Consider the following 99,610-nt stretch of genomic DNA (forward strand, 5'->3'; position numbering starts at 1 on the left):
GCTCCGCCCATGCCAGGTCGAGCCGGTTCTCCGTGCCGCAGACGGGGCAGTCCGTGCTTCCGGAGCGCCGCCGGTGCTCGATGGCCGTCTCCAGCAGCCGGGCCAGGCGTCGGGCCTCCTCGGCACTGCCGTACCGGGCCTCTTCGGCCCCCTCGGCGGCCTTCCGCAGCCGGGCCACGGCTCCGCCGACCTCTGTGAGATCCGGCCCGGCCAGGCTCGCCCGCTGCCGCAACCGGGCCAGTTCGGCCTCGGCGGCCGGGGCACGGCTGCACAGCAGCGCCCGCACCCGGTCGAGGTCGGGCCGGGCACCCGACAGGGCTTGCGCGGCTTCGCGGGCCCTGGGGTCGTCCAGTGCGGCCAGCGTGTCACGGAGCTGGACGGTCAGCGCGTCAGCCCGCTTGACCGTCTGCTCGCACTCGCCCACCGCGTCCTTGACCCGGCCGTCGAACTCGGCGAGCAGCTCGAGCCCGAGGAGCTTGAAGAAGGCGTCGTGCAGCCCGCCCAGCGTGCCGTTGATCATCGAGCCGAGTTCGCTGTACGGCAGGAAGGGCCGGGCGAGTTCCAACGCCTCGGCATCGACGACCTCGTCCAGGCTCCGCTCCGAGCCGTCCGCCCCCTCGACCCCGGTCCGGGCCTCGCCGACCTTGGTCCCGAACCAGCTCCGCCGTACGGTGACGGCCTCGCCGTGTTCGCCGACGGCCAGTTCGACTCCGACCTCGGGCGTGACGTCGGTGCTGTGCAGGTTGCGCCAGCCCTTCTGCCAGTCGCCGGCCCGCCGTCCCTCCCAGCGGGAATTGAGTCCGGTGATCGCGGTCTCGGCGGCCTCGGCGAAGCTCGACTTGCCCGAGCCGTTGGGTCCAGCGACGACGACCAGGCCGGGGCCGGGCGGCAGTTCGAGGGTGGTCCGCGGACCGATGCCCCGCCAGCCGGCCGCGGTGATGGACCGCAACTGCACCGGCCCCGCTCGCCCTTCGCGGCTCCTGCCCCGCTCGTCCGGCAGCAGCTCGCGCAGCAAGGACCGCGCCTCGGCAGTGAGGTCCGAACCGTCGAGTCGGTTGAGGAGGAGCTCCCGTATGGAGGCCGGCGAGTCGGCGGAGGTCTGCAACTGGTCGGTCACGACTGTCCCTTTCGTGGGAGCGCGAGATGGGGTGCGCCTGAGAACGATGGACCTTTTGTTTACTTCAAGAGGATGTAGCTTGCTTGTAAGCATCGTCAACAAGTTAAGTAAAATAGGTTAATTCGAAAATGTGTACATGTGAAGAAGTGTTCGATGCAGCAATCGGTTACGTGTGTTGAACAAGGGGGTGGTGGAGAACCGCCAGGATGCGCCTGCTGGTGGCGGTCGGCTCAGAAGAGCGCGTCCCCGATCCACGCGACCGCCTGCTCCGGATGTGCGTCGGTGTCGATGCCGATGACGTGGAGTGTGGCGAGCATGCCCCGAGGGCTGTTGACTTCCAGCAGGCGATGGGCGCGGCCACCGGGTCGCGGATGCGCGATGACGGCGCTCGCCGGGTGCGGGAGCTGTAGCCGGCGCCGTAGGTGAGCAGTTGGATGGACGTCCGCGGCGCTGACGCCGTGGCGGTCGCACAGTACGTCGGGCCGGAAGGCGGAGGGTTTGCCCAGGTCCCCGCGAACGGTGTTCCGGCACCGCCTCTCCCGGGGAGGACCCGGCCGCCGTGCCGGGCGGCGACCTCGACCATGAGGCGCCGGACGACGGCCTCCCGGAGAGCGGGCATGCGCAGGAGCAGTCCGTCGGCCGTGATGCCGCGGTCGGTGAGGAGATCGCTCACACCACCGCCGCGCAGGATGAGGCGGGCCCGGGTGCGGGCCGCACGATAGCGCGCGTTGAGCCTTGTGCAGCGGATGCGGTCCAGGGCGTGGAGCACAGCGGCGGGGGAAGCGGCCGTGGGAAAGGCCTCGGCGGCACCGTGCAGGTCGCGGGCGAGCCCAGGATGGGTCGTCAGGACGTGGAACAGGCCGTCCTTGAGGGCGAGGGAGAGCCCGGTGCCTCGGTAAAGTGATCGACATGTCGTCCGCGCACCTGCTGATCATCGGAGACCGGGCCGCCCTGAGCTGGGTGGTGACCGAGCAGCGGATGGCGTTCCCGGCCGGGCGGACCAAGGTGGCGCGGACGCTGGAAGAGGGTGACGAGATCTTCCTCTACACGACGCGCGGCTGCTTCCGGAACCCGACCCGCGACCTGGGCCGTGTGGTCGCCCGGGCCTCGGTCGCCACTCCCGTACGGGCGCTGGACGAGCCGGTCGTCTTCGGCGACCGCTCCTTCACGGAGGGCTGCCGCCTTGAGGTGTCCGGCCTGGCCTCCTTCCGCGACGGGCTCGTCCTGCGCGACCTGGTCCCCCGGCTGTCGGTCTTCCCGGACCCGGCGACGTGGAGCGTCCGCATGCGACGGGCGTCGCTGCCACTGCCGCCGGAGGACGCCGACCTGGTGCGCGCGGAACTGCAACCGCTGCTGCGCCCGTACGACGAGGCCGTCGACGCCTACCGCTGGAAACCGGCGCCGGCCTGAGCAGGAGTGCGGCTCCCACGAGGTCCGGGAGCCGGCGACCCTCTGCTCGTGCTGTCGGCGAGTCCGTCGGACCGCTTCCGGACAGAAGCCCTGGGGCCGCGACGGGAGCGAGTCTCCTGGCGACACGCCACTGGCGACCGTTGTGCTGGGACATTCGCTCCCGTCGGCGTCTTGCCGCTGGTTCTGCCGACAGCGTCCCCTCTACTGCACCGGGCCTCGCAGATTGATCGGTGTTCGGTTGGGCACCCCGTCAAGGACCGTGCGGTCGACGGCGGGCCGGGGCCGGGGCGTCGCCGCGGTGAGCTTGATGACGCCGCGGTCGCCCAACACGGTCCGCCACTCGCCCGGCCGGGGCCGGCTGCCGCGCTCGCCGGCTGCCTGTGTGAAGAGCCTGCGCACTCCGTCGCTCTGCCGGTCGTCGAGGCAGCCGGGGACGAGTTCCAGGTCCTGGCCCGGTCTGACGTACGGCTGCCGGGCGACGATGCGTCTCGCCACCAGAGCCGTCTTGTAGGCGTCCGTGTCCACCGTCGCGTCGGTGGAGGGCGCGAGCGGGTCGTTCCAGTCCGGAGTGGCGGCCTGGGCCTGGACCGCCGCGCGTCCCACCCGGCGGAAGCCGTCGCAGTCCAGGAAGTGGACGGCGGGCTCGGGGGAGAGCACCACGGGCCGGTACACGTCGTGGCTCTCCGCCTTCAGCGCGGCGAGATCCATCTCGATGGCGTCCTTCAGCAGCCGGAAGGCGGCGCCGAAGGAGGTCACGCCACCCGCGGGGGGCGGCAAGCCGGCGCCGATACCGAGCTCGACGATCCACTCCGGCTGTGGACGTGCGAGTTCGCTCGGTACGGTGGGGCGTCTGGCTGACGAGCCGATTGCGGAGGGTTGTGACCTGTGAACGCGCAAGACGTACGGCGGGCGGTGGACGGCTGGCGGTGGCTGACCGAGTGGCTGCGGGTACACGCCCCGACCTCGTACGCCTCCCTGCTGCCGCCTGCCGCGGCGGACGAGATCGCGGAGGCGCAGGGCCGCCTTGGGGAGCGCTGCGACTTCCGCTTCCCGCCCGACCTCCTGGCCCTGTGGGCGGAGGCCGGCGGGGTACGGCAGCTCGATCTCGACGAGCTGGACGAGGAGGGCGAGGTGGCGACCGGACGGTTCCTGCCCCACGGGCTGCTGCTCACGCCCGCCCAGTCGATCAGGCCGCGCCTCGCCGGGTTCGATCCCCAGGGCAAGGACTACTGGGAGGGCGTGGAGTGGGTGGCGCCCTTCGGTAACTACGCCGAGGCGACCGACGCCGGTCTGTACCTGTCGGCGGCCGGTCTGGGCGAATGGACCAGTTATGAGGGCATGTACATGAACGAGCCCTCGTATCCGACGCTCGCCGACTATCTCGAAACCGTCCGCCGGACGCTCACCGAGGGCCCGGCCGACCGGATGGGCTCCCAGGTGCCTGGCATCGTGCACGGCTGTCTCATCTGGCAGGACCCGGAGCTGCCGAGGCTGGACGAGACGCACGCCGACTGGCAGCCGGTGCACTGAGCAGGACGGGGCCCGCCCCGAGGGATCGGGACGGGCCCCGCCGGCTTCACCGCGGAGTGACTACGGCTTCGCCATGGTGCAGACCAGGACGGCCTTCGAGGTGTCGCACCCCTTGAACCAGGCGTTGCCCGGGTCGAGGAAGTACCCCTGCGTGTCGAGCAGCCGCATCGCCTTGGCGAACTCGCCGAAGGGCCGCATCGAGCCCTGGTTGACATCACCGGACATCGAGGAGCGGCCGCAGTTCTCGGTGAACGACGGCGCGTCGTACCGGGTGTCGTCCAGGAAGTGCGTCTTCCCGTCGTCGGCGACGGCGGACACCGTCTGGATGCAGTCGGCGCCCCCGTTCGGGGCCTCGTTCAGGCCGCCGTTGACCGCCTTCATGCCGGCGGACTGGTACGTCGAGGCGAACGGGAACTCGTCGCAGTTCACCTCGTCGAAATGCGGCCCGACGTGGTGCAGGGCCGTCTTCGGATGCGGCAGGAACGTCTTGCGAGGAACCCACCCGGTGCTCGCCGACTTCGCCCCCTGGTACCGGGTGCACATCGCGTCCCGGCTCCGCTGCGGTTCGTAGGCCTCCTTGTTGCGGGCCAGCGGCGCGTCCCAGCTCTGCCCGACGCCCGCGATCTTGGACTTGTTCTGGATCACCCAGGCGTGCGCGGCCGCCTCGGGGTAGGCGGCGGTGTTGGGGCGGCGGATGCCGGACGCGTCCTTCGTGGAGCGGGCGGAGGAGGCGCTGGGGAACACGGGGGCGCTGCGGCACTCGGCTCGGTTTCTGACGCGGGGAGACGCGGGGCTGGCGGTCTGGTTTCGGCAGTGGGCCAGGCTGGAGCGTACGGCGGTGAGTCTGTGCACGTATGAGTGTCGGCTGGTCCCTGGACTGTTGCAGTCGGAGGGGTATGTACGGACTCTCTGCGAGAACGAGATTCCACCCTTGTCGGATGATGCTCTGGAGACCACCGTCCAGATGCGCATGGAGCGTCAGCAACTGCTCCGTGAACGTCCCAACGCGACGTTCGACTTCGTCATTGAAAACCTGGAGGCCGTGCTCGGTGAGGCCGGCATGTCCCTCGCGAACCTCGTCCGGCTCAACGTCTACACCACCGACGTCGATCTGCTGTTCCCGCACTACGGCGTGCTGGCGTCGCGGCTGGGCGCCGCCGGGGTGGCGCCGACCACCACGATGCTCGGGGTGACACGGCTGGCGGTCCCCGGCCAGATGGTCGAGCTGGAGGGGACCGCCGTCGCGTGAGGCGATCCCGCCGCCTCCGCCGCTCGCGCCGGTCGGACCGGCACGAGCGGCGGGCGGAACGGCCTTCGCCGGTTCAGCCGTAGGGGATCACCAGCACGGACTTGTCCGTGCCCGTCTGGAGCTTCGCGGTGCCGTTGCCGATGGCGCTCCACACCTCGAGGCGTACGGTGCCGCCCTTGAGGTCGCCCGGCGTGCCCGTGGCCGCCTTGAGGCCGCGCGCCTGCGTGTACTCCTCCCATCCGGTGACCGGGTCGGTCGCGAAGTAGTGGTACGTCTCGGTCCGGTCGAAGCTGCCGTCGCCGGTGAGGTCGTAGCTGATCCGGGCCTGCTGGCCCAGCCCGACCGCGGTGCCCGCGTCCACCTGGAGCCGGAAGGCGGTCTGCGCGCCCGGGGTGAGCGTGCCGTTGACACCACGGACCTCGTAGACGAGGGGCCGGTACGGGGTGCCGTCGTGGTTGGCGCCGTCGGCGGAGGCGATGGTGTCGCTGCCCGCCGTGCCGCCGGTCGCCGTGGTCAGGGCGCCACCGCTGCGCAGCTGGAAGGTGTTGCCGGTCGGCGGTTCCGGGTCCGGGTCGGGTTCTCCCGAACCGGTTCCGGTGCCGGTCGCGGTGGAACGGGCCGGCACGGAGAGGGTCTTGCCGTCGGAGAAGGTGACGGTGCGGGCCGTCGATCCGTGGTTGTGGGCAGCGTAGGTGCGGCTCGTGCCCTTGGTGAAGACGGCGGAGGTCGGGATGTCACCGGTCACGGTGGCGTCCGGGGCGCCGAGGGTGTCGAGGGTGTTGATCCAGTGGTAGGTGTGCGCCTTCGACTCCCCCTGCTCGGGGGTGTAGCCGGCGTGGCCCGCGTCCCACTTCGCCTTGGCCGTACCCGGGTCGGCGAAGGACTGGAACTCCCAGAGGATGTCGCGCCATTCGACGGCCGGGCCGCCGTTCTCCCGCTCCATCTCGGCGATGTTGCGCCGGATCGCGGCCTTCTCGCCGCCGAGGTGGAGCGATCCGCCGGTCACGGGCAGGACGTTGATGCCGTGGATCTCCTCGGGGTTGGCGGTCCACCAGGTGGAGTAGGCGGCGCCGCTGCCCCACACCATGCCGGCCGTGTCGTGGCCGAAGGAGGACGGGAAGACCTGCTCGTCGGCGTCGAACCAGTACTGGGCGATCGACTCCGACTCGGTGGTCAGCAGGAAGGTGCCGAGGTCGCGCAGCGAGGTGTCGCCGGTGGCGGAGCCCCACAGGACGAGGGCCGCGCTGAGGTTGGTGGACTCGGAGGAGGACTCCTGGTTGTTGCCGGCGGCGAAGCCCTGGTGGCCGGAGGCCCAGCTGTGGCCCGCGTAGACGTCGAAGCCGCGCAGGAAGGGGAAGGCGGTGTCGGTGCGGCTGGGGTTGGCGGTGTCCCGTACGAGGGTCTCGACCATGCCGCCCCAGGCGGAGTCGGCGGCCCATGCCGGGTCGTACTGGGCGACGATCGCCGCCGCGTAGACGTAGTAGCCGTAGTGGAAGTGGTGGTCGTTCAGCTCGGTGTCGCTGCCGTAGGAGGCGGGGTAGCCGGTGAGGGTCTTCCAGTCCTTGTCGTAGCTGAACTCGTTCGCGCCGCCCGCCGTGAACCAGTCCTGGAGCTTGCCCTTCATCAGACCGAGCATCCGGTCGCGGACGGCGGTCTCGCCGATCTGGTCGGCGACCGGGACCAGCTGGGCGAGGCGGCCGAGGGCCTTGCCGGTCCAGTAGGTGTCCGAGGCCCCGGAGAAGGGGTCGGCGGCGTTCACGACCTCGTTCAGGTAACCGCGCAGCCGGGCGGTGTCCACGCCGTTCGACCTGGGCAGCGCGGGCAGCACGGCCGCCGCCTTCTGGCTCGTGGTGAAGGAGGCCGACTCGCGGACCTTCATGGTGCCGCGCGGGGAGACGTAGGTGTAGGAGGTGAGGGGGTCCGTGGTGTGCAGCCACTGGTGGCGGTAGAGGGCCTGGAGCGTGCCGCGCTCGGTGCCTTCCTTCGCCTCGGTGGTGAGCGTGTAGGTGGCGCCGACGGTGCCCCCGGTGTAGTTCCAGGTGACCTTGGAACCGGTGACGAAGCTGTAGGCGTACTTCTTGAACGTCGCCAGCGCGCCGGTGGACGGCAGCACGGCGACGGAGAAGTAGTCCTTGGAACCGAGACCCGCGGTGACGGTGGAGCCGGCGACGTTCCAGTCGCTCCCGGTCGGTGCGAAGAGGGCGTAGTGGTGCCCGGCGACGGTGATGCCGAGGACGTTGCCCTGGTCGGCGAAGACGGCGGGCGCGCCGGCGGTGGTGATCTGGGCGTTGCCGCCGGAACCCTTGGCGTAGACGAACGGGGAGCCGTGGCCGATGGTGGTGCGCAGGGTGCGGGCGCCGTCGGACCAGTAGGGGGTGACCGTCCAGTCCGACCAGTCGTCGGCCTTGGTGTCGGGTGAGTTGAGGCCGGTCAGTCCGATGGTGAGGTCGCGCTTGTGGGCGTACTCGTACTGGCGGCCGTCACCGACGATCGCGGGGGTCGTCGGGTAGCCGACGTCGAGCCCGCCGGCCGTGGCCTGGTAGGTGAGGGGGTGCCCGTACATGGGGGTCGAGTACGGGTTGTCGCCGTAGCGCTGGAAGGCGAGGGAGGACCACCAGTCGTTGGTGGGCACGGGCCGGTTCCGGGCGGCGGCGGTCAGCTTGGGCGTGACCGGCGTCCCCGTGTTGGTGGTGGGGCCCGACGTACCGGCGGGCCGGGTGTCGGAGTAACTGCCGGAGCCCACGGGGACGGTGGCGGCGGCCGCCGGTACGGCGGCCGGGCCCACGCCGACGGCGACGAGGGCTGAGGCCAGCAGCAGAACGGCTGCCGGTCTGGTGCGGGGGGATGGCATGCGGCACCTCAAGTCATGACAGGTGGGGAGTCTGAGAGCGCTCTCAGATGGCCGGAACGTAAAGCCCATGTAATGCACGTGTCAATGCATTGAACGCAACGGGCAGGTGCAACGCCGGTGACCCGTCACGTCTTCGAGTCCCGCCCGAGACCGGCAGAGAGGGTCCGCGCGAGGAGTGCGGTCACCGGTGAGCGGCCGCGCGGACGCGGTGTGAGGGGGCCGCTCCGCACCGGCACCGCTTCCGACCGCCTCCCGCCGTGTTGCCTCCCTCCCCGGGTTTCCCCTGCTCATGCCTGGTTTCCCGGTAGACCGTCCGGCGGGCAACAGGAAACCCGTCGACCCCTGTCGGCGGCGGGGCGACTCTGGGCCCGTCAGCAAGCGGCAGCGAAGGGGGGTCGGGTTCATGAGACGCGTACTCGTGTCCCTGTGCGCGGTCGTGGCGGCCGTCACGACCGGATGCGCCGACGGAGGCGGCGGGGGCGGCGACGGCCGGGCGCGACAGGAACCGCGTCCGCGTCCCCCGGCACTGACCTGGCAACAGGAACTGCGCGTCGCCGACGCGCAGCAGCGTCTGACCAGGCAGTGCATGAACCGCCAGGGCTTCACCTACTGGGAGGACCGTGGCCTGACGCTCCGGGAGAGCCGCCCGGTGCGCTACGTGCAGGACGACGTGGCCTGGGCCCGCACGCACGGGTACGGGGGACGTATCGAGGCGAAGAGCCGGCGGGTCCACGAGCGCAACCCCAACGGCGCCTACCGGCAGGGCCTTTCCGCCACCCGGCGCGCCGCCTTCGACATCGCGCTGGACGGTGGTGACGAAGCGAGGACGCTCCGGGCGCCGCTGCCCGTCGGCGGAGAGATCCGCAAACGCCTCGGCGGCTGCACGGAGGAGGCCGAGCGCACGCTCTACGGCGACCCGGCCCTCTGGTTCCGCACGAGCAAGACCGTCTCGGGGCTCCCTGCCCTGTACGGCGAGAAGCTCATGAAGGACCGTCGGCTGACCTCCGCGGTCGAGGCGTGGGCGCGGTGCATGAGGCAGGCGGGGCAGCCTTACAAGGATCCCCGGGCGGCCCGCGAAGCCGTCCGCCTCCGCACCGGCCGACTGGGCGAGGCCCGCGCGGACGAGGCGTTCGCCGCCGAGCGGAAGACCGCCGTCGCGGACGCGACCTGCGCCCGCGCGACCTCCCTGCGTGCCGTGGCCACGGCACGGGAGACGCACCACCTGGACCGCCTGCGCGACCGGTTCGGCAAGGACATCGACACCTACCGGCACCTCGGTCAGCGGGCCCACGACCGGGCGGTGCGCATCGTCCCGGAGCGCGACTGACCATGTCGTGCCCGGGCGGACACCGCCCCACGGCGCCGGTGCGCGCCGGGCAACCGGCCCGGTACACCGGCTCCGCCGCACCACCGACGCACCGACAGTGACATCGACGAGGGGAAACAACATGCGCAAGTTCACCGTCACCGCAGCGGTCCTCGGGCTCGCCGCCCTGGGCCTCACCGCACCCGCCACCGCCGCGCAGGCGTCCGAGAGGGCCGTCGCCGGCCCCGGCTGCGACAGCAAGTGGGGGCCGCGCAACGGCAACGTGTACGCCTGGGACGGCTTCGACTGCCAGGGCGCCCAACTGGTGGCCACGCCGGGCAACAGCAGCAACTGGGGCGCCGCCAACGACAGGGCCTCGTCGGTCATGAACCGCGGATTCACCGGCAGTCTGTCGATCGTCGCGTTCTACTTCCTGGAGAACTACGCGGGAGGCCACGCCTGCCTCCAGCCGGGCGAGCTGTACGCCGACAACCTCTCCGACAACTTCTTCAACACCGGCCCGACGGTGAACGACAACATCAGGTCGCACCAGTGGGTGAACGGCGGCTGCGCGGTCAACCTGACCTGACCCGCCCGCCTGGCGACGAGCGTCCGGAACCGCCCCACGGTTCCGGACGTTCGCGTTTTCGCTCCATCGGGTGAAAGGTTTGGCTGCCCTTACCACCCCGGCAGTAACCTGGGAGCCCACCGTCTCACGGCCGCACCGCTTGGGGGACTCCGTGGGAGATCCGCAGCACGGGCACGAAGCTGACCACGGGAACGGGCGGGACCGGAACGCGCTGACCACGCACTCCTTCCCCGCGCAATTGCGACGACTCAGACAGGCGCGCGGCCTGTCGCTGACCGACCTGGCACGGCAGACGCATTACAGCAAGGGCTACCTCAGCAAGATCGAGACCGGCACGAAACGGGTGACCGCCGACATCGCCCGTATCTGTGACCGAGTGCTGGGCGCCGAGGGGCAGTTGCTCAGGCTCGTACAGGAGGGACCGCCCGCCGACGGCGGGAGCGGCGCCGAGGCCGCCGCTCCCGGGCGGCAGTCCGACGGAGGATGTCCGTACCGCGGCCTGTCGGCGTTCACCTCGCAGGACGCGGACCGGTTCTTCGGCCGGGAGCGCGCGACGGCCGCACTGGTGGAACGCGTCTTCGAACGGGTGGGAAGCGGCCCGCTGATGCTCGTCGCCCCCTCGGGCGCGGGCAAGTCGTCCCTGCTCAACGCCGGACTGGTACCCGCCCTGCGGCGCGGCGACCTCCCCATGCCGGGTGCCGACCGGTGGCCGGTGGTGACGTTCACCCCCACCTCACGGCCCCTGGACGAACTCCTGGAACGCACCGCGAAAGCGGTGGGCGGGTGCCTCGCCGTCACCGCCGAGGAGGCGCGCCGGAATCCCGACGCGGTGCTGGACGCCGTACGCGCGATGGTGGACGACCCGCCGGCGCCGCCCGGGGGACGCCGGCCCCCGCCCGGCCGGCCGGTGCTGATCGTCGACCAGTTCGAGGAGCTCTTCACCCTCTGCGCGGACGACGACGAGCGGCGCTCCTTCGTCCGGGTGCTCCGCGCGCTGGCGGCCCCCCGGCCGGAGGAGAGCGGACACGGCCCCGCCGTCGTGGTGCTCGGCGTCCGGGCCGACTTCACCGGCGACTGCCTCGGCCTTCCCGAACTGGCCCCGGTCCTCACCGACGGGCTGTTCGTGCTGCCGCCCATGTCCGTGGGGGAGTTACGGGAGTCCATCACCCGGCCGGCGGAACTCGCCGGACTGACTCTCCAACCGGGCCTGGTGCCCCTGATTCTGCGTGACGCGGGGCTGCGCGACGAGCGGGGCGGCCCGCCGCGGGACGGCGGGGAGGACGCCGGTTCCGGAGCCGGCGTGACCCCCTCCGGCGTGCTCCCCCTCGTCTCCCACGCCCTGCTGGCCACCTGGCAGCGGCGCGAGGGGTCCACCCTGACCGTCGCCGGGTACGAGCGGGCCGGCGGGATCCAGGGCGCGATCGCGCGGACCGCCGAGAGCGTCTTCGCCCGGCTGTACCCGGCCGAGCAGAGGACGATCCGCCGCGTCCTGTCCCGGCTGGTGTACGTCGCGGACGGCGGCGGGGTGACCCGCCGCCGGATGAACACGGCCGTCCTGAGGGAGCAGTTCACCGACGCGGACGGCGCGGCCGCCGCGCTCGACGCCTTCGTGCGGGCCCGGCTGATCACCACGGACAGCGACACGGTTGAGATCACCCATGAGGCCCTGCTGCACGCCTGGCCACGGCTGCGGGACTGGATCCACGCCGACCGCGCCGGGCTGCTCCTGCACCAGCGACTCGCGCACGCCGCCGCCGAATGGGAGCGCGAGGACCGTGATCCGTCCGTGCTGTACCGAGGCACCCGCCTGAGCACCGTGCGCTTCTGGGCCGACGAACTGGACGGCCGGCACCGGCTCGGCCCCGGCGAGGAAGCGTTCCTCCGGGCGAGCCTGGCCGCACAGGAAGGCCACGAGAGGCAGGCCAGACGCCAGGTCCGGCGCCGGCAGTCGATGCTCGCCACGCTCGTCGTCCTGCTGGGGCTCGCCCTGACCGCCGGCGGCCTCGCCCACCAGCAGCGCGAGAGCGCCCTCGACCAGGAACGCGTCGCGCGTTCCCAGGCACTGGCCGTGCTGTCCGCGTCGCTCGCCGGAGGCCGGCCGGAGGCGTCGATGCTGCTGGCCGGGGAGGCCTACCGGGCCCACGTCACCGTCGAGGCGCGCGGCGCGCTGCTGAGCACGCAGTCCCAGCCCTTCTCCGGCCGGCTGGGCGGTCACCGGGGGCCGGTCAACGCGGTGGTCTTCGCGCCGGACGACCGGTCCCTGGCGACGGCCAGTTCCGACGGGACGGTCACCCTGCGACGGGTGTCGGACCGCCGCACGACCGCCACGTTCACCGTGTCCGGGCCCGTCCGCTCGATCGCCTTCAGCCCCGACGGCCGTACCCTCGCGGCGACGTCGACGCGCGGGCCGGTGAGCCTCTGGGACATCGCCGAGCGCCGGAGGAAGGCCGTGCTCGGCGACAGCACGGAGGGTGCCCGGGCGCTGTCCTTCGACCCCCGCGGGCACCGGCTCGCCGTCGCGACCGCGCAGGGGCCGGTCCAGTTGTGGGACACCGCGCGCACGCCCCGCGTCACCGCCTCCCTCCGCGGGCACGAGGGAGCGGTCAACGCCCTGGACCACGCCCGTGACGGCCGGACCCTGGTCTCCGCCGGGGCCGACCGGGTCGTGCGGCTGTGGGACACCGACCGGGCCCGGCCCCTCGCCGTGCTCGAGGGGCACACCGACGAAGTGCTGGGCGCGGCGTTCTCCCCGGACGGCCGGGAGGTGGCCTCCGGAGGCGTCGACCGGACCGTGCGGCTGTGGGACGTGCGCGCCGGCCGGCCCGGCGCGACGCTCTCCGGGAGCAGCGACGACATCAACGCCGTCACGTACACGCACGACGGCGCCACGGTCGTCGGCGCGGTCGGCGACGGGATGACCAGGCTGTGGGACGTCCGCAGCGGCCGCCAGACCGCCGTCCTCGCCGGCCACACCGACTACGTGATGGGGGCGGCCGCGACCTCCGGCGGCACCCTGCTCGCCACGGCCGGTTTCGACCGGTCCGTGGTCCTGTGGAACCTCGGCGGCCCGGTGCTGACGGCCCGTCCGTTCACACAGGTCTGGCAGGCCCGGTACAGCCCCGACGGGAGACTGCTGGCCACCGCCGACGCCGACCACACGGTACGGCTGTGGGAGGTGGACGGGCGCCGGCTCCTGGCGACGCTCCGGGGACACACCGAGGCGGTCTTCTCGGTGTCCTTCGCCCCCGACGGGCGGACCCTGGCGTCGGCGGGCTCCGACGGCACGGTCCGGCTGTGGGACGTGGCCGCACGGGGACCGCTGGCGACCCTGACCGGCCACACCGGGCAGGTCTACTCCCTCGCCTTCGCACCCGACGGCCGGAGCCTCGCCTCGGCCGGCGCCGACCGCACGGTGCGCCTGTGGGACGTGACGGAGCGCGCGCCGCTGGCGACGCTGACCGGCCACCGGGACTACGCCAACGGCGTCGCCTTCAGCCCCGACGGCCGGGTCCTGGCGAGCGCCTCCGACGACCTGACCGTACGGCTCTGGGACGTCTCCTCGCACCGCCCGCTCGGCATGCTGAAGGGCCACACCGGCGCGGTGCGCGGCGTGACCTTCGCCCCTGACGGGCGGACCCTGGCCAGCAGCGGCAACGACGGCACCGTACGGCTCTGGAACGTCCGCGCACACCGCGCCGAGGCCGTCCTGACCGGCCACATCGGCTCCACCCGGGGCATCGCCTTCGCACCCGACGGCCGCACGCTCGCCAGCAGCGGCAACGACCGTACGGTGCGCCTGTGGGACGTCGCCGGACGGCGTCCGTGGGCGACGCTGACGGGCCACACCGACGCGGTGTGGAGCGTGACCTTCGCCCCCGGCGGGCGCACGGTGACCAGCGCCGGCACGGACGGCACCGTACGGCTGTGGGACCTCGACCCCGATGCCCGGCTGGCGCGGATCTGCCGACTACGCGCGGGCATCGGCGCGGACGAGCGCGCGAGGCTCCTGCCCGGGGTCCGCCTCACCGGCGACGGGGCGGCCTGCGACGGCCGGAGGTGAGAGCGGCTCACCTGCTCGGAGGGTGTTTCCCGTTGCCCATCGGCGGAGGGCGACACCCGGATCTCGACAAGCGCGGGCACGGCCGGCAGGCTCCTGAGACGACGGGAGCGGGGTCGGTCAGGTGCCACGAGGCGAACCCGCCGACCTTCCAGCCCGGCGGGATGAACAGGTCATGTCGGTAAGTGAGCTCGTCCCCCTCCGGCTCACCGCCGCCCATGGCCGCTTCGTACTCCTCGTAGCTGTCGTAGCTGCCGGGGCCGTCGGAGGCGTCCTCCGCGTCAAGCCGTTCCTCTTCCCAGAGCTCGATCCCTTCCTGCAGTTCGGGGTCGAGCAGGCCGACATACTCGTGCTCCACCACCTGTTCGGGGCCGAGTACGCGAGGATGGGGCACGCATTCCTTGCGGCCGACGACCACCGGCTCGGGAATGTCCGCCAACGCCTCCGCCACATCCTGTGAACGGCGCCATGTCAGGACCACGTCGATCGTGTGATCCGGGCCATGGGCCTCGAATGGACACCAGAGGACCTGAAGGAGGTCGCAGTCGCCGGGATCCGTCGGATCCGGGATGTCACGGGTGTACAACTGGGCGGCGGCCAGCAGCGGAATCGGATCCTTGTCGCGGATCCCGGGGACGCGTGCGGGCCCGGTTCGAGCTCCGCCAGGGTCGCGCGTTCCGTGTCCGAGGGGCCGCGCTGAGGGTCCCGCCGCCACGCCGCGTCGAGAATCCGGCGCTCCAGACGCACATTGACCGGCCGGCGCCCGGTGCGCTTGTCGTGCCGCACGGTGCATACGGGCCACGGCTCGGTGGCGGGCCACAGGAACGGGCCCGCCACCGAGCTCTGCCCGGGTTCCGGGGAGCCCTGCCGGGGGTGCAGCCGAGTGCTCGTGCGACGGTGTTTCCGGAGTCCAGGGAACAGTGCCTCGACATCGACGGGTCGCTTTGGCGTGGTGCGCGTCACTTGGTCTTCCCGCTTTCCGGTCAACGTGGTCACCGCACTCCTTTTCGAACCCCGGAAGCGGAATCCCCGAGGCTGTGCGTGGACTGCGGGGCGTGGGCCGCGGCGTACGAGACTCCCCTCACCCCGCTCCCTACAGGCGGCCCGCCTCCACGATCCGCCGCAGGAAGCGCCGCGTGCGGTCCTGCCGCGGGTCGCCGAAGACCTGCTCGGCGGTGCCGCGCTCCAGCACCACGCCCCCGTCCAGGAAGCAGACCTGGTCGGCGACCTCGCGGGCGAAGCCCATCTCGTGCGTGGCCAGCACCATGGTCATGCCGTCGACCTTGAGGCCGCGCACGACGTCCAGCACCTCGCCGACCAGTTCCGGGTCGAGGGCCGCGGTGATCTCGTCGAGCAGCAGCAGCCGGGGCCGTACGGCGAGGGCGCGCGCGATCGCCACCCGCTGCTGCTGGCCGCCGCTGAGCCGGTCCGGGTACTCGCCCGCCCTGCCGCCCAGACCGAGCCGTTCCAGCAGTTCCCGGGCCTGTTCCTCGGCCCGGGCGCGGGGGACGCGGTGCACCCGGCGCGGGGCGAGGGTGATGTTCTCCAGCACCGTCATGTGGGGGAACAGGTTGTACGCCTGGAAGACCACGCCGATCCGGCGCCGCACCGCGTCCTGGTCGGCGCGCGGGTCGGTGATCTCCTCGCCGTCCAGCCAGATCACGCCGTCGTCGACGTCCTCCAGGAGGCCGGCGCACCGCAGCAGCGTCGACTTGCCGGAGCCGGAGGCGCCGATCAGCGCGGTCACCGTGTGCGGGGCGACCTCCAGGTCGACGTCCCGCAGGACGACCGAGCCGCCGAGGGTCTTGCGCACGGACTCCATCCGCAGCACCGGCACGTTCTCGCTCACGTCGTTCCTCCTTGCGCCCGCCTGCGGTCCGTCCGGGCCGTCACCCAGTCCGTGAGGCGGGTCATCGGGATGGTCAGGGCGACGAACACCAGCCCGGCCACGATGTACGGCGTGTAGTTGAGGCTGCGGCCCACGACGATGTCCGCCGCCCGTACGGCGTCGACGGCGCCGCCGATCGACACCAGCCCGGTGTCCTTCTGCAGGGACACCAGGTCGTTCAGCAGCGGCGGCACCTGGCGGCGCACCGCCTGCGGCAGCACCACGAACCGCAGCGCCTGCCGGTTGGTCAGGCCCAGGGAGCGGGCCGCGGCGCGCTGCGAGGGGTGCACCGACTCGATGCCCGCGCGGAACACCTCCGCCACGTACGCCGAGTACGTCAGCGTCAGCGCCGTACCGCCGAGCAGCACCGGGTCGACCGTGACACCCTGGAGCCGCAGCGCGGGAACGCCCAGGACCACGATCATCAGGTTGATGATCAGCGGCAGTCCGCGGAAGAAGTCGGTGTACGCCGCCGCCAGCACCCGCAGCGGGAAGAACACCGGGCCGCGCAGGGTGCGGGCCACGGCGATGAGCATGCCGAGCACCAGCACGGCGGCGCCGCACACCAGCAGCAGCCGCAGGTTCAGCCAGAGCCCTTCCAGGACCTTCGGGAACGCCTCGCGCGCGTACCGGGCGTCGAAGAACGTCTCCTTGGTGCGCGGCCAGCCGGGCGCGCCGACGACGAGCAGGTAGAGGGCGGCCCCGGTGACCAGGGTGGACAGTGCGGCGATCGCCGTGGCGCGGCGGGCCCGGGCACGCCGGTACCGCTCGCGCTCCAGCCGGCGCGGCGACGGGACGTAGAGGTCCTCGACGACCCCCTTGCCGTCGTCCGCGCCGTCCCGGCCGGACCCGCCCTTGACGACGGTCACGTGAGCACCGGGGCGTCGACCGCGTCGGCCAGCCACCGCTGCTCGATCTCCGCCAGGGTGCCGTCCTCGCGCAGGGCGTCCACGGCGTCGGTCACGCAGGGGGTGAGGGCGCTCCCCTTGTCCAGCACCAGCCCGAACTGCTCCGGGGCACCCTCCTGGTTCTCGAACTGGCCGACGATCTCGGCGTCGGTCACCTCGGCGGCGGTGATGTAGAACGCGGTCGGCAGGTCGACCACGATCGCGTCGACCTGGCCGTTCTTCAGCGCGGACTTGGCCTGGTCGTTCTTGCCGTAGACGGCGGCGTCCCGGGTCGGCCGCACGACGTCCTCGATGTAGTCGAGGCTCGTTGTGCCCACCTGGGCGCCCAACTTGAGATCCTTGAGGTCCGCGACGCCGGTCGCCTTCGCGGCCTCGGAGCCCTTCAGCGCGACGACGGCCTGGCGCACGTCGTAGTAGCCGGACGAGAAGTCCACGGCCTTCCTGCGCTCGTCGCTGACGGAGACCTGGTTGATGTCGAAGTCGAAGGTCTTCTCCCCTGGTGCGAAGGCCTTGTTGAACGGCACGCTCTGCCAGACCACGGCGTCCTCGCCGTACCCCAGCTTCTCCGCCACGGCGTACGCGACGGCCGACTCGAAGCCCTCGCCGTTGGACGGGTCGTCGTCCTTGAACCACGGCTCGTAGGCGGGCTGGTCGGTGGCGATCGTCAGCTTGCCGGAGGTCTTCGTGGCGAGCTCGCCCGGGGAGCACGAAGCGCCGGTCGAGCCGGAGGGCTTGGCGGACGCGTCGTCCTCCGGCTGCGGGGCGCAGCCGACGGCGGCCGCGAGGAGGGCGACGGTGGCGCCGGCGAGGACGCGGCGCAGGACACGAGGGGCGAGGGACATGGCGGGAGAGTGGCAGCGATCTCCCCGGTTTGTCGAGGGGGCCCCGTGACAATCCGCATGCTGAGAACGGGTGTTGCGGTCTCGTGAACAGGTGGGTAGGGGCGGGGACGTGTGCGGGAGGCGCTGTACGCGGGGAGGGCGGGACGTCCGTACGGGGCGAGCGGTCCGAAGGGGCGCGAAGGCCACGGCGCGTGTCCCCGGCGCGAGCCGGGAGTGACGGCCGGTCGGGTGCCTGCGACGGGATGCGGGGCGGGCACCTCTGTGCGGGTGGGTGAGGTGAGGCCGCTGATGGCCACGGCTCACGGTGAGGGCGAACGGCGGACTCCCTCGGGCGGGTCCCCCCGCCGGGCGCACCCGCCCGAGGGAGAGGGCTCACAGCCCGGAACCGCCCGTCGCGTCGATCACCTGTCCGGTCACCCAGCGCGCGTCGTCCGAGGCCAGGAAGGCCACGATGTCGGCCACGTCGTCCGGCTGTCCGACCCGGCCCAGCGCGGCCAGGGAGGCCGCGCGGGCTTCGGCTTCCGGATCGCCCCGCAGCCAGCCGGCGTTGACATCCGTGTCGATCACACCGGGCGCCACCGAGTTCACCGTGATGCCCCGGGGGCCCAGTTCCTTGGCGAGGGTGAGGGTGAAGGTGTCGAGGGCGCCCTTGGTGGCGCTGTAGGCGATGATCTCCGGCATGGCGATACGGGTCACACCACTGGAGACGTTGATGATCCGGCCTCCGTCACGCAACCGCTTCAGACCCTGCTGAACGATGAAGAACGGTGCGCGGACGTTCACGGCGAAGACCTCGTCGAAGCCCTCTTCGGTCAGGGAGGCGAGATCCGGGCTACGGCCGATGCCGGCGTTGTTGACGATGATGTCGACGTCCCCGTCGGGCACGTACTCGCCCGCGCGGGCGTCGAAGGCGGCCCACAGGGAGGCCGCGTCGCCGTGCCGGCCCAGCTCTGCCCGCAGCGCGAAGGCACGGCCTCCGTTCTTCCGGATGCGCTCCACGACCTCCTGCGCCGCCGCCGAATCGCGGGCGTAGGCGACGGCGACGACGGCGCCGTCCCGGCCGAGCCGTTGCGCGATGGCCCGGCCGATCCCACGGCTGCCGCCGGTGACCAGTGCGACCTTGCCCTCGAGTGCACGTGTGTTCATGGCTGGTGATCACACTCCCAGTTTGTTGAGTGATTGCTCAAAAAAGAAGATAGCAAGCTTCTTGAGCGAGTGCTCTAAAATGAAGGGCGTGAGCGACACAGGTACCAGGCGAGGCAGGCCACGGGCGTTCGACCGCACCGCGGCACTGACGGCGGCAACCCGCCTGTTCTGGGAGCGCGGCTACGAGGCCACCTCCATCGGTGACCTGACCGAGGCGATGGGCATCAGGCCCGGCAGTCTGTACGCGGCCTTCGGGGACAAGAAGTCCCTGTTCCAGGAGGCCGTGTACCACTACGGCCGCTCACCCGTCGGCGCTTTCATGAGCGTCGCCCTGGAGGAGGAGCCCACGGCCTACGGCGCGTTCGGCCGCATCCTGAGGGAGGCGGCGGTCATCTACCCCGACCCCTCCCACCCGGCCGGTTGCCTGACCATCAGCGCAGCCACCAACGTCACCCCGCAGGACGCCGAGATCGAGGCGTTCCTGCGTAACCTGCGCAACGAGAACCTGGCCACCTTCGAAGCACGCCTGCGCGGTGCGCAGCGGACAGGCGAGCTACCGCCCACGGCCGACCCCGGCTCGTTGGCCGCGTACTTCGCCGCGGTCATCCAGGGCATGTCACAGCGCGCCCGCGACGGAGCCACGGCGGCCGAGCTGACCGGAACCGCCGAGCTGGCACTCGACGCGTGGCCTACGCCCCGGCGCTGACGCCCCGACGGGAGTGCGAGGCGTCACGGCTCCCGGGCGGGGGCCGGTCCAACGCTCCACTCCACGCGTCCGCTCGCCGGCGGCGTGCGCCTTCTTCGTGGGGCGGGCGATGCGAGCCGGTGGGGCGACGTGGTCACACGCGAAGCACCTCCGCCACACGCCCTCGGACACGGCACGCGCACCCACCGCGGTCCGGAACCCTCGCCGGACCGCGGTGGAGGACACGGCACCGGGACTCGTAGCCTTCTGATCATGGCCGACATCCACGAACTCCAGCTCGCGCTCGATCTGCCGGGCTCGCTCCCGCCGCGGGACCTCGCTCTGCTCCGCTGGCACCTGGGGGAGGAGGGCGGCCGGCAGGACGACGGTTACGCGTACCCCCTCTGGGGAGACCGGGGGCCGGCGCTGCGGATCGGGGGTGCGCTGGTCGGGGAGCTGTGCTCCGACGGGCCGCAGTGGGCGCTGACCGTGCGGCAGGAGGCGCATCCCGACGAGTTCGACGACCTGCGCAGGATGGTGCTGTGGCTCGGCGCGCGCACGACGACCGTGGGCACCATCGGGTACCTCCGCTTCTACGAGTCGGATGTTCCCGACGTGCTGTTCGCGGACTCGGGAGCCGTCCGCAGCGCGGTCCTGCGGGTGGAGAAGGTCCTGGAGTCGGCGACCGAGGTGATCCCCGACCCCTACGCGTGAACCGCGGCCGTCCCGGAGCCTCCCTCCGCGCCTCCTCCGCACGGCACCGGCCGGTCGAGGTCCGGGTCGCCGAACTCCGTGCGCAGGGCCTCGAACGCGGTCACCTTCTCCTCGCCGAAGCGGCGGACGTGGGCGGCGTACGCGTCGGGGGAGAGGAACGCCGACGGCCGGGACTTGCTGTGGAACTTGTCCGCGTACATCACCAGCCGCTCCTCCCGCGACACCGCGAGGTAGTCGGCGGGAGGGATCGGAAGGCCCTGGCGCAGGACGTCGTCCTTCGTGACCCCCACCCCGGTGTGGTGGGAGCAGAACCGGCACAGGGGCTCCGGAAGGCCCTCACCGGCGAGGAGTTCGTGGCCGAGCAGTCCGTGGCGGACGTAGTTCGCGTGGTCCAGGCGGCCGTCGTCACCGTAGAGGCGGTAGACGCCGATGTCGTGGAGGAGGCAGCCGGCGCGGACCAGTTCGGCGTCGACGTCGAGACGCGAGGCCGAGATGAGCTGCTCGGCGACGCTCCAGACGATCTCGCAGTGCGTGTGGACGAGCGCGAACGCCTCGGCGTTCGGTGCGTGCTTCTCGTGCAGCGCGCGGATCTCTTCGGGTCCCGGAATCCTCACTCGGGGAGCGTAACAACCGCCGGCCCGCTCACCCTATGGCGCACTCCTTCACACTGAGCGGCTCGGTGCTGCCGGCCGGTCTGCTGCACAGGACCTCCGTCCGCGAGACGCCCTCCGGGGTTCTCCGGACCCGGTTGAGGACGATGCTGTGGCCGTGGCGCTCCTCGTACAGGGGTGCGTCGGTGAAGTCGATGGTTCCGGTGGCCATGCCGTCGAGCCTGACGTTCCTGAGGTTGACCCAGGTCGCCGCGCGGCTCTGACGCACGTCCCCGAGGCTGGCCGCCCAGTACAGGGCGCGCGTGGCGTCGTGGGAGAGGGCGGTCTGCCCGCTCGCGAAGCCGGCGGCGTCGTACGTGGCCTCTCCGTCCTCCAGCCAGGGGAGGTAGTTGGCGGCGTCCTCGTAGAAGGCGGTCCTGGACGCGGCCTCCTTCAGCTCGGCCAGGGCCGCGTGGTACAGCGTGATCCGCGGGGCCACGCCGTCGCGGCCGCCCGTGCCGGAGAACCGGGCCTTGCTCAGGTCGTCGCCCGTGAGGATCGAGATCTGTCTGTTCGCGCAGCCCGGTTCGGTGCTCAGCTGTGTCATCAGCGGTCCGATGTCCTCGACCCGTCCGGCGAAGTAGATCACCGAGGGAACGTCCTCACCCCGGCAGATGCTCTCCGCGTGCAACCGTAGTTCGGGCTTGCCGTTGGCCACCCGGTAGCGCTGCGTGGGCAGCAGCCGGAAGCCCTCCCGCTTCAGCATCTCCCCGCCGTACAGGGCCTGTTCGCTGGTGTAACGGTCCTGCGACTCCTTGGTGTCGCGGGCCAGCACCAGGGCGTGCGGGGCGCTGTCGCGGGAGCGCAGCTGCCGGGCGATGAGGCCGAGTGCCTCGGCCTGGTGCTCGTCGGGGGCCGCGAGACTGAACCAGTTGGAGAACTCCTTCGGCAGGTAGGTCGCCGAGTTGGTGCCGGAGACGACGGGCAGCCCCACGGCGTGCAGCCGGCGCGTGACGTCGGGGCTGCTCTGCAGGTCGCGGCCGAAGCCGACGACGCCGACGACGGTCGGGTCGCGGTCGGCGTACTCGGCGATCGCGTCGGCCGCGACGCGCTGGTGCCCCATGTCCGCGCCGCCGTTGGCGAGCAGCACCCGCAGTTTCACCGTGTAGTTCTCGTTGACGACGCGCTGCGCGAGGTACACGCCGGTCAGCTCCTCGGCGCCCTTGACCAGGGACGGGTCCACCGAGGAGGAGCTCAGCGGTCCCGCGTACACCACCGTGACGTAGTCCTCCGGGTGGTCGCGCAGAACCTCGCTGTTCTCGGCGCGCACCAGCCTCTCCAGCTCCTGCAGCCGCTTGCCCTCCTCGGAGGTTCCGCCGCTCAGGTGCGCGCCGAACCGGACGTCTTTGGTGGCTATGCCGACGCACTCCGTGCCGCCGCCGGGCGCGGGACGCCGCTCGGTGTCGCGGTCGGCGGTCAGCAGGCCCGCCGAGCAGTACGTCCGGTGCAGTTCGCGGGCGTGGACGACGCCCGCGGTGACGACCAGGGCGAGGACGAGGAGCAGGCTGTGCACCGACCACACCACGCGGGCCACGGGCGGCCGGTGTCTCGCCCTGACGCACCGCCAGTCCGACTGCCGCAGCTGCACCAGCTCGCCGGGCGGCAGCGGGATCCTGAGCACCCAGGGCAGGGCGTTCGTCCTGCTCGGCGACTGGTCGGCCCGGAGGTTCCCGGCCCATTCGTCGTACCAGTGCCGCAGCCGCTGCGGGAGGCGCGAGGGCTGGGACGGGGGCTGCTGCGGCCGATTGGGCGGAGGATCCGCGTCCGCGCCCCGGTCGAGCAGTGCCGCGTCGTCCGCCGCCACGCCCGCCACGATCAGCAGCGGGTCGAGTTCGCTGCGCCGGCTGCGGACGTCGCTGACCGCCCTGATCAGCTCTACGCCGCCGTTCTCCCGGGCTATGCGGCGCAGGAACAGCACCGGCGGGCGCGTCCGTTTGAATCCCCGGAGGTCCCAGCTGCCGCGCCGGTGGTTGTCGCGCAGGTCCTCGAAGAGCGCCAGCACGTACAGCTGGAGGGGGAACGGGCCGCCCTCGCGCATGGCCTCGGCGACGTCGTAGGCGCGTGCCGCTATGGCACGCCAGGAGCGGACGGGCCGCAGCAGCCGCACGCTGGTCGACTGGCGGCGGGCGGCGGACTGGAGGAACGTCGTGGTCAGGAACCACCGGCTCTCCCTGCGCAGCCACAGGAAGAGGGGAGCGCGCCCGGGGACGTGGTTGAGGACGGCGAGGAGGACCATCAGCCCGATGCCCGCCAGGACGGCGATGTACCACTCGGGGCGGGTGAGCAGCGCGGTGAAGGCACCCAGGACGCCCATGGGGAGGAACTGCTGCACGTCGTTGAGCAGCATGAGCCGGTTTCCGCGCGCGGGCCTGCGGGGACGCCAGCGCTGCCGGGCCAGGATGCGCAGCAGGTGCGTCTGGGCCCGCTCCCGCTGGACGTTCCCGTCCGGGGTGCCGCCGGGGGCGGTCGGCCAGTGCTCGCGCATCTCCGGGTCGTCGGTGGCCTCCTGGAGGGCGCGCACCAGGTTGAGGCGGGGGAAGGAGTAGGGGCGGTAGGAGGCGGACCGATCGCCCCACTTCCTGGAGTCGCCGAGGTCGATCAGGAGCCGCGCGGCCCGGGCGGTGGGATCGTGGTCCCCCGGTTGCGGCTCGGTCGGCGCGACGGCCAGGCGGGTGCCGTGACGCTGCTGACCCTCGCTCAGTTCGTCGACGAGTTCGGTGACGCGGTCGTCGTCGGCGGGGTCCTCGGCGTGCAGCACGATCACCGGCATCGGGGGATCACTGGTCCGGAAGTCCTGGATCAAGGACTCCAGCTGTCGCTGGACGTCGATCCCCGCCTCGGTCGACATGCCCGGGTGACCACCCGGACAGTCCTGAAGGAAACTCTGGTCACGGTCGTGCATGGACACCCCCCGTGGTCGCAAGACACATGTGTCACAAGCGCCTTGTGAGGATAACTCCCGCCCCTGACAACCGCCCCCGGTGCAACGGCGGTCCGTCGGGGCGGTGATGCCGTGGCCGGTGGTGACGTCGTCGGCGGGCGGTGTCACACGATCGGGTGGTGCTGTGCGACGCGGGCACGTGCGGGGCGGGCGGTCCGTTCGATCCGGTGACGGGAACATCTCCCGTCCTCACACGCCACGGACGACCGGAGTACCTCATGAGCCTGCACCTCCACCGCAACCCCGACGGCACGACGACCGGGCGGAACGAGGCCACCGGCTTCACCGTGACGCACGCCGAAGAGGAGGAGGTGAAGCGGCAGTTGTACGAGGACGCGGGGTGGGCGTACACGCCGCCACCGCCTCCCGCCCCGCCGGGGTTCCACCGGTTCGCCCTGGTGCACGACGAGTTCGGGCACACCGGATTCGGGGACGAGCGGTACGCGGGGCTCCGGGCGCGTCCGCCGGAAGGGTGTGAGCCGGTCGACCGGGGCTGCTTCGCCCTGGAGTGCGAGCGGCCGGGGAGGACGCTCCTGGACGCGGTCGCCGGCACCGTCGCGGAGGTCCGCCGTGAGCACGGGCTGGTGATGAACAGCCTGGGGGTCGAGAAACCCCAGGAGTGGTTCGACGCCGACCACCAGAACGGATACGCGGCGGAGATCGTGGCACACCTGGTGCTGATGGCGACCGACCGGGCCCGTCGGCTCGGGTACGGGCGCAAGGACCTGGTCCGGCTGCTCGGCGCCGCCGGTCTCGAGTAGGCGAGGTGGGGTGAGGCGCCCGGTCGGCCTTGTTCGGCTTCGACGGCGAATGTCGCGTATGTGGATCCCAGGCGCGCCGGCCGGTCCTCACCCCCCTTGATCACCTCTAAAGAGCTCTTGCATATGCTTTGCAAGTGCGTGACTTCAGCATCAGGGTGGTGGGCCCCGGGCGGCGGCGCGGGCGGACCGGGAATCACACGTCCGGGGAGGCGCCCGCGCGCCCTTCACCGGTCACCGAGGAACTGGTGGAGACACGATGACCATTCTGCCCACGCGTCCGCGCGAGGCGGCGGGCCGGACCCGGCTCTCCCCGCTGCTGCGGCTGCTGATCGTCACCCAACTCGCCTTCAACCTCGGGTTCTACGCCGTACTGCCCTTCCTCTCCGCCCATCTGGGACAGGCCATGGGAATGGCGGGCTGGCTGGTCGGGCTGGTGCTGGGACTGCGGACGTTCAGCCAGCAGGGGCTGTTCGTGGTCGGTGGGGCGCTGGCCGACCGGTACGGCATCCGGCCGGTGGTGCTCGCGGGGTGCGCGCTGCGGATCACCGGTTTCGTGTGGCTGGGGTACGCCGAGCGGACCTGGGCGGTGATCTGCGCGGTGGTGCTGATCGGGTTCGCCGCCGCGCTGTTCTCCCCGGCCGTCGAGTCGGAGGTGGCCGGGCAGGCGGTCATGTGGGAGGAGGCGGGCGGGGGATCCCGTACCCGGGTGCTGGCGCTGTTCACCGTGGCGGGACAGGCCGGCGCGTTCGTCGGGCCGTTGCTGGGCGCGCTGCTGCTGGCGGTGGACTTCCGCACCGCGTGCCTGGCGGGCGCCGGGGTCTTCGTGCTCGTGCTCGCCGGCCACGCCCGGCTGCTGCCGCAGCGCATACCCGGGCGGGACCGGACGCCGGTCAAGGGCGGACTGCGGATGGTGCTGCGCAACCGGCCCTTCCTCGGCCTGTGCTGCGCCTTCGGCGCCTACCTGCTCGCCTACAACCAGCTGTATCTCGCCCTCCCGGCGGAGGTGGAGCGCGTCACCGGCTCCCAGACGGCGCTGGCCTGGCTGTTCGCCCTGTCCTCGCTGCTGGTGGTGACCGCGCAGCTGCCGGTCACCCGCTGGGTGGGGGAGCGGCTGGCGATGCGCCGGTCGATGGCGGTCGGCCTGCTGCTCGTCGCGGCCGGTTTCGCCGTGGTGGCGGCGGCACGTCCCGCCGGGTGGTCGGGGACCGCCGGTCTGGTGCCCGCGGCCGGGTTCGTCGTCCTGCTCACCCTCGGTCAGATGCTCGTCGTGCCCGTGGCCCGGGCCTGGGTGCCCGACCTCGCCGAGGAGGGCCGGCTCGGCCTCTACACCGGGGCGCTGTCCTCGGTCTCCGGCCTGATCGTCCTGCTCGGCAGCTCGGCGACCGGCACGCTGCTGGACGCGGGGCTGCCGCCGGTGGTGCCGTGGCTGGTACTGGCCGGTGTGACGGGGGCGGCGGTGCTGCTGCTGCCCCGAAGAGCGTGACGGGAGCGGCGCGCCCGCCCGCCTGCCCCGCAGGGAACACCACGGCCGGGCCGGGCCCGTCCGGCGCGCCCCCACCGGCCGTCAGCCGGCGACCAGTTCGCGCACCTCGTGCGCCGCGGGAACCCTCGCCACCCGGGACGTCCGCCACAGCCACAGCACGTCCCGGCCGAACGACCACACCAGCAGCCCCAGCGCCAGCACCACCACACCGACGTTGACCGCGTGGGGCAGCAGTGCCGCGCCCGCCGTCAGCAGCAGCACGCCCTGGAGCGCGGCCACCGTCTTGCGGGCCGTGCTCGGCGGGAGCGGGGCGGTCAGCCACGGCCAGACGCGTGCGGCGGCCACGAAGACGTACCGCATCCCGCCGATCAGCAGCACCCACAAACCCATCGTCATCGACACGTACACGCTCAGCACGAGGATGAGGAACGCGTCCACCTCCATGTCGAAGCGTGCGCCCAGCGCGGTCGACGTCCCCGTCCTGCGCGCCACCTTGCCGTCCACGCCGTCCAGGATCAGCGCCACGGCGGTCAGGCCCACGAAGAGGGAGACGGGCGGTGAGTCCTGGAACGAGTCGGCGACCAGCGCGGTGACCCCGCCGACGAGGACGGCGCGGCCGAGCGTGACCCGGTTGGCCGGGCCGAAGGAACGCGGCCGGGACCGGTGCAGGGCCCGGGAGAGCACCGCCCAGGTGGCGATCGCGAACGCGAGGCCGGTCAGCCAGCCCGCGGGACCCATGCCGATCGCCGTGCCTATCAGGGCCAGCAACAGGACCTGCGCGCCCGCCCCCACGGCGGTCTCCTGCTGTACGAGCCTCGCGTCGTAACCGTTGTTCAGGGCCACCGAGCATCCTCCGGCCGTGTGACAGAGTCGATCAACGCCGCTACCTTGTGCGCGGCCTGTGCACCACTCGGTACGGGCGCGGCTTCCCGACCGTTCAGGAGGACTTCGATGAACCGCACCGCACGCGCGTTCTGGCTCGACTCACCCGGCCGGGGGTCGATCCGTGAGGTCGGCCTGCCCGCCCCCGGCCCGGACGAGGTGCTGGTGCGCTCGCTCTGCTCCGGGATCAGCCGGGGCACGGAGACGCTCGTCTTCCGCGGCGGGGTGCCGGAGAGCCAGCACGCCGCCATGCGGGCGCCGTTCCAGGAGGGCGGCTTCCCGGCCCCCGTGAAGTACGGCTACCTCAACGTGGGCGTGGTGGAGGAGGGACCGGAGGCGCTCGTCGGACGCACCGTGTTCTGCCTGTATCCGCACCAGACGCGGTACGTCGTGCCGGAGTCCGCCGTCACCCCCGTGCCCGAGGGGGTGCCCGCCGGGCGGGCCGTGCTGGCCGGCACCGTGGAGACCGCCGTCAACGCGCTGTGGGACGCCGCGCCGCTGGTCGGTGACCGGATCGCCGTCGTCGGCGGCGGGATGGTCGGCTGCTCGGTGGCCGCGCTGCTGGCCAGGTTCCCCGGCGTGCGGGTGCAGCTCGTCGACGCCGACCCGGCGCGCGCGAAGACCGCGGCGGCGCTCGGCGTCGGTTTCGCGCTGCCCGGGGACGCGCTCGGCGAGTGCGACCTGGTCGTGCACGCCAGCGCCACCGAGCAGGGACTGAGCCGGGCGCTCGAACTGCTCCGCACCGAGGGCACCGTCGTCGAACTGAGCTGGTACGGCGACCGGAAGGTGAGTCTCCCGCTGGGCGAGGCCTTCCACTCCCGGCGGCTCACCGTCCGCGGCAGCCAGGTCGGCACCGTCTCCCCGGCCCGCGCGAACCGCAGTTACGCCGACCGGCTCGCCCTCGCCCTCGACCTGCTCGCCGACCCCGCCCTCGACGCCCTCGTCACCGGCGAGTCCGCCTTCGAGGAACTGCCCGACGTCATGCCCCGCCTCGCCTCCGGGGAGATCCCGGCCCTGTGCCACCGCGTGCGCTACGACACCCCGTAACGGCACCGGCGCGCCTGACCTGAGAAAAGACGTGGCGGACGCTGAACAGGGGAAGGAGGTCAGCCGTACTACACGGCATCCCCGTCGGAGATCGGCCGGGGAGCAGACGCGCCGCACCTGGAGGGTCGTCCGTTGTTCAGCATCACCGTCCGCGATCACATCATGATCGCCCACAGCTTCCACGGCGAGGTCTTCGGACCGGCCCAGCGCCTGCACGGGGCCACGTTCCTCGTGGACGCCACCTTCCGGCGCGAACAGCTGGACGAGGACAACATCGTCGTCGACATCGGCCTGGCCACGCAGGAACTCGGGGCCGTCGTCGGCGAGCTGAACTACCGCAACCTCGACAACGAGCCCGACTTCGCGGGGGTCAACACCTCCACGGAGTACCTGGCCAAGGTCATCGCCGACCGGCTCGCCGAACGCATACACAAAGGGGCGCTGGGCGAGGGCGCCAAGGGCATCGCGGGCATCGCCGTCACCCTGCACGAGTCGCACATCGCCTGGGCGAGTTACGAGCGTGCCCTGTGACCGACACGACGATCGACATGCCCGGCACGGCCGTCGACATGCCCGGCACGGCCGTCGACGTGCCCGACACGGCCGTCGACGTGCCCGGCACGGCCGTCGACGTGCCCGGCACGGCCGCGGGCCGGGCCGGGACCGCCCGCCTGGGCTACGTCCCGGTGCAGGCGGCCTTTCCGAGGAACGGCGGGATCATCCCCATGTCCCTGCGCTCCGTGCACTTCGTGATGCCGGGCGGTGTCGACGACCCGGCCGCGCCCAGCGGCGGCAACGCCTACGACCGGCGCGTGTGCCTGGACCTGCCCGGCTTCGGCTGGCAGGTGCACCGGCACGCCGTGGCCGGTGCCTGGCCCCGGCCGGACGCCGCCGCCCGCGCCGAACTCGCCCGCACCCTGCGCGAACTGCCGGACGGCGCCGTCGTCCTGCTCGACGGGCTGGTCGCCTGCGGGGTGCCCGAGATCCTCGTCCCGCAGGCGGAGGAGGGGCGGCTGCGCATGGCCGTCCTCGTGCATCTGCCGCTCGGTGACGAGACCGGACTCGACGCGGCCGTCGCCGCCGAACTGGACGCCCGCGAGCGCGCGGTGCTGCGGGCGGTGCCCGCGGTGATCGCCACCAGCGACTGGGCCGTACGGCGTCTCGTCTCCCACCACGGCCTGGCCCCCGACCGCGTCCACGTCGCCGCCCCCGGCGCCGACATCGCGCCCCTCGCACCCGGCACCGACGGCGTCTCACGACTGCTGTGCGTGGCCGCCGTGACCCCGCGCAAGGGACAGCACCGGCTCGTGGAGGCCCTGGCGGCGGTGGCCGACCTGCCGTGGAGCTGCGCGCTCGTCGGCGGGCTCGGACAGGACCCCGAGTACGTCGCCCACCTGCGGAACCTCATCCGCGAACACGGCCTCGAGGACCGGCTGGAGCTGACCGGCCCGCAGGCCGGCGCCGCACTCGACGCCAGCTACGCCGCCGCCGACCTCATGGTGCTCACCTCGTACGCCGAGACGTACGGCATGGCGGTCACCGAGGCGCTGGCGCGCGGCATCCCGGTGCTGGCGACCGACGTCGGCGGGCTGCCCGAGGCGGTCGGCCGCGCACCCGACGGAGGAGTGCCCGGCATCCTCGTCCCGCCGGAGGACCCCGCCGCCATCGCCGCCGAACTGCGCGGCTGGTTCGGCGAGGCGGACGTGCGGCGCCGGCTCAAGGCCGCCGCCCGCAGCCGGCGGGCCGCACTCGGCGGCTGGGCGGGCACCGCACAGAGCCTGGCGGCGGTACTGCGCCGGCTTCCCACCGAACCCCGGAGGGCCGCATGACGAAACCGGCGACCACCAACCGGCACGGCGGGACGGTTCCGGCCCGCCCCGGCCCCGGGGACGTCGTACCTCGAGGGGGCACCGTGGAACCCGGCACCGCCTCCGCCGGACCGTCCGTCATCCCCGGTGCCGGCCCCGCGCCCCGCCCCGGCGAACGGGCCACCCTGCGGCTGCGGGACACCGGCGACGACGAACCGGCCCGCTACGCCCCCGAGTGGCTCCAGCTGCGCGAACCGGCCGACGCCGCCGCCCGCTCGTACGACCTGCTCGACCCGCTGCGCGTCCGGCTCGCCGATCCGCCGCGCCGGGCCGACGGACGCGTCGTCCACGACATCGGCTGCGGCACCGGCTCGATGGGCCGCTGGCTCGCCCCCCACCTCGACGGCGCCCAGCACTGGGTCCTGCACGACCGGGACCCCTACCTCCTGCACTTCGCCGCCGTCGCCTCCCCGCGCTCCGCCGCCGACGGCAGCCACGTCACCGTCGAGACCCGGCGCGGCGACGTCGCCCGGCTCACCCCGGACGCGCTGGCCGGTGCCTCCCTGGTGACGGCGTCCGCGCTGCTCGACGTCCTCACCCGCGAGGAGGTCGGCGCCCTCGCCGCCGCCTGCGCGGGAGCCGGCTGTCCGGCCCTGCTGACGCTGTCGGTGGCCGGACGGGTGGAGCTGACCGAGCCGCATCCGCTGGACCAGGAGATCACGGAGGCCTTCAACGCCCACCAGCGCCGGGGCGGGCTGCTCGGCCCGGACGCGGTCACGGTCGCCGCCGAGGTCTTCGCCGAGCACGGTGCGACCGTACGGCTCGCCCCGAGCCCCTGGCGGCTCGGACCCGGACAGGCCGCGCTGACCGAGCAGTGGCTGCGGGGCTGGGTCGGCGCGGCGGTGGAGGAGCGGCCGGAACTGGCACCGCGTGCCGACGGTTATCTGGCCGAGCGGCTGGCGGCCTGTGCGGCGGGGGAGTTGCGGGTCGTCGTCCACCACAGTGATCTGCTCGCACTGTGCCGGCCGGTGGACGGGGCGGCATGAGTGCCGGGTTCCGTGGCCTTGCGGCCCGGCTCAACACCCCTGCCGTGCGCGCCCGTCTCGGCACGCTCGGCGGCGTCGCGATCCTCGCGCTCCTGCTGTGGCGCCTCGACACCGGGGTCCTGCTGGAGGGGCTGCGCCGCATCGACGGGCCGACGCTGCTCGCGGGGCTCGGGATCGGGCTGGTGACCACCGTGTTCAGCGCGTGGCGCTGGGCGCTGGTCGCCCGGGGGATCGGGATCCGGCTGCCGCTGGGAGCGGCCGTCGCCGACTACTACCGTGCCCTGTTCCTCAACGCGGCCCTGCCCGGGGGTGTGGTGGGTGACGTCCACCGGGCCGTGCGGCACGGGCGGAGCGCCGGGGACCTGGGGCGGGGAGTGCGGGCGGTGGTGCTGGAGCGGACCGCCGGGCAGCTCGCGCTGTTCGCCGTGGGGGCGGTGGTGCTGGTGAGCATGCCGTCGCCGGTGCTCGACGAAGTGCGGCAGGCCGCGCCGGTGGTCGGGCTCGGTGCGCTGGGGGCCTGTGCGGTGGTGCTGGCGGTGCGGATGAACCGGGCTCCGGGGCGGCGGGGGGTTGCCTCCGGGGTGCTCGCGGAGGCCCGTGAGGGGTTGTTCTCGCCGCGCAACGCGCCCGGTGTGCTGGTCTCCTCCGTCGTCGTGCTGGCCGGGTACGTCGCCATGTTCGTCCTCGCCGCTCATGTCGCCGGGGCGGACGCGTCCATGACGGAGCTGCTGCCGCTGGCCGTGCTGGCGTTGCTGGCGATGGGGCTGCCGCTGAATGTGGGGGGCTGGGGGCCTCGGGAAGGGGTCACCGCGTGGGCGTTCGGAGCGGCCGGGCTGGGGGCGGGGCGGGGGCTGACCGTCGCGGTCGTCTACGGGGTGCTCAGTCTCGTGGCCAGCCTGCCGGGTGTGGTGGTGCTGGTCGGTCGGTGGTACGCGGGGGTGCGGGGTGGTGGGCGTGGTGTTCTCGCCCCCGCCGCCCCTTCCCCTCCCGTCCCCGGGGGCGCTGCCCCCGGACCCCCGGTCGGCCTCCGGCCTCGTCCTCGAACGCCGGACGGGCTGGAAGATGCGGGCGGGCCGGGAAAGGCGGGCGGGGAGGGGGGCGGCCTTCGGCCTCGTCCTCACACTTCCCCGGACGGGCCGGGAGGTGACGTCAGCAGCGAGAAATACGCCGCGAACGAATCCGTCAGGCTTGCCAGTATTTCCCTGCCCTTTTCCGCCGTGCCCAGAGAAGGGCGGCCGATGACACCGGAATCGGTGTAGGCGGACATGCCGGTGGTGAGGAGATGACGGCGGTCGTCCGCGACGTGATCGGAGGTCTCATAACCGGGGCGGAGCAATTCGGGATGTGTGTGGAGAAGAATGGAGGTCTCGATTTCGCCCGCGTGCATGTCGGTGAGGAGGGACGTGGCGACGCCGGCCCGTGCGCGGGCCGTCTCCCAGTCCTCCGGGGCCGGGAACAGCGCCATCCGCTCGCCGCGGGCGGAGGACTCCTGAACGACGTTGCCCAGGACGTAGTTTCCGCCGTGCCCGTTGACCAGCACCAGGGTGTCCGTGCCCGACCTGCGGAGCGAGTCGGCGATGTCCCGTATCACCGCGTGGAGCGTGACGGAGGAGAGGGAGACGGTCCCCGGCCAGGCCGCGTGCTCGTGGGAGCAGGAGATCGTCACCGGCGGAAGGAGGTGCACCGGGTGGGCGTCGGCGATCTCCCGCGCGATCGCACAGGCGACCAGCGTGTCGGTCGCCAACGGAAGGTACGGACCGTGCTGTTCGAAACTCCCGACCGGAAGTACCGCGATCTGCCGTGAGACACCGGCTCCCCGCGTCCGTACATCCTCTGTAGTGTCCGCCGGCAACAGACCGTGCACCGGGCCGTATGCCGCCGACCGATTTTGTGAACCACCCATATCGTCACGGCCTTTCGTCTCTGCTTAGGAACTCGAGAATCATGACAGAAAAAGTAGGCGTACTCGGCAAGAAGTCCCCTCGGCGGACCGGTGTGGAACGCGTCGTGAACGCGCCGCTGCCCACCGTGTACGGCACGTTCCAGGCGGTCGGCTACCTGGACCACGACCGCGGTGACGAGCAGGTCGCCCTGGTGTACGGCGACATCGGCACGGACGGTGTCCTCACCCGGCTGCACTCGGAGTGCCTGACCGGGGACGCCTTCGGGTCCCAGCACTGCGAGTGCGGCGACCAGCTGGCGTCGGCGCTGCGCGCGGTCGTCGCCGAAGGGGCGGGCGTGGTCGTCTACTTGAGGGGCCACGAGGGCCGCGGCATCGGACTCCTCGGCAAGCTGCGGGCGATGGCCCTGCAGGCGGAGGGCCTGGACACCGTCGAGGCGAACCTGGCGCTCGGGTTCCCGGTGGACGCCCGCGACTACGGTGTCGCCGCCGGGGTCCTCCAGGACCTGGGCGTGCGCTCGGTGCGACTGATGTCCAACAACCCGCGCAAGCGCGAGGCGTTGGTGCGGCACGGCATCCAGGTCGCCGAGCAGGTGCCGCTGCTGATACCGCCGTGCGAGAACAACATCACCTATCTGCGCACCAAGCGGGAACGCCTCGACCACCACCTGCCCCATCTGGACGCGGTGGCCCACCTGTCCTGACGCCCGTCAGCGCGTCACCGCCTCGTGCACCAGCCGTTTGAGGTCCCGGAAGACGGTGTGGGACGACCTGGGCCGCACCTGTGTGTAGAACTGCACGGTCAGGTCGCGGCCCGGGTCGACCCAGAACGTGGTCGTGGCCACCCCGCTCCAGCCGTAGCTGCCGGGGGCGGACGGGGCCTGCGTACGGGACGGGTCGACGACGACGGAGACGCCGAGGCCGAAGCCGACGCCCTCGTTGCCGGGCACGTCGTGCGCGGGGCGGCTGCCGAAGGCACGCAGGTCGGCGCCGCCGGGGAGGTGGTTGCGGGTCATCAGGTCCACGGTCGCCGGGGAGAGCAGGCGCACGCCGTCGAGTTCGCCGCGGCGGCGCAGCAGCTCCATGAAGCGGTGGAAGTCGTGGGCGGACGCCACCATGCCGCCGCTGCCGGACAGGAACCGGGGCCGGCCCCGCAGCGGCAGTCCCTCGATCGGCTCGATGCCGCCGTCGTCGGACTCCCCGTACAGCTCCGCGAGCCGCTCCGCCTGCGCGTCGGTGACCTGGAACCCGGCGTCCGCCATGCCGAGCGGCCGGAAGATCCGTTCGGCGAGGAACACGTCGAGCGGCCGGCCCGACACCACCTCGACGATCCGCCCCAGCACGTTCGAGGCGACCGAGTAGTTCCACTGCGTGCCCGGATCGAACTGCAGCGGCAGGCGCGCGTACACCTCGGTCGTCCCCGCGAGATCCGCACCCGGCGCCACCGACGACTCCAGCCCGGCCTCGCGGTACAGCGCGTCGACGGGATGGGAGTGGTAGAAGGCGAACGTCAGACCGGCGGTGTGCGTCATCAGGTGCCGTACGAGGAGGGGGCCGGCGGGAGGGCGGGTCCGCACCCCGTCACCCGACCCGCCCTCGTACACGCGCGGCCGCGCGAACGCCGGCAGGTGGCGGCCGACCGGGTCGTCCAGCGACAGGCGGCCCTCCTCCACCAGCATCAGCGCGGCGACGGCCGTCACCGGCTTGGTCATGGAGTAGATCCGCCACAGGGTGTCGCTCCGCACGGGCAGCCCCGCCGCCACGTCCCGGGCCCCGTACGCCGTGAGGTGCGCGACGCGCCCGCCCCGGGCGAGGGCCACCAGGAACCCGGGCAGCTTCCCCTCGTCGACCCGGCGGGCGAAATGCCGGTCCAGGCGCTCCAGCGCCCCCGCGTCCAGTCCGGCCTCGGCGGGATCGGCCTCTTGCCGCAGCACTGTCATCGCTCTCCTCGCTCTCCTCGGAGGAACACCGGCCCGGTGCGGGCCGTTGAACGAGTCATGACCCAGGACGCCGAACAGAACGCACTGCTCGCCCTGCTCTCCGAGCGGCACGGCGGAGTGCTCGTCACCCTGAAACGTGACGGGCGGCCCCAGCTGTCGAACGTCATGCACGCTTACTACCCCGACGAGCGGGTCGTCCGCGTCTCGCTCACGGACGACCGGGCCAAGACCCGCAACCTGCGGCGCGACCCCCGCGCCTCCTACCACGTCACCACCGACGACCGGTGGGCCTACACAGTCGCCGAGGGCGTCGCCGACCTGTCGCCCGTCGCCGGGAACCTGTACGACGAGACGGTGGAGGAACTGATTCGGCTGTACCGCGACATCAACGGCGAGCACTCCGACTGGGACGACTACCGCGCCGCGATGGTCCGCGACCGGCGCCTGGTGCTGCGACTGCGGGTGGAACGGGCGTACGGCATCCCGCGTCGCGCCGGGGCGTAGAGAACCGCCCCGGCGCGTACCACGAGTGCCTCAGGCGCCGACGTACGCCGCGAGGTGCTCACCCGTGAGGGTGGAGCGGGCGGCGACCAGATCGGCGGGGGTGCCCTCGAAGACGATCCGGCCGCCGTCGTGACCGGCCCCGGGGCCGAGGTCGACGATCCAGTCGGCGTGCGCCATCACCGCCTGGTGGTGCTCGATGACGATGACCGACTTGCCGGAGTCCACGAGCCGGTCGAGCAGGCCGAGCAGCTGCTCCACGTCGGCCAGGTGCAGACCGGTGGTCGGCTCGTCGAGGACGTACACACCGCCCTTGTCGGCCATGTGGACGGCCAGCTTCAGCCGCTGCCGCTCACCGCCGGAGAGCGTGGTGAGCGGCTGGCCGAGGGTGAGGTAGCCGAGCCCGACGTCCGCCATCCGCTCCACGATCCGGTGCGCGGCCGGGATGCGTGCCTCGCCCTCGCGGAAGAACTCCTCGGCCTCGGTCACCGACATCGCGAGCACCTCGCTGATGTCCCGGCCGCCGAAGCGGTACTCGAGGACCGACGCGTCGAACCGCTTGCCCCCGCAGTCCTCGCAGGTCGTGGCGACGCTCTGCATGATCGCCAGGTCGGTGTAGATGACGCCGGCGCCGTTGCAGGTGGGGCAGGCGCCCTCGGAGTTGGCGCTGAACAGCGCCGGCTTGACACCGTTGGCCTTGGCGAACGCCTTGCGGATCGGGTCGAGCAGCCCCGTGTACGTCGCCGGGTTGCTGCGGCGCGAGCCGCGGATCGGGGTCTGGTCCACCGAGACCACGTCCTCGGCCGGCACGGAGCCGTGGACGAGGGAGCTCTTGCCGGAGCCGGCGACGCCGGTGACGACGCAGAGCACGCCGAGCGGTATGTCGACGTCGACGTCCTGGAGGTTGTTGGCGTTCGCGCCGCGGATCTCCAGCGCGCCGGTGGCCTTGCGGACCGTCTCCTTCAGCTTGGCCCGGTCGTCGAGGTGGCGGCCGGTGACGGTGTCGCTCGCCCGCAGGCCGTCGACGGTGCCCTCGAAACAGACGGTGCCGCCCGCCGTGCCGGCGCCGGGACCGAGGTCCACGACGTGGTCGGCGATGGCGATCGTCTCCGGCTTGTGCTCCACCACGAGCACCGTGTTGCCCTTGTCCCGCAGCCGCAGCAGCAGGTTGTTCATCCGCTGGATGTCGTGCGGGTGCAGGCCGATCGAGGGCTCGTCGAAGACGTAGGTGACGTCGGTGAGCGAGGAGCCGAGGTGGCGGATCATCTTGGTGCGCTGCGCCTCACCGCCGGAGAGCGTGCCCGAGGCGCGGTCGAGCGAGAGGTAGCCGAGGCCGATCTCCACGAACGAGTCGAGGGTGTGCAGGAGCTTGGCCAGCAGCGGCGTCACCGACGGCTCCTCGAGCCCGCGGACCCATCCGGCCAGGTCGCGGATCTCCATGGCGCAGGCGTCGGCGATGTTGACCTCGCCGATCTTCGAGGAGCGGGCCAGTGCGCTGAGCCGGGTGCCGTCGCACTCGGGGCACTCGGTGAACGTGACCGCCCGGTCCACGAAGGCCCGGATGTGCGGCTGCATCGACTCGCGGTCCTTGGACAGGAACGACTTCTGGAGCTTCGGGATCAGTCCCTCGTAGGTGAGGTTGACCCCGTTGATCTTCACCTTGGTCGGCTCGCGGTACAGGAAGTCGTGCCGCTCCTTCTTGCCGTACTCGCGGATCGGCTTGTCCTTGTCGAAGAAGCCCGACTCGGTGATGACCCGCACCACCCAGCCGTCGCCGGTGTAGGTGGGGATGGTGAAGGGGTCCTCGGAGAGCGACTTGGAGTCGTCGAACAGCTGCGTCAGGTCGATGTCGGAGACGGTGCCCCGGCCCTCGCAGTGCGTGCACATGCCGCCGGTGCGGCTGAAGCTGACCTTCTCGGTCTTCGTCCTGTCGGAACCGCGGTCGACGGTGAAGCCGCCGGTCGCCGAGACCGAGGCGACGTTGAAGGAGTACGCGGCGGGCGGGCCGATGTGCGGCGTGCCGAGCCGGCTGAAGAGGATGCGCAGCATCGTGTTGGCGTCGGTGGCGGTGCCGACGGTGGAACGGGGGTCGGAGCCCATCCGCTGCTGGTCGACGGTGATGGCGGTGGTCAGGCCGTCGAGCACGTCGACCTCGGGGCGGGCCAGGTTCGGCATGAAGCCCTGCAGGAAGGCGCTGTAGGTCTCGTTGATCAGCCGCTGCGACTCGGCGGCGATCGTGTCGAACACCAGGGAGCTCTTGCCCGAGCCGGAGACACCGGTGAACACCGTCAGCCGGCGCTTGGGGATCTCGATGCTGACGTCCTTGAGGTTGTTCCCACGCGCCCCGTGCACGCGGATCAGATCGTGGCTGTCGGCGGCGTGCGGCCCGGCCGGCTGCTGCTCTGTCCTCGTGGTCATGCTCGTTGTTCCCCTCCGTCGGGCGGGGACCGCGTGCGCGGTCCCCGCCGGCGTCCCGATCGCGGCAAGGCCAGGCTAGACGGCCCGTGCCCACCTGCGCTTCTCGATTCCTGACCGGTCGGGGACGCCCTCGGCACGGATCAGGCCGTCACCTTCTCCGGCCGCTCCGCGCCCTCCCCGACGGCACGTTCACCGAGCTGCTCGGTGGGGACGCGATGGGTCTCGCGGGCCGTGACCGCCGCGATGACCGGGGGCACGCACAGCGCGGCCGTGAAGAGGGCCACCGCCGTCCAGTCGTCGCCGTCGGGCCCGGCGATCCGCGCGGCGAACGTGACCGCGAACCCGGCCACCGCGAAGCCGATCTGCGTGCCGATCGCCACGCCCGAGAGCCGGACCCTGGTCGGGAACATCTCGCCGTAGAAGGACGGCCACACACCGTTCGCGGCGCTGTAGACCACGCCGAACGCGACGATCCCGAGGAACAGGGTGAGCGGGTAGCTGCCCGTGGAGATCGCCCACAGGTAGAGGAACATCGTCACCGCGCTGCCGACGGCGCCGATCAGATAGACGGGGCGGCGGCCCACCCGGTCGGAGAGCGCGGCCCACAGCGGGATCGCGGCCAGCGCGACGACGTTGGCCAGCGCGCCCACCCACAGCATCGACGAGCGGGACATGCCGACCGAGTCACCGGTGGCGTACGCCAGTGCCCACACCGTGAAGATCGTGCTGACCGAGGCGATCAGCGCGCCCGCGACCACCCGCAGGACGTCCGCCCGGTGCTCGCGCAGCAGCACGACCAGCGGCAGCTTCACGACCCCCTCGCCGGCGGTCTGCTGCTCGAACGCCGGCGTCTCGTCCAGCCTGCGGCGGATGACCCACCCGACGACGGCGACCGCGACGCTCAGCCAGAACGGCACCCGCCAGCCCCAGGACAGCAGCTGCTCCTCGGGCAGCGCGGCGATCGGGATGAAGACCAGCGTGGCCAGCAGCTGGCCGCCCTGCGTGCCGCTGAGGGTGAAGCTGGTGAAGAAGCCCCGCCGGTCCGGCGGGGCGTGTTCCAGGGTCATCGAGTTCGCGCTGGCCTGCTCGCCGGCCGCCGAGATGCCCTGCAGCACCCGGCACAGCACCAGCAGGACCGGGGCGAGGGTGCCGACCTGGTCGCGGGTGGGCAGACAGCCGATGAGGAAGGTCGACAGGCCCATCAGCATCAGGGTGAAGACCATGATCTTCTTGCGGCCGAGCCGGTCCCCGACGTGCCCGAGGAAGAGCGCGCCGAGCGGCCGGGCCGCGTACGCGACACCGAACGTGGCCAGCGACAGCAGGGTCGCGGTGGCCGGGTCGGAGTCGTCGAAGAAGACCTCGGGGAAGATCAGCGCGGCCGCGCTGCCGTAGATGAAGAAGTCGTAGTACTCCAGGGCGCTGCCGATCCAGGCGGCGGCGGCCGCCTTCTTCGGCTGCCCGGGCGGGGAGGCGTCGCGGGGCGGTGCGGGGACGGTCACGGCGTGCTCCTTCGGGGGACTCCACGACGGTACGCGGAGGACGAGCGGAGGGGAGGTGCCGAGGTGCTAATTAACCCACTGGGTAGTTAGTCGCGGCTGGGTAGGGATGCTGCGCCCGGTCGCCCGCACTGTCAAGGGGTCGCGTCGTACGGACCGGCGGACCCGGTCCGCGGTCCGGGCCCGGTCCGCGGTTCGGACCCGGTCCGCGGTTCGGACCCGGTCCGCAGTCCGGGACCGCCGGTCCGCAGCCCGGATCCGGTCGGCCGGTCCGGGCTCAGTCCGCCGCGCGTTCCGCCGTCAGGTAGGCGATCACCATGTCGCCCAGCATCGCCCGGTAGTGCTCGCGCCGGCCCGGGTCCACCAGGTCGCGGCCGAACAGCGCGCCGAAGGTGTGCCGGTTGGACACCCGGAAGAAGCAGAAGGAACTGATCATGGCGTGCAGGTCCACGGCGTCGACGTCGGCCGTGAACAGCCCGGACTCCTGCCCGGCCGCCAGGATCCGGCGGATCACGTCCAGTGCGGGCGAGCCCATCCGGCCCAGTTCCTCGGAGGCCGCGATGTGCTCCGCGCCGTGGATGTTCTCGATGCCGACCAGGCGGATGAAGTCCGGGTGCCGCTCGTGGTGGTCGAAGGTCAGCTCCGCCAGGCGCCGGATGGCCGCCACCGGGTCCAGGTGGTCCACGTCCAGTTGCTGCTCGGCCTCGCGGATCACGCCGTACGCCCGCTCCAGCACGGCCGTGAACAGCTGCTCCTTGCCGCCGAAGTAGTAGTAGATCATCCGCTTGGTGGTGCGGGTGCGGGCGGCGATCTCGTCGACGCGGGCCCCGTCGTAGCCGGCCCGGGCGAACTCCCGCGTCGCCACGTCGAGGATCTCGGCCCTGGTGCGGGCGGCGTCACGGATGCGCTCGCCGGGCCGTGCCGGTTCTTCGACGCTGGTCATCGCGTTCCTTCGGGCCGAGGGTGCAGTGCCGGTGATTCTAGAAGCAGCCCCTCGCCCGCCCGACGGGTCTTCCCGCGGGTCCAGGACGGCTGATATAGCTAACGTACTGGTTCGTACATTAGTGAGCCGCCTCTGGAGGTCCCGGTGCTCAAGGACTCGTATCTCGTCGGGCTGATCGGCTCCGGCATCGGCCCCTCGCTCAGCCCCGCGCTGCACGAGCGGGAAGCCGGCCGGCAGGGCCTGCGCTGTCTGTACCGGCTGCTCGACCTCGACACGATCGGTGTCCCGCCCGAGGCGGTGGGCGAGCTGCTGCGCGCCGCCCGGCTGCTCGGTTTCGACGGGCTCAACATCACCCACCCGTGCAAGCGGCTCGTCGTCGAGCACCTGGACGCCCTCGATCCGCGGGCCGAGGCGCTCGGCGCGGTCAACACCGTCGTGTTCGAGGGCGGACGCGCCGTCGGCCACAACACGGACGTCACCGGCTTCGCCGCCGCCTTCGCCCGCGGTCTGCCCGACGCCCCGCTGGAACGGGTCGTGCAGCTCGGCGCGGGCGGCGCCGGCGCGGCCGTCGCGCACGCCACGCTCACCCTCGGCGCCGAACGGGTCACCGTCGTGGACGCGCTGCCCGAGCGGGCCGCCGACCTCGCGGCCGCGCTGAACCGGAGCTTCGGGCCGGGCCGCGCCGCCGCCGCGCCCCCCGACCGGCTGCCGGAGCTGCTCGGCGCCGCCGACGGCCGCGGCGGCCTCGTGCACGCCACCCCCACCGGCATGGCCGCCCACCCCGGCCTGCCCCTGCCGGCCGGACTGCTGCACCCCGGACTGTGGGTCGCCGAGGTCGTCTACCGCCCGCTGGAGACCGAGCTGCTGCGCACCGCCCGCGCGGCGGGCTGCGCCACCCTCGACGGCGGCGGCATGGCCGCCTTCCAGGCCGCCGACGCGTTCCGCCTGTTCACCGGCCGGGAACCCGACAGCGCGCGGATGCTCGCGGACCTCACCGAGCTGACCGGCGGCGCCGTCGGGGCGCCGAAGTAGACCGAGAGACCGAGAAGCCCCACGGAAGCAAGAGGTACCGACGTGCGTACGTCCATCGCCACCGTCTCCCTCAGCGGCTCCCTCACCGAGAAGCTCACGGCCGCCGCCCGGGCCGGCTTCGACGGCGTGGAGATCTTCGAGAACGACCTGCTCGCCGCACCCCTCACCCCCGAGGAGATCCGCGCCCGCTGCGCCGACCTCGGCCTGACCGTCGACCTCTACCAGCCGCTGCGGGACATCGAGGCCGTGCCCGCGGACCTCTTCGCCCGCAATCTGCGCCGCGCCCGGCACAAGTTCGAGCTGATGCGCAGACTGGGCGCCGACACGGTCCTCGTCTGCTCCAGCGTCGACCCGTCCGCCGTCGACGACGACGCCCTCGCCGCGCGGCAGCTGAGCGAACTGGCCGACCTCGCGGACGACTTCGGTATCCGGGTGGCGTACGAGGCACTGGCCTGGGGGCGGCACGTCAGCACGTACGACCACGCCTGGCGCATCGTCGAGGCGGCCGGCCATCCCGCGCTGGGGACCTGTCTGGACAGCTTCCACATCCTCTCGCGCGGCAGCGACCCCCGGGGCATCGAGGACATCCCCGGCGAGAAGATCTTCTTCCTCCAGCTCGCCGACGCCCCGCTGCCCGCGATGGACGTGCTGCAGTGGAGCCGCCACCACCGCTGCTTCCCCGGCCAGGGCGGCTTCGACGTGGCCGGACTCGTCCGGCACGTGCTGCGCACCGGCTACGCCGGGCCGCTCTCCCTGGAGGTCTTCAACGACGTCGTCCGGCAGGCCGAGGCCGGCCCGGCCGCCGTGGACGCCCGCCGCTCCCTGCTGATGCTCCAGGAGGAGGTGGGCGCGGCCGAACCGCCCGCCCCCGTCGTGCCCACCGGGTTCGCCTTCGCCGAACTCGTCACGCCCGACGCGGAACCCCTCGCGGGGCTGCTCGACGCGCTGGGTTTCGCCCGCACCGCCCGGCACCGCAGCAAGCCCGTCGACCTGTGGCAGCAGGGCGAGGCCCGGATCCTCGTCAACACCGGGGCGGCGGTACGCCGTGACGGCGCCCGGCTCGCGGCCGTCGGCCTCGAGTCACCCGACCCCGCCGGTGCCGCCCGCCGCGCCGAGGCCCTGCTGGCGCCCGTGCTGCCGCGCCGCCGCGCCCCCGAGGACGCCCCGCTCGACGCGGTGGCCGCGCCCGACGGCACGGAACTGTTCTTCTGCGGCACCCGGCCCGGGTCCGGCGGCTGGCGGTCCGACTTCGCGGACGTGGAGCACGCCCCCGCCGACACGGCCGTACGGCGCATCGACCACCTCGCCCTCACCCAGCCCTGGCACCACTTCGACGAGGCGGCCCTCTTCCACCGCGGTGTGCTCGGGCTGCTCGCCGACGAGAGCGTGGACCTCGCCGACCCCTACGGTCTGCAGCGCAGCCGCGCGGTCGGCACCGCCGACGGCGGTGTCCGCATCGCCCTCGGTGTCGGTGCCGCGCCCACGGACGACACCGTGCACGCCCAGCACATCGCGCTCGCCACCGACGACGTGGTCGCCGCGGCCCGCCGCTTCCGTGACGCCGGCGGCCGGCTGCTGCCGATCCCGGCGAACTACCACGACGACCTCGCCGCCCGCCACGAGTTCGCCGACGGCGAGCTGGAGGCCTACCGCGACCTGGGCATCCTCTACGACGCCGACGAGCACGGCACCCTGCGCCACTGCTACACCCTCACCGTCGGCCGCGTCTTCTTCGAACTCGTCCAGCGCGACGGCGGTCACCGCGGCTACGGCGCCCGCAACGCCCCGGTCCGCCTGGCCGCCCAGCACGCGGCACAGACGCGCGCGGGCGGCTGAGCACCCGCCCGCCGCCGAGCCGTGGACGGGGACCGGCAGGAGCGGGCCGCGGCACCGGGGGCCGGCGGCCGGCCGCCGCACGTCACGGCCGTGTGTTCCACTCCGCGATCACCGGGCGGCCGTGCTCCGTCGACAGACGGCTCAGGGTGCCCGTCTCCAGGCGGAACAGCCGCCCGGCGGACGGCGGCAGGCCCAGGCGGCGGGCCGTCAGGACGCGGAGCAGGTGGCCGTGCGCCACCAGCATCACGTCCCCCTCCCTCAACGCCCCGGCCACCCGGGACAGCACCCGGTCGGCGCGTTCGCCGACCTGCTCCGGGGACTCGCCGGGGAACTCCGGGCCGGGCGGCACCCCGTCGGTCCACAGGTCCCAGCCGGGCCGGGAGCGGTGGATGTCCGCGGTGGTGATCCCCTCGTAGCCGCCGTAGTCCCACTCCCGCAGATCCGGTTCCGGTATCGCGCCGGTCAGGCCGGCCAGTTCCGCGGTGCACCGGGCGCGGGCCAGCGGGCTGGTGAGGACCAGCCCGAAGGTCCGCCCCGCCAGGAGCGGGGCGAGGGACTTGGCCTGGGCCTCACCGCCCGGGGTCAGCGGCAGATCGGTCCGGCCGGTGTGCCGGCCCGCTCTGCTCCACTCCGTCTCGCCGTGCCGCGCCAGCAGCAGATCCCCCACCGGCGTCACGCCTTCTCCGCCGACTCGACGGCGTGGCCGCCGAACTGCTTGCGCAGCGCCGCGATCATCTTCATCTGCGGCGAGTCCTCCTGGCGGGAGGTGAACCGCGCGAACAGCGACGCGGTGATCGCGGGCAGCGGCACGGCGTTGTCGATGGCCGCCTCCACGGTCCAGCGGCCCTCGCCCGAGTCCTCGGCGTACCCGCGCAGCCGCTCCAGGTGCTGGTCCTCGTCGAGGGCGTGCACCGCGAGGTCGAGCAGCCAGGAGCGGATGACGGTGCCCTCCTGCCAGGAGCGGAACACCTCGCGGACGTTGTCCACCGAGTCGACCTTCTCCAGCAGCTCCCAGCCCTCGGCGTAGGCCTGCATCATGGCGTACTCGATGCCGTTGTGGACCATCTTCGCGAAGTGCCCGGCGCCGACCTTGCCCGCGTGGACATAGCCGTACGGTCCCTCCGGCTTGAGCGCGTCGAAGATCGGCTTCAGCCGCTCCACGTGCTCCTCCTCGCCGCCGACCATCAGGGCGTAGCCGTTCTTCAGGCCCCACACCCCGCCGGAGACGCCCGCGTCGACGAAGCCGATGCCCCGGGCGCCCAGCTCCTTGGCGTGCTTCTCGTCGTCCGTCCAGCGGGAGTTGCCGCCGTCGACGACCGTGTCGCCGGGCTTGAGCAGGCTCCCCAGCTGGTCGACGACGCGCTGGGTGGCGGCGCCGGCCGGCACCATCACCCACACCGCGCGCGGCCTGTCGAGCCGGTCGACCAGGTCCGACAGGTGGTCGACGTCGGAGAGTTCGGGGTTGGTGTCGTACCCGATGACGGTGTGGCCGGCGTTGCGGATGCGCTCGCGCATGTTGCCGCCCATCTTGCCGAGACCAACAAGACCGATCTGCATGTCAGCTCACTTCCTGTGTTCGCGGTAGGCGGCCACCAGCGCGGCCGTGGAAGGGTCGAGGCCGGGGACGTCCGCGCCTTCGGTGAGGGCGGGCTCGACGCGCTTGGCGAGCACCTTGCCGAGTTCGACGCCCCACTGGTCGAAGGAGTCGATGTCCCAGACGGCTCCCTGGACGAACACCTTGTGCTCGTACAGCGCGATCAGCTGGCCGAGCACCGAGGGGGTCAGCTCCGCGGCCAGGATGGTGGTGGTGGGGTGGTTGCCCCGGAAGGTGCGGTGCGGCACCTGCTCCTCGGGCACGCCCTCCGCCCGCACCTCCTCGGCGGTCTTACCGAAGGCCAGGGCCTGGGTCTGGGCGAAGAAGTTGGCCATCAACAGGTCGTGCTGCGCCTTGAGTTCGTCGCTCAGCTCGGCGACCGGACGGGCGAAGCCGATGAAGTCCGCCGGGATCAGCTTCGTGCCCTGGTGGATCAACTGGTAGTAGGCGTGCTGCCCGTTGGTGCCGGGCGTGCCCCACACCACCGGTCCCGTCTGCCAGTCGACGGGACGCCCCTGCCGGTCCACCGACTTGCCGTTGGACTCCATGTCCAGCTGCTGGAGGTAGGCGGTGAACTTCGACAGGTAGTGCGAGTACGGCAGCACCGCGTGCGACTGGGCGTCGAGGAAGTTGTTGTACCAGACGCCCAGCAGGCCCATCAGGAGCGGGGCGTTGGCCTCGGCGGGTGCGGTGCGGAAGTGCTCGTCGACGATCCGGAACCCGTCGAGCATCTCCCGGAAGCGGTCCGGGCCGATGGCGATCATCAGCGACAGGCCGATCGCGGAGTCGTAGGAGTAGCGGCCGCCGACCCAGTCCCAGAACTCGAACATGTTGGCCGTGTCGATGCCGAAGTCCGTGACCTTCTGGGCGTTGGTCGACAGGGCGACGAAGTGCCGGGCGACCGCCTTCTCGTCACCCAGTGCGTCGAGCAGCCAGGTCCGCGCGGAGGTCGCGTTGGTGATCGTCTCGATCGTGGTGAAGGTCTTGGACGCGACGATGAACAGCGTCTCCGCCGGGTCCAGGTCCCGGGTCGCCTCGTGCAGGTCGGCGCCGTCCACGTTGGAGACGAACCGGAAGGTCAGCGAGCGGTCGGTGTAGGCGCGCAGCGCCTCGTACGCCATCGCCGGGCCCAGGTCGGAGCCGCCGATGCCGATGTTGACGACGTTGCGGATGCGCTTGCCGGTGTGGCCCGTCCACTCGCCGGAGCGGACGCGGCCCGCGAAGTCGGCCATCCTGTCGAGCACGGCGTGCACGGCCGGGACGACGTTCTCCCCGTCGACCTCGATCACCGCGTCCCGCGGGGCGCGCAGCGCGGTGTGCAGCACGGCCCGGTCCTCGGTGACGTTGATCCGCTCACCGCGGAACATGGCCTCGCGCAGCCCGGACACATCGGTGGCCTCGGCCAGTTCGAGCAGCAGGGCGAGCGTCTCGTCGTTGACCAGGTGCTTGGAGTAGTCGATGCGCAGGTCGCCCACGCGCACGACGTACCGCTGCGCGCGGGAGGGGTCGTCGGCGAACAGTTCGCGCAGGTCCGGCTGCGGCAGCGCGTCCGCGCGGTGGTTCTCCAGGGCGGCCCACTGGGGACGCCGGGTCGGTTCGGGGACGTCAGACATGGGCGGGGGTCTCCTCGGTGGCCTCGCCGCGCAGGGCGACGGCGTACATCTCGTCCGCGTCGAGGCGCCTGAGCTCCTCGGCGATGAGTTCGGAGGTGGGACGGACCTTCAGCGCCAGCCGGCGCGCGGGCTGCCCCGGCAGGGTCAGCGTGGCCAGCGGGCCCTCGGGACGGTCGATGACGACCTCGCCGTCCGCGGTGCCCAGCCGGACCGCCGTGACCACGGGCCCCGCGGTCACCACCCGGTCGACGGTCACCCGCAGCCGCGCCTCCAGCCAGCGCGCCAGCAGTTCGGCGGCCGGGTTGTCGGCCTCGGCCTCCACGGTCGCCGAGGTCACCGTCGCCCGCGCCTGGTCCAGCGCCGCCGCCAGCATGGAGCGCCACAGCGTCAGCCTGGTCCAGGCGAGGTCGGTGTCGCCGGGGGCGTAGGTGCGCCTGCGGGCCTCGAGCACCTCCATGGGGTTCTCGGCCGCGTACAGGTCGGTGATCCTGCGCTGGCCCAGCGCGCCCAGCGGGTCCTTCGCCGGGTTCCCGGGCGCGTCCGCCGGCCACCACACCACCACCGGCGCGTCCGGCAGCAGCAGCGGCAGCACCACCGAGTCGGCGTGCTCGGACACCTCGCCGTACGTCCGCAGCACCACCGTCTCCCCGGTGCCCGCCTCCGAGCCGACCCGGACCTCGGCGTCCAGCCGGGAGCGGGTGCGCTCGCGCGGGTTGCGGGTGTGCCGCTTGATCACCACCAGGGTGCGCGCGGGGTGCTCGTGCGAGGCCTCCTCGGCCGCCTTGATCGAGTCGTAGGCGTTCTCCTCGTCCGTGACGATCACCATCGTCAGGACCATGCCCACGGCCGGTGTGCCGATGGCGCGGCGGCCCTGCACCAGCGCCTTGTTGACCTTGCTTGCCGTGGTGTCGGTCAGGTCGATCTTCATGGCCTGCGCCAGCTCCGTCCGTCTCGTGCGAGCATCTCGTCGGCTTCCGCGGGTCCCCAGCTGCCCGAGGTGTACCGCGCCGGCCGGCCGTGCGACGCCCAGTACTCCTCGATCGGGTCGAGGATCTTCCAGGACTCTTCCACTTCCTGGTGACGGGGGAACAGGTTGGCGTCCCCCAGCAGGACGTCCAGGATGAGCCGCTCGTACGCCTCCGGGCTGGACTCGGTGAACGACTCGCCGTACGCGAAGTCCATGGTCACGTCCCGCAGCTCCATCGAGGTCCCCGGCACCTTGGAGCCGAACCGGACCGTCATGCCCTCGTCCGGCTGGACGCGGATGACGACCGCGTTCTGTCCCAGCTCCTCGGTGGCGGTGGTGTCGAAGGGGGAGTGCGGCGCCCGCTGGAAGACCACCGCGATCTCGGTGACCCGGCGGCCGAGCCGCTTGCCGGTGCGCAGGTAGAAGGGGACGCCCGCCCAGCGGCGGTTGTCGATGCCCAGCTTGATCGCGGCGTAGGTGTCGGTCTTCGAGGAGGGGTCGATGCCCTCCTCCTCCAGGTAGCCGCGCACCTTCGCGCCGCCCTGCCAGGCCCCCTCGTACTGCCCGCGCACCGTGTGCCGGCCCAGGTCGTCCGGGACCTTCACGGCCCGGAACACCTTCAGCTTCTCGGTCAGCAGCGAGGCCGCGTCGAAGGAGGCCGGTTCCTCCATCGCGGTGAGCGCCATCAGCTGCAGGAGGTGGTTCTGGATGACGTCACGGGCGGCGCCGATGCCGTCGTAGTACCCCGCGCGGCCACCGATGCCGATGTCCTCGGCCATGGTGATCTGCACGTGGTCCACGAAGGACCGGTTCCAGATCGGTTCGAACATCTGGTTGGCGAAGCGCAGCGCCAGGATGTTCTGGACGGTCTCCTTGCCCAGGTAGTGGTCGATCCGGAAGACCTGCTCCGGGTCGAACACCTCGTGCACGATCGCGTTCAGGTCCTGCGCCGACCTCAGGTCGTGCCCGAACGGCTTCTCGATCACCGCGCGCCGCCAGGACCCCTCGGGGGCGTCGGCCAGCCCGTGCTTCTTCAGCTGCTGGACGACCTTCGGGAAGAACCTCGGCGGTACGGAGAGGTAGAAGGCGTAGTTGCCGCTGGTGCCCCGGGAGGCGTCCAGCTCGTCGACGGCCTTGCGCAGCTGGTCGAACGCGTGGTCGTCGTCGAAGTCGCCCGGGACGAACCGCATGCCCTCGGCGAGCTGCTGCCAGACCTCCTCGCGGAACGGGGTGCGCGCGTGCTCCTTGACGGCGTCGTGCACGACCTGGGCGAAGTCCTGGTCCTCCCAGTCCCGGCGGGCGAACCCGAGCAGCGAGAAGCCCGGCGGCAGCAGGCCCCGGTTGGCCAGGTCGTACACGGCCGGCATCAGCTTCTTGCGGGACAGGTCGCCGGTCACCCCGAAGATGACCAGGCCGGAGGGGCCCGCCACCCGGGGCAGGCGCCGGTCCCGGGGGTCGCGCAGCGGGTTGGCCCAGTCGGCCGGGGGTGCGGGGAGGGCCGCGGGGGCCTCCTCCCGTTCCTCCGTCCGCTCCTGCGCGGCGTCCGTCGTCGGTTCGGTCGTCTCGTCGGTCATTCCGCGTCAACTCCCTTGCTGTCGAGCGACTTCGTCACCGCGTCGAGCAGTTCCCGCCGGGCGTCCCCGGGCGTCGTGACGCCCTTCTTCCCTCGCCGTCGCGCCACCTCGTCGTACGGCGGCGTCGTGCGGACGGAGCCGGGTGCGGCCAGTGCCTTCACGTCCAGGGTGTCCTGGTCCGCCGGGTCCTTCACCCCGGCGGACGCCCGGCGCCCACCGGAGACGACCCTCGCGGTTGCTTCACTCACAGTCCTCATCTTCTTTCTCGCGGTCACAGCAACCGCGCGGGGCGGTCGGTCATTCCCCGGCGGCCACGTCGCCGGGGTGACGCCGTACGGGGCGGGTGGCACGCCGCATCACTTCAAGAAGTTCTCGGTTCAAACAACATCGATGCCGTCATGTGTTCAAGTCTAAAAGTATGATCTTTCTGGTGGTCGGTCCGCTCCGGGCCGACGGGGCGTCCTCGGTGCCGGCGGCCCGCCGCTCCTCACGCGGTGCCGGGTACCGTGGAACCGCCCTGACCATGCAGTCCGTGGCCGGACGTGCGGAAGAGGGCCCACGCGCACGCGTGGGCCCTCTTCCCCGGCCGGGAAGGCCGGTGTGGGGGGTGGGACGGTGGGATCAGTGGCCGAAGGTGAACCAGTTGACGTTCACGAAGTCCGACGGCTGGCCGCTGGTGAAGGTCAGGTAGACGTCGTGGGTGCCCGTCACGTCGCTGATGTTCGCCTGGATCGTCCGCCAGGACTGCCAGCCGCCCGTGTTGCCCACGGCGAAGCTGCCGACGGGCGCGTTGCTCCGGCTGTCCAGGCGCACCTCGACCAGCCCGCTGACGCCGGACGCCGCACCGCTCGCCACCCGCGCGGAGAACTGCCGGGCCGGGGTCGAGCCGAAGTCGACGCCCTTGAACTGCAGCCAGTCACCGCCTGCCAGCGCGCCCACGTTCTGGCCGCCGCCGGAGTCGGAGGTGTTCTCCGTCATCGTGCCGCCCTGGCCGTCGTAGGACTCGGCCTGGATGGTGCCGTAGGCGTCGCGGTCGCCGGTCGGCGGGGGAGTGGTGCCGCCGCCACCGGAGGTCAGCACCTGCACGTAGTCGACGAGCATCGAGTGCCCGGGCTGGGTGCCCGCGTCCGGGCCGCCGCCGAAGGCGTCGGGGAAGCCGCCGCCCATCGCCACGTTCAGGATGATGAAGTAGCCGTGGTCGGTCGCGTTCGACCAGGTCGTCGCGTCGACCTGGTTCTCCCGCACGGTGTGGAAGGTATTGCCGTCGAGGGAGAAGCGGATCTCCTCCACGCTCGTCGAGCGGTCCCACTCCATCCGGTACGTGTGGAAGCCGGCCTGACAGGTCGTGCCCTGACAGGTGGTCGAACCGCCGATGCCGCTGGTCTCGTTGCACGGACCGCCCGGTGAGGTGCCGCAGTGCATCGTGGCGAACACGGTGTTGTTGCCCTGCGTGTTCTCCATGATGTCCAGCTCGCCGACGGCGGGCCAGTTCCAGTAGTCGCCCCGGTAGGGGGAGCCCAGCATCCAGAACGCCGGCCAGTAGCCCTTGGCGGCGGCGCCGGTGACGTTCGGCACCTGGATGCGGCCCTCGACGCGGAGCTTGCCGCCGGCCGGGGGCTGGAAGTCGGTGCGGTTGGTCTCGATGCGGCCGGAGGTCCAGTTGCCGGAGGCGTCGCGGCGCGGGGTGATGCGCAGGTTGCCGTTGCCGTCGAGGGAGACGTTGTCCCGGTTGGACGTCATCGTCTCGATCTCGCCGGTGCCCCAGTTGGCGGGGCCGCCCGGGTAGCCCTTGCCGGTCGCGTACTGCCAGTGGGAGGTGTTGACGCCGCTGCCCGCGGGACCGTCGAAGTCGTCGGCGAAGACCTGGGTCCAGCCCGACGGCGGGGGCGGCACGGAGGCGCTCGCGGACGGGCTCGCCGCCGTGGCGGCGCCCGCGGCGAGGGTGAGCGTGCTGACGACGGCGAGGAGCGCCCGCCGCAGCGGGCGGGGTCCGCGGAGCGTGCGGGGGGTGCCGGAGGTGTCACTCATGTGGGGATGCCCTCTCGGGTTCGGACGCCTGTGGCGTGGGGTGTGTTCGAGAGCCCGGAACCTCGCTTGAGAGCGCTCTCAAAGTGACGCCAATGTGCTCTGCGGCGCTTGCGCCGTCAAGAGGTGTAACCGAGAAAGTCCTTGTGGGTGGGGAGAGTTCAGGTCCCGAACTGACGCGAATGTACGCAAGGGGAGTGGTGGACGTCGGACGGGTGCGACGCCGGGCAGTGCCCGGGCGTCGCACCCACCGCTCCGTTCGACCATGCGGGGGGGGGCGGCGGAAGGGGGATGCCGGATCGGTTGTGTCGCGGCTGCGGGTGAGTGGGTGGTTGCTCGCGCAGTTCCCCGCGCCCCTTCAGGGGCGCGGGGAACTGCGCGTGGGGTCTGGGGGCGGAGCCCCCGGGCGCGGGGCGGCGGGGGCGAGAACAAGACGGCCGGTGCTCCGGAAGCGAGCGGTGCCGCACTCAGGCGTGCGCGGACGGCACGCGTGGTGAGGGGCCGCCGGCGGCGTACGGCCTCACACCCCCGTCGGCACGCGCGGCCGGGGCGCTTCCGCCGGCTCCTCGTGGAGGCCGAAGCGGTCGTGGGCCCGGCGCAACGGGGCCGGGGCCCACCAGGCGCGGCGGCCGAGGAGGGACATGGTGGCCGGGACCAGGAGCATCCGCACGACGGTCGCGTCGACGAGGACGGCCAGGGTGAGCCCCAGGCCGATCTGCAGGATGGGCGAGAAGCCGCCCGTCATGAAGGCGCCGAAGACGACCGCCAGCAGCAGCGCCGCGCAGGTGACCACCCTGCCCGAGCGGCGCAGCCCGTCCACCACGGCCTCCGCGTCGTCACCGGTGCGCTCCCGGGCCTCGCGCATCCGGGCCAGGATGAACAGCTCGTAGTCCATGGCGAGTCCGAACGCGATCGCCACGATCAGCGGCGGCGCCGTGAGACTCAGCGCGCCCAGTCCCTCGGCGCCCAGCAGCCCGGCCAGATGACCGTCCTGGAAGACCCACACCACCGCCCCGAGCGCGGCGCCCAGGCTGAGCAGCGTCGTCGCGACGGTGCGCAGCGGCAGCAGCACGGAACCGGTGAACGCGAACAGCAGCACGAAGATGCCGGCCAGGACGGTCAGGGCCGCCCACGGTGCCCGTTCGGCGAGCATCTCGCGGAAGTCGACCAGCCGGGCCGCGGGCCCGGTGACCTCGACCGGTTCGTCGCCGCGGACCTCCCGCACCCGCTCGACCAGCTCGGTCGCCTCCGCGCCGTCCGCCTCGCCGGGCGGCCGGATCTCCAGCACCGTGGCCCCGCCCGGCAGTTCACGGGCCGGGGCGGCCGGGGACAGCGCGCGGATCCCGTCGACGACCGTGCCGTCGGCGCCGGGCCGGACGACGACGGTGACCGGCGTGACCCCGGCCCCCGGCGGGAAGTGGTCGCCCACGGTGTCGTGCAGCTGCCGGGCCTCGGTGTCCGCGGGCAGCTGCCGCGCGTCCCCGAGGGCGATCCTCATCCCGGTCGCCGGCACCGCCAGGACCAGCAGCACCGGGACGGCCACCGCCAGTACGGCGATCCGGCGCCGGGCCGCGAAGCGGGCGATCCGGGCGAAGAGCCGGCCCTCCTCGCCCTCCGGCCGGTCCTTCGCCGGGGAGATCCGCCCGCCGAACCGGGCCAGCAGCGCGGGCAGCAGGGTGAGCGCGGCCAGCATGTCGATGACGACCACGGCGGCGACCGCGAGGCCCATGCTGCGCAGGAACACGCTCGGGAAGACCAGTAGCCCGGTCAGGCTGACGGCCACCGTGAGCCCGGAGAACAGCACCGTCCGCCCGGCCGCCGCGACCGTGCGGTGCACCGCCTCCACGACGTCCTCGGTGTGCCGGCGTTCCTCCCGGAACCGCACCAGCATCAGCAGGGCGTAGTCCACGGCGAGCCCGAGCCCCAGCATCGTCGTCACCTGGATCGCGTACACGGAGATGTCCGTGACCTCACTGAAGAGGAACAGCGCCAGGAAGGCCCCCGCGATGCCGCCGACCGCGACGACCAGTGGCAGCAGCGCCGACCGCAGCCCGCCGAACACCACCAGCAGCAGCACCAGTACCACTGGCAGGGAGATCAACTCCGCGTTCTTCACGTCCTCCTGGGCCCGCTCGCCGAGCTGTTGCCCCAGCAGCGGGCCCCCGCTCACCTGGACGTCGGGGGCGTCGATCTCCCTGAGCCGGTCGGCGGCCGCGTCGAGCGTGCGCTCCTGCGCGTCGTCGTCCAGACCGCCCTCGAGCGTGACGGGGACGAGCAGGGCCCGTCCGTCCTCGGCGACCAGACCGCGCGTGGTGTACGGGTCGGGCACGGCGGCGACCCCGGCGACCTCCCGGACGTCGGCGACGGCCCGCCCGACCTCGGCGCGCACCCCCGGGTCCGAGACGGCCGTGCCGGCCACCACACCGGTGATCGACTCGCCCGCCGGGTCCACCCGGTCGAGGTACCGCGCGGCCGACTCCGACTCGGTTCCGGGTACTTCGGGCACGTTGTCGGAGAGCCGCGCGAACACGCCCGTCCCCAGCCCGAATCCCAGTAGCAGAAAGAGCCCCCACAGGAGCATCACGGTCAAGGGGCGGCGGGTGGCCGCCCGGGCGAGTGCGGAAAGCACGGTCCCTCCCGGCGGGTGATGGTTCGTCAACACGCCCCAGACTCGTGCCGGGGGGCGGGTCACCGGATCGCCCGGGGGAGCGGTTCGCGGCCCTCGCCCGTACGGGGGAGACGGCCCCCTCACTCACTCCTCAGGGGGAGCCGGGCGTGATCAGCCCCGTCTCGTACGCGCAGATCACCGCCTGCACCCGGTCCCTGAGACCGAGCTTGCCCAGCACGTTGCTCACATGGGTCTTGACGGTGTGCTCACTGACGAACAGGGTCGTCGCGATCTCCGCGTTGGACAGTCCCCGGGCCAGCAGCCGCAGCGTCTCCACCTCACGGGCGGTGAGCGCGTCCAGCCGCTGCGGGGCGGCGGCCTCGGCGGTGGCCCGTTCCCGGCGCTGCCGCACGATGTCCGCGACCAGCCGCCGGGTCACCGCGGGGGCGAGCAGCGAGTCCCCCGCCGCGACCACCCGCACCGCGTGCACGAGGTCGTCCCGGCGGACGTCCTTCAGCAGGAAGCCGCTGGCGCCCGCGTACAGCGCCTCGTACACGTACTCGTCCAGGTCGAACGTGGTCAGCATGACCACCTTGCAGCCCGACCGCGCGCACACCCGGCGGGCCGCCTCCAGGCCGTCCATCACCGGCATGCGGATGTCCAGCAGCAGCACGTCCGGGGTGTGCCGGCGCACCGCGGCGACGGCCTCCTCGCCGTTCCCGGCCTCGGCGACCACCTCGATGTCGTCCTGGGCGTCGAGGATCATGCCGAAGCCGGCCCGGACCAGCTCCTGGTCGTCGGCGACGACCACCCGGATGCTCACCCGAGGGCCCCCTCCCGGTCGGCGGCAACGGGAAGGCGTACGACGACCCGGAAGCCGCCGTCCGGGCCGCTGCCGGTCTCGGCGCTGCCCCCGCAGGCGGCGGCCCGCTCCCGGATGCCGACCAGCCCGTGCCCGCCGACCGGCGTGGGGGCACCCCGCCCGTCGTCCGTCATCGTCAGGGTCACCCGGTCCTCCGCCCAGTCCAGCTCCACCACGGCACGGGAGGCACGGGCGTGCTTCACGGTGTTGGTGAGGGCTTCCTGGACCACACGGTAGACGGCGACCTCGGTGTCCGAGGACAGCGGGCGGGGCACGCCCGTGGTGCGCAGTTCGGTGTGCAGCCCCGTGGAGTCCCGCACCTGGCCGATCAGCAGGGGCAGCGCCGCCAGGCCCGGCTGCGGCAGCCGCCGCGCGACGTCGCCGTCCGGCCGCTCCTCCTTCAGCACGCCGAGGATGCGCCGCAGTTGGGCCATCGCGTCCCGTCCGGTCGCCGCGATGGTGTCGAACGTGGCCTCCGCGCGCTCCGGATCCTTGCGCACCACCACGGGTCCGGCCTCCGCCTGCACCACCATCAGGCTCACGGCGTGCGCCAGGATGTCGTGCATGTCCCGGGCGATACGGGAGCGTTCCTCCGCGCGGGCCCGCGCGGTGTCCGCGGCCCGCTCCCGTTCCAGCCGACGGGCCCGGTCCTCCAGTTCGGTGGTGTACGCGCGCTGGACCCGGGCGAGCATCCCGAGGGCGTAGGCGCAGACGAGGCCCATCAGGTGGAAGGCGTACTCGAAGGGTTCCTTGTCCGCCTGGTGCTGCATGGTCACGACGACCCCGACGATCCAGCCCGTGAGCATGAGCCGGCGCTGCCGGGGTCCGACCCGGGCGGCCATGGTGTACAGCACGACCATGCCGCCGTACATCACGTCCGGCGGGGGAGCGTGGTACAGCGCCTGCGCCGGGGTGGCGACCGACACGGCCCACGCGGCCGCGCAGGGCGTCCGCCGCCGCCAGACCAGCGGTACGGCCGTGGCGGCGCCGAGCAGCCAGCCCTGCCAGGTCAGCCGGTCGTCGCCCTCGTCGGGGAAGAGCCACTGCAGGGACACGGCGAACAGCACGAGCGCGGCGAGCGCCGTGTCGAGGGCGTACGGATTCGCCGTGCGCCAGCGGACGACGACCGGCGCGAAGGCGGACCGGAGGGACATGGGCGGCTCCTCGGGGCGGGGGCCGTACCAGTATCGCGAGGAGCCGGGAGCCCGGTCCTCACCGGTGAGAGGGATTTCGCGGCGGCTTCGGGCAGGCGCGGGACGGCCCGCCGTGCCGGCCGGAAGGAGAGGGCCGGTGATCCGCGGCCGGTGGGCCGGGCGCCGGGTGGGAAGGGAGCCGGTCCCTCAGGTGTCCCCGCCGTGCGGCGGGGCGGCCGGCTGCCAGCCCAGGGCCCGGGAGATGCCGCGGGCCGCGAGGCGCAGGGCCGGGGTCAGGGCGGGGATCCGCGCGTCGGAGCGGGGGACGACGACCGACACCGCGGCGGTCACCGTGCCGTCGGGGCCGCGCACGGGCGCCGCCACCGACACCGCGTCCGGGGTGATCTGGCGGTCGCTCACCGCGACACCCGAGCGCCGCACCTCGGCCAGCATCCGCCGCAGCGGCTCCGGTTCGGTGATCGTGTACGGGGTGAAGGAGGCGAGCGGGCCCGCGCAGTACTCCTCCTGGAAGCCGGAGCCGCTGTGCGCGAGCAGGACGAGACCGACCCCGGTGGCGTGCAGCGGCCAGCGGGCGCCGACCCGGATGTGCACACCGACCGCCGAGCGCCCCGACAGCCACTCGGTGTAGACGACCTCGCTCCCGTCGCGCACCGCCAGCTGCACGTTCTCGTGCGTCGCCTCGTACAGGTCCTCCAGGTACGGCAGCGCGACCTGCCGCAGCGCGAGCCCGCGCGGGGCCAGCGCGGCGACCTCCCACAGCCGCAGCCCGACGTGGTACGTCCCCGACGCGTCCCGCTCCAGCGCCCCCCACCGGGCGAGCTCGCCCACGAGCCGGTGCGCGGTGGTCAGCGTGAGCCCGGCCCGGCGGCTGATGTCCGTCAGCGTCAGCGCCGGGTGCGCGTGGTCGAAGGCCGCGAGCACGGACAGCAGACGGTCGGGCGCGGAGCGGCTGGTCATGGCCGGCTGTCCTCCAGCGGGTCGGGTCGGCGGGGCGTACCCGGCGCGGTCGCGCCACGAGTAGGGTCGTCCCGGTTCGTCGTGGCGGGAAGGTGCGGGTGTGAAGCTGACGATTCTGGGCGGTGGGGGATTCCGCGTGCCGCTGGTGTACGGGGCGCTGCTCGGGGACCACGCCGAGGGCCGGGTGACCCGTGTCGTCCTGCACGACGTGGACGCCGGGCGGCTGCGCGCGATCGCCCGGGTGCTGGCCGAGCAGGCCGCCGGTGTGCCCGACGCGCCCGGGGTGACCGTCACCACCGACCTCGACGAGGCGCTGCGCGGCGCCGCGTTCGTCTTCTCCGCGATCCGCGTGGGCGGCCTCGAAGGCCGGGCGAACGACGAACGGGTCGCCCTGGCCGAGGGGGTGCTCGGCCAGGAGACGGTCGGCGCGGGCGGCATCGCCTACGGTCTGCGCACCGTGCCCGTCGCCGTCGACATCGCCCGGCGGGTGGCCCGCCTCGCCCCCGACGCCTGGGTCATCAACTTCACCAACCCCGCCGGCCTGGTCACCGAGGCCATGTCCCGCCACCTGGGCGACCGCGTCATCGGCATCTGCGACTCACCGGTCGGCCTCGGCCGCCGTATCGCCCGGGTGCTCGGCGCGCGGCCGCGGGAGGCGTGGATCGACTACGTCGGCCTCAACCACCTCGGCTGGGTGCGCGGTCTGCGGGTCGCCGGCCGCGACGAACTCCCGCGCCTGCTCGCCGACCCCGTCCTGCTCGGCTCCTTCGAGGAGGGCAGGCTCTTCGGCGCCGACTGGCTGCGGTCCCTGGGCGCGATCCCCAACGAGTACCTGCACTACTACTACTTCAACCGTGAGGCCGTACGCGCCTACCGGGAGGCGGAGCGGACCCGGGGCGCGTTCCTGCACGACCAGCAGGCGCGGTTCTACGCCGGGGTGGCCGACCCCGGCGTCCCCGCCCTGGACCTGTGGAACCGCACCCGCGCCGAACGCGAGGCCACCTACATGGCCGAGAACCGGGAGGCGGCGGGCGCGGGTGAACGCGAGGCCGAGGACCTGTCCGGCGGCTACGAGAACGTGGCGCTCGCCCTGATGCGGGCGATCGCCCGCGACGAACGCGCCACCCTGATCCTCAACGTCCGCAACCGCGGCACCCTGTCCCCCCTGGACGCGGACGCCGTCATTGAGGTCCCCTGCCTGGTGGACGCCAGTGGCGCGCACCCCGTCTCCGTCGACCCGCTGCCCGGCCACGCCACCGGTCTGGTCTGCGCCGTCAAGGCCGTCGAGCGCGAGGTGCTCGCCGCCGCCCGGTCGGGCTCCCGCGCGACGGCCGTCAAGGCGTTCGCACTGCATCCGCTCGTGGACTCCGTGAACGTGGCCCATCGTCTCGTCGACGGCTACACCGCCGTCCACCCCGGCCTCGCCTACCTCGGATAGCCGGCGGACACGGCTTCGGGCCGGCCGGTCGCCCCCCGTGACAGCGGCCGACCGACCCGAGCCCCCCGTTCCCCCGTGCTTCCCCCCCGGCGGCTTCCCCAAGTCGCCGTCACCATCAAGAGCACGCGACCCGGCCCCTGATACACCCCCGGCGGAGATTTCCCGAAGATTTTCTACGTGCGCGCTCCGGTCGCCGTCCGGGCCTCCACGGACCGGGCCGGAGCCGGTACGGCCCCCAGCGCGGCCGTGGGCACGTCGGCGTGCTGCTGCGGCAGCGTCACCGGCAGCAGCGGACGCGGACCCGACACCACCGTGTAGTCCTGGCCCAGGAACGGCGGCGTCATCTCACCCGGGTCCTCGCCGAGCGCCAGCCGCACGGCGGCCCACGGGACGTTCAGCCCGCACAGCGACAGCTGGTGCAGCCCGCCCGCCGGCCGGGTGTTGACGTCCATGAGCACGGGCCGCTCGCCCAGCATCCGGAACTGGATGTTGGACAGGTGGTGCAGTCCGAAGCCCTCCGCGATCCGCCGGGCCGGCTCCAGCCACTGCTCGTGCAGCGTGAAGCCCCTGCGCCGGCCGTTCTTGGTGCGTCCCACCGCCAGCCGGATCCGGTTGTCGGTCCCGGTGAGGCAGTCCACCGACACCTCGGGCTGCTCCAGCCGGGGCATCACCAGCCAGTCCACCGGCTCTTCGGCCTCCCGCAGGGCGTCCAGCACCAGGCCGAGCGGCACGTACGGGCTCGGGAAGCCGCTCAGCTGGGTGAGCGAGAAGGGCGCGCGGGTGATCACGCGGAAGCCCACCCCGCCCGCGCCGGAGGCGGGCTTGAAGCAGGCCCGGTACCCGCGCGCCTCCAACTCGTCGACCACCGCGACGAGTTCGTCGGCACTGCGGACCCGCCACCACGGCGGCACGGGCACCCCGATCGCCTGGACCGCCTCATAGGCGATCACCTTGTCGTGGAACACGGCCACCGCCTCGGGCGGCGGCGCGAGGAGCGCCGTACCGGCCGCCTCGAACTCGGCGCGGTGCGCGACGATCGCCGCCTGGTGCAGCCGGGGCACGAACACGTCGATGCCGCGCCGCTCGCACTGGGTGAGCGCGTACTCGACGTACGCCGCCGGGGACAGCCCCTCGGGCTCCAGCTCGGCGGTGTCGGCGGCGGCCAGCACGGGGGAGTCGGGGTCGCCGTGGGTGGCGTGGATCTCGACGGCCCGGTCGCCGGGATTTCTCCGCAGCTGATCCATGAAGAACACGTTCTCCGCGTACGTGCGGTTGAGCCAGACGCGTACGCGAGAGATCATGCAGGCCGCCTTTCGGGGGTGTGCGGGCAGGGCTCAGCGGCCCGTCGCCCGGGCAGGAGTATGGAGGGTCACCAAACCGCCCTGTACGAAGGGCGTTTCACGGCGGTGGTGTCGGGGCAGACTATACGGCTTCGGCGACCGCTCCCGTACCACACCCGGAGACGGGGTGCGCTTGTTCCGGCGGCACGGATGTGATCTCGTGGTGGCGTTCGTGACGGCTGAAGGAGCGACGGGTGATGTCGGGGACAGACGACGGCGGACAGCTGTGGGCCATCAGCGACCTGCACATCGGTTACGCCGAGAACCGCGAGCTGGTCGAACGGATGCGGCCCGAGTCGGACGAGGACTGGCTGCTCGTGGCCGGTGACGTCGCGGAGACCGTGGAGGACGTCCGCTGGGCCCTCAAGACCCTGGCCGGCCGGTTCGCCAAGGTCGTCTGGGTGCCCGGCAACCACGAGCTGTGGACCCACCCGAGCGACCCGGTCACGCTGCGCGGCGTCGCCCGCTACGACCACCTGGTCGAGCAGTGCCGCGACCTCGGGGTGATCACACCCGAGGACCCGTACCCCGTCTGGGACGGCCCCGGCGGCCCGGTCGCCGTCGCACCGCTGTTCCTGCTGTACGACTACTCGTTCCTGCCGCCCGGGTGCGCCACCAAGGACGAGGGGCTGGAGTACGCGCACGGCACCGGGGTCGTCTGCACCGACGAACAGCTGCTGCACCCCGACCCGTACCCGAGCCGGGAGGCCTGGTGCCGGGCCCGGGTCGCCGCGACCGAACGCCGGCTGGCCGAGGTGCCGGACGGACTGCCGCTCGTCCTGGTCAACCACTGGCCGCTGCACCGCCATCCGACGGACGTCCTGTGGTACCCCGAGTTCGCCATGTGGTGCGGCACCGTGCTCACCGACGACTGGCACCGGCGGTTCCCCGTCCACACCATGGTCTACGGTCATCTGCACATCCCCCGGAGCACCCGGCAGGACGGGGTCCGCTTCGAGGAGGTGTCGGTGGGCTACCCGCGCGAATGGCGCAAGCGCGAACAGCCTCCGGGACGGCTGCGCCGGATCGTGCCATGGACGGAGGAGGGGCGATGATCGAGGAACTGCTGCCGCAGACGGTGGTCGCCGTCGAGGCCTACGGCGACGAGGGCGTCGACGCACCGCTGTATCCCGAGGAGGAGGCGCTGCTGGAGCGCGCCGTCCTCAAACGCCGCCGGGAGTTCACCGCCGTGCGCTCCTGCGCCCGCCGCGCCATGGAGAAGCTGGGCGTGCCCGCGCGGCCGGTGCTGCCCGGTGAGCGGGGCGCCCCCGTCTGGCCCGACGGGCTGGCCGGCAGCATGACCCACTGCCAGGGCTACTGCGCCGCCGCCCTGGTGCGCGCCGCCGACCTGGCGTCCCTCGGCATCGACGCGGAGCCCCACGCCCCGCTGCCCGAGGGCGTCCTGTCCTCCGTGGCGCTGCCGCGGGAGGCGGCGCGGATCGGCGCCCTGGCCGAGGAACTGCCCGCCGTGCACTGGGACCGGCTGCTGTTCAGCGCCAAGGAGTCCGTCTACAAGGCGTGGTTCCCGCTCACCGGGAAGTGGCTGGACTTCCTGGAGGCCGACCTCGACTTCTTCGCCGACCCCGGCGAGCACACCCGCGGCGGCTTCCGGGCCACCCTCCTCGTCCCCGGCCCGCGCGTGGGCACCCGAGTGGTCGACCACTTCACCGGCCGCTGGATCACCGGAGGAGACCTGGTCGCGACGGCGGTCACCGTCCCGCACGGCTGAACGGGAGGCGACCGCCGCCCCGGGAGGGACACGACCGGCTACGGCTCGGGGTGCCAGTCGCGCAGCATCCGGAAGAACACCTCCTCGTTGCCGGCCAGACCCGCCCGGGCCAGGGCGGTCTCCGCCTCGGCGAGCACGGAGGGCGGCACCGTCGGGGGCCCGGGAGGCCCCGGCGGGCCCGGCCGGGTGTCGAGGACGGCGCGCACCGTGTGCAGCAGTCGTAGATAGGCCTGGACGGCGGTGCGCTCGCGGTCGGTCGGTACGGCGGTGGGCATCGCTCGGTTCTCCCCGTGTCGCGGTCGGTGACGATTCGCCTCCAGCTTGCCGCCCACCACTGACAACCGGATCGCCCCGCGGTCCGGTTCCCCCACCCGGAGGGGCTCGCGCGCCGGGGCGTGCCCGCTCAGCCCTGCGGCCCCAGGTACCCCAGCGACGCCTCGATCCGCCCCGCCAGCCGGTCCCGCCGCACCGGCCCGCGCAGCGACCAACCGGCCAGCCGGGTCCGGCACCTGCTGGCCAGCAGCAGGCCGAAGGCCTCGGCCTCCTTCTCCTCGGCCAGGTCGAACCGGGTGCGCGCGGCGACCTTCAGGACGGCCGCCCGCAGGGTGTCCTCGTCGAGGGCATGACCCAGCAGACGCGTCGCCACCTCGGAGCCCCGGACGTGATGGCGACCGCGGTGCCCGGCCTGCATGTGCCACAGCTCGTGCCCCAGGATCACCAGCTGGTGGTCGGGCGCCGTGCGTTCCTCGATCACGACGAGGTCCTGGTCCGCCATGTCGAGCCACAGCCCGCTCGCCGTCCCGGGCGGGAAGACCGCCGTACGGAACAGCACGGGCCGGCCGCGGCGCCTGCTCATCGCCTCGCACAGGGCCGCGTACAGATCGGCGGGCCGGGCCGGGACCGGAAGCGTCAGCTCCGCCAGCAACTCGCCGCACAGGCGGCGCATCTCCCTGCCGATGCCCACTGTCCTCCCCGGGTCAGGCCTTGGGCCGCTGGACACTCTCCAGGAGCATGTCCAGCCACTCCGCGACCTTGTCGCGGTGCTGGTCGGTGGGCAGCTGGGCGGCCCGCCAGGCGATCTGGCGCACCCCGTGGTCCCGCAGCAGCCGCTCCAGCGGGTCGTCGGCCGGCGCCGCCGCCGCCCGCTCCCGGTCCGCGAGTTTCTGCAGCAGCTCCTGCTCGGTGTGCTGGAGCGCGCCCGCCAGCGCCTCGGGGTCCTCGGCGGTGAGGAAACCGGCGTGCACCCGGAAGAACCGCTGGATGGCGTCGCAGTGCTCCATGGTCGGACGCCGGTCGCCGTTGATCAGCGCGCCGGCCTGCTGCCGGGACATGCCCGCGCCGTCGGCGATCTCCTGCTGCGTGTACTTGCGGCCGTTCGGCTTCAGCCGGGTGCGGCGCAGCAGGTCCAGCCGCTGCACGAACCGCGCCTGCACATCGGGCTCGCCCGTGGACCGGCCGCTCAGCAGCGCCTTGACCACGGACTCCGGGACACCGGAAGCGGCGGACAGCCGGCCGACGTCGAAGACCTCGGCGTGCGCCACGCCGAGCCGGTCGGCGAGTGCGGTGACGCGGGCGACGACGGCCGGCAGCGCGGCCGTCGGCGTGGTGCCCGGACCCTCGAAGCCACCCGTCACCGAAAGATCTCCTAGGTCTCTCACAGGCTTCTCACAAGCGATTGCCGTGAACTTCACGGAGACTAGCCGTTGTCTCGAACTCACATCCAGGTCTCGCCACAACTGTGGCCAATTTCAGCCGTCAACCGGCATGGAATGCCACGATAGTTGACACGCATCACGTGCGGGCAGCAGGATCGGGGCGCCGCGTCAGGGCCGCACAGGCAAGAGGGGTGACCTCCCGATGGCACATCAGGCAGGAGGGCAGCGGCCGGCGCCGCGGCCCGTCCCCGGGACCCCCGAGGCCCATGCCTATTTCCAGGACTACGCCGTACTCCTGGAGGCGACCGCCTTCCCCTCCCTGGTGATCGACCACCGCTGGGACGTGCTGCTCACCAACGCCGCTTTCCGGACACTTTTCCAGGACGTCGAGCCGCACCCGACGGCCCTGCCCTCCGACAACTTCCTCCGGTTCGTGCTCTTCCACCCGGACGCGGCCACGGTGCTCGGTGACCACGAGTCGAGCTGGTGCCTGCCGATGCTGGCCCACTTCGCCGGGGCCGTCGAGCGGTACGGCCACGACCGCGGGCTGCAGGCCATCCGCCGCGACATCGCCCAGGACCCCATCATGGAGGCCGCCTACCGGCACGGACTGCCGCACTGGCTGCGGGTCGTCGGCGAGCAGGCCGCCGAACACGACGGCGCCGTACGGCCGCTGCTCCATCCCGACCCCCGCTGGGGCGCCACGGACTGCCGGATCGTCGCGGAGACGACCCCGGCCCTCCGGGACATGGACTGCACCCGGCTGACGCTGGTCCTGCGCGAGACGCGCCGCACCTCCTCCGGGGGCCGGGGGGCCCGCCGTGCCGCCTCCCACCTGAGAGTGGTCCGCTCCGCCGGCTGAGGCAGCCCTTCACGGAAGGTGTCCGCGCCCTTCCCCACGGTAGTGCTGTGTGACATAGTACTGCCGTGAGCGAGCCGCTGACCTGCGACGTCGTGATAGTGGGCGCCGGGATGACGGGCGCCGCCTGCGCCCTGTACGCGGCCCGGGCGGGCCTCGCCGTGACCGTGGTGGACCGGGGTCCCGTGGCCGGCGGCACGACCGGCGCCGGCGAGGGGAACCTCCTCGTCTCCGACAAGGCACCCGGCCCCGAACTCGAACTCGCCCTGCTGTCCCACCGGTTGTGGGCACAGGTGGCACAGGAACCGGCCGGGCCGGTCGAGTACGAGGCCAAGGGCGGGCTCGTCGTCGCCGAGACCCCCGAGACGCTCGACGGGCTGCGGAGGTTCGCGGACACCCAGCGGGCCGCCGGGGTGACGGCCGACCCCGTCCCCGCCGACCGGCTCCACGACCTCGAACCGCGTCTGGCGCCCGGCCTCGCGGGCGGTGTGCACTATCCGCAGGACGCCCAGGTGATGCCCGCCCTCGCCGCCGCCCACCTGCTGCGCGCCTCCGGGGCCCGGCTGCTCACCGGCCGCGAGGTGACCCGGGTCCTGCGCGCCGCCGACGGCGCGGTGCGCGGGGTGCGCACGGACCGCGGCGACCTCCACGCCCCCGCCGTCGTCAACGCGGCCGGCCCCTGGGGCGGCGAACTGGCCGTCCGCGCCGGGGTGTCCCTGCCCGTCCTGCCCCGACGGGGCTTCGTCCTGGTCACCGAGCCACTGCCGCCCCGCATCCGGCACAAGGTGTACGCCGCCGACTACGTGGCCGACGTCGCCAGCGACTCCGCGGCACTGCGGACCTCCCCGGTGGTGGAGGGAACGGCCGCCGGACCGGTGCTCATCGGCGCCAGCCGGGAACGGGTCGGCTTCGACCGGTCCCTGTCCCTCCCGGCGGTGCGGGCCCTGGCGGCCGGGGCGACCCGACTGTTCCCCTTCCTGTCCGGCGTCCGGGCCCTGCGCGCGTACGCCGGCTTCCGGCCGTACCTGCCCGACCACCTGCCCGCGATCGGCCCCGACCCCCGGGCGCCCGGACTGTTCCACGTGTGCGGCCACGAGGGCGCGGGCATCGGGCTGGCCACCGGCACCGGCCTGCTGATCGCCCAGGCCCTGACCGGAGGGACACCGGAACTGGACCTCACCCCGTTCCGGCCCGACCGCTTCCCCCCTACGGCGAAGGAGGCCGTGCGGTGAATCCGCTGGAGCTCGCCGGGGCACGCCCCGGACCCGCCTTCGAGGTCACCTTCGACGGACGGCGGATCGAGGCGCTGCCCGGCCGGACGATCGCCGCGGTGCTGTGGGCCGCCGGCGTCACCTCGTGGCGCACCACCCGGGGCGACGGACGCCCCCGCGGGGTGTTCTGCGGGATCGGGGTGTGCTTCGACTGCCTGGTCACCGTGAACGACCGCCCCGACCAGCGGGCCTGTCTGGTCCCGGCCCGGCCGGGCGACGTGATCCGCAGCCAGGAGGGGACGGGCCGTGCGCACTGACCTCGTGGTGATCGGCGCGGGACCGGCGGGACTCGCCGCGGCCCTCGCGGCGGACCGGCGCGGCCTGCGGGTCGCCCTGGTCGACGCGGCTCCCGAACCGGGCGGGCAGTTCTACCGGCAGCCGGCCGCCGGACTCCGCGCGGAACGCCCCCGGGTCCTGCACCACCGGTGGCGCACCTGGACCCGGCTGCGGGACCGGCTCGCCACGAGCTCCGTGCGCGTGCTGGGCGAGCACCACGTGTGGTGCGTGGAACGGACGCCCGGCGGACCGACCGTGCACGCGCTGCTCGGACCGGAACAGCGGGAGCCGGCCGAGGTGCACGCCACCGCCGTGCTGCTGGCCACCGGCGGCTACGAGACCGTGCTGCCCTTCCCCGGCTGGACCCTCCCCGGAGTCGTCACCGCGGGCGGCGCCCAGGCGATGCTCAAGGGCGGGCTCGTCGTGCCGGGCCGGACCGCCGTCGTGGCCGGCACCGGGCCGCTGCTGCTGCCGGTGGCGGCCGGGCTCGCGGCGGCGGGCGTACGGGTCGCCGCGCTGGTGGAGTCCGCGGGCCCGGGCCGCCTGCCGCGGCACGCCGGAGCGCTGGCCGGCAAGCTGCCCGAGGGTGCCGGGTACGCGGCCCGGCTGCTGCGCCACCGCGTGCCCTTCCTCGCCCGGCACACCGTCGTCCGCGCCCACTCCGGGGGAGACCGGCTCACCGGCGTCACCGTCGCCGCCCTCGACGCGCACGGCCGCGTCCGGCCCGGCACCGAACGCCGGCTGCCCTGCGACACCCTCGCGGTGAGCCACGGCATGTTCCCGCACACCGACCTCGCCGAGAGCCTCGGCTGCCGTCTCGACGGACTCACCGTGGCCGTCGACGCGGAACAGCGCACCGACGTCCCCGGCGTGTGGGCGGCGGGGGAGGCCACCGGCGTCGGCGGCGCCGCGCTCGCGCTCGCCGAGGGGCACATCGCCGGTCGCTCGATCGCCGCCCGGGTGCGGGGCACCGTACCCGACCCCGGTGCGTGGGCCCCGGCCGCCAGGGCCCGCGCCCGGCTGCGCGGATCCGCGGCCGCCCTCGACGCCGTGTACGCCCCGCCCGCCCACTGGGCCGACCGGCTCACCGACGACACCGTGGTCTGCCGCTGCGAGGAGGTCACGGCGGGCGAGGTCCGCGCGGGCCTCGCGCTCGGGGCCGGGGACGTCCGCACGGTCAAGCTGCTCACCCGGGCCGGCATGGGCTGGTGCCAGGGCCGGATGTGCGAGCCGGCCGTGGCGGGCCTCGCCGGCTGCGGACCCACCCCGGCCCGGCGGCCGTTCGCGCGTCCGGTGCCGCTGGGCGTGCTCGCCGCACAGCACGAACAGCACACCGAGAGAGGACCCTCATGACCGACCACCGTCCCTGGCGCGGCGTCCTCGTCGCCACCGCGTTGCCGCTGAACGACGACCTCTCCGTGAACCACGACCGCTACGCCGAGCACTGCGCCTGGCTCGTGGAGAACGGCTGCGACGGCGTCGTACCGAACGGCTCGCTCGGCGAGTACCAGGTGCTCACCCCCGAGGAGCGCGCCCGGGTGGTCGGGACCGCCGTCGCCGCGGTCGGCGGGGAGCGCGTCATGCCGGGCGTCGCCGCCTACGGGGCCGCCGAGGCCCGCCGCTGGACCGAGCAGGCCGCCGAGGCGGGCTGCCGGGCCGTGATGCTGCTGCCGCCCAATGCCTACCGCGCCGACGAGCGCTCCGTCCTCGCCCACTACGCCGAGGTCGCCGCCGCCGGGCTCCCCGTCGTCGCCTACAACAACCCCGTCGACACCAAGGTCGACCTGGTGCCGGAACTGCTCGCCCGGCTGCACGGCGAGGGGTACGTCCAGGCGGTCAAGGAGTTCTCGGGGGATGTCCGCCGCGCCTACCGGATCGCCGAACTCGCCCCCGACCTGGACCTGCTGGCCGGCGCGGACGACGTCCTGCTGGAACTCGCCGTGGCCGGCGCCAAGGGCTGGGTGGCCGGCTACCCGAACGCGCTGCCCCGGTCCTGCGTCGAGCTCTACCGCGCCGCCACCGGCGGCGACCTCGGCACCGCGCTGCCGCTGTACCGGCGACTGCATCCCCTGCTCCGCTGGGACTCGCGGGTGGAGTTCGTGCAGGCGATCAAGCTGTCCATGGACCTCGTCGGACGGCACGGCGGCCCCTGCCGCCCGCCCCGCGTGCCCCTGGAACCCGGTCAGGAGGCGGCCGTCCGCGCGGCCACCGAGAAGGCCGTCGCGGCCGGACTGGCGTAGGGGAGGAGCCCGGTCATGCGCAGCAAGCTCGTCCTGCACGCCGTCGACTCGCACACCGAGGGCATGCCCACCCGGGTGATCACCGGCGGCATCGGCACCATCCCCGGCGCGACCATGAACGAACGGCGCCTGTACTTCCGCGAACACCGCGACCACGTCAAGCGGTTGCTGATGAACGAGCCGCGCGGGCACTCGGCGATGAGCGGCGCGATCCTCCAGCCGCCCACCCGGCCCGACTGCGACTGGGGCGTCGTCTACATCGAGGTCTCCGGCTACCTCCCGATGTGCGGACACGGCACGATCGGTGTCGCGACGGTGCTCGTCGAGACCGGCATGGTCGAGGTCGTCGAGCCGGTCACCACCATCCGCCTGGACACCCCCGCCGGGGTCGTCGTCGCCGAGGTGGCGGTCGACGACGGTGCCGCCACGGCCGTGACCCTGCGCAACGTCCCGTCCTTCGCCGTCGCCCTCGACCGCGAGGCCACCCTGCCCGACGGACGGACGGTGACCTACGACCTCGCCTTCGGCGGCAACTTCTACGCGATCCTGCCGCTGGACCGGCTCGGGCTGCCCTTCGACCGGTCCCGCAAGGACGAGATCCTCGCGGCCGGCCTGTCCCTGATGGAGGCGGTCAACGCCGACGGCGGACCGGTCCACCCCGAGGACCCGTCCGTCCACGGCTGTCACCATGTCCAGGTGACCGCTCCCGACGCCACCGCCCGCTACTCCCGGCACGCCATGGTGATCCACCCCGGCTGGTTCGACCGCTCGCCCTGCGGCACCGGCACCAGCGCCCGCATGGCCCAGCTCCACGCGCGCGGCGAACTCCCGCTGCACACCGAGTTCGTGAACGAGTCCTTCATCGGCACCCGGTTCACCGGCCGGCTGCTCGGCACCACCGAGGTGGCCGGCCGCCCGGCGGTGCTGCCCAGCTTCACCGGCCGGGCCTGGATCACGGGCACCGCGCAGTACCTGCTGGACCCGCGCGACCCCTTCCCGGCGGGGTTCGTCCTGTGAACACCGCCCTCTCCGGCCTGGGCGGCCGGGGGCCCAGCTACCGCGAACGGGTCGCGGACGCGCTGCGGGCCGCGCTGATCGCCGGGGAACTGCGCCCCGGCGAGGTGTACTCCGCCCCCGCCCTCGCCGCACGCTTCGGGGTCTCCGCCACCCCCGTGCGCGAGGCCATGCTCGACCTCGCCAAGGAGGGGCTGGTCGACACCGTGCCCAACAAGGGCTTCCGGGTCACCGCCGTCTCCGAGCAACAGCTCGACGAGTACACCCACGTCCGCGCGCTCATCGAGATCCCGACGACGGCCCACCTGGCCGCCACCGCGGACCCGGTGGCCCTGGCGGCGCTGCGCCCGGTCGCCGAGGAGATCGTCACCGCCGCCGCGGCCGGCGACCTCATCGCGTACATCGAGGCCGACCAGCGCTTCCACCTGGGACTGCTGGCGCTCGCCGGCAACGGTCACCTGGTCGAGGTGGTCCGGGACCTGCGCCGGCGCGCACGGCTGTACGGGCTGACCGCGCTGGTGGAGCAGGGGCGGCTGGAGGCGTCGGCCGAGGAGCACCTGGAGCTGCTCGACGCGCTGCTCGCCCGGGACACGGAGACCGTGCGGGCCGTGATGACCCGCCACCTCGGGCACGTCCGAGGGCTCTGGGCGGCGCCTTGACGACGGATTTGCGCGTGAACGCAAGTGGCTTGCGCTTTTTGCGTTACTCTTGCGCGCATGACACGACGACTTGCTGTGGTGGCGAAGAAGGTCGGGGTCAGCGAGGCCACGGTCAGCCGGGTGCTCAACGGCAAGCCGGGGGTCTCCGAGGCCACCCGGCAGGCGGTGCTCTCCGCCCTGGACGTGCTCGGCTACGAGCGGCCCACCCAGCTGCGCGGTGAACGCGCCCGGCTGGTCGGCCTGGTCCTGCCCGAGCTGCAGAACCCGATCTTCCCGGCCTTCGCGGAGGTCATCGGCGGCGCGCTGGCCCAGCTCGGCCTCACGCCGGTGCTGTGCACCCAGACCCGGGGCGGTGTCTCCGAGGCGGACTACGTGGACCTGCTGCTCCAGCAGCAGGTGTCCGGGGTGGTGTTCGCCGGCGGTCTGTACGCCCAGGCCGACGCGCCCCACGACCACTACCGGCGGCTCGCCGAGCGCAACATCCCGGTCGTCCTCGTCAACGCGGCGATCGAACACCTCGGCTTCCCGGCCGTGTCGTGCGACGACGCCGTGGCCGTGGAGCAGGCCTGGCGGCACCTGGCCTCGCTCGGGCACGAGCGCATCGGCCTTGTGCTCGGCCCCGGCGACCACATGCCCTCGGCCCGCAAGCTGGCCGCCGCCCGCGCGGTCGCGGGGGAGATGCCCGAAGAGCACGTCGCCCGCGCCATGTTCTCCATCGAGGGCGGTCACGCCGCCGCCACCCGGCTCATCGAGCGGGGCGTCACCGGCTTCATCTGCGCCAGCGACCCCCTCGCCCTCGGTGTCGTACGGGCCGCCCGCCGCAAGGGACTCGACGTGCCCGGACGGATATCCGTCGTCGGTTACGACGACTCGGCGCTGATGAACTGCACCGAGCCCCCGCTGACCACCGTCCGGCAGCCCATCGAGGCCATGGGCAAGGCGGTGGTGGAACTGCTGAACGCGCAGATCAGCGGCAGTGCGGTGGCACCCGAGGAGCTTTTGTTCGAACCCGAGCTGGTGGTGCGGGGGTCGACCGCCCAGGCGCCCCGCTCCTGAGCCCCGCTCCACTGTCGAACAATTTCATATTCTGCGCGACATCTTGCGGACCGATGTTGTCGGTGCTTGAGTGTGCCCCGCCCACCGCTCCTGTTCCGAGGGGTTCACTCGCTCCTGTCCCGTAAGGGGTCCACCGATGAGAAGCACCGGGATCCGTCGTACCCTCGCCGCGCTGGGCGTCGGCGCGCTCACGCTCACCGCGTGCGGGTCGAACGACGACGAAGCCGCCGGCGGCAAGACCCGCATCACGGTCAACTGCATGCCGCCCAAGAGCGCCGAGGTCGACCGCCAGTTCTTCGAGGAGGACGTCGCCGCCTTCGAGAAGAAGAACCCGGACATCGACGTCGTCCCGCACGACGCGTTCCCCTGCCAGGACCCGAAGACGTTCGACGCCAAGCTCGCCGGCGGACAGATGGAGGACGTCTTCTACACCTACTTCACCGACGCGCGGCACGTCGTCGACATCGGCCGGGCGGCCGATCTCACCCCGTACGTCAAGGAGTTGAAGAGCTACGACACCATCCAGCAGCAGCTGCGGGACATCTACACCGTCGACGGCAAGGTCTACGGCGTCCCGCGCACCGGCTACTCGATGGGCCTGGTCTACCACCGGGAGCTCTTCGAGAAGGCCGGACTCGACCCGGACCGGCCGCCCACCACCTGGGACGAGGTCCGCACCGCCGCCAGGAAGATCGCCGCACTCGGCGACGGCACCGTCGGCTACGCCGACTACAGCGCCCAGAACCAGGGCGGCTGGCACTTCACCGCTGAGCTCTACTCCCGGGGCGGCGACGTGGTGAGCGCCGACGGCGAGAAGGCCACCGTCGACACCCCCGAGGGCCGTGCCGTGCTCCAGACCCTGCACGACATGCGGTGGAAGGACGAGTCGATGGGCAGCAAGCAGCTCCTCGTCATCAACGACGTCCAGCAGATGATGGGCGCCGGCAAGCTCGGCATGTACCTCGCCGCACCCGACAACATCCCGATCCTCGTCAAGGAGAAGGGCGCCGAGTACGAGAACATCGCCCTCGCCCCCATGCCCGGCGGCGAGGGCACCCTCATCGGCGGCGACGGCTACATGTTCGACAAGAACGCCTCACCCGAGCAGATCCGCGCCGGCCTCAAGTGGCTCGACCACATGTTCCTCACCCCCGGCGACGGCTTCCTCGGCGACTACGCCCGCGCCGAGGAGAACGACGCCCCGGTCGGCCTGCCCGAACCCCGCCTGTTCACCGGTGCCGCCGACGACAGGGACCAGCAGGCCAAGAAGGCCAACGCCAACGTCCCGGTGGAGAACTACCAAGCCTTCCTCGACGGCAACCAGAAGCTGGAGATGAAGATCGAGCCGCCCCACGCCCAGCAGCTCTACTCCGTTCTCGACGGGGTCGTCTCCGCCGTCCTCACCAAGGAGGACGCGGACATCGACCGGCTCCTGAAGGACGCCTCCGCGAAGATCGACGGCATCCTGGCCCGGAGCTGACCGGTGACGAAGACGGTTGAACGGCCGACCGGGGCAGTGCGGGTCCGACCGGTGAGGGCGCCGTCCCCGGCAGGGGGCCGGAGACGGCGCGGCCTCACCGACCACCTGCGCGCCTACGGCTTCCTCCTCGGCGGCCTCGTCTGCTTCGCCCTGTTCTCCTGGTACCCGGCGATCCGCGCCGTCGTGATCGCCTTCCAGAAGTACACGCCGGGCTCCGACCCCGAATGGGTCGGCACCGCCAACTTCACCCGGGTCCTCAGCGATCCCGAGTTCGGCGCGGCCTGGCGCAACACGCTCACCTTCACCCTGCTCGCCCTGCTGATCGGCTTCGCGATCCCCTTCGTGCTGGCCCTCGTGCTCAACGAACTGAGGCACGCCAAGGCCTTCTTCCGGGTCGTCGTCTATCTCCCGGTGATGATCCCGCCGGTGGTCAGCGCCCTGCTGTGGAAGTGGTTCTACGATCCCGGCGCCGGCCTCGCCAACGAGGCGCTGCGCTTCCTCCACCTGCCCACCTCGAACTGGTCCAACGGCGCCGACACCGCCCTGGTCTCCCTGGTCATCGTCGCCACCTGGGCCAACCTGGGCGGCACCGTCCTCATCTACCTCGCCGCCCTCCAGTCCATCCCCGGCGAGCTGTACGAGGCCGCCGAACTGGACGGCGCGAACCTGCTCCAGCGCATCCGCCACGTGACGGTCCCGCAGACCAGGTTCGTCATCCTCATGCTGATGCTGCTCCAGATCATCGCCACCATGCAGGTGTTCACCGAACCCTTCGTGATCACCGGCGGCGGCCCCGAGAACGCCACCGTGACCGTCCTCTACCTCATCTACAAGTACGCCTTCCTCTACAACGACTTCGGTGGCGCCTGCGCGCTGAGCGTGATGCTCCTCGCCCTGCTCGGCGCGTTCTCCGCCGGCTACCTCCGCCTCACCCGCTCCGGAGAGGAGGCCGCGTGAGCAGCACCACCCGCACCCTCGTCTCCCCGGCCGTACTGGCCCGCCCGCGCGGCCGGGCCGTCTACTGGACCGTGTTCACCGGCGTCGTCGTGCTGTTCGCGCTCGCCTTCCTCTTCCCCGTCTACTGGATGGCGAGCGGCGCGATGAAGTCACCGGACGAGGTGGCGCGCACCCCGCCCACCCTCGTCCCGGAGAACTGGAGCACCAGCGGCTACACCGACGCCTGGGAGCTGATGCAGCTGCCCACCCACCTGTGGAACACGGTGGTGCAGGCGGCCGGCGCCTGGCTGTTCCAGCTGGTGTTCTGCACGGCCGCCGCCTACGCCCTGTCCAAGCTCCGGCCCGCCTTCGGCAGGCTGATCCTCGGTGGCATCCTCGCCACGCTGATGGTCCCGGCCCAGGCCCTGGTCGTACCGAAGTACCTGACCGTGGCGGATCTCGGCCTGCTCAACGACCCCCTCGCCATCTGGCTGCCGGCCGTCGCCAACGCCTTCAACCTCTACCTGCTCAAGCGGTTCTTCGACCAGCTGCCCAGGGACGTGCTCGAGGCCGCCGAGATGGACGGCGCGAGCAGGCTGCGCACCCTGTGGTCGATCGTGCTGCCCATGTCGCGCCCGGTGCTCGGCGTGGTGTCGATCTTCGCACTGGTCGCCGTGTGGCAGGACTTCCTCTGGCCGCTGATGGTCTTCTCCGACACGGGCAAACAGCCGATCAGCGTGGCCCTCGTGCAACTGTCGCAGAACATCCAGCTGACCGTGCTCATCGCCGCGATGGTGATCGCCAGCATCCCCATGGTCGCGCTGTTCCTCGTCTTCCAGCGGCACATCGTCGCCGGAATCAGCGCGGGCAGCACCAAGGGCTGACACCGCACATCGTCCACAGAAGAGAAAGGCACCCACCGTGGGACAGCCCACCCCTGCCCGAAGCGACGACTGGTGGCGCTCCGCCGTCATCTACCAGGTGTACGTCCGCAGCTTCGCCGACGGCGACGGCGACGGCACCGGTGACCTCGCGGGCGTCCGCGCCAGGCTGCCGTACCTCGCCGAACTCGGCGTGGACGCCCTGTGGTTCAGCCCCTGGTACCTGTCCCCGATGAAGGACGGCGGCTACGACGTCACCGACCACCGGGCGATCGACCCGGCCTTCGGCACCCTCGCCGAGGCGGAGAAGCTCATCGCCGAGGCGCGGGGACTGGGCATCCGCACGATCGTCGACATCGTGCCCAACCACGTCTCCGACCAGCACCCCTGGTTCCGGGCGGCGCTCGCCGGCGGTCCCGAGCGGGAGCTGTTCCACTTCCGTCCCGGCCGCGGCGAGAGCGGTGAACTCCCCCCGAACGACTGGCGGTCGGAGTTCGGCGGCCCCGCCTGGACCCGGCTGCCGGACGGCGACTGGTACCTCCACCTGTTCGCACCCGAACAGCCCGACCTCAACTGGGCGCACCCCACCGTCCGCCAGGAGTACGAGGACGTCCTGCGCTTCTGGTTCGAGCGGGGCGTGGCCGGCGTCCGCATCGACTCCGCCGCGCTGCTGGTGAAGGACCCCCGGCTGCCGGACTTCGTGGCGGGCCGCGACCCGCACCCCTACGTCGACCGCGACGAGCTCCACGACGTCTACCGCGCCTGGCGGGCCGTCGCCGACGAGTACGGGGGCGTCTTCGTCGGCGAGGTCTGGCTCCCGGACACCGAACGCTTCGCCCGCTACCTGCGCCCCGACGAACTGCACACCGCGTTCAACTTCTCCTTCCTGACCTGCCCCTGGGACGCGGCACGGCTGCGCGCCTCCATCGAGGACACCCTCGCCGAACACGCGCCGGTCGGCGCCCCCGCCACCTGGGTGCTGTGCAACCACGACGTCACCCGCACGGTCACCCGCTACGGCCGCGCCGACACCGGCTTCGACTTCGCCGCCAAGGCCTTCGGCACCCCGACCGACCTCGCCCTCGGCACCCGCCGGGCCCGCGCCGCGGCCCTGCTCTCCCTGGCCCTGCCCGGCGCGGTCTACGTCTACCAGGGCGAGGAACTCGGCCTGCCCGAGGCCGACATCCCGCTCGACCGCATCGAGGACCCCATGCACGCCCGCTCCGGCGGCACCGACCCCGGCCGCGACGGGTGCAGGGTGCCGCTGCCGTGGACGGCGGACGCGCCGCACGCCGGGTTCGGCGGTGAACCGTGGCTGCCGCAGCCGGCCGGCTGGGCGTCGTACGCGGCCGACCGGCAGGCGCGGGACCCCGGCTCGATGCTCGCCCTGTACCGCGAGGCGATCCGCCTGCGCCCGGTCTTCGGCGACGGCCCGCTCACCTGGCTGCCCGCCGCCGACGGCGTGCTCGCCCTCACCCGCGCGGAGGGCACCGCGACCTGCGTGCTGAACCTCGCGGACGCGCCCGCCGACCTCCCCGCCCACACCGCGCTCCTCCTCGGCAGCGGCCCCCTCACCGGCGACGGACGGCTGCCGAAGGACACCGCGGTCTGGCTCCGCGCCTGAGCCCCGCGGCCCGGGGACCGCACCGCGTTCTTCAGTGAAGCGGGGGCGCATCCGTCCTGACCGTGGTGACCCCGCGCTTCGCCGCCTGGATCTGCTCGTACACCTGGGTCCGCAGCTCGGCGAAGCGCGGGGCCACGCGGGTGCTCAACTGGTCCCGGTCGGCGGGCAGGTCGATCTTCAGCTGCTCCCGTACGACGGTGGGGGAGGCCGACAGCACGATCACCCGCTCGCCGAGGTACACCGCCTCGTCGATGTCATGGGTGACGAACAGGACCGTGATCCCGCGCTCCCGCCACAGCCGCCGCACCAGGTCCTCCAGATCGGCGCGGGTCTGCGCGTCCACCGCCGCGAACGGCTCGTCCATCAGCAGCACCTCGGGCTCGTACGCCAGCGCCCGCGCGATCGCCACCCGCTGCTGCATGCCGCCGGAGAGCTGCCACGGGTACGCCCCGGCCGCGTCCGCGAGGCCCACTGAGGCGAGGGCGTCCGCGACCAGCTCGCGGCGCCGTGCCCTGCCCAGGTCCTTCTGCTTCAGCGGGAGTTCGACGTTCTGGCCGACCCGCATCCACGGGAAGAGGCTGCGCCCGTACTCCTGGAACACGAACGCCATGCCGGGCGGCGGGCCGTCCACCTTCCGCCCGGCCAGGAACACCTCACCGGCGGTCGGTTCGAGCAGCCCGCCCACGCACTTCAGCAGCGTCGTCTTGCCGCAGCCGGACGGGCCGACCAGGCAGACCAGTTCACCGGCCGCCACGGTGAAGGTCAGGTCGCGCACCGCCTCGACGTGCCGCCCCGATCCCTCGTACACCTTCCGCAGGCCGCGTACGTCGAGCATGGGCCGCCCTTTCTGGAGTGTCACCTGGGCCGCCGGGCGGCGGCGCGCAGGCCGTGGTACCAGCCGAGCGCCCGCCGCTCGACCAGCTGGAAGAGGACCGAGAGGACGAAGCCGAGCAGACCGAGCAGCAGGATGCCGGTCCACATGTCGGGGATCGCGAAGGAGCGCTGGAACTGCACGACGGTGAAGCCGAGACCGTTGCTGGCGGCGAACATCTCGCTGATCACCATCAGGATGATGCCGATCGACAGCGCCTGCCGCAGCCCCGCGAAGATCTGCGGGCTCGCCGAGGGCAGCACCACGTCCCTCAGGCGCGCGGCGCCCGTGATGCCGTAGGAGCGGGCCGTCTCGGTCATCACCGCGTCGACCGCGCGCACCCCCTCGACCGTGTTGAGCAGCACCGGCCAGACGCAGCCGCTCGCGATGACGACGATCTTCATGGTGTCGCCGATGCCCGCGAACAGCATGATCACCGGTACCAGCACCGGCGGCGGCACGGCCCGCAGGAACTCCAGCACCGGCTCGCACACCGCGCGCACCCGCCGGTAGGAGCCGATCAGCGTGCCGAGCGCGATGCCGGCGACGGCGGCGAGGGCGTAGCCCGCCGCGAGCCGCAGCACGCTGGGCAGCACGTCACCGCGCCACCGCTCACCGGTCCACACGTCCGGGAACGTCTCCAGGATCGTGCGCAGCGGCGGCCAGTACACGTCCTCGCTGCCGGCCGAGGACACCCACCAGACGGTCACCAGCACCACGGGCAGCGCGAGCACGAACACCAGGCGCAGCAGCAGCCGCCTCACACCGCCACCTCCCCGCGCACCGACTGGTGCCAGGCCAGCGCCCGCCGCTCCACCGACCGGGCCCCGACGTTGATCAGCAGCCCGAGCAGTCCGGCGACGACGATCAGCGCGTACATCTCGGGCACCGCCTGCGAGGTCTGCGCGACCGCGATCCGGGCGCCCAGCCCCGGTGCGCCGATGACGAGTTCGGCGGTGATGGCGAGGATCAGCGCGACCGCCGCCGCCAGCCGCACCCCGGTCATCACGTACGGCAGCGCGGTCGGCCACAGTACGTGCCGGATCCGCGCCCAGGTGCCGAGCCCGTACGACCGTGCCGTCTCCTCGGCGACCGGGTCGACGTCCTGGACGCCGTACAGGACCTGGATCAGCACCTGCCAGAAGGAGGCGTACACGACCAGGAGCAGCACCGACTCCAGTTCGGTGCCGTACAGCAGCACCGCCAGCGGGATCAGCGCGACCGACGGGATGGGGCGCAGGAACTCGATCGTGGACGCCGTCGCCTCGCGCAGGTACGGCACCACGGACAGGACCACCCCGGCGACGATCCCCGCGCCGACCGCGATCGCCAGGCCCAGCGCCCAGCCGGTGAGGGTGTCGCCGAGCGCGGTCCAGAAGGCGCCGTCCGCGAACTCCGTGCCGAGCGCGCCGGCGATGCGGCCGGCCGGCGGGAAGTACTCCTCCTCGACCAGACCGAGCCGCGGCACCGCCTCGGCCAGGAGGAGGAAGGCCGCGAGCCCGGCCGCACCGAGAGCGGCGTTCGCGCCCCTCACGGCAGCAGCTCGTCCAGGTCCGGGGTCTGCTTGAACAGGCCGTCCCGCGCGCCCAGTTCCGCCAGTTCCTCGAGGGCGGCGCGGTTGGGCTCGGCCGGCCACTTCGGCAGGGTCACCTTCGCCAGCACGTCCGCCGGGATCTTCGTGTACGTGGTGACGATCTCGCGCACCTCGTCGGGGTGGGAGTCGGCGTAGGCCAGGGACTCGGCGGTGGCCTCCTGGAACTTCTTCACCACCTCCGGGTTCTCCCGCGCGTACTCGACGGAGGTGAAGTACATGGCGACGGTGAGCTCCGGAGCGATGTCGATCATGGGGGAGGCGATCTCCCGGCCGCCCTGGCTCTTGATCGTGGCCAGCGCCGGTTCCACCACCATCGCCGCGTCGATCCGCCCGCCGTCGAGCGCGGCCGGCATCTGGTCGAAGGCCAGCTCGACCAGTTCCACCTTGTCGGGATCGCCGCCCGCCTTGCGCACCGAGGCGCGCACCGCGGTCTCGTTGATGTTCTTCAGGGTGTTGATGGCGACCTTCTTGCCCTCCAGGTCCTTCGCCGACTTGACCGGGCTGTCGCCCCTGACGGTGAGCGCCTCGAAGTCGTCGCCCACCTCACCGGTCGAGGCGATGCCGTTCGCCACCGCCTTCACCGGCACGTTGTTGGACTGGGCGATCATCAGCGAGGTCATGTTGGAGAACCCGAACTCGAACTGGCCGCTGGCCACACCGGGCACGATGGCGGCGCCGCCCTGCGCACTGGAGAAGTCCAGCTTCAGCCCGCGCTCGCCGAAGAAGCCCTTCTGCCGGCCCAGGTACAGGGGCGCCACGTCGACGATGGGGATGAGACCCACCGTCACGGTGGTGGTGCCGCCGGACGAGCCGGCCTCGTCCGGCCCGCCGGAGTCGGACGAGCCGCAGGCCGTCGCGGCGGTCAGGACGGATGCGGCCGTGAGGCCGATGAGCAGACGACGACGCATGACTGTGACTCCCGCGGTGGGACCGGACCGGATGCTCCGACAGACTGTGCGCAGAGAGAACGGACGTGCCGATCGGGAACGTAGAGCCCGTGCCGAGACAGGGTCAATCCCCGTACACCGGCCAATCGTCGACGACCGCATCGTGGACGACCGCTCTTGCGCGGACGCGTCGTTGACAGCCGGATCGCGCGCTCATAGCGTGCGCGACGCGTACGTCCGTACGTCCTCCCGGAGGCCACGATGACCGCTGACGTCCGCGGACCGCACTTCGTCCGGTCCTTCGAGCGGGGCCTCGCCGTCATCCGCGCCTTCGACGCCGACCACCCGGCGCTGACCCTGAGCGAGGTCGCCCGCGCCTGCGAACTGACCCGCGCGGCCGCCCGCCGCTTCCTGCTCACCCTGGCCGACCTCGGTTACGTCCACACCGACGGCCGGCTCTTCCGGCTCACCCCGCGGGTGCTGGAGCTCGGTTACTCCTACCTCGCCGGGTTCACGCTGCCGCAGATCGCCGAGCCGTACCTCGAGCGACTCGTCGCGCAGGTGCGGGAGTCGTCCTCGCTGTGCGTGCTGGACGGCGACGACGTCGTGTACGTCGCCCGCGTCCCGACCAGCCGCATCATGACCGCGTCGATCACCGTCGGCACCCGCTTCCCGGCCCACCTCACCTCCGTCGGCCGGGTGATCCTCGCCGGTCTGCCGGACGCCGAGATCGACACCCGGCTCGCCCGCGCCGACCTGCGCCCGCTCACCGCCCGCACCCTGGTCACGGTGGACGCCCTGCGCGCCGAGCTGCGCCGGGTGCGCCGCCAGGGCTACGCGCTCGTCGACCAGGAACTGGAGGACGGGCTCAGGTCCGTCGCCGCGCCGGTGCGGGACCGGGACGGCGAGGTGGTGGCCGGCGTGAACCTCGCGGTGCACGCCGGCCGCAACTCCGTGGAGTCCGTACGCCGGGACCTGCTGCCCCACCTGCTGGCGACGGTCGCCCGGATCGACGCCGACCTGAGGATCACAGGTCCAGTACGAGCCGCCGGCCGCGACACCGGGACACACAGATGAGCATGGTCTCCCCGGCCGCCCGCTCCTCCGCGGTGAGCACCGAGTCGCGGTGGTCCGGCTCGCCCTCCAGCACATCGGTCTCACAGGTGCCGCAGGTGCCCTCCGTGCAGGAGTGGAGCACCTCGACGCCCGCTCCGCGCACCGTGTCCAGGACGGAGACGTCCGGCGGGACGGTGAGCGTCCGGCCGCTGCGGGCCAGCACGACCTCGAACGCGCCGCCCGCTCCCGCGTGCCGGTTCTCGGGCCGGAACCGTTCCACGCGCAGCACCCCGGCCGGGCACCGCTCCCCGACCGCGTCGAGCAGCGGACCGGGTCCGCAGCAGTAGACGAGGGTGTCCTCCGGGAGACCGGCCAGCACCGGGGAGAGGTCCAGCAGCCCGGTCTCGTCCTCGGGGGCGAGCGTGACCCGTTCCCCGTACCGGGCCAGCTCCCCGGTGAACGCCATGGAGGCACGGGTGCGCCCGCCGTACAGCAGGGTCCAGTCGGCGCCCGCCGCCTCGGCCGCGGCCAGCATCGGCAGGACGGGGGTGATGCCGATGCCGCCCGCGACGAAGCGGTAGCGCCCGGCCGGCTCCAGCCGGAAGCGGTTGCGCGGCCCGCGCGCCCGCACCTTGTCGCCCGGCCGTACCCGCTCGTGCACGTGCGCCGAGCCACCGCGCCCGTTCCGCTCCCGCAGGACGGCGATCCGCCAGCTGCCCCGGTCGGCCGGGTCCCCGCACAGCGAGTACTGCCGCTCGAGACCCGGCCCGAGCAGCAGGTCGATGTGCGCGCCCGGCTCCCAGACGGGCAGCTGAGCGCCCGACGGGTGCCGCAGGGTGAGGACGAGGACGCCCTCGGCCGCCGGCTCCCGCCGCTCCACGACGAGTTCGACGTCGTCGTACGAGGTCATGCACCGGCTCCTCGCGGCTCGTGCCCCCGCGGGTGCGCGAGCATCCACTCCCACATCTCGACCGGGTCCTGCGCGGTGTGCTCGCGCCCGCAGTGACAGGTGCCGTGCAGCAGATCGGTGCCCGGCAGCCAGTCGACGCGGTAGATCTCACCGGTGCGCCCGCTCATCGGACGCCCTCCGCGGGCTTGTCGCCCTCCTCCACCAGCCGGGCGAGGATGCGGCGGGCGGCCAGACCGCCGGTGTCGATGTTGATGCTCAGCTCCTGGTAGCCGGCGCGTTCGGTGCCGAGGGAGCGCTGGAGCAGGTTGAGCGCGTCGACGTCCTGCATGACGACCGTGTGGTTGTTGCTCCGCAGGAACTCGCTCACCTCGGGGTCGTCGGTGGCCCAGTCCCGCGAGACGGCCCAGAAGTCGTACACCTTGCCGTCGGCGGACGGCGTGATGGCGTAGGTGATCTCGGTGTGGAAGCCGTTCGGGTCGCTGCCGTCCGGCTCGGGCAGCACACCGACCGGGGCGATCCTGCTGTGCAGCAGGTACAGGCACGGCGCGTGGTACTCGATGTCCTGCCAGCGGGTGATCCGCCCCTCGATGCCGGTCGACCGGGCGTAGAACGGCGGGCACGCGGCGTCGTCCATGTGCCGGCTCACCCGGACGATCCCGGCGCCCTCGTCGACCTCGGTGGTGATCGGCGTCTCGGCGACCTCGGGGGTGCCGATGTACCCGCCGTGCAGATAGGTCTCGTGGGACAGGTCGAGGAGGTTGTCGACGAGCAGCCCGTGGTCGCAGTCGATGGGTTCCATGCCCCGCACGGTCACCCAGCCGGGGGAGTCCAGGTGCCGGGCCCGCGGAACGGCCCCCGCGTCGGCCAGCGCCGGGTCGCCGATCCACACCCAGACCAGCGAGTCCTGTTCGACGACGGGGTAGGAGGCGACGCGCGCGGTGCGCGGCACCCGCTTCTGCCCCGGCACGTACACGCACGTGCCGGTGGTGTCGTAGGTGAAGCCGTGGTACCCGCAGACGATCCGGTCGCCGTCGAGCCGCGTCGGTGCCGCGGAGAGCGGGTAACGGCGGTGCACGCACCGGTCGTTGAGCACGACCGGACTCCCGTCGCCCTCGGTCCGGTAGAGCACGAGCGGCTCCCCGAGCACCGTCCGGCCGAGCAGCTCCCGGCCCACCTCGTGGCTGTGGGCGGCGACGTACCACTGGTTCCTGGCGAAGGCGGTGATGTGCGGCATGGCGGCCCCGTCCCTGTCGGCGGGGCGCCGTCGCCCCGCGTTCCGTGGTCGGGTTCAGGGTCCTGAGGACCGTGGTTGCCGCGCAAGGCGGCTTCTGCCAGGCGGAAGTGTTCATACGGAAGACCTGGCCAGAGCCGTGTCATGAGTCTTGCCTGTCACTGGCAGGAGCTGCCGAGCAGCGCCGCTGGGTGGACGACTCGACCGGCTGCCGTACCGGGTCTGTGGAACGGCGATCGCCCTGTGTGCTCCTGCCCGCCGTGCCCTCGAAGCGGGACTGGCACGTGCGTCGGGTCTTGCCGACGTCACCCGGACTTCATGCGGCCGCCGGGCACCAGCAGGAAGACGGAGACCTCCGGGGCGACGGCTGCTCATGCCCGGCGGACCGGTACTGCTTGCGATCCGTTCGTTCAGCGGGTGACCAGCAGGCCCCGCCCCCGCAGCACCCGCCGCTCCAGCGGGCTGAAGATCAGCAGGTCGATGGCGATGCCGACGAGCAGGATCAGGAAGATGGCCAGGAACACCTGCGAGATGCTGGCGTTGTTGCGCCCGTTCTCCAGCAACTGGCCGAGTCCGACGCCCAGATCGGGCGAGGAGGCGATGATCTCGGCCGCCATCAGCGATCGCCAGGAGAATGCCCAGCCCTGCTTCAGTCCGGCGAGATAGCCGGGGAGCGCGCCCGGCATCACGATGTGCCAGGCCCCGCGCAGGCCGGTCGCGCCCAGGGTGCGTCCGGCGCGCAGGAACAGCGGGGGGATCTGGTCGATGCCGGCGACGAGGCCGTTGGCGACGGAGGGGACCGCGCCGAGCAGGATCACGGCGTACATCATCGAGTTGTTCAGGCCCAGCCAGAGCACGGCGGGCGGCACCCAGGCCACGGAGGGCAGCGACTGCAGACCGGACAGGATGGGGCCGATGGCGGCTCGGACGAATTTCACCCGGGCGACCAGGAGGCCGAGCGGCGTACCGATGGCGAGTGCCATCAGGAAGCCGAGCAGGCCGCGCGAGACGGATGTCCAGATGTAGTCGAGCAGCGTGCCCTGCCGCCAGGCGTCGGTCACCTCGTCCCACACCGCGGACGGCGAGGGCAGCTTGTAGTCGGGGGCGACCTCGGCCCACACCAGCAGTTGCCAGACCACCAGCACCAGTGCGACGGCGGTGACGGGCGGCAGTGCTTTGCGCATCAGGGTCTCGCGCAGCGGTGTGCGGCCGGCCTGTACCGAGTCCAGCGCGTCGAGCCCGGCCTCCAGCCCCGCCAGATCTTGCGTGTCCCGCATGTCCTGGGACTCCCCGGCTGCCGATGAGCCGTCCTTCTTGGCGGCGGTGCCGGTGTCAGTGCTGGCCATGGCGGCGGATCTCCCTACGCAGTTCTTCGGTGATCTCGACGGACAGCTCGGCGACCGCGCTGTCCTCGATGCGGCGCGGCTGCGGGATGCCGACGGTCCATTCCCGGGCGATCCGTCCCGGCCGTGAGGAAAGCAGCACCACCCGTTGCGCCAGCTTCACCGCCTCCCGCACGTTGTGCGTGACGAACAGCACCGACAATCCCGTCTCGTGCCAGATGCGGGTCAGCTCGTCGTGCAGCACGTCACGGGTGATGGCGTCCAGCGCGGCGAACGGTTCGTCCATCAGCAGCAACCGGCTGTCCTGGGCGAGCGCCCGGGCCAGGGCGACGCGCTGGCGCATACCGCCCGACAGTTCGTGCACCCGCTTGCCGTGCGCGCCCCGCAGCCGTACGAGTTCCAGCAGCCGTTCCGCCTCGACGCGGCGCTCCGCCTTGGCGACCCCGCGCAGCTTCAGCGCGAGTTCGATGTTCTTGCCCGCGGTCAGCCATGGGAACAGGGCGTGCTCCTGGAACATCAGGGCGGGCCGGCCCTCCGTGGCGATCGAGCCGGCGGACGGCCGGTCCAGTCCCGCGACCAGGTTGAGCAGGGTGGACTTGCCGCAGCCGGAGGCACCCAGGAGGGTGACGAACTCGCCCGGTGCGACATCGAGCGTGATGTCGTCCAGCACGAGCTGCTGCCCGCCGGGCGTGCCCGGCGCGGGGAAGGACTTCGAGACGTGCTCGATACGGGTGGCGTGCGTCACCGCCGTGGCGTCCTGGACAGCCTTGGCGACCGTGGTGGCCATGGTCGTCACCTCCTGGGTACTCATCGGGGCGGTTGTCGCTTGTCAGCTGTTCGGCTGCTCGGCGCCGAGACCGGCGTCGTCGACCTCGTCCTTGGCCTCGGCCTTGAGGACCTTGTTGAGCGGTGCGAGGTCGTAGATGCCCTTCAGGTCGGGCTTCTCCAGCAGGCCGGCCTTCACCGCGTGCTCCGCCTGGGTGTTGAGGGTGGCGGCCAGCGGGTCGTCGAGGAAGGTGATGGACTTCCAGGCCGGGTCGATGACCTCGGCGGGCAGGGCCTTGCCGGACTCCTCCTTCAGTGCCGCGTTGGCTGACGCCTTGGCCTTGTCCGGGTTGGCGTTGATCCACTCGTTGGTCTTCACCGAGCCGCGGAGCACGGCCTCGACGACGTCCGGGTGGTCCTTGAGGAAGCTCTGCGACACGATGATGTTCGTGATCACGAACTTCTTGTCGGGCCACAGGTCGGCCTCGTCGAGGATCACCTTCGCGCCCTCGGAGACCAGCTTGGAAGCGGTCGGCTCCGGAACCCAGGCTCCGTCGATGGAACCGGACTTGTAGGCGTCCGGGGTGATCTTGTTGTCCGTGCGGACGACGGAGACGTCGCCCTTGCCGCTCTCTGCGTCGACCTTCCAGCCCTTCTCCGCGATCCAGTTGAGGAACGCGACGTCCTGGGTGTTGCCGAGCTGCGGTGTGGCGATCTTCTTGCCCTTGACGTCGTCCAGGGACTTGATCTTCTTCGGGTTGACGACGAGCTTCACGCCACCGGAGGCGGAACCGCTGATGATGCGCAGGTTCTTGCCGTTCGACTTGGTGTAGCCGTTGATGGCGGGAGAGGGGCCGATCCAGCCGATGTCGATGGAGCCGGCGTTGAGCGCCTCGATCTCGGAGGGGCCGGCGTTGAAGGTCGAGGCCTTGATCCTGGTGCCGCCGAGCTCCTTCTGGAGCAGGCCTTCCTGGACGCCCACCAGGGCTGTGGCGTGGGTGAGGTTGGGGAAGTAGCCGATCCTCACCTCGTCGGCGGAGAGCTTCTCGGCGTCCGCCGCGACCTCGGTCTGCTTGTCGTCGTCGGTGGCGTCGGATCCGTAGCCGCAGGCGGTGAGCAGGAGGGGGAGCGCTGCTACGACGGCGATGGTGCGCAGGGTGGTGAGCGGTCTTGCGGCAGACACGGAGGTGTCCTCTCGGGGAATGGTTCGATCAGGGAGATGCCGAAAGCGCGAGGCGCGAAGCTCATGGGCACGCGCCTGCGCTTCGTTCGTCGGTCCTCGGTGGCGGGAATGCCGTCGCGGGTCCGGGAACGGAGCTGTGCGGGGATGGGCGGGCGCGGGTGACGCTGCCGACCGAAGGATCTTCTGCCGGCGGCCTCAGGCGGGCGGACAGATGGCGCTGGACGTGCGGCCGAGGTCGATGTGGCGGCGCGAGGTCAGCAGGGGGAGCGACAGGTCTGCGCGGTCGCGCGTTCGCATGGCCACCCCCCCCCACGAATCCCTAGTTTTCCTACCTGGCTGATAGGGATCGTGGCAGAAGGTGGCGCTCATCCCAAGGGGGTGTTCATATGGCGGACGCGACTATCTCACTTTTTGGGATCTTCGGTCGACGACCGGCGTTTCAGGGGTTCACCCAGGCTTTCGGGGCGTCGGTCAGGGCGGCCACGTCGGCGGGCAACCGGGCCGACGCGACGTCGGCGAGCGACACGCCCTCGAGGATCTCGCGCACGTTGGACCGCAACGCGATCCACAGGGGGAGCAGTGACTCGGCGGGGCCGGTGTAGGACAGCTCGGGCGGGCGGACCCCGCGCACCGAGACCAAGGGTCCCTCCACGACACGGATGACGTCGGCGATGCTGATCGACTCGGCGGGTTTGGCCAGCCGGTAGCCGCCGTTGCCACCGCGCTGGCTGAGTACGAGACCGCCCCGGCGCATGTCGTTCAGGATGCTCTCGAGGAACTTGTGCGGGATGTCCTGGGCGTCGGCGATGGCCTCGGCCTTCAGTGGTCCGTCATCGCGTGACGCGGCGAGCTGTAGCGCGGCACGTACCGCGTAGTCGGCCCTGGCTGAAATCCGCATGCGTCCATTATCCCGCATGGCTTCGGCCGGTGTCCGTCACCGGCGGGCCGCCGGCCGGGAGCGGATGCCCCCGCCCGGCGGCCGCGCGCGGCGGGTGCGGTGCTCAGGCCGCGGCCGGGGTGTAGTGGGCGGCGTCGTCGCCCTCGATGACGTGGCTGAGAGTGCCGTCGACACCGGCCGGGACGTCGCCCGCGACGGTCACCCGGTGCAGCAGGCGCGGCAGGTCGCCGTAGTCGTCGGGGGCGTAGTGCTGGGTGATGCGGTTGTCGAACAGGACGAGGTCGCCGGGCGTCCAGGCCACGCGCACGATGTTCTCGGGACGTGTGACGTACGACTGGAAGATACGCAGCAGGTCACGGGAGTCGGACGGGCCGAGGCCCACGATGCTCTGGGCGAAGCCGCCGATGAACAGCCCCCGCTCCCCGGTCTCGGGATGGACGCGGACGACGGGGTGGGCGGCTCGGTACTTCCGGGAGACGAACCGCCTGTGGTACTCGGCCGCCTTCTCGCTCTTCGGGGCGGCGTAGTCGTAGTCGTTGGTGTGCACCGCCCACAGCTTGTCCGCCAGCTCGCGCAGCGGCTCGGGCAGGTCACGGTACGCGGCGGCCGAATTGGCGATGAGCGTGTTGCCGCCGTAGGGCGGGACCACGATGCTGCGCAGCGTGGACGCCTTCGGAGGCGTACGGACGAAGGTGACGTCCGTGTGCCATTGGTTGGCGCGGATCCCCTCGTCGCCGTCGACCGGCAGGATGTTCGGCCGGCCGTCGACGGAGGGGACCGTCGGGTGCGCGGTGGTCAGCTCACCGAAGAGGGAGGCGAAGCGGAGCTGGCCCGCGTCGTCGAGGTGCTGGTCGCGGAAGACGAGCGCCTTGTGTTCCAGGAGCGCGGAGTTGATCTCGGTGACGACGGCGGGGGCGAGGTCGGTGGAGAGATCCACGCCGAGGATCTCGGCGCCGATACGGCCGCCGATCCTGCGGATGTCGAAGTCGGTGCTGGTGGTCATGGGCGGGTGTCCTTTCGAGGGGTGATCGGTCGGGAGGTCGTCAGGAGGTGACGGGCAGGGAGCTTCTCCGGGATCCCGGCGGGCTGAGGGGAGGGCCGATGGCCCGCAGTGCGCCGGGTTCCGGGCCGACGTACCAGACGCCCGTTCCGGCGGAGGCGGTGGCGCCGCTGGTGCCGCAGTAGCCCTTGCCGGCGAGGACCACGTCCGCCCCGTCCCGGGCCGCCCTGAGCGCGGCCCAGGTGGCGGCAGGGCCGCCGCCGGCCACCAGGACGTCCGTGGTGAGGTCGGGACCAGTCATACGGCGGCCACAGGGTGAGCGGTTCGAAGCCGCCGAGGGCGTTGTGCCGGACCTTGCCCCACAGGGCGAGACCGTCGGCGAGGAACACGGAGTCGAGCCGGCCGCGCTCGGCGGTCTGCGCGAGGTGCTGGAAGTAGCGCAGCTCGGTGACCCGTTCGGGCCGGGTGCGCGGGTGTCGCCAGGCGGCTTCGTGGTGGCCCGCGTTCATCAGGAAGGCGTTGAGATGCAGCTGACGGGGTCTGGGCGCGGTCATGGGGTTCCTCGGGCCGGGGGGCTGCGGGGTGAGCGGGTGACAGGGGAGAGGGGGAGGGCGAAGAGGGGAGGAGCGAGGGCGGCGGGTCAGCCGCCCGCGGGTACGCGCCAGGAGCTGAGCCGCCGCTCGACGGCCACCAGGAACTGGTTGAAGACCACGCCGATGGCGGAGATCGTGATGATGCCCGCGTACATCTGCGGGATGGCGAAGTTGTACTGCGAGGCGTTGATCAGATAGCCGAGGCCCGCCTTGGCGCCGATCATCTCGGCGGCGACCAGCACCAGGATCGACACCGCTCCGGCCAGCCGGATTCCGGTGAACATCACCGGTACCGAAGCCGGCAGGATGACCCTCTGGAACAGGCGGGGTGCGGACAGGTCCATCGACTTCGCCAGCTTCAGCAGGGTCGGGTCGACGTGGCGGACCGCGCTGATGGTGTTGAGCAGGATCGGCCAGGTGCAGGCGTACACCACGATGGAGATCTTCGAGGTCTCGCCGATGCCCAGCAGCAGGACGAACACCGGCAGCAGGGCCAGAGCCGCGGTGTTGCGGAACACCTCCAGGAGCGGTCCGAGGAGGTCGGCGACGGGCCGGTACCAGCCGATCAGCAGTCCGAGCGGTACGGCGACAGCCACGGCGATACCGAATCCGCTGAACGAACGTGCCAGGCTGGCGCGCGCGTTGTCGGCGAGCTGACCGTCCGCGGCGAGCCCCCACCAGGCGTCGGTGACCTCGCTGAACGGCGGCAGGAAGGTCCGGTCCACCAGGCTGGCTCGTGGCGCGATCTCCCACAGCAGGAGCAGGGCCACGATGGCCGCGGACCTGGTCGCCCCCTTCAGCAGCAGGTACGGCAGTCGGCGGACCGTCCGCAGCGCCGTCCGGCGGACACGGGCCGTGGGGGAGGGGGCCCGGCGCGCGTCCGGGGGTGACGAGGCGCCGGGCGTGGGCGCGGTCGATGTGCCGGCCTCGGGGGAGGCGGCGGACTCGGCGGACTTGGTGAGGGAAGGTGCCTGGACGGTTTCTGTCGTGTTCGTCGCGTCGGTCGTGGTGGTCGCGAGGGTCGCGTCGGCCTTCTCGGCGGTCGTGCCGGTCGTGGAGCTCATACGGAGGCCTCTTCCTTCTCCAACTGCTGGGCCCTGGCCACCTCGTCGTGCAGCAGCGACCAGATCTGGTGGCGGTGCCGTGCGAACTCGGGGCTGGAGCGGAGGTCGTCCGTCGCCGTACGGGAGCCGAGGGCGACCGGCACGATCTGCTTGATCCGGCCGGGCCTCGACGTCATGACGGCGACGCGCTGTCCCAGGTGGACGGCCTCGTCGATGCCGTGGGTGATGAAGACGACGGTCTTGCCGGTGCGCTGCCAGATGCGCAGGAGTTCGTCCTGCAGCGACTCCCGGGTCTGGGCGTCCAGCGCGGCGAACGGCTCGTCCATCAGCAGCACATCGGGGTCGTAGGCGAGGCTGCGGGCGATCGCCACCCGCTGCCGCATTCCGCCCGACAGCTCGTGCGGATGGCGGTCCTCGAACCCGGTCAGGCCGACCAGGTCAAGGAACTCCCGGGCGCGTGCGGCACGTTGGCGCCGTGGGACACCGGTGGCTTCCAGGCCGAACTCGACGTTGCCCTGTGCCGTGCGCCAGGGCAGCAGCGCGTACTGCTGGAACACGATGCCGCGGTCCGGTCCGGGCCCCGTGACGGGTTCGCCGTCCAGCAGGATCCGTCCGCCAGTGGGCTGGACGAGGCCGCCGAGCAGCTCCAGCAGCGTCGACTTTCCGCAGCCGCTGGGACCGACCAGGACGACGAACTCGCCGTCCGCTATCTCCAGGTCGATGCCGTCGAGGGCGGTGAACCGGGTGGCCTGCCCGGCCCCCGTGCGGTCCTTGACGGTGAACTGCTTCCGTACGTCCTCGAACACGATCTTGGGCGTCGTGGATCGCGTGGTCGCTTCCGGCACGGGATCAGCTCCTGCTCTTCGCGGCGGAGGAGGACTTCTCGTAGTCGTTGAACTTGTTGGTGTAGAGGTCCGACAGCGTGACCTGGCCCTCCTTGATGTCGCCCCGCTCGGCCAGCCAGTCGATCCACAACTGGAGTTCCCTGCCGGTGATCCGGCCCGCCGTCTCGGCGACGCCGTAGGACCGCCAGAACTTCAGCGGTGCGGTGTCCTCGTTGCGGCCGCGCTTCTTCACGATCTCCGTCATCCGGTCGACGACCTCGTCGTGCGGAGTGGAACGGGACCACTCGATGGCCCGCCCCACGGCGGTGACGAAGGTCCGGGCCGTGCCGGGGTTCTGCTTCAGGAAGCGGTCCGTCATCACGTACGTGCCGGCGCTGAACGCGCCGAGCAGCCGGTAGTCCGTGAACAGTGGGCGGACACCGCCGGTTTCCAGGGCCTTGTCGCGCAGGATGCCGCCGAGTACGGCCACGTCGATCTGCTTCTGGCGCAGGGACTGCTCGGTGTTGACCGGGGGCACCACGAGCGGCTCGACCTTGTCGATGTCTGCCTGGGACAGACCGCCTCGCTGCAGGTAGATGCCGAGCATGGCCTCGGAGTGGGCTCCGAGGGTGTTCATCCCGACCTTCCTGCCGATCAGGTCCCGGGCCGAGCGGATCGGGCTGTCCTCGAGGACGTAGAAGCCGTTGTAGGCGTACTCGTCGGCGCCGTAGTAACTGATGACGGCCTTGACGGGAGCGTTGTTGGCGGCCAGCTTGACGACCGCGCCGTTGAACGCGCCGCCGAAGTCGACCTGACCCGTGGCCGCGGACTGGATGTCCTGCGGTCCGCTGATCGTGTTGCCGACCCACTTCAGCTTCACGTCCTCCAGATAGCCGAGCTCCTCGGCCAGTTCGGGCAACGTGACCTGACCGGCCCAGCCCTGGTATCTCAGCGTCTTGGTCTGGTCCTCGGCGGCCGGTGTTCCGGACGTGGTCGTGCCGCAGCTCACCGACACCGCCGAAAGACCGAGAAGGGTGAGGAAGTGACGTCGGGTCGATGCCGTCGTGGCCATGGCAGGTTCCTGTCCGGGAAACGGGGAAAGGAGAGGGCAGACGTCGAACGGCGGAGAAAAGATCTCAGCAGAAATGGCTGTGACGGGGGCCGACGTCTGTTGAAAAGCAGCGGCTTGCGTAGAAGCCGGCTGTGAAATGGAGCGAAGGTGTGCCTGTCAGCGGATGCGGCGACCGACGGCACAGATGGCGCTGGCCTGACGTCGCAGATCGACGTGCAGGCGCGCGGCGAGGGTCTCGGACTTGCTCACAGCCACGAGAGTTGCAGCGAAATCCAGCCGGGTCAATGTCGCTTGCGTGTGCGTCATGTGTTCTCAACGGTCCGCCATGCGAATGAAGCGCGGCGTTCACAATGCTCCGGACAGGCGGTGTCGTGGTGACTGCCGCTTGTGCCGCCACCGCCGTCAGCGCAGTGACTGCACGGCGTAGAGGGCACCGAGGGCGGTGGCCAGGGCACCGAGCAGGAGACGCAGTGCCGTTTCGGGCAGTCGAGGTTGCAGGCGTGCCCCGAGGTAGCCGCCGATCAGTCCGCCGAGGCCGCAGGCCAGACCGAGGTACCAGTCAGGGGCGATGTCACCGGGGCCCGTCAGGGACAGCAGTGCGAAGGCCGCGGCCCCGGTCACGGAGGTGGTGAACGTGGAGGCGAGGGCGGCCGGTGCCACGCGGGCGACGGGCATACCCCGGCCGACCAGGATGGGGCCGAGGAGGGATCCGCCGCCGATCCCGTAGATCCCGCCGACGACCCCGACGACGAGGGCCAGTCCGGTGATGGTCCGGGGCGAGGGTTCCGCGGCGGGGGCCGGCCGGGCGGGCCCGAGGGTGCGCCTGATGAGCCACAGGCCCAGTGGCATCAGCAGAGTGGCGACCAGAAGGCGGAAGACGGTGGCCCCCGGGACGGCGAAGACCCGTATCGCGGCGCCGATGACCACCCCGGGCAGAGTGCCGGTCACGAGGCGCCGCGTCAGCCGACCGTACAGCAGGCCCGCGCGGTGGTGGCGCAGCAGGGCGCCGGGCCCGGCCACCACGTTGAACAGCAGATTGGTGGGCGTGACCGCCGGGCTGGGCACCCCGAGGACGCTCAACTGCACGGGCAGCAGGAACACCGCACCCGACACCTCCACCGGCGCGGTCACCACCGCTATGAGCAGGCCGACCGCCAGCCCGGCCAGCCCGGTCGACCATGTCACGGCAGGCCTCCGATTCGAATGTCCGGTCAGTGTCGCCGCCGTGGTCCCGCTGCCGGCCCACAGGGCTGCCGAGCACCCCGGTAACGAGGGATCCTGGCAGCAGGTCGATCGGCTCGGGCATGGGCGGGGCCGCGGAATCGGTCTCCCCGAACGTTCCAGCCCCCGATCAGGCGGGCAGGACGAACGGAGGGTGGGAACCGTTGAGGAAGTACTCCCCGACATCGCGGAGCCGGTGGGCGACGGGCTCGTACAAGGTGTGGGTCCTGGCATTGCGCCAGAACCGGTCGAAGCCCAGCCGCGCGGAGGTGGACCGGGCGCCGACGATGTCGAGGGCGCGGGTGGTGGACTCCTGCGCTGCCCGGGCCGCAGCGGTTTCGGACATCGCCACGAGGGCGGAGATGTCCGCCCACTCGTCGTAGCTGAGGTCTTCGCCGCGCTCGAGGCCGCCTCGCACGGCTTCCAGTGCTTGATCGGTGAGCGCCGACGCGGAGCGGGTCAGGACGGTGAGTTCTCCGTAGGCGGTCTGCACCTGCGGGTCGTGCGGGGTACCGGTCGGCCAGGCGGGGTGCCAGGGTGCGTGGCCCGTCCTGCTGTACTCACGGGCTTCGGCGAGCACTCCCTCGGCCATGCCGAGAAGGAGCTGGGCGGAGAAGAGACGCCCGACCGGGGATGCCAGGGCGGCCCAGGGTGACAGCAGGTCCTCGTCCGCGGACAGGGAGCCGAGCACGTCGTCGGCATCCACCGGTACGTCGTCGAACTCCACGCTGCCGCCGGCCGCGAGCCGCTGGCCGAAGGTGTCGGTATCGCCGTCGATCACCACACCGCGACGGGCGGGATCCACCACGACGGCGAGCGGTTCACCCGTGTCCTCCCGCACGGCGCGCACGGCGATGCGATCGGCGACCAGGACCCCGGTGGTGTAGCTCTGGCGACCGTCGAGCACCAGTCCCTTGGAGGTCCTGGCCAGCGTCAGAGGCGGCTCCTGACGCGCGAAACCGCCGCCCCAGCACCACTGTTCGGCTGCGGACCGCTCCTCTGTCCGCGCGGCGAGAGCGGGCCCGGCGAAGAACCGGGCGCTCCACGACAGGAAGTAGTGACAGCCGAGCAGTTGACCGATCGCGCCGTCGGCCGCGGCGATCTCCCGGACGACGGCGTAGGCCGTGGGCCAGTCCGCGCCGCCTCCCTGGGATTCGGCCGGCGTCAGGAGCGTCAGCAGTCCCGCCTCGCGCAGCCGGGACACCTCGTCGATCGGGGCCTTGCCCGCCTGCTCCCTGGCCGCGGTGTCCGTGGCCAGGTCGTCCGCCACCTCGCGGGCCACGCGCAGCCAGTGCGCATGGCCGGGCCCGGTTCGGTCGGACGGTGAGGCGGGGTGGGACGGCGCGGAGGCAAGGCCCATGGAAGTGATCTCCTCAAGGTCGGCCGCAGGGCGCGGCGTTGGAGCTCTCCTGCTGGTCGGGCACGTACTTGTAGCCCACGCGCCGAACGGTGACGATGCGGTGCCGGTGGGCTTCGCCCAGCTTGCGGCGCAGGCGGGCGATGTGGACATCCACGGTGCGGCCGTCGCCGATGTGGTCGTAGCCCCAGACGGCGGTCACCAGCCGATCACGCGTCTGCACGTGGTGAGGGTGCTGGACGAGATGCGCCAGCAGCTCGAACTCCAGGTAGGTGAGGTCGAGTTCGCGTCCGTCGACCTCGGCGACATGTCGCGCCGGATCGATGCGGACGACGTCGTCCGCCGTCCGCCGGACAGGGGCCGAGCCCGCGGCGGCGACCGGTCGGATCTCGGGCCGTGGCCTGTCCTTGGCGAAGAGCTCGGTGGGATCGGTGCCCTCGGGGACGAGCACGAGGTAGCCGACGAGCGGCGCGGAAGAGCGTCCCTGGGCGTCTCTCCGAGCGGTGTCGCCCACCAGGCGAAGACGGGGCGTGTCGGAGAGGAGCGGATCGTGTGGGGCGGCCTGGGCCGGAAGTGTCGTGGTCATGGCGATTGTCCCTCGGAAGTGTGTCGGGCCACCAGGCGCGGTGGGTGAGTTCGCCTGATCGCCTGGGAAGGGGGAGTGGAGCGGCGCGGGCGAAGGTGCGAGTCGCGTGCCTTACGCGCGGCAGCAGGCGGCACTGACGACGTGACCAAAGTCGACATGCCGACGACGAACGAGTCGTTGCTGCTTACGGGACATGTTCACCATCCTGTGCACCCCCGGTGGGCGCAGTCAAGGTTTCCCTAGTAATTCAATAGGAAAAGCAGGGAAGGTCTCACACTCTGAGAGGTCGGCCGTCCACCGGAGACGTAGCCGTCTCGGCCTCGGTGGCGCTCAGGGCACGCAGGAGCGCGCGGGCGACCGCGTCGTTCTGGCGGAAGGCCGGCGCGTTGGTGCGGGGACGGGCGAAGGCGGCGACGGCCCGGCTGTTGGTGGGGGCGCCGAGGGCGATGCGGCGGGGATGGGGGCTGTCGAGGGACGGGTCGATGACGTGGCCGTCCGCGGGGGAGACGGCGAGCAGGCCGGAGCGGTGGGTGTGGGTGGGGTCGGCGATGGCCTCCTCGGCGAGTGCGCCTTTCCGGTACAGGCCCCGCAGGAGGGGGTCCTCGGTGCGGGCCAGGGAGGGGCCCGGCAGGTACGCCTCGACGAGGGCGGTGGCGTGGAGGGTGTGCCCCGGGACGGTGGGGCCGGTCGCGGTGAAGGTGCCGGTGCTCTCGTCGGTGTCGATCCGGATGCCGGCGCCCAGGAAACGGACGACCCCGGCCCGGGACAGAGCCAGCAGCTGGCGCAGGCGGAAGCCGGGCGGACCGGAGGCCAGGAAGCTGAAGAAGCCGTGCCACCAGCCGTCGAGTTGCTCGGCGACGGAACGCGCGGTCAGTCGCCCCGCCGCGACCAGGCGGGGCAGTTGCCCGTAGACCGAGAGCAGGGCGAGGAACGCCCCGAGGTCGGCGCTGAACGCCGGGTCCTCGCGGCGGGCGACGTCCCGGGAGATGTGGTCGCGCAGGTGGTCCTGGAAGGCCTCCGGCGTGGGGAACACGAGGCCGTCCAGCGGGCGGTCCAGGACCTCGAGGTCCAGGCGGTCCACCGGGTCGGGTACGGCCGTGGCGACGAGGGCCGCCATCTCGGCGTCGTACCAGCCCAGACGGTCGTAGGCGGCGACGAAATCCGGCCAGGGGAGGGCCGTGCGCCCGGGGTGGGCGTGGAAGAGCTCGTGGTAGTGGCCGAAGCCGATCTCCTTGGCCATCAGCGGCCACACATCGCGCCGCAGGTCCAGCGGACGGCCCTCGGCGAGCAGCGCGTCGACCGCCTCGGGGCCGAAGTGGCGCGGCAGCGGCGGCCGCGGGCCCTGGAGGCGGTAGCGCGTCTTGGAGTGGTACGGCACCCCGCGCCGCGATCCGACGTGCAGGACGGGCTCGCGGCCGGACGGGAGGTAGGTGAGGGTGCCGTCGGGTTCCGTGCGGTAGGTGCCGCCGCGGCCCTCGGTGAGCAGCGCCATCAGGTCGATGAAGGCCAGTCCGAAGCCGCGCACGATGACATGTTCGCCGGGCCGCAGTCCGGACAGGTCGGCGTCGGCGGTGAACTCGGGTGGGAGGTGGCGGCGGCCGTGGCGGCGGGCGAAGGCGGCGTGGGCGCGGTGCTCGGCGGCGGGTGTGGAGCCGAGGTGGCCCTGGGCGAGGACGACCAGGTCGGCGGTGAGCGGAGTGGCACGGTCGGCGAGGTGCACCTGCTGCGGGCCGTCCGGGGGGCCGGTGACGGCGGTCGCGGTGGTGGGGTGCCACTCGACCGTGACGGTGGGCGGCAGCTGGGCCAGCGCCCTGCGGAACACCCAGTCCAGGTAGGCGCTCTGGGCGCGGCGGGTGGGGAAGTCGGACCCGTCGAGCGTGCGCAGTTCGGCGAGCACGTCAGGGTCGGTGGGTTCGGTGTACGGGGCGTGGCGCGGGCTCCGGCCGGAGAACTGGGCGGCCCACTCGGCAAGGGAGGGGCCCGGCTGGACCGGGCCGTCGATCGTGGAGGAGTCGTCGGTGAACATGGTGACGTCCTCGGCCATGGAGTTCATCCGCAGCAGCGCCGACTGCTCGTGGCGCCAGACGCGTCCCGGGCCGGGCGGATGCGGGTCCACCAGGTGGATGCGCAACTCCCGGACCTCGTCCCACAGTTCGGGCGCGTTGGCGGCGATCCGCTCCAGCAGGCCCGTGGCGCGCGGCCCCGCGCCGACCACGACCAGGACGGCCGGCGAAGGGGTGCTGCTCACCGGTCACCGCCGATCGCCGGGCGGGCGTCGGCGACCGTGGCCGCGCTCGGTCGGTGGCGCACGGCGGTCAGGTGGCCGCGCAGCCGTTGCGGCGGGGTCGGCGGCAGGGCGCGGGAGTCCTCGCGCGCGTAGTACCGCTCCACGGAGAACTGGCCCGTGCTGAGCACCGTGGTGACCGCGATGTACCAGAGGGTGGCGACCATCAGCAGCGGGATGACCTGGTAGGTCCGGTTGTAGATGAGCTGCACCGAGTACAGCAGGTCGTGCACGGCCAGCACGCTGACGATACTGGTGCCCTTGAGGGTGCCGATCAGCATGTTCCCGGCCGTGGGCACGATGGAGCGCATCGCCTGCGGGACGACGATCCGGCGCAGGGTGCGGCGTCCGCTCAGACCGAGTGCCTGTGCGGCCTCGGTCTGCCCGGCGTCCACGGAGAGGATGCCGCCGCGCACCACCTCCGCGGCGTAGGCGGTCTCGTGCAGGGTCAGGCCGATGACGGCGGTGAGGGTGGGGCCGAGCAGATTCACCGTCCTGACGGTGACGAACTCCGGGCCGAACGGGATGCCGAAGCCGAGCGTCGGGTACAGGGCACCGATGTTGAACCAGAACAGCAGCTGCACCAGCAGCGGCGTGGACCGGAAGATCCGCACATAGCCCCAACTCAGCGTGCGCAGCATCGGGTTGGCCGACAGCCGCATCACCGCGAGCACGGTGCCGAGCAGGAAGCCGAGCACCATCACCACAGCCGTCAGCCACAGGGACAGCAGCAGTCCGTCGAGCACGGCGGCGGTGGTGAAGTACCGGCCCGCCACGCTCCGTTGGAAGGCGTCGTTGTGGACGACGGAGTCGAGCACCATCGCGAACAGCAGCAGCGCGACCACAGCGGTCAGCCACCGGCCGACATGCCGGCGCGGCACGATCCGCGGCACCTCGGGGCCGGGCGCGCTCGCCCGTTCCGGGGGCTTCGTCGCGGGGACCGGCGTGACTTCGGAAGGCGTGAACATCGAGAGGCTCTCCGGGGGAGGGGATCGCAGGCGTGGGTGACCACCCGGTGGCACTCGCAGGGAGCGCAGCGGCACAGGCGCTGCGTGCGTACGGTGCGGCCGGGGCTCGGCGTCGTCACGTCCGCCGCGTCCCTCAACGCGGCCGGGAGGGCTGCCGGGAAGGGCGGCCGATCCGCTGTCGATCGTAGGCGCCCAGGGCGTCGATGTGTCAACAGCGCCCAGCGCGGCGCCGGCCACGGGCGGTCCGGCATCCGGGTGCTGCTTGACGAGCGCCACGATGTACTGCTCAAGTAGTCGCATGAATGCCCAGCAGCGCTTGGTCACGCGCGATCACATCGACTTCGGTCGAGTGTGGTCCGCCGCGTGTTGCGCCTGACTCGGCAGCGGGCCGTCTGACCGGCCGTTCCCTCCCTCGGTGACCCCGTCGCGGGCCGAGTTCTCCCCTCACGCGCGCTGCCGCAGCTCTGCTTCTCCCCACGCTCGACGTCGTCACGACCGCACCGATCCGTCCGCCTGACGGTCTGTTCACTCATGCCCGCACGCACGGCGATTCCGCCCTGCCCGCGTGCCGCCGCGATTCCTGAAAGGCCATTCCCATGCCCGTGGAGTTCCTCGGTATCGCCGCCACCAACGACGGCTCCGAAACCACGCCCCGCTCCGGCGCCGCGTTCGACAAGGAGTACACGCTCCGGCTCGCCCGGGCACACGAGGACCACGGCTGGGACCGGGTGCTGTTCGCCTACGGCTCCGGGTCCCCGGACCCCGCCCCGGCCGCCGCGTACATCGCGAGCCGGCTGGAGCGCCTGCAGATCCTGCTCGCCCACCGGCCCAACGTCTCCTACCCCACCTTCGCCGCCAAGACCTTCGCCACCCTCGACCGGATCAGCGAGGGCCGGCTGACCGTGCACTTCATCACCGGCGGCAACGACCACGAGCAGGGCCGCGAGGGCGACACCCTCACCAAGGACGAGCGCTACGCCCGCACCCGCGAGTACATCCGGATCGTCAAGAAGATCTGGACCACCCACGAGCCCTTCGACCACGAGGGCGAGCACTACCGCTTCCATGACTTCGTCAGCGACGTCTTCCCCGTCCAACAACCCCGTCCGAACGTCTCGTTCGGAGGCTCGTCCGCTGCCGCGTACACCGCCGGAGGCGCCGAGGCCGACATCTACTGCCTGTGGGGCGAGCCCCTCGCCAGGACCGCCGAGCAGATCGAGAACGTCAAGACCGCCGCCAAGGCCGCGGGCCGCACCGACGTGCCCCGCATCCAGGTCGCGTTCCGCCCGATCATCGCCCCGACCGAGGAACTGGCCTGGGAGAAGGCCCACCGCACGGTCGGCGCGATCAAGGCCCGCAAGGAGGAGGGCGAGGTGATCACCAAACGCCACAACGGGCACGCCCGGCCCCAGAACACCGGATCGCAGCGGCTGATCGCCATCGCCGAGGAGGGGGAGCGCTACGACCGTGCCCTGTGGACTCCGACCGCCGCCGCGACCGGTGGCGCGGGCAACTCCAACGCCCTGGTCGGCACTCCCGAGACCGTGGCCCAGGCGCTCCTCGACTACTACGACCTCGGCGTCGACATCCTCTCCGCCCGCGGCTACGACCTGCTGGGCGACGCCATCGACTTCGGCCGGTACGTGATCCCGATCGTCCGCGAGGAGGTCGCCAAGCGCGACGCCGAACGGGCTGCACGCGGGACGCAAACCCTTGCGGCGGTGGGCCAATGACCTCCACAGTCCAACCACCTTCGTCGGCAGTGGATGTGACGATCCTCCATGTCCCTGTCTCCGACCCGCGCGTGGGACCCCTGCTGCGCGAGCTCGGCCACGAGTACTCCACGCGCTACGGCAAGGACGCCCACGCCGAGATCTCTCGCTACCCCGACGAGGAGTTCACCGAACCGTACGGCGGCCTGCTGCTCCTGCTGCTGGAGCGCGGCGAGCCCGTCGCAGGCGGCGCCTTCCGGCGGTACGACGCGACCACCGCCGAGCTGAAGCGGATCTGGACCCACTCCGCCCACCGGCGGCGTGGCCTCGCCCGCCGTGTCATCGCCGAGCTGGAGCACGAAGCGGGCATGCGCGGCTACCGGCGGGTCCACCTGACCACCGGGCCGCGCCAGCCCGAAGCCCGCGGCCTGTACCTGGCCACCGGCTACACACCGCTGTTCGACACCGAGGCCGACCCGGAAACCATCGGCCCGCTGCCCTTCGAGAAGCATCTGCCGGCCGAAGCACGCGCAGCACGCACGGGAAAGGCAGTCGACCTGTGAACCTCCGCCCGATCAGAACCCGCCTGCGTATCACCGCGACCATCGCGCTGCTGCCCGTACTGGCGCTGACCGCCTGTGGCTCCGGCGACACCTCCGGCACCACACCGGCGGGCGCTCAGGCGTCCCCCGCGCCGACCGACGACCCGGTCGCCGCCGTACGCAAGGTGGACTCCGCCGCCGCCCTGCTGCCCGCCGACGTCCGCGAAGCGGGCACGCTGCGGGTCGGCAGCTCGGTCGGATTCCCGCCCGGGGCGTACTACCCGAACGGGCAGGACAAGCCACCCGCCGGCCAGGACATCGACCTAGCCGACGCGGTGGCCAAGGTCCTCGGTATCGAGCTGGAGCGCCAGGACGCTTCTTTCGAGACGATCCTGCCCGCCCTGGACAGCGGCAAGTACGACTTCGGGACCGGCAACTTCGGCGTCACCACCGAGCGCCTGAAGACCATCGACTTCGTCACCTACATCGACGACGGCCAGGGCTTCGCGGTGAGGGAGGGGAACACGTCCTTCGGCAAGAAGGTCACGGACCTGGTCCAGCTGTGCGGGCGCACGGTGGGCATCGGCGCCGGGACCACCTTCGAGGCGACCCTCACCGCGCAGAAGGGGGTGTGCGCGAAGGCGGGCAAGAAGCCGTACGACGTGAAGGTCTACTCGGAGAACGGGGCGACCGTCACCGCGCTCCAGCAGGGCCGTGTCGACGTGATCATGTCGACCATCAACGGCCTGCGGTACCAGGCGGCCCGGCCCGCCGCGCACACCACGTTCCTCGGCGAGTTCCACCGCCTCGACGTCGGCTTCGCCTTCAAGAAGGGCTCTCCGCTCACCAAGGCGTTCCAGG

Annotated in this window: 93 protein-coding genes and 3 pseudogenes (1 of these 96 running past the window's edge); 40 read left to right on the top strand and 56 right to left on the bottom strand. The window is 72.3% G+C overall.

Going from position 1 to position 99,610, the window contains the following annotated elements; genetic code table 11:
• Positions 1-1,117, bottom strand: partial view of an AAA family ATPase gene (locus AB0A94_RS09010; RefSeq protein ID WP_361741074.1) — the start only. It extends 1,319 nt beyond the left edge of the window; only the first 1,117 of its 2,436 coding nucleotides appear in the window; it begins with the start codon at positions 1,115-1,117; the stop codon falls past the left edge of the window.
• A 206-nt stretch (positions 1,118-1,323) separates the two neighbouring features.
• Here AB0A94_RS09010 and AB0A94_RS09015 point away from each other — a divergent pair, with 206 nt between their 5' ends.
• From AB0A94_RS09015 to AB0A94_RS09025, 3 genes are all read left to right on the top strand, one after another.
• Positions 1,324-1,527, top strand: coding sequence for a hypothetical protein (locus AB0A94_RS09015; protein WP_361741077.1), 204 nt, complete (start codon positions 1,324-1,326; stop codon positions 1,525-1,527).
• A 149-nt stretch (positions 1,528-1,676) separates the two neighbouring features.
• Positions 1,677-2,021, top strand: coding sequence for a hypothetical protein (locus tag AB0A94_RS09020; RefSeq protein ID WP_361741080.1), 345 nt, complete (start codon positions 1,677-1,679; stop codon positions 2,019-2,021).
• 5 nt (positions 2,022-2,026) lie between these two features.
• Positions 2,027-2,527 carry a hypothetical protein gene (locus tag AB0A94_RS09025; protein WP_361741083.1) on the top strand — a complete coding sequence of 167 codons (501 nt, stop codon included), beginning with the start codon at positions 2,027-2,029 and terminating at the stop codon, positions 2,525-2,527.
• Between the two features lie 201 nt (positions 2,528-2,728).
• On the opposite strand, the gene AB0A94_RS09030 is transcribed toward AB0A94_RS09025, so the two are convergent.
• Entirely contained in the window at positions 2,729-3,283 is a 555-nt protein-coding gene (locus tag AB0A94_RS09030) for a hypothetical protein (RefSeq protein ID WP_361741086.1), read from the bottom strand.
• 129 nt (positions 3,284-3,412) lie between these two features.
• Between AB0A94_RS09030 and AB0A94_RS09035 the strand changes: the two genes are divergently transcribed.
• Positions 3,413-4,057 (top strand): hypothetical protein, encoded by a 645-nt coding sequence (locus AB0A94_RS09035; protein ID WP_361741088.1) that lies wholly within the window; start codon positions 3,413-3,415, stop codon positions 4,055-4,057.
• A 60-nt stretch (positions 4,058-4,117) separates the two neighbouring features.
• Here the strand turns inward: AB0A94_RS09035 and AB0A94_RS09040 are convergent, their stop codons facing one another.
• The gene (locus tag AB0A94_RS09040) at positions 4,118-4,801 is read right to left on the bottom strand and encodes a hypothetical protein (RefSeq protein WP_361741091.1); all 684 of its coding nucleotides are present in this window, start codon (positions 4,799-4,801) and stop codon (positions 4,118-4,120) included.
• Between AB0A94_RS09040 and AB0A94_RS09045 the strand changes: the two genes are divergently transcribed.
• Positions 4,752-5,306, top strand: coding sequence for a Scr1 family TA system antitoxin-like transcriptional regulator (locus AB0A94_RS09045; RefSeq protein ID WP_361741094.1), 555 nt, complete (start codon positions 4,752-4,754; stop codon positions 5,304-5,306). The genes AB0A94_RS09040 and AB0A94_RS09045 overlap by 50 nt on opposite strands.
• Before the next feature lie 73 nt (positions 5,307-5,379).
• Here AB0A94_RS09045 and AB0A94_RS09050 read toward each other — a convergent pair whose 3' ends face one another.
• Complete coding sequence (locus tag AB0A94_RS09050; protein ID WP_361741096.1) at positions 5,380-8,157, bottom strand: glycosyl hydrolase; 2,778 nt, start codon at positions 8,155-8,157, stop codon at positions 5,380-5,382.
• Between the two features lie 403 nt (positions 8,158-8,560).
• On the opposite strand from AB0A94_RS09050, the gene AB0A94_RS09055 reads away from it, so the two are divergent.
• From AB0A94_RS09055 to AB0A94_RS09065, 3 genes are all read left to right on the top strand, one after another.
• The gene (locus AB0A94_RS09055) at positions 8,561-9,484 is read left to right on the top strand and encodes a hypothetical protein (RefSeq protein WP_361741099.1); all 924 of its coding nucleotides are present in this window, start codon (positions 8,561-8,563) and stop codon (positions 9,482-9,484) included.
• A gap of 121 nt (positions 9,485-9,605) precedes the next feature.
• Complete coding sequence (locus AB0A94_RS09060; RefSeq protein WP_361741102.1) at positions 9,606-10,052, top strand: peptidase inhibitor family I36 protein; 447 nt, start codon at positions 9,606-9,608, stop codon at positions 10,050-10,052.
• A 151-nt stretch (positions 10,053-10,203) separates the two neighbouring features.
• Positions 10,204-14,112, top strand: coding sequence for a helix-turn-helix domain-containing protein (locus AB0A94_RS09065; RefSeq protein ID WP_361741105.1), 3,909 nt, complete (start codon positions 10,204-10,206; stop codon positions 14,110-14,112).
• 7 nt (positions 14,113-14,119) lie between these two features.
• On the opposite strand, the gene AB0A94_RS09070 is transcribed toward AB0A94_RS09065, so the two are convergent.
• The 5 genes from AB0A94_RS09070 to AB0A94_RS09090 form a co-directional block, all read right to left on the bottom strand.
• Entirely contained in the window at positions 14,120-14,695 is a 576-nt protein-coding gene (locus tag AB0A94_RS09070; RefSeq protein WP_361741108.1) for a hypothetical protein, read from the bottom strand.
• 507 nt (positions 14,696-15,202) lie between these two features.
• Positions 15,203-15,931: an amino acid ABC transporter ATP-binding protein gene (locus AB0A94_RS09075; RefSeq protein ID WP_361741341.1), complete on the bottom strand. Its 729-nt coding sequence runs from the start codon at positions 15,929-15,931 to the stop codon at positions 15,203-15,205.
• A 23-nt stretch (positions 15,932-15,954) separates the two neighbouring features.
• Positions 15,955-16,866, bottom strand: coding sequence for an amino acid ABC transporter permease (locus tag AB0A94_RS09080; protein WP_361741111.1), 912 nt, complete (start codon positions 16,864-16,866; stop codon positions 15,955-15,957).
• Entirely contained in the window at positions 16,863-17,747 is an 885-nt protein-coding gene (locus tag AB0A94_RS09085) for an ABC transporter substrate-binding protein (RefSeq protein ID WP_361741114.1), read from the bottom strand. The genes AB0A94_RS09080 and AB0A94_RS09085 overlap by 4 nt, the downstream gene beginning before the upstream one ends.
• A gap of 372 nt (positions 17,748-18,119) precedes the next feature.
• The gene (locus AB0A94_RS09090; RefSeq protein WP_361741117.1) at positions 18,120-18,893 is read right to left on the bottom strand and encodes an SDR family oxidoreductase; all 774 of its coding nucleotides are present in this window, start codon (positions 18,891-18,893) and stop codon (positions 18,120-18,122) included.
• Positions 18,894-18,972: 79 nt separating this feature from the next.
• Here AB0A94_RS09090 and AB0A94_RS09095 point away from each other — a divergent pair, with 79 nt between their 5' ends.
• On the top strand, positions 18,973-19,599 hold the full coding sequence (locus tag AB0A94_RS09095) for a TetR/AcrR family transcriptional regulator (RefSeq protein WP_361741119.1): 627 nt from the start codon (positions 18,973-18,975) through the stop codon (positions 19,597-19,599).
• A 252-nt stretch (positions 19,600-19,851) separates the two neighbouring features.
• On the top strand, positions 19,852-20,292 hold the full coding sequence (locus tag AB0A94_RS09100) for a hypothetical protein (protein WP_361741121.1): 441 nt from the start codon (positions 19,852-19,854) through the stop codon (positions 20,290-20,292).
• On the opposite strand, the gene AB0A94_RS09105 is transcribed toward AB0A94_RS09100, so the two are convergent.
• The gene (locus tag AB0A94_RS09105) at positions 20,283-20,906 is read right to left on the bottom strand and encodes an HD domain-containing protein (protein ID WP_361741123.1); all 624 of its coding nucleotides are present in this window, start codon (positions 20,904-20,906) and stop codon (positions 20,283-20,285) included. The two genes, AB0A94_RS09100 and AB0A94_RS09105, sit on opposite strands and share 10 nt — an antisense overlap.
• A gap of 28 nt (positions 20,907-20,934) precedes the next feature.
• Positions 20,935-23,790 carry an ABC transporter substrate-binding protein gene (locus AB0A94_RS09110; protein WP_361741126.1) on the bottom strand — a complete coding sequence of 952 codons (2,856 nt, stop codon included), beginning with the start codon at positions 23,788-23,790 and terminating at the stop codon, positions 20,935-20,937.
• A 311-nt stretch (positions 23,791-24,101) separates the two neighbouring features.
• Here AB0A94_RS09110 and AB0A94_RS09115 point away from each other — a divergent pair, with 311 nt between their 5' ends.
• Positions 24,102-24,644, top strand: a complete 543-nt coding sequence (locus tag AB0A94_RS09115) for a hypothetical protein (RefSeq protein ID WP_361741129.1) — start codon at positions 24,102-24,104, stop codon at positions 24,642-24,644.
• A 256-nt stretch (positions 24,645-24,900) separates the two neighbouring features.
• Positions 24,901-26,127, top strand: coding sequence for an MFS transporter (locus tag AB0A94_RS09120; RefSeq protein ID WP_361741132.1), 1,227 nt, complete (start codon positions 24,901-24,903; stop codon positions 26,125-26,127).
• An 81-nt stretch (positions 26,128-26,208) separates the two neighbouring features.
• Here AB0A94_RS09120 and AB0A94_RS09125 read toward each other — a convergent pair whose 3' ends face one another.
• Positions 26,209-26,970, bottom strand: coding sequence for a CDP-alcohol phosphatidyltransferase family protein (locus AB0A94_RS09125; RefSeq protein WP_361741135.1), 762 nt, complete (start codon positions 26,968-26,970; stop codon positions 26,209-26,211).
• Positions 26,971-27,078: 108 nt separating this feature from the next.
• Between AB0A94_RS09125 and AB0A94_RS09130 the strand changes: the two genes are divergently transcribed.
• The 5 genes and pseudogenes from AB0A94_RS09130 to AB0A94_RS09150 form a co-directional block, all read left to right on the top strand.
• Positions 27,079-28,056 carry a zinc-binding alcohol dehydrogenase gene (locus AB0A94_RS09130; protein ID WP_361741138.1) on the top strand — a complete coding sequence of 326 codons (978 nt, stop codon included), beginning with the start codon at positions 27,079-27,081 and terminating at the stop codon, positions 28,054-28,056.
• A gap of 132 nt (positions 28,057-28,188) precedes the next feature.
• Entirely contained in the window at positions 28,189-28,587 is a 399-nt protein-coding gene (locus AB0A94_RS09135; RefSeq protein ID WP_024888232.1) for a 6-carboxytetrahydropterin synthase, read from the top strand.
• Positions 28,584-29,885, top strand: coding sequence for a glycosyltransferase family 4 protein (locus AB0A94_RS09140; protein ID WP_361741141.1), 1,302 nt, complete (start codon positions 28,584-28,586; stop codon positions 29,883-29,885). The genes AB0A94_RS09135 and AB0A94_RS09140 overlap by 4 nt, the downstream gene beginning before the upstream one ends.
• Positions 29,882-30,910: a class I SAM-dependent methyltransferase gene (locus AB0A94_RS09145; protein WP_361741144.1), complete on the top strand. Its 1,029-nt coding sequence runs from the start codon at positions 29,882-29,884 to the stop codon at positions 30,908-30,910. The genes AB0A94_RS09140 and AB0A94_RS09145 overlap by 4 nt, the downstream gene beginning before the upstream one ends.
• A pseudogene (locus tag AB0A94_RS09150) lies at positions 30,907-31,803 on the top strand (lysylphosphatidylglycerol synthase transmembrane domain-containing protein); the annotation flags it as partial. The gene AB0A94_RS09145 and the pseudogene AB0A94_RS09150, both read left to right, overlap by 4 nt.
• 224 nt (positions 31,804-32,027) lie before the next feature.
• On the opposite strand, the gene AB0A94_RS09155 reads toward AB0A94_RS09150, so the two are convergent.
• Positions 32,028-32,813, bottom strand: coding sequence for a creatininase family protein (locus tag AB0A94_RS09155; RefSeq protein ID WP_361741147.1), 786 nt, complete (start codon positions 32,811-32,813; stop codon positions 32,028-32,030).
• 41 nt (positions 32,814-32,854) lie between these two features.
• Here AB0A94_RS09155 and ribA point away from each other — a divergent pair, with 41 nt between their 5' ends.
• A complete protein-coding gene (gene ribA, locus AB0A94_RS09160) occupies positions 32,855-33,514 on the top strand; it encodes a GTP cyclohydrolase II (RefSeq protein WP_361741150.1) in 660 nt (219 codons plus the stop codon).
• Between the two features lie 6 nt (positions 33,515-33,520).
• Here ribA and AB0A94_RS09165 read toward each other — a convergent pair whose 3' ends face one another.
• Complete coding sequence (locus AB0A94_RS09165) at positions 33,521-34,750, bottom strand: serine hydrolase domain-containing protein (RefSeq protein ID WP_361741153.1); 1,230 nt, start codon at positions 34,748-34,750, stop codon at positions 33,521-33,523.
• Positions 34,751-34,807: 57 nt separating this feature from the next.
• On the opposite strand from AB0A94_RS09165, the gene AB0A94_RS09170 reads away from it, so the two are divergent.
• A complete protein-coding gene (locus AB0A94_RS09170; protein WP_361741156.1) occupies positions 34,808-35,254 on the top strand; it encodes a PPOX class F420-dependent oxidoreductase in 447 nt (148 codons plus the stop codon).
• A 30-nt stretch (positions 35,255-35,284) separates the two neighbouring features.
• Here AB0A94_RS09170 and AB0A94_RS09175 read toward each other — a convergent pair whose 3' ends face one another.
• From AB0A94_RS09175 to AB0A94_RS09185, 3 genes are all read right to left on the bottom strand, one after another.
• The gene (locus AB0A94_RS09175) at positions 35,285-37,669 is read right to left on the bottom strand and encodes an excinuclease ABC subunit UvrA (RefSeq protein WP_361741159.1); all 2,385 of its coding nucleotides are present in this window, start codon (positions 37,667-37,669) and stop codon (positions 35,285-35,287) included.
• Between the two features lie 140 nt (positions 37,670-37,809).
• A complete protein-coding gene (locus AB0A94_RS09180; protein WP_361741162.1) occupies positions 37,810-39,168 on the bottom strand; it encodes an MFS transporter in 1,359 nt (452 codons plus the stop codon).
• A gap of 274 nt (positions 39,169-39,442) precedes the next feature.
• Entirely contained in the window at positions 39,443-40,108 is a 666-nt protein-coding gene (locus tag AB0A94_RS09185; RefSeq protein ID WP_361741165.1) for a TetR/AcrR family transcriptional regulator, read from the bottom strand.
• 144 nt (positions 40,109-40,252) lie between these two features.
• Between AB0A94_RS09185 and AB0A94_RS09190 the strand changes: the two genes are divergently transcribed.
• Complete coding sequence (locus AB0A94_RS09190; RefSeq protein WP_361741167.1) at positions 40,253-41,140, top strand: shikimate dehydrogenase; 888 nt, start codon at positions 40,253-40,255, stop codon at positions 41,138-41,140.
• 42 nt (positions 41,141-41,182) lie between these two features.
• Positions 41,183-42,976 carry a TIM barrel protein gene (locus AB0A94_RS09195; RefSeq protein ID WP_361741170.1) on the top strand — a complete coding sequence of 598 codons (1,794 nt, stop codon included), beginning with the start codon at positions 41,183-41,185 and terminating at the stop codon, positions 42,974-42,976.
• 82 nt (positions 42,977-43,058) lie between these two features.
• Here AB0A94_RS09195 and AB0A94_RS09200 read toward each other — a convergent pair whose 3' ends face one another.
• From AB0A94_RS09200 to AB0A94_RS09250, 11 genes and pseudogenes are all read right to left on the bottom strand, one after another.
• On the bottom strand, positions 43,059-43,643 hold the full coding sequence (locus AB0A94_RS09200) for a histidine phosphatase family protein (protein ID WP_361741344.1): 585 nt from the start codon (positions 43,641-43,643) through the stop codon (positions 43,059-43,061).
• 5 nt (positions 43,644-43,648) lie between these two features.
• Positions 43,649-44,533 carry a phosphogluconate dehydrogenase (NAD(+)-dependent, decarboxylating) gene (gene gnd / locus AB0A94_RS09205; protein ID WP_361741173.1) on the bottom strand — a complete coding sequence of 295 codons (885 nt, stop codon included), beginning with the start codon at positions 44,531-44,533 and terminating at the stop codon, positions 43,649-43,651.
• Between the two features lie 6 nt (positions 44,534-44,539).
• On the bottom strand, positions 44,540-46,183 hold the full coding sequence (gene pgi, locus AB0A94_RS09210; RefSeq protein WP_361741176.1) for a glucose-6-phosphate isomerase: 1,644 nt from the start codon (positions 46,181-46,183) through the stop codon (positions 44,540-44,542).
• Positions 46,176-47,111: a glucose-6-phosphate dehydrogenase assembly protein OpcA gene (opcA, locus tag AB0A94_RS09215; protein WP_361741179.1), complete on the bottom strand. Its 936-nt coding sequence runs from the start codon at positions 47,109-47,111 to the stop codon at positions 46,176-46,178. The genes pgi and opcA overlap by 8 nt, the downstream gene beginning before the upstream one ends.
• Complete coding sequence (zwf, locus tag AB0A94_RS09220; RefSeq protein WP_361741182.1) at positions 47,108-48,724, bottom strand: glucose-6-phosphate dehydrogenase; 1,617 nt, start codon at positions 48,722-48,724, stop codon at positions 47,108-47,110. The genes opcA and zwf overlap by 4 nt, the downstream gene beginning before the upstream one ends.
• Positions 48,721-48,930 (bottom strand): annotated as a pseudogene (locus tag AB0A94_RS09225) (transaldolase); the annotation flags it as partial. The pseudogene AB0A94_RS09225 and the gene zwf, both read right to left, overlap by 4 nt.
• Positions 48,931-49,345: 415 nt before the next feature.
• Positions 49,346-50,752: a glycoside hydrolase family 16 protein gene (locus tag AB0A94_RS09230; RefSeq protein ID WP_361741185.1), complete on the bottom strand. Its 1,407-nt coding sequence runs from the start codon at positions 50,750-50,752 to the stop codon at positions 49,346-49,348.
• 517 nt (positions 50,753-51,269) lie between these two features.
• A complete protein-coding gene (locus tag AB0A94_RS09235) occupies positions 51,270-53,378 on the bottom strand; it encodes an MMPL family transporter (protein WP_361741188.1) in 2,109 nt (702 codons plus the stop codon).
• A gap of 130 nt (positions 53,379-53,508) precedes the next feature.
• Positions 53,509-54,180, bottom strand: a complete 672-nt coding sequence (locus AB0A94_RS09240; RefSeq protein WP_361741190.1) for a response regulator transcription factor — start codon at positions 54,178-54,180, stop codon at positions 53,509-53,511.
• Entirely contained in the window at positions 54,177-55,373 is a 1,197-nt protein-coding gene (locus AB0A94_RS09245; RefSeq protein ID WP_361741192.1) for a sensor histidine kinase, read from the bottom strand. The genes AB0A94_RS09240 and AB0A94_RS09245 overlap by 4 nt, the downstream gene beginning before the upstream one ends.
• A 186-nt stretch (positions 55,374-55,559) precedes the next feature.
• Positions 55,560-56,330: an IclR family transcriptional regulator gene (locus AB0A94_RS09250; RefSeq protein ID WP_361741195.1), complete on the bottom strand. Its 771-nt coding sequence runs from the start codon at positions 56,328-56,330 to the stop codon at positions 55,560-55,562.
• Between the two features lie 100 nt (positions 56,331-56,430).
• On the opposite strand from AB0A94_RS09250, the gene AB0A94_RS09255 reads away from it, so the two are divergent.
• The gene (locus AB0A94_RS09255; RefSeq protein ID WP_361741198.1) at positions 56,431-57,768 is read left to right on the top strand and encodes a 6-phospho-beta-glucosidase; all 1,338 of its coding nucleotides are present in this window, start codon (positions 56,431-56,433) and stop codon (positions 57,766-57,768) included.
• A gap of 173 nt (positions 57,769-57,941) precedes the next feature.
• On the opposite strand, the gene AB0A94_RS09260 is transcribed toward AB0A94_RS09255, so the two are convergent.
• Positions 57,942-59,069: an ATP-grasp domain-containing protein gene (locus tag AB0A94_RS09260; protein WP_361741200.1), complete on the bottom strand. Its 1,128-nt coding sequence runs from the start codon at positions 59,067-59,069 to the stop codon at positions 57,942-57,944.
• A gap of 236 nt (positions 59,070-59,305) precedes the next feature.
• On the opposite strand from AB0A94_RS09260, the gene AB0A94_RS09265 reads away from it, so the two are divergent.
• The gene (locus AB0A94_RS09265) at positions 59,306-60,163 is read left to right on the top strand and encodes a metallophosphoesterase (RefSeq protein ID WP_361741203.1); all 858 of its coding nucleotides are present in this window, start codon (positions 59,306-59,308) and stop codon (positions 60,161-60,163) included.
• Positions 60,160-60,837 (top strand): 4'-phosphopantetheinyl transferase superfamily protein, encoded by a 678-nt coding sequence (locus AB0A94_RS09270; protein ID WP_361741206.1) that lies wholly within the window; start codon positions 60,160-60,162, stop codon positions 60,835-60,837. The genes AB0A94_RS09265 and AB0A94_RS09270 overlap by 4 nt, the downstream gene beginning before the upstream one ends.
• A gap of 38 nt (positions 60,838-60,875) precedes the next feature.
• On the opposite strand, the gene AB0A94_RS09275 is transcribed toward AB0A94_RS09270, so the two are convergent.
• From AB0A94_RS09275 to AB0A94_RS09285, 3 genes are all read right to left on the bottom strand, one after another.
• Positions 60,876-61,112, bottom strand: coding sequence for a hypothetical protein (locus AB0A94_RS09275; protein ID WP_361741209.1), 237 nt, complete (start codon positions 61,110-61,112; stop codon positions 60,876-60,878).
• A gap of 128 nt (positions 61,113-61,240) precedes the next feature.
• On the bottom strand, positions 61,241-61,783 hold the full coding sequence (locus tag AB0A94_RS09280) for a toxin-antitoxin system, toxin component (RefSeq protein ID WP_361741346.1): 543 nt from the start codon (positions 61,781-61,783) through the stop codon (positions 61,241-61,243).
• Positions 61,784-61,814: 31 nt separating this feature from the next.
• Positions 61,815-62,471: a helix-turn-helix transcriptional regulator gene (locus tag AB0A94_RS09285; RefSeq protein WP_361741212.1), complete on the bottom strand. Its 657-nt coding sequence runs from the start codon at positions 62,469-62,471 to the stop codon at positions 61,815-61,817.
• Positions 62,472-62,694: 223 nt separating this feature from the next.
• Here AB0A94_RS09285 and AB0A94_RS09290 point away from each other — a divergent pair, with 223 nt between their 5' ends.
• The 12 genes from AB0A94_RS09290 to AB0A94_RS09345 all read left to right on the top strand — a co-directional run bounded on the left by AB0A94_RS09290 (position 62,695) and on the right by AB0A94_RS09345 (position 74,788).
• Positions 62,695-63,354, top strand: a complete 660-nt coding sequence (locus AB0A94_RS09290; RefSeq protein WP_361741215.1) for a hypothetical protein — start codon at positions 62,695-62,697, stop codon at positions 63,352-63,354.
• A 65-nt stretch (positions 63,355-63,419) separates the two neighbouring features.
• Positions 63,420-64,583, top strand: a complete 1,164-nt coding sequence (locus tag AB0A94_RS09295; RefSeq protein WP_361741217.1) for an FAD-binding oxidoreductase — start codon at positions 63,420-63,422, stop codon at positions 64,581-64,583.
• On the top strand, positions 64,580-64,879 hold the full coding sequence (locus tag AB0A94_RS09300) for a (2Fe-2S)-binding protein (protein WP_217133164.1): 300 nt from the start codon (positions 64,580-64,582) through the stop codon (positions 64,877-64,879). Before AB0A94_RS09295 ends, AB0A94_RS09300 begins: the two co-directional genes overlap by 4 nt.
• Positions 64,869-66,251, top strand: a complete 1,383-nt coding sequence (locus AB0A94_RS09305; RefSeq protein ID WP_361741220.1) for an FAD-dependent oxidoreductase — start codon at positions 64,869-64,871, stop codon at positions 66,249-66,251. The genes AB0A94_RS09300 and AB0A94_RS09305 overlap by 11 nt, the downstream gene beginning before the upstream one ends.
• The gene (locus AB0A94_RS09310; protein ID WP_361741222.1) at positions 66,248-67,138 is read left to right on the top strand and encodes a dihydrodipicolinate synthase family protein; all 891 of its coding nucleotides are present in this window, start codon (positions 66,248-66,250) and stop codon (positions 67,136-67,138) included. The genes AB0A94_RS09305 and AB0A94_RS09310 overlap by 4 nt, the downstream gene beginning before the upstream one ends.
• 15 nt (positions 67,139-67,153) lie before the next feature.
• The gene (locus AB0A94_RS09315) at positions 67,154-68,155 is read left to right on the top strand and encodes a proline racemase family protein (protein WP_361741224.1); all 1,002 of its coding nucleotides are present in this window, start codon (positions 67,154-67,156) and stop codon (positions 68,153-68,155) included.
• Positions 68,152-68,811 (top strand): GntR family transcriptional regulator, encoded by a 660-nt coding sequence (locus AB0A94_RS09320; protein WP_361741227.1) that lies wholly within the window; start codon positions 68,152-68,154, stop codon positions 68,809-68,811. The genes AB0A94_RS09315 and AB0A94_RS09320 overlap by 4 nt, the downstream gene beginning before the upstream one ends.
• A gap of 57 nt (positions 68,812-68,868) precedes the next feature.
• Entirely contained in the window at positions 68,869-69,867 is a 999-nt protein-coding gene (locus AB0A94_RS09325) for a LacI family DNA-binding transcriptional regulator (RefSeq protein WP_361741230.1), read from the top strand.
• A gap of 136 nt (positions 69,868-70,003) precedes the next feature.
• Entirely contained in the window at positions 70,004-71,347 is a 1,344-nt protein-coding gene (locus AB0A94_RS09330) for a sugar ABC transporter substrate-binding protein (RefSeq protein WP_361741233.1), read from the top strand.
• 3 nt (positions 71,348-71,350) lie between these two features.
• Positions 71,351-72,304 carry a sugar ABC transporter permease gene (locus AB0A94_RS09335; RefSeq protein WP_361741236.1) on the top strand — a complete coding sequence of 318 codons (954 nt, stop codon included), beginning with the start codon at positions 71,351-71,353 and terminating at the stop codon, positions 72,302-72,304.
• A complete protein-coding gene (locus tag AB0A94_RS09340; RefSeq protein WP_361741239.1) occupies positions 72,301-73,167 on the top strand; it encodes a carbohydrate ABC transporter permease in 867 nt (288 codons plus the stop codon). The genes AB0A94_RS09335 and AB0A94_RS09340 overlap by 4 nt, the downstream gene beginning before the upstream one ends.
• 37 nt (positions 73,168-73,204) lie before the next feature.
• Positions 73,205-74,788 (top strand): alpha-amylase family glycosyl hydrolase, encoded by a 1,584-nt coding sequence (locus AB0A94_RS09345; RefSeq protein ID WP_361741242.1) that lies wholly within the window; start codon positions 73,205-73,207, stop codon positions 74,786-74,788.
• 31 nt (positions 74,789-74,819) lie between these two features.
• Here AB0A94_RS09345 and AB0A94_RS09350 read toward each other — a convergent pair whose 3' ends face one another.
• Genes AB0A94_RS09350 through AB0A94_RS09365 form a run of 4 tightly spaced genes read right to left on the bottom strand, consistent with a single transcriptional unit; the run spans position 74,820 to position 78,161 of the window.
• Positions 74,820-75,623 (bottom strand): ABC transporter ATP-binding protein, encoded by an 804-nt coding sequence (locus AB0A94_RS09350; RefSeq protein ID WP_361741245.1) that lies wholly within the window; start codon positions 75,621-75,623, stop codon positions 74,820-74,822.
• A gap of 20 nt (positions 75,624-75,643) precedes the next feature.
• Complete coding sequence (locus tag AB0A94_RS09355; RefSeq protein ID WP_361741248.1) at positions 75,644-76,423, bottom strand: ABC transporter permease subunit; 780 nt, start codon at positions 76,421-76,423, stop codon at positions 75,644-75,646.
• Entirely contained in the window at positions 76,420-77,193 is a 774-nt protein-coding gene (locus tag AB0A94_RS09360) for an ABC transporter permease (protein ID WP_361741251.1), read from the bottom strand. The genes AB0A94_RS09355 and AB0A94_RS09360 overlap by 4 nt, the downstream gene beginning before the upstream one ends.
• On the bottom strand, positions 77,190-78,161 hold the full coding sequence (locus tag AB0A94_RS09365; protein ID WP_361741254.1) for an ABC transporter substrate-binding protein: 972 nt from the start codon (positions 78,159-78,161) through the stop codon (positions 77,190-77,192). Before AB0A94_RS09365 ends, AB0A94_RS09360 begins: the two co-directional genes overlap by 4 nt.
• Before the next feature lie 240 nt (positions 78,162-78,401).
• Between AB0A94_RS09365 and AB0A94_RS09370 the strand changes: the two genes are divergently transcribed.
• Positions 78,402-79,217 (top strand): IclR family transcriptional regulator C-terminal domain-containing protein, encoded by an 816-nt coding sequence (locus AB0A94_RS09370; protein ID WP_361741256.1) that lies wholly within the window; start codon positions 78,402-78,404, stop codon positions 79,215-79,217.
• Here the strand turns inward: AB0A94_RS09370 and AB0A94_RS09375 are convergent.
• The 20 genes and pseudogenes from AB0A94_RS09375 to AB0A94_RS09470 form a co-directional block, all read right to left on the bottom strand.
• Positions 79,168-80,106: a PDR/VanB family oxidoreductase gene (locus tag AB0A94_RS09375; RefSeq protein ID WP_361741259.1), complete on the bottom strand. Its 939-nt coding sequence runs from the start codon at positions 80,104-80,106 to the stop codon at positions 79,168-79,170. The genes AB0A94_RS09370 and AB0A94_RS09375 overlap by 50 nt on opposite strands.
• A complete protein-coding gene (locus tag AB0A94_RS09380; protein ID WP_361741262.1) occupies positions 80,103-80,273 on the bottom strand; it encodes a hypothetical protein in 171 nt (56 codons plus the stop codon). The genes AB0A94_RS09375 and AB0A94_RS09380 overlap by 4 nt, the downstream gene beginning before the upstream one ends.
• On the bottom strand, positions 80,270-81,340 hold the full coding sequence (locus AB0A94_RS09385; protein WP_361741265.1) for an aromatic ring-hydroxylating dioxygenase subunit alpha: 1,071 nt from the start codon (positions 81,338-81,340) through the stop codon (positions 80,270-80,272). The genes AB0A94_RS09380 and AB0A94_RS09385 overlap by 4 nt, the downstream gene beginning before the upstream one ends.
• Before the next feature lie 407 nt (positions 81,341-81,747).
• Positions 81,748-82,683: an ABC transporter permease gene (locus AB0A94_RS09390; RefSeq protein WP_361741268.1), complete on the bottom strand. Its 936-nt coding sequence runs from the start codon at positions 82,681-82,683 to the stop codon at positions 81,748-81,750.
• A complete protein-coding gene (locus AB0A94_RS09395) occupies positions 82,670-83,467 on the bottom strand; it encodes an ABC transporter ATP-binding protein (protein WP_361741349.1) in 798 nt (265 codons plus the stop codon). The genes AB0A94_RS09390 and AB0A94_RS09395 overlap by 14 nt, the downstream gene beginning before the upstream one ends.
• Positions 83,468-83,509: 42 nt before the next feature.
• Positions 83,510-84,628, bottom strand: a complete 1,119-nt coding sequence (locus tag AB0A94_RS09400; protein WP_361741271.1) for an aliphatic sulfonate ABC transporter substrate-binding protein — start codon at positions 84,626-84,628, stop codon at positions 83,510-83,512.
• A gap of 195 nt (positions 84,629-84,823) precedes the next feature.
• Positions 84,824-84,925 carry a putative leader peptide gene (locus tag AB0A94_RS09405; protein WP_361741274.1) on the bottom strand — a complete coding sequence of 34 codons (102 nt, stop codon included), beginning with the start codon at positions 84,923-84,925 and terminating at the stop codon, positions 84,824-84,826.
• Between the two features lie 142 nt (positions 84,926-85,067).
• Complete coding sequence (locus AB0A94_RS09410) at positions 85,068-85,526, bottom strand: Rrf2 family transcriptional regulator (protein ID WP_361741277.1); 459 nt, start codon at positions 85,524-85,526, stop codon at positions 85,068-85,070.
• Positions 85,527-85,629: 103 nt separating this feature from the next.
• Positions 85,630-86,529 carry a TauD/TfdA family dioxygenase gene (locus AB0A94_RS09415; protein ID WP_361741280.1) on the bottom strand — a complete coding sequence of 300 codons (900 nt, stop codon included), beginning with the start codon at positions 86,527-86,529 and terminating at the stop codon, positions 85,630-85,632.
• Between the two features lie 40 nt (positions 86,530-86,569).
• Entirely contained in the window at positions 86,570-86,827 is a 258-nt protein-coding gene (locus tag AB0A94_RS09420) for an FAD-binding protein (RefSeq protein WP_361741283.1), read from the bottom strand.
• Between the two features lie 10 nt (positions 86,828-86,837).
• Positions 86,838-87,080 (bottom strand): annotated as a pseudogene (locus tag AB0A94_RS09425) (LLM class flavin-dependent oxidoreductase); the annotation flags it as partial.
• An 86-nt stretch (positions 87,081-87,166) separates the two neighbouring features.
• Entirely contained in the window at positions 87,167-88,183 is a 1,017-nt protein-coding gene (locus tag AB0A94_RS09430) for an ABC transporter permease (RefSeq protein ID WP_361741286.1), read from the bottom strand.
• Positions 88,180-89,028 (bottom strand): ABC transporter ATP-binding protein, encoded by an 849-nt coding sequence (locus AB0A94_RS09435; RefSeq protein ID WP_361741289.1) that lies wholly within the window; start codon positions 89,026-89,028, stop codon positions 88,180-88,182. Before AB0A94_RS09435 ends, AB0A94_RS09430 begins: the two co-directional genes overlap by 4 nt.
• Positions 89,029-89,032: 4 nt before the next feature.
• Positions 89,033-90,079 carry an ABC transporter substrate-binding protein gene (locus AB0A94_RS09440; protein WP_361741292.1) on the bottom strand — a complete coding sequence of 349 codons (1,047 nt, stop codon included), beginning with the start codon at positions 90,077-90,079 and terminating at the stop codon, positions 89,033-89,035.
• 156 nt (positions 90,080-90,235) lie between these two features.
• Positions 90,236-90,328 carry a putative leader peptide gene (locus AB0A94_RS09445; RefSeq protein ID WP_361741295.1) on the bottom strand — a complete coding sequence of 31 codons (93 nt, stop codon included), beginning with the start codon at positions 90,326-90,328 and terminating at the stop codon, positions 90,236-90,238.
• A gap of 153 nt (positions 90,329-90,481) precedes the next feature.
• Positions 90,482-91,264 (bottom strand): sulfite exporter TauE/SafE family protein, encoded by a 783-nt coding sequence (locus AB0A94_RS09450; protein ID WP_361741298.1) that lies wholly within the window; start codon positions 91,262-91,264, stop codon positions 90,482-90,484.
• A gap of 166 nt (positions 91,265-91,430) precedes the next feature.
• Positions 91,431-92,660, bottom strand: a complete 1,230-nt coding sequence (locus tag AB0A94_RS09455; RefSeq protein ID WP_361741301.1) for an acyl-CoA dehydrogenase family protein — start codon at positions 92,658-92,660, stop codon at positions 91,431-91,433.
• Positions 92,661-92,673: 13 nt separating this feature from the next.
• Complete coding sequence (locus AB0A94_RS09460; RefSeq protein WP_361741304.1) at positions 92,674-93,243, bottom strand: winged helix-turn-helix domain-containing protein; 570 nt, start codon at positions 93,241-93,243, stop codon at positions 92,674-92,676.
• A gap of 271 nt (positions 93,244-93,514) precedes the next feature.
• Complete coding sequence (locus AB0A94_RS09465; protein WP_361741307.1) at positions 93,515-95,491, bottom strand: FAD/NAD(P)-binding protein; 1,977 nt, start codon at positions 95,489-95,491, stop codon at positions 93,515-93,517.
• Positions 95,488-96,495 (bottom strand): amino acid ABC transporter permease, encoded by a 1,008-nt coding sequence (locus AB0A94_RS09470; protein WP_361741310.1) that lies wholly within the window; start codon positions 96,493-96,495, stop codon positions 95,488-95,490. The genes AB0A94_RS09465 and AB0A94_RS09470 overlap by 4 nt, the downstream gene beginning before the upstream one ends.
• Before the next feature lie 596 nt (positions 96,496-97,091).
• On the opposite strand from AB0A94_RS09470, the gene AB0A94_RS09475 reads away from it, so the two are divergent.
• The 3 genes from AB0A94_RS09475 to AB0A94_RS09485 all read left to right on the top strand — a co-directional run.
• Positions 97,092-98,228 (top strand): LLM class flavin-dependent oxidoreductase, encoded by a 1,137-nt coding sequence (locus AB0A94_RS09475; protein ID WP_361741313.1) that lies wholly within the window; start codon positions 97,092-97,094, stop codon positions 98,226-98,228.
• Entirely contained in the window at positions 98,225-98,770 is a 546-nt protein-coding gene (locus tag AB0A94_RS09480; protein ID WP_361741315.1) for a GNAT family N-acetyltransferase, read from the top strand. The genes AB0A94_RS09475 and AB0A94_RS09480 overlap by 4 nt, the downstream gene beginning before the upstream one ends.
• Positions 98,767-99,610 (top strand): transporter substrate-binding domain-containing protein (locus AB0A94_RS09485; RefSeq protein WP_361741318.1); only part of this gene is annotated, 844 nt, incomplete at its 3' end. The genes AB0A94_RS09480 and AB0A94_RS09485, both read left to right, overlap by 4 nt.

This window comes from Streptomyces sp. NPDC044984, from assembly GCF_040646935.1.
Classification (GTDB): Bacteria; Actinomycetota; Actinomycetes; order Streptomycetales; family Streptomycetaceae; genus Streptomyces.

Bases quoted from the DNA above. Each gene is read 5' to 3' on its own strand.
- AB0A94_RS09015 (WP_361741077.1), top strand. From the start codon at position 1,324: ATGCGCCTGCTGGTGGCGGTCGGCTCAGAAGAGCGCGTCCCCGATCCA.
- AB0A94_RS09025 (WP_361741083.1), top strand. From the start codon at position 2,027: ATGTCGTCCGCGCACCTGCTGATCATCGGAGACCGGGCCGCCCTGAGC.
- AB0A94_RS09045 (WP_361741094.1), top strand. From the start codon at position 4,752: ATGCCGGACGCGTCCTTCGTGGAGCGGGCGGAGGAGGCGCTGGGGAAC.
- AB0A94_RS09050 (WP_361741096.1), bottom strand. From the start codon at position 8,157: ATGCCATCCCCCCGCACCAGACCGGCAGCCGTTCTGCTGCTGGCCTCA.
- AB0A94_RS09055 (WP_361741099.1), top strand. From the start codon at position 8,561: ATGAGACGCGTACTCGTGTCCCTGTGCGCGGTCGTGGCGGCCGTCACG.
- AB0A94_RS09060 (WP_361741102.1), top strand. From the start codon at position 9,606: ATGCGCAAGTTCACCGTCACCGCAGCGGTCCTCGGGCTCGCCGCCCTG.
- AB0A94_RS09075 (WP_361741341.1), bottom strand. From the start codon at position 15,931: ATGGAGTCCGTGCGCAAGACCCTCGGCGGCTCGGTCGTCCTGCGGGAC.
- AB0A94_RS09085 (WP_361741114.1), bottom strand. From the start codon at position 17,747: ATGTCCCTCGCCCCTCGTGTCCTGCGCCGCGTCCTCGCCGGCGCCACC.
- AB0A94_RS09090 (WP_361741117.1), bottom strand. From the start codon at position 18,893: ATGAACACACGTGCACTCGAGGGCAAGGTCGCACTGGTCACCGGCGGC.
- AB0A94_RS09095 (WP_361741119.1), top strand. From the start codon at position 18,973: ATGAAGGGCGTGAGCGACACAGGTACCAGGCGAGGCAGGCCACGGGCG.
- AB0A94_RS09100 (WP_361741121.1), top strand. From the start codon at position 19,852: ATGGCCGACATCCACGAACTCCAGCTCGCGCTCGATCTGCCGGGCTCG.
- AB0A94_RS09110 (WP_361741126.1), bottom strand. From the start codon at position 23,790: ATGTCGACCGAGGCGGGGATCGACGTCCAGCGACAGCTGGAGTCCTTG.
- AB0A94_RS09115 (WP_361741129.1), top strand. From the start codon at position 24,102: ATGAGCCTGCACCTCCACCGCAACCCCGACGGCACGACGACCGGGCGG.
- AB0A94_RS09120 (WP_361741132.1), top strand. From the start codon at position 24,901: ATGACCATTCTGCCCACGCGTCCGCGCGAGGCGGCGGGCCGGACCCGG.
- AB0A94_RS09130 (WP_361741138.1), top strand. From the start codon at position 27,079: ATGAACCGCACCGCACGCGCGTTCTGGCTCGACTCACCCGGCCGGGGG.
- AB0A94_RS09145 (WP_361741144.1), top strand. From the start codon at position 29,882: ATGACGAAACCGGCGACCACCAACCGGCACGGCGGGACGGTTCCGGCC.
- AB0A94_RS09155 (WP_361741147.1), bottom strand. From the start codon at position 32,813: ATGGGTGGTTCACAAAATCGGTCGGCGGCATACGGCCCGGTGCACGGT.
- ribA (WP_361741150.1), top strand. From the start codon at position 32,855: ATGACAGAAAAAGTAGGCGTACTCGGCAAGAAGTCCCCTCGGCGGACC.
- AB0A94_RS09165 (WP_361741153.1), bottom strand. From the start codon at position 34,750: ATGACAGTGCTGCGGCAAGAGGCCGATCCCGCCGAGGCCGGACTGGAC.
- AB0A94_RS09170 (WP_361741156.1), top strand. From the start codon at position 34,808: ATGACCCAGGACGCCGAACAGAACGCACTGCTCGCCCTGCTCTCCGAG.
- AB0A94_RS09175 (WP_361741159.1), bottom strand. From the start codon at position 37,669: ATGACCACGAGGACAGAGCAGCAGCCGGCCGGGCCGCACGCCGCCGAC.
- AB0A94_RS09185 (WP_361741165.1), bottom strand. From the start codon at position 40,108: ATGACCAGCGTCGAAGAACCGGCACGGCCCGGCGAGCGCATCCGTGAC.
- gnd (WP_361741173.1), bottom strand. From the start codon at position 44,533: ATGCAGATCGGTCTTGTTGGTCTCGGCAAGATGGGCGGCAACATGCGC.
- pgi (WP_361741176.1), bottom strand. From the start codon at position 46,183: ATGTCTGACGTCCCCGAACCGACCCGGCGTCCCCAGTGGGCCGCCCTG.
- opcA (WP_361741179.1), bottom strand. From the start codon at position 47,111: ATGAAGATCGACCTGACCGACACCACGGCAAGCAAGGTCAACAAGGCG.
- zwf (WP_361741182.1), bottom strand. From the start codon at position 48,724: ATGACCGACGAGACGACCGAACCGACGACGGACGCCGCGCAGGAGCGG.
- AB0A94_RS09230 (WP_361741185.1), bottom strand. From the start codon at position 50,752: ATGAGTGACACCTCCGGCACCCCCCGCACGCTCCGCGGACCCCGCCCG.
- AB0A94_RS09245 (WP_361741192.1), bottom strand. From the start codon at position 55,373: ATGTCCCTCCGGTCCGCCTTCGCGCCGGTCGTCGTCCGCTGGCGCACG.
- AB0A94_RS09250 (WP_361741195.1), bottom strand. From the start codon at position 56,330: ATGACCAGCCGCTCCGCGCCCGACCGTCTGCTGTCCGTGCTCGCGGCC.
- AB0A94_RS09260 (WP_361741200.1), bottom strand. From the start codon at position 59,069: ATGATCTCTCGCGTACGCGTCTGGCTCAACCGCACGTACGCGGAGAAC.
- AB0A94_RS09265 (WP_361741203.1), top strand. From the start codon at position 59,306: ATGTCGGGGACAGACGACGGCGGACAGCTGTGGGCCATCAGCGACCTG.
- AB0A94_RS09270 (WP_361741206.1), top strand. From the start codon at position 60,160: ATGATCGAGGAACTGCTGCCGCAGACGGTGGTCGCCGTCGAGGCCTAC.
- AB0A94_RS09275 (WP_361741209.1), bottom strand. From the start codon at position 61,112: ATGCCCACCGCCGTACCGACCGACCGCGAGCGCACCGCCGTCCAGGCC.
- AB0A94_RS09280 (WP_361741346.1), bottom strand. From the start codon at position 61,783: ATGCGCCGCCTGTGCGGCGAGTTGCTGGCGGAGCTGACGCTTCCGGTC.
- AB0A94_RS09290 (WP_361741215.1), top strand. From the start codon at position 62,695: ATGGCACATCAGGCAGGAGGGCAGCGGCCGGCGCCGCGGCCCGTCCCC.
- AB0A94_RS09310 (WP_361741222.1), top strand. From the start codon at position 66,248: ATGACCGACCACCGTCCCTGGCGCGGCGTCCTCGTCGCCACCGCGTTG.
- AB0A94_RS09315 (WP_361741224.1), top strand. From the start codon at position 67,154: ATGCGCAGCAAGCTCGTCCTGCACGCCGTCGACTCGCACACCGAGGGC.
- AB0A94_RS09325 (WP_361741230.1), top strand. From the start codon at position 68,869: ATGACACGACGACTTGCTGTGGTGGCGAAGAAGGTCGGGGTCAGCGAG.
- AB0A94_RS09330 (WP_361741233.1), top strand. From the start codon at position 70,004: ATGAGAAGCACCGGGATCCGTCGTACCCTCGCCGCGCTGGGCGTCGGC.
- AB0A94_RS09350 (WP_361741245.1), bottom strand. From the start codon at position 75,623: ATGCTCGACGTACGCGGCCTGCGGAAGGTGTACGAGGGATCGGGGCGG.
- AB0A94_RS09365 (WP_361741254.1), bottom strand. From the start codon at position 78,161: ATGCGTCGTCGTCTGCTCATCGGCCTCACGGCCGCATCCGTCCTGACC.
- AB0A94_RS09370 (WP_361741256.1), top strand. From the start codon at position 78,402: ATGACCGCTGACGTCCGCGGACCGCACTTCGTCCGGTCCTTCGAGCGG.
- AB0A94_RS09375 (WP_361741259.1), bottom strand. From the start codon at position 80,106: ATGACCTCGTACGACGACGTCGAACTCGTCGTGGAGCGGCGGGAGCCG.
- AB0A94_RS09380 (WP_361741262.1), bottom strand. From the start codon at position 80,273: ATGAGCGGGCGCACCGGTGAGATCTACCGCGTCGACTGGCTGCCGGGC.
- AB0A94_RS09385 (WP_361741265.1), bottom strand. From the start codon at position 81,340: ATGCCGCACATCACCGCCTTCGCCAGGAACCAGTGGTACGTCGCCGCC.
- AB0A94_RS09390 (WP_361741268.1), bottom strand. From the start codon at position 82,683: ATGGCCAGCACTGACACCGGCACCGCCGCCAAGAAGGACGGCTCATCG.
- AB0A94_RS09395 (WP_361741349.1), bottom strand. From the start codon at position 83,467: ATGGCCACCACGGTCGCCAAGGCTGTCCAGGACGCCACGGCGGTGACG.
- AB0A94_RS09405 (WP_361741274.1), bottom strand. From the start codon at position 84,925: ATGCGAACGCGCGACCGCGCAGACCTGTCGCTCCCCCTGCTGACCTCG.
- AB0A94_RS09410 (WP_361741277.1), bottom strand. From the start codon at position 85,526: ATGCGGATTTCAGCCAGGGCCGACTACGCGGTACGTGCCGCGCTACAG.
- AB0A94_RS09415 (WP_361741280.1), bottom strand. From the start codon at position 86,529: ATGACCACCAGCACCGACTTCGACATCCGCAGGATCGGCGGCCGTATC.
- AB0A94_RS09420 (WP_361741283.1), bottom strand. From the start codon at position 86,827: ATGACTGGTCCCGACCTCACCACGGACGTCCTGGTGGCCGGCGGCGGC.
- AB0A94_RS09430 (WP_361741286.1), bottom strand. From the start codon at position 88,183: ATGAGCTCCACGACCGGCACGACCGCCGAGAAGGCCGACGCGACCCTC.
- AB0A94_RS09440 (WP_361741292.1), bottom strand. From the start codon at position 90,079: ATGGCCACGACGGCATCGACCCGACGTCACTTCCTCACCCTTCTCGGT.
- AB0A94_RS09455 (WP_361741301.1), bottom strand. From the start codon at position 92,660: ATGGGCCTTGCCTCCGCGCCGTCCCACCCCGCCTCACCGTCCGACCGA.
- AB0A94_RS09460 (WP_361741304.1), bottom strand. From the start codon at position 93,243: ATGACCACGACACTTCCGGCCCAGGCCGCCCCACACGATCCGCTCCTC.
- AB0A94_RS09470 (WP_361741310.1), bottom strand. From the start codon at position 96,495: ATGTTCACGCCTTCCGAAGTCACGCCGGTCCCCGCGACGAAGCCCCCG.
- AB0A94_RS09475 (WP_361741313.1), top strand. From the start codon at position 97,092: ATGCCCGTGGAGTTCCTCGGTATCGCCGCCACCAACGACGGCTCCGAA.
- AB0A94_RS09480 (WP_361741315.1), top strand. From the start codon at position 98,225: ATGACCTCCACAGTCCAACCACCTTCGTCGGCAGTGGATGTGACGATC.